103 protein-coding genes, 1 tRNA gene, 2 pseudogenes and 1 riboswitch (2 of these 107 running past the window's edge) are annotated in these 115,343 nt (G+C 61.0%); of the genes and pseudogenes, 47 read left to right on the forward strand and 59 right to left on the reverse strand.

Annotated features, from left to right (window positions below):
• Both PVW27_RS04880 and PVW27_RS04885 read left to right on the forward strand, forming a co-directional pair.
• Positions 1–874 carry the 3' portion of a DUF5928 domain-containing protein gene (locus PVW27_RS04880; RefSeq protein WP_274555627.1) on the forward strand. It extends 704 nt beyond the left edge of the window, so the window shows 874 of its 1,578 coding nt (coding positions 705–1,578); its start codon lies beyond the left edge, outside the window; it ends in the stop codon at positions 872–874.
• An 8-nt stretch (positions 875–882) separates the two neighbouring features.
• Positions 883–1,266, forward strand: coding sequence for an HIT domain-containing protein (locus tag PVW27_RS04885; RefSeq protein ID WP_274555629.1), 384 nt, complete (start codon positions 883–885; stop codon positions 1,264–1,266).
• 81 nt (positions 1,267–1,347) lie between these two features.
• On the opposite strand, the gene PVW27_RS04890 is transcribed toward PVW27_RS04885, so the two are convergent.
• Positions 1,348–2,280, reverse strand: a complete 933-nt coding sequence (locus PVW27_RS04890; protein WP_274555631.1) for an ABC transporter ATP-binding protein — start codon at positions 2,278–2,280, stop codon at positions 1,348–1,350.
• Between the two features lie 75 nt (positions 2,281–2,355).
• Between PVW27_RS04890 and PVW27_RS04895 the strand changes: the two genes are divergently transcribed.
• From PVW27_RS04895 to PVW27_RS04905, 3 genes are all read left to right on the forward strand, one after another.
• Positions 2,356–2,535 carry a zinc-finger domain-containing protein gene (locus tag PVW27_RS04895; protein ID WP_274555633.1) on the forward strand — a complete coding sequence of 60 codons (180 nt, stop codon included), beginning with the start codon at positions 2,356–2,358 and terminating at the stop codon, positions 2,533–2,535.
• Between the two features lie 98 nt (positions 2,536–2,633).
• Positions 2,634–5,450, forward strand: a complete 2,817-nt coding sequence (polA, locus tag PVW27_RS04900) for a DNA polymerase I (RefSeq protein ID WP_274555634.1) — start codon at positions 2,634–2,636, stop codon at positions 5,448–5,450.
• 22 nt (positions 5,451–5,472) lie between these two features.
• Entirely contained in the window at positions 5,473–6,369 is an 897-nt protein-coding gene (locus PVW27_RS04905; protein ID WP_274555636.1) for an acyl-CoA thioesterase, read from the forward strand.
• A gap of 52 nt (positions 6,370–6,421) precedes the next feature.
• Here PVW27_RS04905 and PVW27_RS04910 read toward each other — a convergent pair whose 3' ends face one another.
• Positions 6,422–6,826, reverse strand: a complete 405-nt coding sequence (locus PVW27_RS04910; protein WP_274555638.1) for a VOC family protein — start codon at positions 6,824–6,826, stop codon at positions 6,422–6,424.
• A 90-nt stretch (positions 6,827–6,916) separates the two neighbouring features.
• Between PVW27_RS04910 and PVW27_RS04915 the strand changes: the two genes are divergently transcribed.
• Positions 6,917–7,681, forward strand: a complete 765-nt coding sequence (locus PVW27_RS04915; protein WP_274555640.1) for an FAS1-like dehydratase domain-containing protein — start codon at positions 6,917–6,919, stop codon at positions 7,679–7,681.
• Between the two features lie 3 nt (positions 7,682–7,684).
• On the opposite strand, the gene PVW27_RS04920 is transcribed toward PVW27_RS04915, so the two are convergent.
• Positions 7,685–8,719: an NAD(P)/FAD-dependent oxidoreductase gene (locus PVW27_RS04920; protein ID WP_274555811.1), complete on the reverse strand. Its 1,035-nt coding sequence runs from the start codon at positions 8,717–8,719 to the stop codon at positions 7,685–7,687.
• A gap of 65 nt (positions 8,720–8,784) precedes the next feature.
• Here PVW27_RS04920 and mnmD point away from each other — a divergent pair, with 65 nt between their 5' ends.
• Positions 8,785–9,462, forward strand: a complete 678-nt coding sequence (gene mnmD, locus PVW27_RS04925) for a tRNA (5-methylaminomethyl-2-thiouridine)(34)-methyltransferase MnmD (protein ID WP_274555642.1) — start codon at positions 8,785–8,787, stop codon at positions 9,460–9,462.
• On the forward strand, positions 9,459–10,331 hold the full coding sequence (locus PVW27_RS04930; protein ID WP_274555644.1) for a DMT family transporter: 873 nt from the start codon (positions 9,459–9,461) through the stop codon (positions 10,329–10,331). The genes mnmD and PVW27_RS04930 overlap by 4 nt, the downstream gene beginning before the upstream one ends.
• Here the strand turns inward: PVW27_RS04930 and PVW27_RS04935 are convergent.
• Positions 10,299–12,218: a lytic transglycosylase domain-containing protein gene (locus PVW27_RS04935; RefSeq protein WP_274555645.1), complete on the reverse strand. Its 1,920-nt coding sequence runs from the start codon at positions 12,216–12,218 to the stop codon at positions 10,299–10,301. The two genes, PVW27_RS04930 and PVW27_RS04935, sit on opposite strands and share 33 nt — an antisense overlap.
• A gap of 190 nt (positions 12,219–12,408) precedes the next feature.
• On the opposite strand from PVW27_RS04935, the gene dapA reads away from it, so the two are divergent.
• Both dapA and PVW27_RS04945 read left to right on the forward strand, forming a co-directional pair.
• Positions 12,409–13,284 carry a 4-hydroxy-tetrahydrodipicolinate synthase gene (dapA, locus tag PVW27_RS04940; protein ID WP_274555647.1) on the forward strand — a complete coding sequence of 292 codons (876 nt, stop codon included), beginning with the start codon at positions 12,409–12,411 and terminating at the stop codon, positions 13,282–13,284.
• 106 nt (positions 13,285–13,390) lie between these two features.
• Positions 13,391–13,588, forward strand: a complete 198-nt coding sequence (locus tag PVW27_RS04945; RefSeq protein WP_274555649.1) for a hypothetical protein — start codon at positions 13,391–13,393, stop codon at positions 13,586–13,588.
• Positions 13,589–13,619: 31 nt separating this feature from the next.
• Here PVW27_RS04945 and PVW27_RS04950 read toward each other — a convergent pair whose 3' ends face one another.
• The 4 genes from PVW27_RS04950 to uraH all read right to left on the reverse strand — a co-directional run bounded on the left by PVW27_RS04950 (position 13,620) and on the right by uraH (position 16,653).
• Positions 13,620–14,804, reverse strand: a complete 1,185-nt coding sequence (locus PVW27_RS04950; RefSeq protein WP_274555651.1) for an amino acid aminotransferase — start codon at positions 14,802–14,804, stop codon at positions 13,620–13,622.
• Between the two features lie 6 nt (positions 14,805–14,810).
• Positions 14,811–15,668, reverse strand: coding sequence for a 3-mercaptopyruvate sulfurtransferase (gene sseA / locus PVW27_RS04955; RefSeq protein ID WP_274555653.1), 858 nt, complete (start codon positions 15,666–15,668; stop codon positions 14,811–14,813).
• A 106-nt stretch (positions 15,669–15,774) separates the two neighbouring features.
• Complete coding sequence (gene smpB, locus PVW27_RS04960; RefSeq protein WP_274555655.1) at positions 15,775–16,248, reverse strand: SsrA-binding protein SmpB; 474 nt, start codon at positions 16,246–16,248, stop codon at positions 15,775–15,777.
• A gap of 45 nt (positions 16,249–16,293) precedes the next feature.
• Positions 16,294–16,653 (reverse strand): hydroxyisourate hydrolase, encoded by a 360-nt coding sequence (gene uraH / locus PVW27_RS04965; RefSeq protein ID WP_274555657.1) that lies wholly within the window; start codon positions 16,651–16,653, stop codon positions 16,294–16,296.
• A 166-nt stretch (positions 16,654–16,819) separates the two neighbouring features.
• Between uraH and puuE the strand changes: the two genes are divergently transcribed.
• The 4 genes from puuE to PVW27_RS04985 all read left to right on the forward strand — a co-directional run bounded on the left by puuE (position 16,820) and on the right by PVW27_RS04985 (position 20,999).
• Entirely contained in the window at positions 16,820–18,232 is a 1,413-nt protein-coding gene (gene puuE, locus PVW27_RS04970) for an allantoinase PuuE (protein ID WP_274555659.1), read from the forward strand.
• Entirely contained in the window at positions 18,229–19,041 is an 813-nt protein-coding gene (locus PVW27_RS04975; protein WP_274555661.1) for a bifunctional allantoicase/(S)-ureidoglycine aminohydrolase, read from the forward strand. Before puuE ends, PVW27_RS04975 begins: the two co-directional genes overlap by 4 nt.
• Positions 19,042–19,103: 62 nt before the next feature.
• Positions 19,104–19,592, forward strand: coding sequence for an ureidoglycolate lyase (locus PVW27_RS04980; protein ID WP_274555663.1), 489 nt, complete (start codon positions 19,104–19,106; stop codon positions 19,590–19,592).
• Positions 19,593–19,649: 57 nt separating this feature from the next.
• On the forward strand, positions 19,650–20,999 hold the full coding sequence (locus PVW27_RS04985; RefSeq protein WP_274555665.1) for a uracil-xanthine permease family protein: 1,350 nt from the start codon (positions 19,650–19,652) through the stop codon (positions 20,997–20,999).
• A gap of 48 nt (positions 21,000–21,047) precedes the next feature.
• On the opposite strand, the gene PVW27_RS04990 is transcribed toward PVW27_RS04985, so the two are convergent.
• The 6 genes from PVW27_RS04990 to PVW27_RS05015 all read right to left on the reverse strand — a co-directional run bounded on the left by PVW27_RS04990 (position 21,048) and on the right by PVW27_RS05015 (position 28,072).
• Positions 21,048–22,193: an iron-containing alcohol dehydrogenase gene (locus PVW27_RS04990; RefSeq protein WP_274555668.1), complete on the reverse strand. Its 1,146-nt coding sequence runs from the start codon at positions 22,191–22,193 to the stop codon at positions 21,048–21,050.
• A complete protein-coding gene (locus PVW27_RS04995) occupies positions 22,190–23,563 on the reverse strand; it encodes an aldehyde dehydrogenase family protein (RefSeq protein WP_432762045.1) in 1,374 nt (457 codons plus the stop codon). Before PVW27_RS04995 ends, PVW27_RS04990 begins: the two co-directional genes overlap by 4 nt.
• A gap of 15 nt (positions 23,564–23,578) precedes the next feature.
• Positions 23,579–24,943: a glutamine synthetase family protein gene (locus PVW27_RS05000; protein WP_274555672.1), complete on the reverse strand. Its 1,365-nt coding sequence runs from the start codon at positions 24,941–24,943 to the stop codon at positions 23,579–23,581.
• Between the two features lie 112 nt (positions 24,944–25,055).
• Positions 25,056–26,087, reverse strand: a complete 1,032-nt coding sequence (locus PVW27_RS05005) for a TRAP transporter substrate-binding protein (RefSeq protein WP_274555673.1) — start codon at positions 26,085–26,087, stop codon at positions 25,056–25,058.
• Between the two features lie 66 nt (positions 26,088–26,153).
• The gene (locus PVW27_RS05010) at positions 26,154–27,476 is read right to left on the reverse strand and encodes a TRAP transporter large permease (RefSeq protein ID WP_274555675.1); all 1,323 of its coding nucleotides are present in this window, start codon (positions 27,474–27,476) and stop codon (positions 26,154–26,156) included.
• Positions 27,476–28,072, reverse strand: coding sequence for a TRAP transporter small permease subunit (locus tag PVW27_RS05015; protein WP_274555677.1), 597 nt, complete (start codon positions 28,070–28,072; stop codon positions 27,476–27,478). Before PVW27_RS05015 ends, PVW27_RS05010 begins: the two co-directional genes overlap by 1 nt.
• Positions 28,073–28,250: 178 nt before the next feature.
• Here PVW27_RS05015 and PVW27_RS05020 point away from each other — a divergent pair, with 178 nt between their 5' ends.
• The 6 genes from PVW27_RS05020 (at position 28,251) to PVW27_RS05045 (ending at position 34,700) form a co-directional block, all read left to right on the forward strand.
• Entirely contained in the window at positions 28,251–29,123 is an 873-nt protein-coding gene (locus PVW27_RS05020; RefSeq protein ID WP_274555678.1) for a MurR/RpiR family transcriptional regulator, read from the forward strand.
• Between the two features lie 158 nt (positions 29,124–29,281).
• Positions 29,282–30,352: an extracellular solute-binding protein gene (locus PVW27_RS05025; RefSeq protein WP_274555680.1), complete on the forward strand. Its 1,071-nt coding sequence runs from the start codon at positions 29,282–29,284 to the stop codon at positions 30,350–30,352.
• A 79-nt stretch (positions 30,353–30,431) separates the two neighbouring features.
• Positions 30,432–31,538, forward strand: a complete 1,107-nt coding sequence (locus PVW27_RS05030; protein WP_274555682.1) for an ABC transporter ATP-binding protein — start codon at positions 30,432–30,434, stop codon at positions 31,536–31,538.
• 3 nt (positions 31,539–31,541) lie between these two features.
• On the forward strand, positions 31,542–32,399 hold the full coding sequence (locus tag PVW27_RS05035; protein ID WP_274555684.1) for an ABC transporter permease: 858 nt from the start codon (positions 31,542–31,544) through the stop codon (positions 32,397–32,399).
• 13 nt (positions 32,400–32,412) lie between these two features.
• Positions 32,413–33,264 carry an ABC transporter permease gene (locus PVW27_RS05040; protein ID WP_274555686.1) on the forward strand — a complete coding sequence of 284 codons (852 nt, stop codon included), beginning with the start codon at positions 32,413–32,415 and terminating at the stop codon, positions 33,262–33,264.
• Positions 33,265–33,347: 83 nt separating this feature from the next.
• Entirely contained in the window at positions 33,348–34,700 is a 1,353-nt protein-coding gene (locus tag PVW27_RS05045; RefSeq protein ID WP_274555688.1) for an aminotransferase class III-fold pyridoxal phosphate-dependent enzyme, read from the forward strand.
• A gap of 91 nt (positions 34,701–34,791) precedes the next feature.
• On the opposite strand, the gene PVW27_RS05050 is transcribed toward PVW27_RS05045, so the two are convergent.
• Positions 34,792–36,345 carry an alanine/glycine:cation symporter family protein gene (locus PVW27_RS05050; RefSeq protein WP_274555690.1) on the reverse strand — a complete coding sequence of 518 codons (1,554 nt, stop codon included), beginning with the start codon at positions 36,343–36,345 and terminating at the stop codon, positions 34,792–34,794.
• Between the two features lie 19 nt (positions 36,346–36,364).
• Positions 36,365–36,799 (reverse strand): universal stress protein, encoded by a 435-nt coding sequence (locus PVW27_RS05055; protein WP_274555691.1) that lies wholly within the window; start codon positions 36,797–36,799, stop codon positions 36,365–36,367.
• Positions 36,800–37,131: 332 nt separating this feature from the next.
• On the opposite strand from PVW27_RS05055, the gene PVW27_RS05060 reads away from it, so the two are divergent.
• Positions 37,132–38,895 (forward strand): SulP family inorganic anion transporter, encoded by a 1,764-nt coding sequence (locus PVW27_RS05060; protein WP_274555692.1) that lies wholly within the window; start codon positions 37,132–37,134, stop codon positions 38,893–38,895.
• Between the two features lie 45 nt (positions 38,896–38,940).
• Positions 38,941–39,651, forward strand: a complete 711-nt coding sequence (locus PVW27_RS05065; protein WP_274555693.1) for a 2-dehydro-3-deoxygalactonokinase — start codon at positions 38,941–38,943, stop codon at positions 39,649–39,651.
• Positions 39,652–39,712: 61 nt separating this feature from the next.
• Here the strand turns inward: PVW27_RS05065 and PVW27_RS05070 are convergent, their stop codons facing one another.
• From PVW27_RS05070 to PVW27_RS05085, 4 genes are read right to left on the reverse strand one after another with little or no spacing between them, the layout of a single operon-like run.
• A complete protein-coding gene (locus tag PVW27_RS05070; RefSeq protein WP_274555694.1) occupies positions 39,713–40,639 on the reverse strand; it encodes a metal ABC transporter permease in 927 nt (308 codons plus the stop codon).
• A complete protein-coding gene (locus PVW27_RS05075) occupies positions 40,639–41,841 on the reverse strand; it encodes a metal ABC transporter permease (protein WP_274555695.1) in 1,203 nt (400 codons plus the stop codon). Before PVW27_RS05075 ends, PVW27_RS05070 begins: the two co-directional genes overlap by 1 nt.
• Positions 41,838–42,665, reverse strand: coding sequence for a metal ABC transporter ATP-binding protein (locus PVW27_RS05080; protein ID WP_274555697.1), 828 nt, complete (start codon positions 42,663–42,665; stop codon positions 41,838–41,840). Before PVW27_RS05080 ends, PVW27_RS05075 begins: the two co-directional genes overlap by 4 nt.
• A gap of 2 nt (positions 42,666–42,667) precedes the next feature.
• A complete protein-coding gene (locus PVW27_RS05085) occupies positions 42,668–43,636 on the reverse strand; it encodes a metal ABC transporter solute-binding protein, Zn/Mn family (protein WP_274555699.1) in 969 nt (322 codons plus the stop codon).
• Positions 43,637–43,826: 190 nt separating this feature from the next.
• On the opposite strand from PVW27_RS05085, the gene deoC reads away from it, so the two are divergent.
• Both deoC and PVW27_RS05095 read left to right on the forward strand, forming a co-directional pair.
• A complete protein-coding gene (gene deoC / locus PVW27_RS05090; protein ID WP_274555701.1) occupies positions 43,827–44,825 on the forward strand; it encodes a deoxyribose-phosphate aldolase in 999 nt (332 codons plus the stop codon).
• 42 nt (positions 44,826–44,867) lie between these two features.
• Complete coding sequence (locus PVW27_RS05095; protein WP_274555703.1) at positions 44,868–47,219, forward strand: aldehyde dehydrogenase family protein; 2,352 nt, start codon at positions 44,868–44,870, stop codon at positions 47,217–47,219.
• Between the two features lie 3 nt (positions 47,220–47,222).
• On the opposite strand, the gene rlmH is transcribed toward PVW27_RS05095, so the two are convergent.
• The 3 genes from rlmH to PVW27_RS05110 all read right to left on the reverse strand — a co-directional run bounded on the left by rlmH (position 47,223) and on the right by PVW27_RS05110 (position 49,575).
• A complete protein-coding gene (rlmH, locus tag PVW27_RS05100; RefSeq protein ID WP_274555705.1) occupies positions 47,223–47,693 on the reverse strand; it encodes a 23S rRNA (pseudouridine(1915)-N(3))-methyltransferase RlmH in 471 nt (156 codons plus the stop codon).
• Positions 47,693–48,070, reverse strand: a complete 378-nt coding sequence (gene rsfS / locus PVW27_RS05105; protein WP_274555707.1) for a ribosome silencing factor — start codon at positions 48,068–48,070, stop codon at positions 47,693–47,695. Before rsfS ends, rlmH begins: the two co-directional genes overlap by 1 nt.
• Positions 48,071–48,240: 170 nt before the next feature.
• Positions 48,241–49,575 (reverse strand): mechanosensitive ion channel family protein, encoded by a 1,335-nt coding sequence (locus PVW27_RS05110; RefSeq protein WP_274555709.1) that lies wholly within the window; start codon positions 49,573–49,575, stop codon positions 48,241–48,243.
• 35 nt (positions 49,576–49,610) lie between these two features.
• Between PVW27_RS05110 and PVW27_RS05115 the strand changes: the two genes are divergently transcribed.
• From PVW27_RS05115 to PVW27_RS05135, 5 genes are all read left to right on the forward strand, one after another.
• Positions 49,611–49,769: a hypothetical protein gene (locus tag PVW27_RS05115; protein ID WP_274555711.1), complete on the forward strand. Its 159-nt coding sequence runs from the start codon at positions 49,611–49,613 to the stop codon at positions 49,767–49,769.
• 56 nt (positions 49,770–49,825) lie between these two features.
• Positions 49,826–51,229, forward strand: a complete 1,404-nt coding sequence (leuC, locus tag PVW27_RS05120) for a 3-isopropylmalate dehydratase large subunit (RefSeq protein ID WP_274555713.1) — start codon at positions 49,826–49,828, stop codon at positions 51,227–51,229.
• Positions 51,230–51,305: 76 nt separating this feature from the next.
• Entirely contained in the window at positions 51,306–51,911 is a 606-nt protein-coding gene (gene leuD / locus PVW27_RS05125; RefSeq protein WP_274555715.1) for a 3-isopropylmalate dehydratase small subunit, read from the forward strand.
• Between the two features lie 337 nt (positions 51,912–52,248).
• On the forward strand, positions 52,249–53,082 hold the full coding sequence (locus PVW27_RS05130) for a hypothetical protein (RefSeq protein ID WP_274555717.1): 834 nt from the start codon (positions 52,249–52,251) through the stop codon (positions 53,080–53,082).
• A gap of 119 nt (positions 53,083–53,201) precedes the next feature.
• A complete protein-coding gene (locus PVW27_RS05135; protein WP_274555718.1) occupies positions 53,202–54,188 on the forward strand; it encodes an endonuclease/exonuclease/phosphatase family protein in 987 nt (328 codons plus the stop codon).
• Here the strand turns inward: PVW27_RS05135 and PVW27_RS05140 are convergent.
• Complete coding sequence (locus tag PVW27_RS05140; protein WP_274555720.1) at positions 54,145–55,053, reverse strand: epimerase; 909 nt, start codon at positions 55,051–55,053, stop codon at positions 54,145–54,147. The genes PVW27_RS05135 and PVW27_RS05140 overlap by 44 nt on opposite strands.
• Before the next feature lie 94 nt (positions 55,054–55,147).
• Here PVW27_RS05140 and PVW27_RS05145 point away from each other — a divergent pair, with 94 nt between their 5' ends.
• Positions 55,148–56,050 carry a LysR family transcriptional regulator gene (locus PVW27_RS05145; protein WP_274555722.1) on the forward strand — a complete coding sequence of 301 codons (903 nt, stop codon included), beginning with the start codon at positions 55,148–55,150 and terminating at the stop codon, positions 56,048–56,050.
• An 84-nt stretch (positions 56,051–56,134) separates the two neighbouring features.
• A complete protein-coding gene (gene leuB / locus PVW27_RS05150) occupies positions 56,135–57,241 on the forward strand; it encodes a 3-isopropylmalate dehydrogenase (protein ID WP_274555724.1) in 1,107 nt (368 codons plus the stop codon).
• A gap of 4 nt (positions 57,242–57,245) precedes the next feature.
• Here leuB and PVW27_RS05155 read toward each other — a convergent pair whose 3' ends face one another.
• The gene (locus PVW27_RS05155) at positions 57,246–58,868 is read right to left on the reverse strand and encodes a Na/Pi cotransporter family protein (RefSeq protein WP_274555726.1); all 1,623 of its coding nucleotides are present in this window, start codon (positions 58,866–58,868) and stop codon (positions 57,246–57,248) included.
• A gap of 136 nt (positions 58,869–59,004) precedes the next feature.
• Here PVW27_RS05155 and PVW27_RS05160 point away from each other — a divergent pair.
• Positions 59,005–59,081: transfer RNA gene (locus tag PVW27_RS05160), tRNA-Pro, on the forward strand.
• Positions 59,082–59,122: 41 nt separating this feature from the next.
• Here the strand turns inward: PVW27_RS05160 and PVW27_RS05165 are convergent.
• Positions 59,123–60,154, reverse strand: coding sequence for a polysaccharide biosynthesis/export family protein (locus PVW27_RS05165; protein WP_274555728.1), 1,032 nt, complete (start codon positions 60,152–60,154; stop codon positions 59,123–59,125).
• 288 nt (positions 60,155–60,442) lie between these two features.
• Between PVW27_RS05165 and PVW27_RS05170 the strand changes: the two genes are divergently transcribed.
• The 6 genes from PVW27_RS05170 to PVW27_RS05195 all read left to right on the forward strand — a co-directional run bounded on the left by PVW27_RS05170 (position 60,443) and on the right by PVW27_RS05195 (position 71,349).
• Positions 60,443–61,051 carry a sugar transferase gene (locus PVW27_RS05170; RefSeq protein ID WP_274555730.1) on the forward strand — a complete coding sequence of 203 codons (609 nt, stop codon included), beginning with the start codon at positions 60,443–60,445 and terminating at the stop codon, positions 61,049–61,051.
• 244 nt (positions 61,052–61,295) lie between these two features.
• Positions 61,296–63,143, forward strand: coding sequence for a polysaccharide biosynthesis protein (locus tag PVW27_RS05175; protein WP_432762042.1), 1,848 nt, complete (start codon positions 61,296–61,298; stop codon positions 63,141–63,143).
• A gap of 136 nt (positions 63,144–63,279) precedes the next feature.
• The gene (locus PVW27_RS05180) at positions 63,280–66,957 is read left to right on the forward strand and encodes a M10 family metallopeptidase C-terminal domain-containing protein (protein WP_274555733.1); all 3,678 of its coding nucleotides are present in this window, start codon (positions 63,280–63,282) and stop codon (positions 66,955–66,957) included.
• Between the two features lie 169 nt (positions 66,958–67,126).
• A complete protein-coding gene (locus PVW27_RS05185; protein WP_274555735.1) occupies positions 67,127–68,152 on the forward strand; it encodes a DUF2793 domain-containing protein in 1,026 nt (341 codons plus the stop codon).
• A 122-nt stretch (positions 68,153–68,274) separates the two neighbouring features.
• Positions 68,275–69,603 (forward strand): UDP-glucose dehydrogenase family protein, encoded by a 1,329-nt coding sequence (locus tag PVW27_RS05190; RefSeq protein ID WP_274555737.1) that lies wholly within the window; start codon positions 68,275–68,277, stop codon positions 69,601–69,603.
• Positions 69,604–69,717: 114 nt separating this feature from the next.
• Entirely contained in the window at positions 69,718–71,349 is a 1,632-nt protein-coding gene (locus PVW27_RS05195; RefSeq protein ID WP_274555739.1) for a GMC family oxidoreductase, read from the forward strand.
• Positions 71,350–71,355: 6 nt separating this feature from the next.
• Here the strand turns inward: PVW27_RS05195 and PVW27_RS05200 are convergent, their stop codons facing one another.
• From PVW27_RS05200 to PVW27_RS05250, 11 genes are all read right to left on the reverse strand, one after another.
• Positions 71,356–72,189, reverse strand: a complete 834-nt coding sequence (locus PVW27_RS05200) for an energy transducer TonB family protein (protein ID WP_274555740.1) — start codon at positions 72,187–72,189, stop codon at positions 71,356–71,358.
• Positions 72,186–72,587 carry a biopolymer transporter ExbD gene (locus tag PVW27_RS05205; protein WP_274555742.1) on the reverse strand — a complete coding sequence of 134 codons (402 nt, stop codon included), beginning with the start codon at positions 72,585–72,587 and terminating at the stop codon, positions 72,186–72,188. Before PVW27_RS05205 ends, PVW27_RS05200 begins: the two co-directional genes overlap by 4 nt.
• Entirely contained in the window at positions 72,587–72,967 is a 381-nt protein-coding gene (locus tag PVW27_RS05210) for an ExbD/TolR family protein (RefSeq protein ID WP_338019931.1), read from the reverse strand. The genes PVW27_RS05205 and PVW27_RS05210 overlap by 1 nt, the downstream gene beginning before the upstream one ends.
• A complete protein-coding gene (locus PVW27_RS05215; protein ID WP_274555744.1) occupies positions 72,964–73,605 on the reverse strand; it encodes a MotA/TolQ/ExbB proton channel family protein in 642 nt (213 codons plus the stop codon). The genes PVW27_RS05210 and PVW27_RS05215 overlap by 4 nt, the downstream gene beginning before the upstream one ends.
• On the reverse strand, positions 73,602–74,420 hold the full coding sequence (locus PVW27_RS05220) for a cobalamin-binding protein (protein WP_274555745.1): 819 nt from the start codon (positions 74,418–74,420) through the stop codon (positions 73,602–73,604). The genes PVW27_RS05215 and PVW27_RS05220 overlap by 4 nt, the downstream gene beginning before the upstream one ends.
• Positions 74,407–75,078: an adenosylcobinamide amidohydrolase gene (locus PVW27_RS05225; RefSeq protein WP_274555747.1), complete on the reverse strand. Its 672-nt coding sequence runs from the start codon at positions 75,076–75,078 to the stop codon at positions 74,407–74,409. The genes PVW27_RS05220 and PVW27_RS05225 overlap by 14 nt, the downstream gene beginning before the upstream one ends.
• Positions 75,075–75,830, reverse strand: a complete 756-nt coding sequence (locus tag PVW27_RS05230) for an ABC transporter ATP-binding protein (RefSeq protein ID WP_274555749.1) — start codon at positions 75,828–75,830, stop codon at positions 75,075–75,077. The genes PVW27_RS05225 and PVW27_RS05230 overlap by 4 nt, the downstream gene beginning before the upstream one ends.
• On the reverse strand, positions 75,827–76,807 hold the full coding sequence (locus tag PVW27_RS05235; RefSeq protein ID WP_274555750.1) for a FecCD family ABC transporter permease: 981 nt from the start codon (positions 76,805–76,807) through the stop codon (positions 75,827–75,829). Before PVW27_RS05235 ends, PVW27_RS05230 begins: the two co-directional genes overlap by 4 nt.
• On the reverse strand, positions 76,807–77,619 hold the full coding sequence (locus tag PVW27_RS05240) for an ABC transporter substrate-binding protein (protein WP_274555752.1): 813 nt from the start codon (positions 77,617–77,619) through the stop codon (positions 76,807–76,809). The genes PVW27_RS05235 and PVW27_RS05240 overlap by 1 nt, the downstream gene beginning before the upstream one ends.
• A gap of 38 nt (positions 77,620–77,657) precedes the next feature.
• Positions 77,658–79,427, reverse strand: a complete 1,770-nt coding sequence (locus PVW27_RS05245; protein ID WP_338019933.1) for a TonB-dependent receptor plug domain-containing protein — start codon at positions 79,425–79,427, stop codon at positions 77,658–77,660.
• 283 nt (positions 79,428–79,710) lie between these two features.
• A riboswitch (cobalamin riboswitch) is annotated at positions 79,711–79,920 on the reverse strand.
• Between the two features lie 92 nt (positions 79,921–80,012).
• Positions 80,013–81,206: an aminotransferase-like domain-containing protein gene (locus PVW27_RS05250; protein WP_274555755.1), complete on the reverse strand. Its 1,194-nt coding sequence runs from the start codon at positions 81,204–81,206 to the stop codon at positions 80,013–80,015.
• Positions 81,207–81,339: 133 nt separating this feature from the next.
• Between PVW27_RS05250 and PVW27_RS05255 the strand changes: the two genes are divergently transcribed.
• A complete protein-coding gene (locus PVW27_RS05255) occupies positions 81,340–82,353 on the forward strand; it encodes a serine hydrolase domain-containing protein (protein ID WP_274555757.1) in 1,014 nt (337 codons plus the stop codon).
• Positions 82,354–82,393: 40 nt separating this feature from the next.
• Here the strand turns inward: PVW27_RS05255 and PVW27_RS05260 are convergent, their stop codons facing one another.
• The 17 genes from PVW27_RS05260 to mutM form a co-directional block, all read right to left on the reverse strand.
• Positions 82,394–83,311 carry an FAD:protein FMN transferase gene (locus tag PVW27_RS05260; RefSeq protein ID WP_274555759.1) on the reverse strand — a complete coding sequence of 306 codons (918 nt, stop codon included), beginning with the start codon at positions 83,309–83,311 and terminating at the stop codon, positions 82,394–82,396.
• 1 nt (position 83,312) lies between these two features.
• Positions 83,313–83,885 carry a nitrous oxide reductase accessory protein NosL gene (locus tag PVW27_RS05265; protein ID WP_274555761.1) on the reverse strand — a complete coding sequence of 191 codons (573 nt, stop codon included), beginning with the start codon at positions 83,883–83,885 and terminating at the stop codon, positions 83,313–83,315.
• The gene (locus tag PVW27_RS05270; protein ID WP_274555763.1) at positions 83,882–84,715 is read right to left on the reverse strand and encodes an ABC transporter permease; all 834 of its coding nucleotides are present in this window, start codon (positions 84,713–84,715) and stop codon (positions 83,882–83,884) included. Before PVW27_RS05270 ends, PVW27_RS05265 begins: the two co-directional genes overlap by 4 nt.
• Entirely contained in the window at positions 84,712–85,605 is an 894-nt protein-coding gene (locus PVW27_RS05275) for an ABC transporter ATP-binding protein (protein WP_274555764.1), read from the reverse strand. The genes PVW27_RS05270 and PVW27_RS05275 overlap by 4 nt, the downstream gene beginning before the upstream one ends.
• Positions 85,574–86,914 (reverse strand): nitrous oxide reductase family maturation protein NosD, encoded by a 1,341-nt coding sequence (locus tag PVW27_RS05280; RefSeq protein ID WP_274555766.1) that lies wholly within the window; start codon positions 86,912–86,914, stop codon positions 85,574–85,576. The genes PVW27_RS05275 and PVW27_RS05280 overlap by 32 nt, the downstream gene beginning before the upstream one ends.
• Positions 86,915–86,917: 3 nt before the next feature.
• A complete protein-coding gene (gene nosZ, locus PVW27_RS05285) occupies positions 86,918–88,870 on the reverse strand; it encodes a TAT-dependent nitrous-oxide reductase (protein WP_274555768.1) in 1,953 nt (650 codons plus the stop codon).
• Positions 88,867–91,095, reverse strand: a complete 2,229-nt coding sequence (locus tag PVW27_RS05290) for a 4Fe-4S binding protein (protein ID WP_432762043.1) — start codon at positions 91,093–91,095, stop codon at positions 88,867–88,869. Before PVW27_RS05290 ends, nosZ begins: the two co-directional genes overlap by 4 nt.
• Positions 91,092–91,478 (reverse strand): hypothetical protein, encoded by a 387-nt coding sequence (locus tag PVW27_RS05295; protein WP_274555770.1) that lies wholly within the window; start codon positions 91,476–91,478, stop codon positions 91,092–91,094. The genes PVW27_RS05290 and PVW27_RS05295 overlap by 4 nt, the downstream gene beginning before the upstream one ends.
• Positions 91,479–91,763: 285 nt before the next feature.
• Complete coding sequence (gene gyrB / locus PVW27_RS05300; protein ID WP_274555771.1) at positions 91,764–94,181, reverse strand: DNA topoisomerase (ATP-hydrolyzing) subunit B; 2,418 nt, start codon at positions 94,179–94,181, stop codon at positions 91,764–91,766.
• A 77-nt stretch (positions 94,182–94,258) separates the two neighbouring features.
• The gene (locus PVW27_RS05305) at positions 94,259–94,879 is read right to left on the reverse strand and encodes a LysE family translocator (protein WP_274555773.1); all 621 of its coding nucleotides are present in this window, start codon (positions 94,877–94,879) and stop codon (positions 94,259–94,261) included.
• Between the two features lie 43 nt (positions 94,880–94,922).
• A complete protein-coding gene (recF, locus tag PVW27_RS05310) occupies positions 94,923–96,026 on the reverse strand; it encodes a DNA replication/repair protein RecF (RefSeq protein WP_274555775.1) in 1,104 nt (367 codons plus the stop codon).
• Positions 96,027–96,066: 40 nt separating this feature from the next.
• Entirely contained in the window at positions 96,067–97,185 is a 1,119-nt protein-coding gene (gene dnaN / locus PVW27_RS05315; RefSeq protein ID WP_274555779.1) for a DNA polymerase III subunit beta, read from the reverse strand.
• Positions 97,186–97,374: 189 nt separating this feature from the next.
• Positions 97,375–98,739 carry a chromosomal replication initiator protein DnaA gene (gene dnaA / locus PVW27_RS05320; protein WP_274555781.1) on the reverse strand — a complete coding sequence of 455 codons (1,365 nt, stop codon included), beginning with the start codon at positions 98,737–98,739 and terminating at the stop codon, positions 97,375–97,377.
• Between the two features lie 518 nt (positions 98,740–99,257).
• Positions 99,258–99,521 carry a 30S ribosomal protein S20 gene (rpsT, locus tag PVW27_RS05325; RefSeq protein ID WP_274555782.1) on the reverse strand — a complete coding sequence of 88 codons (264 nt, stop codon included), beginning with the start codon at positions 99,519–99,521 and terminating at the stop codon, positions 99,258–99,260.
• A 159-nt stretch (positions 99,522–99,680) separates the two neighbouring features.
• Positions 99,681–101,264 carry a DNA methyltransferase gene (locus PVW27_RS05330; RefSeq protein ID WP_274555784.1) on the reverse strand — a complete coding sequence of 528 codons (1,584 nt, stop codon included), beginning with the start codon at positions 101,262–101,264 and terminating at the stop codon, positions 99,681–99,683.
• A 123-nt stretch (positions 101,265–101,387) separates the two neighbouring features.
• Positions 101,388–102,164, reverse strand: coding sequence for an enoyl-CoA hydratase (locus PVW27_RS05335; protein ID WP_274555786.1), 777 nt, complete (start codon positions 102,162–102,164; stop codon positions 101,388–101,390).
• 64 nt (positions 102,165–102,228) lie between these two features.
• Positions 102,229–103,080: a bifunctional DNA-formamidopyrimidine glycosylase/DNA-(apurinic or apyrimidinic site) lyase gene (gene mutM, locus PVW27_RS05340; protein WP_274555787.1), complete on the reverse strand. Its 852-nt coding sequence runs from the start codon at positions 103,078–103,080 to the stop codon at positions 102,229–102,231.
• 107 nt (positions 103,081–103,187) lie between these two features.
• On the opposite strand from mutM, the gene ubiE reads away from it, so the two are divergent.
• Both ubiE and ubiB read left to right on the forward strand, forming a co-directional pair.
• Complete coding sequence (gene ubiE / locus PVW27_RS05345) at positions 103,188–103,940, forward strand: bifunctional demethylmenaquinone methyltransferase/2-methoxy-6-polyprenyl-1,4-benzoquinol methylase UbiE (RefSeq protein WP_274555816.1); 753 nt, start codon at positions 103,188–103,190, stop codon at positions 103,938–103,940.
• A gap of 1 nt (position 103,941) precedes the next feature.
• On the forward strand, positions 103,942–105,474 hold the full coding sequence (ubiB, locus tag PVW27_RS05350; protein ID WP_274555788.1) for a 2-polyprenylphenol 6-hydroxylase: 1,533 nt from the start codon (positions 103,942–103,944) through the stop codon (positions 105,472–105,474).
• A gap of 3 nt (positions 105,475–105,477) precedes the next feature.
• On the opposite strand, the gene PVW27_RS05355 is transcribed toward ubiB, so the two are convergent.
• The 3 genes from PVW27_RS05355 to fliK form a co-directional block, all read right to left on the reverse strand.
• Positions 105,478–106,368: a phosphotransferase family protein gene (locus tag PVW27_RS05355; protein WP_338019934.1), complete on the reverse strand. Its 891-nt coding sequence runs from the start codon at positions 106,366–106,368 to the stop codon at positions 105,478–105,480.
• A 146-nt stretch (positions 106,369–106,514) separates the two neighbouring features.
• A complete protein-coding gene (locus tag PVW27_RS05360; protein WP_274555789.1) occupies positions 106,515–107,168 on the reverse strand; it encodes a flagellar hook capping FlgD N-terminal domain-containing protein in 654 nt (217 codons plus the stop codon).
• A gap of 10 nt (positions 107,169–107,178) precedes the next feature.
• Positions 107,179–108,792, reverse strand: a complete 1,614-nt coding sequence (fliK, locus tag PVW27_RS05365; protein ID WP_274555790.1) for a flagellar hook-length control protein FliK — start codon at positions 108,790–108,792, stop codon at positions 107,179–107,181.
• A gap of 108 nt (positions 108,793–108,900) precedes the next feature.
• On the opposite strand from fliK, the gene PVW27_RS05370 reads away from it, so the two are divergent.
• The 3 genes and pseudogenes from PVW27_RS05370 to PVW27_RS21560 all read left to right on the forward strand — a co-directional run.
• Positions 108,901–109,209 carry a rod-binding protein gene (locus PVW27_RS05370; RefSeq protein WP_274555820.1) on the forward strand — a complete coding sequence of 103 codons (309 nt, stop codon included), beginning with the start codon at positions 108,901–108,903 and terminating at the stop codon, positions 109,207–109,209.
• A complete protein-coding gene (locus PVW27_RS05375) occupies positions 109,202–109,585 on the forward strand; it encodes a flagellar export chaperone FlgN (RefSeq protein WP_274555791.1) in 384 nt (127 codons plus the stop codon). Before PVW27_RS05370 ends, PVW27_RS05375 begins: the two co-directional genes overlap by 8 nt.
• A gap of 211 nt (positions 109,586–109,796) precedes the next feature.
• Positions 109,797–109,934: pseudogene (locus PVW27_RS21560) on the forward strand (flagellin N-terminal helical domain-containing protein); the annotation flags it as partial.
• On the opposite strand, the pseudogene PVW27_RS05380 reads toward PVW27_RS21560, so the two are convergent.
• A pseudogene (locus tag PVW27_RS05380) lies at positions 109,898–111,187 on the reverse strand (flagellar hook protein FlgE); the annotation flags it as partial. The pseudogenes PVW27_RS21560 and PVW27_RS05380 overlap by 37 nt on opposite strands.
• Before the next feature lie 114 nt (positions 111,188–111,301).
• Positions 111,302–112,126 (reverse strand): flagellar motor protein MotB, encoded by an 825-nt coding sequence (locus PVW27_RS05385; protein WP_274555793.1) that lies wholly within the window; start codon positions 112,124–112,126, stop codon positions 111,302–111,304.
• 279 nt (positions 112,127–112,405) lie between these two features.
• Here PVW27_RS05385 and PVW27_RS05390 point away from each other — a divergent pair, with 279 nt between their 5' ends.
• The 3 genes from PVW27_RS05390 to tnpA all read left to right on the forward strand — a co-directional run.
• Positions 112,406–113,305 carry a porin gene (locus tag PVW27_RS05390; RefSeq protein WP_274555794.1) on the forward strand — a complete coding sequence of 300 codons (900 nt, stop codon included), beginning with the start codon at positions 112,406–112,408 and terminating at the stop codon, positions 113,303–113,305.
• A 356-nt stretch (positions 113,306–113,661) separates the two neighbouring features.
• Positions 113,662–114,591 carry a tyrosine-type recombinase/integrase gene (locus tag PVW27_RS05395; protein WP_274555795.1) on the forward strand — a complete coding sequence of 310 codons (930 nt, stop codon included), beginning with the start codon at positions 113,662–113,664 and terminating at the stop codon, positions 114,589–114,591.
• A 696-nt stretch (positions 114,592–115,287) separates the two neighbouring features.
• A protein-coding gene (gene tnpA, locus PVW27_RS05400; protein ID WP_238373424.1) for an IS66-like element accessory protein TnpA crosses the window boundary here: on the forward strand, positions 115,288–115,343 show its start. 349 nt of this gene lie beyond the right edge of the window; 56 of the gene's 405 nt are visible here — the first part of the coding sequence; the start codon lies at positions 115,288–115,290; the stop codon falls past the right edge of the window.

Consider the following 115,343-nt stretch of genomic DNA (forward strand, 5'->3'; position numbering starts at 1 on the left):
CTGCCGCACCCTGACCTTCCTGATGTTCTCGGATTACGGGATGCCGGTGACATTTTACAACGACCATTACGATTTGCTGCTCAGCCAGGATTTCCTTTTCGCGCGCAAGATTAGCCCCGGCGCCACGACGCTCAAGGCGCGGTTGGGCGATCTCTATGCCGCCGAAGGGGTGCGCTTCCAGATCTCGAACGAGGGGCGCAGTCTTTACAAGTTCCTTGCCGGGCGGGGCCGGATCGGTCGCCGCTTCGCGTCCCGCTTCTGGGAGACGGAAAGCACGCTGGGCAGAGAGCGTGAATTGCTGATTCTGGTCTGCAAGAAATGGCACGTGGCCAAACGCCTGCTCTACCGTATCCGTCAGGTCACGAACGTGCCGGTGATCGAGTATCTTTTCAACGAGGAGAGCACCTATCTGCCTGATCTGGGCGGCATCCAGTCCAGTCTTGGCAAGCGCACGCGGCATCGCCGCGCGCTGATGCGGATGCTGTTCGACTATTACGAAACGGATCGGTTGATCGTGTGCATGGACCCCGGCAATCTGGACCTCTTGCAGGATTTTTGCGGTGACCGCTCGACCACACGTCTGCTCGAGGTCGAATGCCAGTTCTCGGACGACTACCTGATCGGTCATGCGAAACGCGTGGGTCTGGCGGGAGAGCAGACCCCGCCCGATACGCTGGCGCGGCTGCTGCCCACGATCCGCAACGACATGACCTTCGAAAGCGACCGGATCCGCGATCAGAACTTTGAACATCACCACCGCATCCGTGAGATCGACCCGGTCGAAGAGAACACGCGGAAACTGTCGCAGTTTCTTGCCATTTCCCACGACAAGGCGCATGAAATCGCAGCAACCGACTATCTTTTTGCCGACTGAGGTGCCCGATGGCCTATACTTATGACGACCAGAACGTGTTCGCAAAGATCCTGCGCGGGGAGATTCCAAGCCGCAAGGTTCTGGAGACCGAACACACGCTGGCCTTTCATGACATTTCCGAACAGGCACCCGTCCATGTGCTGGTGATCCCCAAGGGGCCTTACGTCACCTATGATCACTTCGCGCAGGCCGCCTCGGATGCCGAGATCGTGGACTTCACCCGCGCCATCGGCGAGGTTTGCCGGATCATGGAGGTGCAGCCCGGAATGGGTGGCGGCGGTTTCCGCGCTATCTCGAACGCGGGTGCCGCGGGGGTGCAGGAAGTGCCGCATCTGCATGTGCATATCCTTGGCGGACGTGTGCTGGGCCGGATGCTACCGCGCGCAGAATAGGCGCCGCGCCCTGTTTCTTCTTGCCTAAAATATCCCCGCGCGGAGCGCATCCGACAGGTGTCGCAGGCGCGCGGGATGGGATCAGGCAGAGCGGGTCAGGTTCAGGAATACATCCTGCAGGTCGGCCTGTTCTGTCTTGACGTCGCGGATGGACACACCCGCATCATGCACCGCTTCCAAGACCTGCTCGGCCGAGGTTTGGCTGGTGTGATAGCTGATGGCCAGCGATCCGTCGGGACGCCGTGTCACGTCCAACCCCGGGCCGGCAGGCAAGGTCTGGGCCGGGCTGGCGGGGTGGATCACCATGGTCTTGCGGTCCATCTGGCCCAGAAGGTTAGCTGTACTGTCGCGGGCGACGACCTGTCCCTGATTGATGATGGCGATCTGGTCGCACATTTCCTCGGCCTCTTCGAGGTAATGGGTCGTCAGGATGATGGTCATGCCCTGTTCGCGGTTCAGCCTGCGGATATTGGTCCACAGCATCTGGCGCAATTCGATGTCCACGCCTGCTGTGGGTTCGTCCAGCACAAGGATTTGCGGGTGATGCACCAGCGCCTTGCCCAGCAGAAGCCGCCGCCGCATCCCGCCTGACAGGGTGCGGGCATAGGCATCGGCCTTGTCCTCAAGCCCGATCAGGGCCAGAATTTCGTCGCTGCGCCTTTGGGATTTTGGCACGCCGTAAAGACCCGCCTGCACTTCCAGCGCGGCGCGCGGCGTGAAGAACGGGTCAAGGTTCAGCTCTTGCGGCATCACGCCGATCGCGGCGCGCGACTGGCGCGGGTTCACATCCTGATCAAAGCCCCAGATCCGCACCTGTCCTGCGGTCTTGACCACCAGCCCTGCAAGGATGTTGATCAGCGTGGACTTGCCCGCCCCGTTCGGCCCCAGCAGGCCGAAGACCGACCCGGTAGGAATATCAAGGTCAACGCCCCGCAGCGCCTGTTTTTCCGGTTGGCCCTTGGCCCCGCCATAGGTTTTCACCAGCCCCCGGATTTCGATCGCATTGCCGCTCATGGTCTACTTGCCCCTGCTCGTCTCATCGCTCATAACGGACCTAATCCAATTGACCGCGAAAGGGAATGTCCCGAGATGACGATCGAGGCGCCAGAGACAAAGCTTGTCGATACCTACCGCGTGGCCTGTGACGGGGGCGAAGGTGCCCTGGGCCATCCGCGTGTCTGGCTACAGATACCGCACGAACATGGATGGGTGGAATGTCCCTATTGCGATTGCAAATTCGTGCACCGCGATTTCGAGGGCAAGGTCTGATCGCTGGCCAGTGTTCTGCTTGAACGGGCAGATGCCTCCGGCGGGGATATTTTGAGCAAGAAGACGCAGCGGGCCCAAGGCCCGCGAAAGGGGCGCGCATGACATTCGGCAAGGGTTGCCACCTGCATCTGATCGACGGCTCGGCCTTCATCTTTCGCGCCTATCACGCGCTGCCGCCGCTGACGCGGAAGTCCGATGGCTTGCCGATTGGCGCTGTGTCGGGCTTTTGCAACATGTTGCAGCGCTATGTGGAAAACAACAGCGGCGCGGATGCGGCGACCCATGTGGCCGTGATCTTCGACAAGGGCAGCCATACGTTCCGCAACGACATGTATGACCTCTACAAGGCCAACCGCGAGGCCATGCCCGAGGACCTGCGCCCCCAGATCCCTTTGACGCGCGCCGCGACCGAGGCGTTCAACATCGCCTGCAAGGAGTTGGAGGGGTTCGAGGCTGATGACATCATCGCGACCCTGGCCTGTCAGGCCCGTGAGGCCGGGGGCCGCGTGACCATCGTCAGTTCGGACAAGGACCTGATGCAGCTGGTGGGTGACGGGGTCGAGATGCTGGACCCCATGAAGAACCGCCGCATCGACCGCGAGGGTGTGATCGAGAAATTCGGCGTCGGCCCCGAACATGTGGTCGATGTGCAGGCGCTGGCAGGCGACAGCGTGGACAACGTCCCCGGCGCCCCCGGTATCGGCATCAAGACGGCGGCGCTGCTGATCAACGAGTTCGGCTCGCTTGAGGCGCTTCTTGATCGTGCGGAAGAGATCAAGCAACCCAAGCGGCGGGAGGTGTTGCAGCAGCACCGCGCACAGATCGAACTGTCCAAGCGGTTGGTGCAGCTTGACTGCGACATGGTGCTGGATTTCACGTTGGATGATCTGGAAATTCGTGATCCTGATCCGGACAAGCTGTTGGCCTTTCTGGCGGAGATGGAGTTCCGCACCCTGACCAAGCGGATCTCGGATGCGCTGGGCGTCAAGGCACCCGTGATCAAGGACACCGACCCTGCCGGGGCGGCACCTTTGAGCGACAGCCCGGACAACGGCACCGCCCCCGCCGAGGTGCCCTTTCCCAAGACCTATGAACGCGTGGCGGATATGGCCGCCCTTGAGCGCTGGATCACTCTGATCCGTGACCGGGGCCATGTGGCCGTGGATACTGAAACTACCAGCCTTGACGAGATGCGCGCCGAACTGGTTGGGATTTCCCTGTGCGTCGAGGCGGGCAGCGCATGCTATATCCCGCTGGGTCACAAGGCGGGGGCGGCGGATGATCTGTTCGGATCAGACGCGCTTGCCGAGGGGCAATTGCCCATGTCGGATGTTCTGGCCGCGCTGAAGCCTGTGCTTGAGGACGACAGCATCCTCAAGATCGGGCAGAACATGAAGTATGACGCCAAGATCTTTGCCCGCCATGCAATTACGGTGGCGCCCATCGATGATACGATGCTGATGTCCTATGCCCTGAATGCCGGACTGCACGGGCATGGGATGGACACGCTGTCCGAGCGGTATCTGGAGCATGAACCGATTGCCATCAAGACGCTTCTGGGTGGCGGCAAATCCGCGATCACCTTTGACCGCGTGCCGATTGACGAAGCGGTAACCTACGCCGCCGAAGATGCGGACATTACCCTGCGCCTGTGGCAGTTGTTCCGCCCTCAACTGCACCGCGCGCGGGTCACGACCGTTTATGAAACCCTTGAGCGCCCGTTGGTGCCCGTATTGGCGCGGATGGAGATGGCAGGCGTCAAGGTGGACCGCGACACCCTCAGCCGCATGTCCAATGCTTTCGCGCAGAAGATGGCGGGGCTGGAGGCCGAGATTCACGAACTGGCCGGTGAGACGTTCAATGTCGGCTCCCCCAAGCAATTGGGCGAGATCCTGTTCGACAAGATGGGGTTGGAGGGCGGCAAGAAGGGCAAGACCGGCGCTTATGCCACGGGTGCCGATGTGCTGGAGGATCTGGCGACAATGCACGATCTGCCCGGTCGCGTGCTGGACTGGCGGCAGTTGAGCAAGCTGAAATCCACCTATACGGATGCATTGCAGGATCACATCAACCCAGAAACGGGGCGGGTGCATACGTCCTATATGCAGACGGGGGCGAATACGGGGCGACTGTCCTCGACCGATCCCAACCTGCAGAACATCCCCGTGCGCAGCGAGGAAGGCCGCCGCATTCGCGAGGCTTTTGTGGCCCCTGAAGGCCGGGTGCTGGTGAGCCTCGATTACAGCCAGATCGAGCTGCGGATTCTGGCCCATATCGCCGGGATCGACGCGCTGAAACAGGCCTTCCGTGAGGGGCAGGACATTCACGCCATGACCGCCTCCGAGATGTTCGACGTGCCGATGGACCAGATGACGTCCGATATCCGCCGCCGCGCAAAAGCGATCAACTTCGGCGTGATCTATGGGATTTCCGGCTTTGGTCTGGCGCGCAACCTGCGCATTCCGCGGGCCGAGGCGCAGGGTTTCATCGACCGTTATTTCGAGCGTTTTCCCGGTATCCGCACCTATATGGACGAAACCAAGGCCTTTGCGCGCGACCATGGCTATGTCCAGACGCTGTTCGGGCGCAAGATCCACACGCCAGACATCAATGCCAAGGGACCGACCGCAGGCTTTGCCCAGCGCGCAGCGATCAACGCGCCCATTCAGGGCACAGCCGCTGATATCATCCGCCGCGCGATGATCCGCATGCCCGCCGCGATCAAGGGCCAGCCCGCCACGATGCTGTTGCAGGTGCATGACGAATTGATCTTCGAAGTGGATGAAAACGCCGCCGACCGGTTGATCGACACCGCGCGAGAGGTGATGCAAACCGCCTGCGAGCCGGTGTTGAAACTGGATGTGCCGCTGATCGTGGATGGTGGCAAAGGGCACAACTGGGCCGAGGCGCATTGACCACGGCACAAGGGACAGACAGATGACAGACAGCGCAGCACAAGCATCAGACCAGCACCTTGCTGACAGCCTGACCCGCGTTCTGACCGTGGAGCGGATCGAGGAGGATTTCTATCGCGGCATCGCCACACCGCAGGGGCGCGGGCGCAGCTTTGGTGGGCAGGTGATCGGGCAGGCGCTGATGGCGGCGACGATGACGGTTGATCCTTCACGACCCAACCATTCTCTGCATGGCTATTTCATGCGTCCCGGTGACGCGACGCAGCCCGTGCTCTACCGGGTTGAGCGGGACCGTGATGGAGGTAGTTTCGCCACCCGCCGCGTCGTGGCGATCCAGCATGGGAAGCCGATCCTGAATCTTGCCGCCTCGTTTCACGTACCTGAGCCGGGGCTGACGCATCAGGACAGTATGCCCGATGTGCCCGCCCCCGAGGATCTGGAAACCGAAGAAGCGATGGCCGCCCGCATGGGTGATGCCCTGCCCGAGGCCTTTCGCAACTGGCTGAAAACGCCACGCCCGGTCGAGATGCGCTCGGTCACGCCGCGCCCTCCGTTTGACCGGACACCCCGGCCACCGGTGCAGGATATCTGGATCAGGGTCCGGGGCCGCATGTCCGACGATCCCGCTATGCATCGGGCGGCACTGGCCTTTGCCTCGGATATGGGGTTGCTGGGCACCTCGATGATGCCGCATGGCAAGACCTTTACGGATTTGGATATGCAGTTCGCCAGCCTTGATCACGCGTTGTGGGTACATGACGAGTTCCGCGTGGATGACTGGCTGCTTTATACGATGGACAGCCCTTGGGCAGGTGGCGCACGCGGCTTCAATCGGGGCCGCGTTTTCACCCGCGACGGGCGGCTGGTGGCCAATGTCGCGCAAGAGGGGCTTGTCCGGCAGGTGACGCCGCGCGGCTGACGGCCCTCTGATTCATCGTTTCACAATTACTCTATCCAGCACGCGACGCGCCTCAGGCTGGCAGGCGGTTCGATACTTCGATCAGGTTGCCATCGGGGTCACGCAGGTAGATCGACAGGATCGGCCCTTCTGCCCCTGTGCGGCGAACGGGGCCTTCTTCGACAGTGATAGCTTGTGCCGCAAGATGCGCTTGCCAGGCATCCAATGGCGTCTCGCTTAGAAAGCAGAGATCGGCTGATCCCGCCTGCACATGGCCGGCATGGGGACGAAACTCGGCGCCGGCTTGATGCAGGTTGATCTTCTGCGCCCCGAAGCGCAGCGCCATACGGGGTGCGCCGCCCGCGGGGGTAAAGCTTTCGCTCCGCATTCCCAGCACGCGGGTGTAGAAATCGACCGTCGCGCCGATATCGGCGACCGTCAGAACCAGATGGTCCAGTGCTGTGACTCTGGGTGTCATTTCGCGATTGTTCCCCGTGAAAGCCGCGCCTAATCTGCGCCCATGCAACATGATACTACCCGCCCAGACAGTCAAACGATCACCGATCCAATGGACCCCGCGCGCGGGGCTGCCTTGCAGGTGGCGCTTGGGCTGACGCCCACGATCACGGTGGGACGCGCCTTGCCGCCCTTTTTCCATCAGCTTCATTTCTGGGACCCGCAGCCCCCGGCGCGGCTGGGCCGGGACGGGCATCCGGCCACCGGGCTGGGGCTGATCCCCGATCTGGGTCTGCCGCGAAGGATGTGGGCGGGAGGGCGGCTGGAATTCCACGCGCCCCTGATCGCAGGCACCGCTGCGGTGAAGACCACGACAATCGACAGCGTGACCCGCAAGGATGGGCGCACGGGTCCGTTAGGCTTTGTCACCCTGCGGCACGAGATCGCGCAGGTTGGGCAGGCTTGCGTGACCGAATGGCAGGATCTGGTCTATCGTGAGGACCCTTCACCGGATGCCCCCGCACCTGTGGCCCCGCAGGCGCGGACGGATGAGGAGATCTGCCGCACCGTGCATTTCGACAGCACGCTGTTGTTTCGATATTCCGCCCTGACCTTCAACGGGCACCGCATCCATTACGATCTGGATTACGCCCGCGATGTCGAAGGCTATGCAGGCTTGGTGACTCACGGTCCGCTGCTGGCGCAGCATCTGATGCTGCTGGCCGAGGAACGTTTGGGCACCCTGCGCCAGTTCAGCTTTCGTGCGACGGCACCGCTGATGCATTTTGAAGCGGCTGATCTGTGCTGGTGCGATGACGGGACGATGTGGGTGCGCGGGCCGGACGGACGACAGTGCATGCAGGCACAAGCCGCCTGACGGTTACAAGCTCGCCTCTGGTCGGAACCCGGCCGGTATACTGTCCACCCCATCCAGCATCAGATCGGCCATGACTTGTGCCACCTTGGGGGCCATGCCGAACCCGATCTTGAAGCCGCCATTGGCGATGAAGTGATCCTTGTGAACCGGATGCACGCCAAGCACCGGCGCGCGGCTGCGTGACCTTGGGCGGACCCCGGCCCATCGGTCGATGACGGGTGCCTCGCGCAGTGCCGGCGCAGCCTCACGGGCCCGGGCGATGACCGCGTCAAGCTGTGCATCCGTGCTCTTCGGGTCGTCATAGTCCCGCTCGCTGGTCGATCCGATGGCCACAGTCCCGTCTGCATGGGGCACGATATGGATCGTATCGACAAATAACTGTGGCGCATCAAGCCGGTCCAGCGCGAGCAACGCCGCCTGCCCTTTCACGCCGCTGCCGAAACTGCGACCCAGAGCGGCACTGGCCGCGTCAAGCCCGGCCACACCTGTGGCGTGGATCACCCGTCCTTGATGGGCGTGATCCTTGACCACCTCAGCCCCGCGCGCCTGCAGCGCGGCGACCAAGGCGGCACATGCCATGCGGGGATGTAAACGCGCGGTCAACGTGTCGCGGATCACCCAGCCCGACGGGCTTTGCGGTGCCCAGTCACCCAGTTTTTCAGCAGGCAGCACTTCCCATACAGCCTGTCCTTGCCAGAGATCCGCTGCAGACTCGCCACGCGCGCGGGCAAGATCAAGCCCCGCGACATCCGCGACAGGCTGCACGCGTCCCAACCGTGCATACCCGGTGGACAGGCCCGATGCCGTCTCGACCCCGGCCCAGAAATCTGCCGCCATCAACAGGCTATCCAGTTGAAAGGCTTTCTTTTCGTTCCATTGTTCGGGCACATGTGGGGCCAGTGCGCCGACGATGCCGCCGCTGCTGCCCGCGCCCGGCCCATGCGGGTCGATCACGCGCACTTTCGCCCCGCGCAGCACACAGGCCCATGCCACTGACAGGCCAAAGATCCCGGCCCCGAGAACGGTCACATCCGCCATTGCCATTCCCGGTCATCCTTTGCATTGTCGCCCTGTTTTCATTGCCCTTCCTAAGGGATGCCCCCGTGCAAGACCAGTCCGCACAGATCGCTTGGCGCGACGGCGACCTGCCCGTCTCGACCCGGTTTGACGATCCATATTTCTCGTTGCAGGGCGGGCTGGCCGAGACATCGCATGTGTTTCTGGCGGGCAATGACCTGCCCGCCCGTTTTCGCGACGGGTTCCATATTGCCGAGCTTGGCTTTGGCACCGGGCTGAACCTGTTGGCGGCGCTGCATCTGTGGCGCGGCTCAGGTCAACGCGGCCAGTTGCACTTCACCACATTCGAGGCCTATCCCATGACCGCGCTTGAGATGCGACGCGCGCAAGGCGCCTTTCCCGAACTTGCTTTACTGGCCGAGGAATTGTCGCCATTCTGGCACGACAGCCCCCATACGTTCGTTCTGCCCGATCTGAAATTCTCCCTGATACAGGGCGATGCGCGCGAAACCCTTCCGCTCTGGCAGGGACAGGCGGATGCTTGGTTTCTTGACGGTTTTTCTCCCGCCAAGAACCCCGAGATGTGGGGCGAGGACCTTCTGGCCGAGGTTGGCAAGCATACAGCGCCGGACGGCACAGCCGCCACCTATACTGCCGCCGGTTTCGTCCGGCGCGGCTTGCAAGCGGCAGGGTTTGACGTGACCCGACAGCAGGGATACGGCAGCAAGAGACATATGACCGTGGCGCGGAAGGCCAACGAATGACCGAACAGAACACCCGCCTTGGCATCCTGTTGATGATCGCGACCACCTTCGTGTTCGCCATGCAGGACGGAATTTCGCGCCATCTGGCGGGGGAGTATAACGTTTTCATGGTCATCATGATCCGCTACTGGTTCTTTGCCGCGTTCGTCATGTCCATCGCCGCGCGCAAGGCAGGCGGACTGCGGGCAGCGGCCAAGACCTCGCAGCCGATCCTTCAGGCGTTTCGGGCAGTTCTACTGGTGACCGAGATCTGCGTGATGGTGCTGGCCTTCACACTGCTTGGCCTTATTGAAAGCCACGCTGTCTTTACCTGTTATCCCTTGCTGATCGCGGCTCTGTCAGGCCCGGTCCTTGGAGAGAAAGTCGGCTGGCGGCGCTGGGCGGCCATCGGTGTAGGGTTCATCGGTGTGCTGATCATCCTGCAACCGGGTTTCGGTGTCTTTCGGATCGAGGCGATCGTGCCGCTTCTCGCTGCGTTGATGTTCGCGCTCTATGGCCTCCTCACCCGCTATGCTGCGCGCAAGGACAGCACCGCCACCAGCTTTTTCTGGACTGGCACCGTGGGGTCACTGGCCATGACAAGCGTCGGTATCTGGTTTTGGGAACCAATGACCGCCCCTGACTGGGGCTGGATGGGGCTGCTGTGCATCACTGGCGCGCTGGGACACTGGCTCTTGATCAAATGCTATGAGGTGGCCGAAGCCAGCGCGGTTCAACCCTTCGCCTATCTGCAGCTTGTCTTTGTGTCGGTCCTTGGAATCGTGGTCTTTTCCGAGACGATCCGCACCAATGTCGCCATCGGTGCGGCTCTGATCGTGGCGGCGGGCCTGTTCACCCTATGGCGCGAGCGGCAAAACCGTCGCGCCTGACAATTCGCGACTGAAGGGCACAGGATGCGGATCACGGCCCAAGCGCGCGCGATAGATCGGCAAGGACTCGGCCACACGCATCACATAGTTCCGCGTTTCGCGGAACGGGATGTGTTCGATCCAGTCCACCACCTGCTCGGCGCTCATGCCGCGCGGGTCGCCCTGTTCGGTCATCCAACGGATGGGGCGGCTTGGACCGGCGTTATAGGCGGCTGAGACAAGAACGACATTGCCACCGAAATCCGCACCAAGCCGAGCCAGATAGCCGCTGCCCAGACGCGCATTATAGGCCCAGTCCGAGAGCACGCGCGCCGCGTCATGGGCAAGCCCAAGATCGCGCGCCACTTCTGCGGCTGTGCCCGGCATCAGCTGCATCAACCCCTGCGCACCTGCACCGCTGACCACGCCGGGATCGAATTCGCTTTCACGGCGGGCGATCGACTTTGCCAACTCGACCGGCACAGGCAGTCGCATGTCCCGCATCGGATGGAGCGCATAGTAGGGGCGCGGCAGGACGATGCCCTTTTCGGCAGCGGCCTTGCCGATCATCACGGCCAGATGCGACTCGTTCAGGTCCAGCGCCATTTCGCCCAATTGTGCCAGTCCGGTGGCATCCAGCCCCTCGGCCAGATGGGTGAAGAACTGCTCGGCAAGACCCAATTCGCCGGCGCGGAGCAAAAGCTGTCCGGCCTGAAAGACCGAGGAACCTGTAAAGCTGGCATTGCGCCAGTCAGGTGGCACATCTGCCCCGCGCAACACGGGGTCGGGTGCTAATCCCGCACGTTCAGCAGCCAACAGACCGTAAAAGCTGGTCTGATGCTGTGCCCCTTCGGCATAGGCTTGCGCGGCACCTTCGGGATCGCCCGCCGCGTCTTGCGCGCGTCCGATCCAGTAGCCCGCGCGACCCAAAGAGATCGGCGTGGTTACGGCCATCCGCAACCTCTGGAAGTGATCCAGTGCCAGATCGGTATCCTTCATATAGGTCAGCGCGATATAGCCCGCCAGCCACTCCAGATCGGCGTAGTCTGACCCCTCGGTCAGTTGATGTGACGCCGCCAGACGATAGGCCACATCCGACTTTCCCTCGCGCATCTGGGCGCGCGCCAGATAGCTGCGCCAGCCAGCCCAGCGTTGTGGATCACCCAAAAGCGCGGCCGATGCGGACCGTTCCAGCAGAAGTTCGATCGCGCCTTCGGTCAGGCCTTTCTGGATGCGCCAGTTGAAACGGTCATGGGCCAGACCTGGATCGGATTTCAACGCGGCCGGAACGGCGTCGATCAGCGTGTTCACCCCATCCCGCTGAGCCTTGAGCGCCAAGCGGGCGTTGGCCAGCGCGCGCCGGTCCGCATCGACCAGCGGCAACATCCGCTCGGCGTCACTGGTCAACCCGCGCCAAAGCGTCATGTCCAATCGCGCCGCGTGATGAGACGCCAGAAGAGTCCCATAGCCCGCCAGAAAGGCCTGATGCACCGGCTCATCAAGGCTCAAGGTCCGCCAAGCCTCGACAATGGACGCATCGGCCAGACCCGATTGCCCCGTAGCCCGCAAGGCGGCAGCATGGCGCAAGACGCCTGCACCGGTCTGTGGGGCCTGACCAGCGAAGAACTGCAAGACCTGCGCGTCGGTTGCCGTCACGAACGCCTCTTCCGAGCGGCGTCGCAGCAAGGCAAGGCCGGGCCAGTCGGCATGACGTTCCAGAAAACGCAATACTTCGTCCGGTGTGCCACGACCGGCGCGCAGACGGTGCCATTCGACCAACGTCACCGCCTCAGGACCGGCCCGACCTGCCAGTGCTGCGGCATTGTCCCAGTTGCCCGCCCGGACCGCCGCCATGGCCGACGCCAGCGGCTGCGGACCCGGTGTCTGGGCCGGCGCGGCAGTGGTCATGAACAAGCCGGCAAGCGTGGCCGTAAGGATCGCTTTTCGCAACATCTCTTGCATTTTCCAGAGGGACAAAGGATAGACAGCACCAGACTATATCCCCGAGTCCGCAGCTTCAATTCACGTTGGCGACAGGATTGGTCGAAGTCCATTCACCGGCGGCAACATGCCGTCATGCAATGCAAAGGAGCGTGTCATGTTCAAGGGGTCCATTCCCGCCCTCATCACGCCGTTCAAGAACGGCGCGCTGGATATCGAGACGCTCAAGAAACTTGTGGAATGGCATATCTCCGAAGGCTCGCACGGGTTGGTACCCGTTGGAACGACCGGCGAAAGCCCGACGCTGACCCACCGCGAGCATGAGATCGTGATCGAGGAGGTGGTCAAGGCTGCCGCCGGGCGTATCCCTGTGATCGCGGGCGCAGGGTCGAACAACACCGCCGAGGGTATCCGCCTGATCCAGCATGCCGAGGCCGTGGGCGCCGATGCAGCACTTGTGGTGACGCCCTATTACAACAAGCCGACGCAGGCCGGGTTGATCGCGCATTTCAAGACGATCCATGATTGCTGCAATCTGCCGATCATCATCTACAACATCCCCGGCCGGTCGGTCGTGGATATGCTGCCCGCCACGATGGGCGAACTGGCCAAACTCCCGCGGATTGTAGGCGTCAAGGATGCGACCGGCGATCTGAGCCGTGTGCCCAAGCAGCGCATGACTTGCGGGGCAGAGTTCGTCCAGTTGTCAGGTGAGGATGCCACGGCCTTGGGCTTTAATGCCCATGGAGGAGTTGGTTGTATTTCCGTGACCGCGAATGTCGCGCCGCGTCTGTGCGCCGAGTTCCAGACGGCCACGCTGAAGGGCGATTATACGACGGCGCTAACGCTGCTGGACCGTCTGATGCCCCTGCATGAGGCGATATTTGCGGAACCCGGTGTTGCGGGCGCGAAATATGGCTTGTCGCGTCTGGGACTGTGCAGCGACGAGGTGCGTCTGCCCTTGGTCGGTCTGACCGACGGGGTCAAAGCGCGCATGGATGACGCGATGCGCTTTGCCGGTCTGATCAACTGATCCCATTCGATAACAGATGAAACCCCGGCCATGGGTCCGGGGTTTTTTCATGCTCGGACGGTGAATTTATGATATACATGGCCCATCATTACGATGGGATATGGCTATGGCAAAGAAATCGAAGAAGTCTGAGGACAAGGCTGAAAAGCTGCCCGAGGTGCCGCAGCGTGCGGTCAAAGTGCCGGTGGCGCTGCGGTTCAATGCTGATCTGCTGGCGCAGATCGACAAGGTCGCGCTCAGGCGGGGCATGTCGCGCAATGCGATCATATCCTACTGGTGTTCCCGCGCGGTCGAGGCAGAATGAAAAGGGCGGGATAATCCCGCCCTGCCATTGGTCAGATCCCGCAATCCACGATGGCTTTGGCCAGGATCGGCACGGTTGTCTTGTTCAGCCCCGCGATGTTCAGGCGGCTGTCGCCCACCATGTAGATCGCGTGTTCTTCGCGCAGGCGGGCGACCATTTCAGGCGTCGTGCCAAGGCGTGAGAACATGCCGCGATGCTGCGCGATAAAGCCGAAACGATCCGACCCGGACTGGCGCTGCAACTCTGCCGCCAGTTGCTTGCGCAGGTCGAGCATGGAGAGCCGGACCTCCTCAAGCTCGCTCGCCCAATCGGCGCGCAGCGTGGCGTCCTGCAGGATTTCGGTCACCACGCGGGCGCCGTGATCGGGCGGGAAGGAGAAGTTCTGCCGGTTCAGGAAGTTGAGCGAGCCCTGCGTCAACCCGCGCAGCCCCTTGTCCTGCGCTACCGCCATCAGCAAACCCGTCCGCTCGCGGTAGATCCCGAAATTCTTGGAGCAGCTTGCCGCGATCAGGCATTCCGGCACTGAGGACGCAACCAGCCGGACGGCCTGTGCATCAGCGTCCAGCCCATCACCAAAACCCTGATAGGCGATGTCGATCATCGGCACGCCGCCCGTTTTCAGCAGCAGATCGACCACGGCTTTCCATTCGGTCAGGTTCAGGTTGGCACCCGTCGGGTTGTGGCAGCATCCATGCAACAGCACCACGTCACCCGCGCGCACATCGGCCAGATCGGCCATCATGCCGCCGAAATCGACGCCACGGGACTCGGCGTCGAAATAACGGTATTCGACAACCTCAATCCCCAGATAATTCAAGATGGTTACATGGTTCGGCCATGTCGGGTTGGAGACGAACACCCGCGCCTGCGGGTTCGCCATGCGGATCAGTTCGAACGCCTGCCGCACGGCACCTGTGCCGCCCGGCGTGGCCGCAGCGGCGATACTGTCGCGCGGCACGGCCCCGCCCAGCACCAGATCGATCATCACATCGGAAAACGCCGGATCACCCGCCAGCCCGACATAGGATTTCGTCGTCTGCTCTTCCACCAGCTTTCGCTCGGCGGCCTTGACCGCACGCATCACCGGAGTGACCCCCTCCGCGTTCTTGTAAACACCGACACCAAGGTCGATCTTGGTCGGGCGAGGATCGTCCTTGTACAGCTGCATCAGCGCAAGGATCTTGTCGGCGGGATGTTCTTTCAGATTGGAAAACATGCGTTTTCAGGCCTTTCCGGTTGCGACGGGCAATGTGGGGAATGCACCCCATTCGCACCATGACCCGTCATAAAGCGAATGGTCGGTCTTGCCGATCCGTTCCAGCGCAAGGCTGAGGATGGCGGCGGTCACTCCGGACCCGCAGGTGGTGATCACCGGCTTGGACAGGTCCACGCCTGCTGTGGCAAAAGCCGCACGCAGACCGTCAACGTCCAGCATCGTGCCATCAGGATTCAGCAGGTTCTTGAACGGCAGGCTTTTGGATCCGGGGATATGCCCCTTGCGGAGGCCGGGTCGCGGCTCGTCCACCTCACCGGCGAAACGCTCGGCGGCGCGGGCGTCCACGATCTCGTGGTCCCCCAGCTTCGAGGCCGCCGACACCTGAGTCACATCCTTGACCATCTGGTTCTGGCGGCGGACGGTCATGTGGCGGTCGCGCACCATCGGGGCCATATCCTCGACCTCGCGGCCCTCAGACAGCCATTTCGGGAAACCACCGTCCAGCACGGCGATATCCATCTGCCCCATCAGGCGGAATAGCCACCAGACGCGCGCGGCTGAAAACAGGCCTTCGGCGTCATAAACCACAACCTGATGCCCATCGCCCACGCCCATGGCGCGCATGCGGGACATGAATTTCTCGACCGGCGGGGCCATATGCGGCAGGTCCGACCGGTGATCACTGATATCGTCAATGTCGAAATAACGCGCGCCGGGGATATGAGCGGCGGCATAGGCGGCCTTTGCGTCACGCGGATCGCCTGGCATGAAATAGGTCGCATCCAGAATCCGCAGATCCGGGTCCTTCATATGTGCGGCCAGCCAATCGGTGGACACCAGCGTTCTGGGATCATCAAGTGCCATGGGAAACCCCCTGTTGATGCGTCTTGCCCTGCCTACATCGGGGGTCAGAGGCTGGCAAGTCAAAGGGCGGGCCATCTACGGCCAAAACCCCTGTTTTCAGGCGATATCAGCCCTCTTTCAGAAGGCGTTGCTTCTGGCGGGCCCAGTCGCGCTTGGCCTCGGTCTCGCGCTTGTCGTGGTTCTTCTTGCCCTTGGCGACGCCGATCTTCAGCTTCACCAGACCACGGTCATTGAAATACATCACCAGCGGCACCAGCGTCATACCCTTGCGTTGCGTGGCATTCCAAAGATGCGCCAGTTGCTTGCGCGAGACCAGCAGTTTGCGGCGCCGACGCTCTTCATGCTTCCATACGCGGGCCTGCTGGAATGGTGCGATATAGCCGTTGATCAGATATAGTTCACCATCCTCGACCGAGGCATAGCTTTCCGCGATATTCGCCCCGTTCTCGCGCAGCGACTTCACCTCGGAGCCCAGAAGAATGATACCACATTCGATATCTTCTTCGATCGCGTAATCAAAGCGCGCGCGGCGATTCTCGGCGATCACCTTGTAATTGGGGTCTGATTTCGTCTGGGCCATGCGCGCTGAATATCCCGCGCGCGGGCAACTGTCCATCCGGGGGGCTCAGCTTCCCCGATAAGTGGAATAGCCGAAGGGCGAGAGCAGCAGAGGCACATGGTAATGCGCAGCCGCATCCGAGATCCCAAAGCGGATCGGGACGATATCAAGAAAGCGCGGCGCTTCCGGCGGTGTGCCGGTTGCGTCAAGATAGGCGCCCGCGTGAAACTCCAACTCATAAACGCCTTCCGCGAACTGACCTTGCGGCAGAATTGGCGCGTCGGTGCGTCCATCGTCATTCGTGACCTTGCGCGCCAGATGCACGCGCGCGCCCTCCTCGATCCGGTAAAGGTCGATGGCCAAGCCAGCCGCAGGGCAGCCCCTTGCGGTATCCAGCACATGAGTGGTCAGGTATCCTTGGGCCATGAAGCGCTCCTTTTCTGCGGTCTTGCTGGGCAGTCTAGCCCAAGCCATAGCGCAGGACAGGGGCAAATGCCGCGCGCCGATTATCGCATAAGTCTTTATCGGATTTCTTGATAATCCAACTGACCATCCTGTCATAGAGTTCTGTTCAGCCAAGCGAGGAAGACCCATGAACCGCTACCCACGCAACATGATCGGATACGGCGCGCACCCGCCGCTGGCCCAATGGCCCGGCGGCGCGAAGGTCGCCGTTCAATTCGTGGTGAATTACGAAGAGGGGGGCGAGAATGCCATCCTTCACGGTGATGCGGCGTCCGAGGCTTTTCTCTCCGACATTGCGGGGGCAGCACCCTGGCCCGGCATGCGGCACTGGAACATGGAATCGATCTATGAATATGGCGCGCGGGCCGGGTTCTGGCGCCTTCATCGCCTGTTCACCGGGGCAGGGATTCCGGTCACCGTCTACGGTGTTGCTTCGGCCCTTGCGCGCAGCCCCGAACAGGTCGAGGCGATGAAGTCTGCCGGCTGGGAAATCGCGAGCCACGGGCTGAAATGGGTCGAACACCGCGATATGCCCGAAGATCAGGAGCGCGCCGCGATTGCCGAGGCGATCCGCCTGCATACCGAGGTAGTCGGCGAACGCCCGCGCGGGTGGTATACCGGTCGCTGTTCGGCCAATACCGTGCGGCTTGTGGCTGAGGAAGGCGGCTTCGACTGGATCAGTGACACTTATGATGACGACCTGCCCTATTGGCTGGAGGTCGGGGATCGTGACCAGTTGATCATCCCCTATACGCTGGAAGCCAATGATATGCGTTTTGCCACCGCCCCCGGCTACATCACAGGCGGGCAGTTCTTCGACTACCTCAAGGATGCCTTTGATACCCTTTATGCCGAGGGTGTTGAGGGCCGGCCTGCGATGATGTCCGTGGGACTGCACTGCCGCCTGATCGGACGCCCGGGCAAGCTGGCAGGGTTGAAACGCTTTATCGACTATATCGCAGAGTTTGACGGGGTCTGGTGTCCGCGCCGCATCGACATCGCCCGGCATTGGGCGGCAATCCATCCGCATCAGCGCCGTCTTCGTCCGAGCCAGATGGAAAAGGCAGATTTCGTTGCCAAGTTTGGTGGTATTTTCGAACATTCGCCATGGATCGCCGAACGTGCCTGGGAACTGGAACTTGGGCCTGCCCATGACACTCCTGCGGGTCTGCACAACGCGCTTGCGCGGATGTTCCGCTCGGCCACCGAGGCAGAGCGGCTTGGCGTTTTGACGGCACACCCCGATCTGGCGGGCAAACTGGCCGCAGCGAAGCGACTGACAGCAGAGTCCACCGCCGAACAGGCCAGCGCCGGGCTGGACGCCTTGACCGATGCCGAACGCGCGCGCTTCACGGAACTGAACACCGCCTATGTCGCGCGGCACGGGTTTCCCTTCATCATCGCGGTGCGCGACAACACCAAGGCCAGCATCCTGGCCGCCTTTGAGACGCGGCTGAATAATGACCGCGCCACCGAATTCACCACCGCCTGCGCACAGGTCGAACGGATCGCGCGCCTGAGACTCGAGGATATGCTGTGACCTATGCCTTTCCCCCCGGTGGCCTGCCCGGACAGGATGTGATGCCCGACGGCAAGGCCGTTTTCACCACCGCCTATGCCTTCATCCCAGCCAATACGATGCGCGACATCACCGCGAGCCTTTTGCCCGGCTGGTCTGACACCCGCGCCTGGATCATCGCGCGCCCGTTGTCTGGGTTTGCCGAAACCTTCGCGCAGTATGCGGTTGAGGTGGCTCCGGGCGGTGGCAGTGACACACCCGAACCTGATCGCGGCGCGCAAGGCACGATCCTTGTTGCCAGCGGCCAGATGCGCCTGACCATCGACGGGGCAAACCATGACATGTCGGCCGGTGGCTACGCCTATATCCCGGCAGGCAGCAAATGGTCCTTGGCAAATCCCGGCGATGTGCCGCTTCAGTTCCACTGGATCCGCAAACGTTATGTCGCAGCAACGGGGATCGACCATCCGACGGCCTTCGTGACCTCGGATCAGCAAACCCCGGTCAACTGGATGCCCAACACGGACAAATGGGGCACCACCCGCTTTGTCGAACCCAACGACCTGCGCCACGACATGCATATGAATATCGTGACCTTCAAACCCGGCGGGCTGATCCCCTTCGCTGAAACCCATGTCATGGAACACGGGCTGTATGTGCTGCAAGGTACCGCGCGCTACCTGCTGAACACCGACTGGGTCGAGGTCGGCCCCGGCGATTTCATGTGGCTGCGCGCCTTTTGCCCGCAGGCCTGCGTCGCCACGGGGACCGAGGATTTCCGCTACCTTCTCTACAAGGATGTGAACCGCCACGTGTCCCTGACGCTCTGACCGCCGCTTCACTGTTCTTCAAATACTCAAATTCCGCCCGCGCACCGTCACAGGAGGTTCCGATGCAGACCACGATCACGGCCCGCCCTTTGACGGCACAGGATTTCGCACCCTATGGCGATGTGCTTGAGGCGGAGGGGCAAGCGGACAAGATGATCAATCAGGGCTTTTGCGGCCGTTGGCACGACCGCGCGCAGCTTGATTTTGGCCTCGAGGGGCGCGCGGGCATCAGTGTTTTCAAGGCGGAACCGCGCAGCCTGCCCTACACGCTTGATCTGCTGGAGCGGCATCCCGACGGATCGCAAGCCTTCATTCCGATGAGCATGACCGATTGGCTGGTGATCGTGGCCGAAGATGACGCAGGCCAGCCCGGCCGGATCACGGCTTTCATCGCGGCTCCCGGTCAGGGGGTCAACCTGCATCGCGGCACGTGGCATGGTGTGCTGACACCGCTGCACGCCCCTGGCCTTTTTGCCGTTATCGACCGGATCGGCGCCACGCCGAACCTACAGGAATTCCCGCTTGAGGTGCCCCGCATCATCACGCGCTGAACCGCAAGGCCCCGCCAAGAGGGCTCACCCCATCATATCAACAAGGAGACTTCAGGGATGGCTGACACCTCGCTGGGTACGCCCGACCAATTGCGCGACCCAAATTATACTCCGGCCCTTGCCAAGGCCGTGCCACTGGGCATCCAGCATGTGCTGGCCATGTTCGTATCAAACGTGACGCCTGCCATCATCGTGGCGGGTGCGGCAGGATTTGGCTTTGGCTCGAACTCGCCCGATTTCCCGAACATGATCTACATGATCCAGATGTCCATGCTGTTCGCAGGCATCGCCACGCTGTTCCAGACCATCGGTTTCGGCCCCGTCGGCGCGCGTTTGCCCATCGTGCAGGGCACGTCCTTCGCCTTCTTGCCCGTGATGATCCCGGCCGTTGCAGGGCAGGGCACCGCGGGGCTGGCCGGGCTGATGACAGGTGTTGCCATCGGCGGGCTGTTCCATGTCTTTCTGGGCACCTTCATAGGCAAGCTTCGTTTTGCCCTGCCGCCGCTGGTGACAGGATTGATCGTGCTGATGATCGGTCTGGCGCTGGTCAAGGTAGGCATTCAATATGCGGCGGGCGGTGTGCCCTTGATGGGCAAGCCTGAATTCGGATCATTGGCGATGTGGACGCCTGCGCTGGTGGTCATCGTGGTCACCCTTGCGCTCAAGTTCTTCACGCGCGGGATGATGTCGGTCGCCGCCGTGCTGATCGGCCTGATCGCGGGCTATGTGGTTGCCTATCTCATGGGGCAGGTAAGTTTCGGCAACGTGGCCCGCGCGGGTATGTTCGAATTGCCGACGCCCTTCAGATGGGGCATCGAGTTCAACACCGCCATTATTATCGGCATGTGTTTCATGGCGGTGATCTCTGCCATTGAAACCGTGGGCGATGTATCGGGTATCTGCAAGGGCGGCGCGGGGCGCGAAGCGACGGACCGCGAGATCACGGGTGCCACCTATGCCGACGGCGTGGGCACAGCCGTGGCCGGCATCTTTGGCGGGTTGCCCAACACATCCTTCAGCCAGAACGTGGGTCTGATCAGCATGACCGGCGTGATGAGTCGCCATGTCGTGACCATCGGCGCGATCTTCCTGATCGTCTGCGGTCTGGTGCCCAAGTTCGGGGCCATTGTATCGACCGTGCCGATCAACGTGCTGGGCGGCGGTGTGATCGTCATGTTTGGCATGGTCTGTGCGGCAGGTGTGAACATGCTGTCGGATGTCAGCTGGAACCGCCGGAACATGGTGATCTTTGCTGTGTCGCTGTCGGTGGGTCTGGGCCTGCAGCTGGAGCCAACCGCGCTGCAACATCTGCCGAAAACACTTCAGATCCTGCTGACATCGGGGCTGCTGCCTGCTGCAGGTTTGTCGATCATCCTCAATCTGGTTCTGCCGGAAGAGATCGACTGAGGACCAAACCCGGGGCAGCCAGTCGGCGGCCCCGGGTTTTTCCGATTTTCAGAGGCACGCTTCCAGCAAGGCCCGCGTGTTCTCGGCTGTCATTTCGACCGGATTGCCACCGGTGCTGGGGTCTTGCAGGGCCGAGGCTGTCAATGCCGCCAAGTCTGGGTTCGTGACGCCAAGGGCGGTCAGGTTGGCGGGGATCCCAAGCTTTGCATTCAGGGCACCCACACAGGCATAGAAGCCGTCGAACCCGCCTGAAATGCCCAAGTAAGCTGCGGCCTGCTCAATCCGATCCTCAATCGCAGCGCGGTTGAAGCGCAGAACGGGCTGCATCACCACCGCATTCGTGGTGCCGTGATGCGTGTTATGCACCGCCCCGATAGGATGGCTGATCGCGTGGATCGCGCCCAAGCCCTTTTGGAACGCAACGGCCCCCATCGCTGCTGCCGCCATCATCTGGCCGCGGGCCTCTATATCGGTGCCATCAGCATAGGCGCGCGGGAGATATTCCTTGACCAACCGCATCCCTTCCAGCGCAATTCCTTGGCTCATAGGGTGGAAATGCGGCGAGCAATAGGCCTCAAGGCAATGGGCGAAAGCATCCATGCCCGTGCCCGCCGTGATCGCCTTTGGCATGCCCACGGTCAGTTCCGGATCGCAGATCACGACAGAGGGAAGGATCTTTGGGTGGAAGATGATCTTTTTCTCATGCGTGACCGAATTGGTCAGGACGGATGCGCGGCCCACCTCGGACCCTGTTCCCGCCGTGGTCGGCACCGCCACGATGGGCGCGATGGCAGAGGCATCGGCGCGGGTCCACCAGTCGCCGATGTCCTCGTAATCCCAGACGGGCCGGGTCTGGCCCGCCATGAAGGCCACCGCCTTGCCCAGATCAAGGCCCGAGCCGCCGCCGAAGGCGACCACCCCGTCATGTCCGCCTGCCTTGTAGGCGGCGACACCGGCGTTCAGGTTGATCTCGGTCGGGTTGGGATCGACATCGGCGAATATGGCACGGCCCAGACCAGCGGCCTGCATCAGGTCCAGCGTGGCGGCGGTGATGGGCAGGCTGGACAGCCCCTTGTCGGTCACCAGCAGGGGTTTGCGGATACCCGCTGCCGCGCAAGCCTCGGCCAGTTCAGAGATACGGCCCGCCCCGAAACGGATGGCGGTGGGATAGGACCAGTTGGCGCGCAGAGTCATTGCTGTTTCCTCAGGTGGTAGGATTTTGGGCGGGTCAGGTTATGATAGCCGATCACCGACAGCCCGCCGCCGCGTCCGGTGTCCTTACATCCGGTCCAGCACAGACCAGGGTCCAGATAATCGGCGCGGTTCAGAAAGATCGTGCCGGTTTCGATCTGTGCGCCAAGGCGTTCGGCGCGATCCACATCAGCGGTCCAGAGGGAAGCTGTCAGGCCATAATCGCTGTCATTCATCAGGCGCAGCGCCTCGGCATCGTCCTTCACCGGCATGATCCCGACGACGGGACCAAAGCTTTCCTCTCGCATCACACGCATGGAATGATCAACGTTGATCAGGATTTGCGGCATCAGGTAAGCGCCGCCATCCTGCGGGAAAAGCGTGGGGTCGATCAGGGCTTTCGCGCCTGCGGCGACAGCCTCGGCGGTTTGCGCCCGCACCAGATCGGCGAACCGCACCTGCGCCATCGGGCCAAGCGTGGTTTCGGGATCAAGCGGATTGCCCAGCTTGTAGCCGGATACCAGCGCAACTGATTTTTCCACGAAAGCGTCAAACAGGCTCTCATGCACATAGATGCGTTCTATCCCGCAGCAGCACTGCCCCGAGTTGAACATAGCCGCATCCATCAGCGTATCGACGGCGGCGTCCAGATCGGCGTCTTCCATGACATAGCCGGGGTCCTTGCCGCCCAGTTCCAGCCCCAGCCCGGTAAAGGTGCCCGCCGCGGCGCGTTCAATGGCGCGGCCACCGGCGACCGATCCGGTGAAGTTCACGAAATCAAAGGCACGCGCCGCAATCAGTGCGGATGTCGTATCGTGATCCAGCACGACGTTCTGGAATACTTCCTCCGGGATGCCAGCGGCATGAAACGCCTCGGCCATACGCTCACCGACCTTGAGGGTTTGGCTTGCGTGTTTGAGCACCACCGTATTGCCCGCGATCAGGGCGGGGGCGACGGTGTTGATGGCGGTCATGTAAGGGTAGTTCCACGGCGCGATGACCAGAACAACGCCATGCGCCTCGCGCGTGATGTGGCGTTTGAAGGCGGCGCTGTCTTCCAGAACGATGGGGGCGAGGGCGGTTTGCGCGATTTCGGCCATATACTGCGCGCGTTCGTTGAAGCCGCGGAATTCGCCGCCATAGCGGATGGGGCGACCCATCTGATGCGCCAGTTCCGGCACGATCACATCGTTCATGGCACCAACATGCTCGACGGCCTTGAGGACCAGCGCGATGCGTTCGGCCAAGGGGCGCGCGTCCCATCCCTTCTGCGCGGCGCGCGCGCGCGCCGCGGCGGCTTGTGCGGCATCCAGCGACAAAGCGGGACGCTCGAGATAAACTGATCCATCAATCGGCGAGATACATCTGATCATCTTGGTCATTTCCAGTCAGGCCCGCTCGAAGCCACGGGCAATTTCATAGTCGGTCACCACCCGGTCGAACTCTTCGATCTCCCACAGGGCGGCGCGGGTGTAATGGTCGATCACGTCATCGCCCATCGCGGCCCGCAGCATTTTGGAATGGCGCAGCGTATCCACCGCATCGCGCAGGGTCTTGGGGATCTCGCCGCCTTGTGCCGCTTGATAGATGTCACCCGTGGTGGGGCGCTGCAACTCCAGCCCTTCTTCTATCCCGGCCAGACCGGCGGCCAGCATCGCGGCCATGGCAACATAGGGGTTCATATCAGAGCCGGGAATGCGGCACTCCACGCGGATCGCCTTGCTGCCTTCACCACACAGGCGGAACCCGGCCGTGCGATTGTCCACGGACCAGACCGTCTTGGTCGGCGCGAAGGTGGCTTTGGAGAAGCGTTTGTAGCTGTTGATATAGGGGGCCATGAACACGGTCATATCGGGGGCGTAGCGGATCAGCCCGGCCATGTATTTCCGCATGAGATCGGACATGCCGTGTTCGGCATCCGGATCAAAAAACGCATTCGCGCCGTCCTTCCATAAGGACTGGTGGACATGAGACGAACTGCCGACACGGTCCTGATGCCATTTCGGCAAGAAGCTGGCGGCATGCCCGTGTTGGTCGGCGATTTCCTTGGCTGCGTGCTTGGCAATCGTATGGTGATCGGCGGTGTCCAGCGCGGGCGCATAGCGGATGTTCAGCTCTTCCTGCCCGGCCTCAGCCTCGCCCTTGGAATTCTCGACCGGGATCCCTGCGGCATAGAGGTGATTGCGCAGAGGACGCATCACGTGCTCCTCTCGCGTGGTCTGGAGGATGTTGTAATCCTCATTATAGTTGCTGATCGGCTCCAGATCACGGAATCCAGAAGCGGCGATCTGCTTGAAGGAGCGCGCGAACAGGAAGAACTCCAACTCGGTCGCCATGATCGGTGTCAGGCCCAGCGCCTCGACACGTTGGATCTGCTTCTTCAGCATCGCGCGGGGGGAGTGGGCGATTTCATGATGGCCGTGATGATCCATCACATCGCACATCACCATGACCGTCCCCTCGAGCCAAGGCATCGGACGGATCGTGCCAAGGTCCGGCTTCATCATGTAATCGCCATAGCCCTTTTGCCAGCTGGTCGCGGCATAGCCATCGGGCGTGGCCATGGCTATATCGGTCGCCAGCAGGTAATTGCAGCAATGAGTTTCTTCCCACGCGCTGTCGATGAAATGCTGCGCCACGAAACGCTTGCCCTGCAGGCGTCCTTGCATATCCACGATGCAGGCCAGAACCGTATCCACAGTCCCCGCAGCAACAGCGGATTTCAGGGCCTCGAATGTCATCAATCCGGCCATGTCGTGGCCTCCCTTATGTCTTTGTGTCGTCTGCCGTTCCCGCAGACGGCCCCGCACAAGTGCCGGGGCCGCCTGTGATCCTTGAGCAGGCCACGCCTGCCCGCAAGAGATATCAGGTGTAGCGATAGGGCCGTCCGGCCTTCTGCATGTCGGCATTATACTTCTTGAAGATCTCGACCACCTTGGCTTTGACCTCGGATTCCGATGCGATTTCGTCCCAGAAGACCAGCGCAGCATCTTCGACGGTTTTCCATTCCTCGTCAGGGATGCTGGTCAGTTGGAGTTTGGTGCCGTTGACGCGCAGGTTCGCCTCGCCGCCCCAATACCACCACTGGCGATAGTAGTGCGACTGGTCGCAGCAGACGCGGAACAAGGTCTGCATGTCCTCGGGCAATTCGTTCCAGCGATCCATATTGGCAAAGAACGATCCGGCCCATGCGCCCGAGATGTTGTTGGTCAGGAAGTAGTTGGTCACATCGGCCCAGCCGACCGTATAATCCTCGGTGATGCCCGACCAAGCGATCCCGTCCAGCTCGCCGGTCTGGACCGCGACCTCGATATCTTCCCAAGGCAGGGTGACGGGGACGACGCCGAATTGCGCAAGGAAACGTCCAGCTGTCGGGAAGGTGAACACGCGCTTGCCTTGCAGATCGGCGAGACTGTTGATCGGGTCCTTGGTGGCGAAATGGCAGGGATCCCAAGCGCCAGCGCTGATGTGCTTCACACCGACGGCGGAATATTCAGCGTCCCAGATCTCGTTCAGGCCATACTGGTTAAACAGCACCGGCACGTCGAGAGAGTAGCGAGAGGCGAAAGGGAAATAGCCGCCAAACACCGTGACTTCGGTCGGCGAGGCCATGGAGTCGTCATCCGACTGCACTGCGTCCAGCGTGCCGCGTTGAAGCGCCTGAAACAGTTCTCCGGTCGGAACGATCTGATCGGCATAGAACAGCTCGATCTGCATCTTGTCGCCGGCGATCTTGTTGAACATGTCCACGGCAGGCTTGATCACATGCTCGCCCAGCGCGGCACCGGCATAGGTTTGCATACGCCAGCGAATGGTGCTTTGCGCAATAGCGGGCGTGGACAGTGCGGCGGGGCCTGCCAATGCGGCTGTGGTCAGGAATTTGCGTCTTGTTGTCATTTCATTCTCTCCTGTTGCTTTTGGTTCAAAGGGCGGTTCTTGCCTTTTTGTTGCTCCTTGCGGAGGTCATTTTCCGTAAACCAATTCGGGCAGCCAGAGCGCGATCTGCGGGAAGATCATGATCAGGGCCAGCGCACACAACATCACCAATACGAACGGCAGGATCGACGCGTAGATATCGCGCAACGTGATCTCGGGTGGGGCCATGGCCCGCATCAAGAACAGATTATAGCCGAAAGGCGGCGTCATATAAGCAATCTGCGTGGTGATCGTGTAAAGGATCCCATACCAGATCAGGTCAAAGCCCAATGCGCCCACCAGCGGGACATAAAGGGGCGCCACGATCACCAGCATTGCGGTATCGTCCAGAAAGGTCCCCATCAGCAGAAACGACAGCTGCATCAAGATCAGGATGACCCAAGGGTTCAGGCCAAGCCGGTCGGTGAACAGCGTGTCGATGGCCCGCACCGCACCCAGCCCGTCAAAGATCGCGCCAAATCCCAGAGCCGCCAGAATGATCCACATGAACATGCAGGAGATCATCAAGGTCTGGCGGACCGAGGTTTCAAAAACCGCTCGTGTCATGCGGCCCTTGAGGACAGCCGCGAAGAAGGCAGTCATGGCCCCGATGGCCGAGCTTTCGACAAGGCTTGTCCAGCCGTTCACAAAAGGCACCATCATCGCAGCAAAGATCACCAGCGGCAGCAGGCCCGCGCTGAGAAGGCGCAGCTTTTCTGCGCGTGAGACATTCCGCTCCTCAATGGGCAGGACCGGGCCCAAGGTCGGATTCAATCGACAGCGGATATAGATGTACAGAATGAACATCCCCGCCATCATCAGCCCCGGCACCACGCCTGCCAGCCACAACTGGCCCACCGGCTGCCGCGCGATCATTGCGTAAAGCACCAGAACGACCGAAGGCGGCACAAGGATACCAAGGCTGGACCCCGCTTGAATGACACCCGTGACCATTCGCTTGTCATAGCCACGCCGCAGCAGTTCGGGCAGCGCGATGGTGGCTCCTATTGCCATGCCTGCAACGCTCAGGCCGTTCATCGCCGAGACCAGCACCATCAACCCGATCGTGCCGATCGCCAGACCACCCGACACCGGCCCCATCCAGACATGAAACATCCTGTAGAGATCATCGGCCAGTTTGCTTTCCGACAGGATGTAGCCCATGAAAATGAACATCGGCAGCGTCAGCAGCGGATACCATTTCATCAGTTTCATCGCTGCCGAAAAGGGGATTTCCGCCCCGCCCGTGCCCCAGAGCATCATGGCAGACACCGCCGCCACACCACCGATGGCAGCAAAGACGCGCTGGCCAGTGAACAGCATCAGCATCATCAGCGAGAACATGAAGATGGCGATCATGTCGTAGGACATCACACCACCTCGCCACGCAGACGCAGCAAGTCCTTGAAGAACTCCGAGATAGCCTGAAGCAGCATCAGGAAGATGCCCAGCGTCATCAGCACCTTGATCGGCCACATGTAAGGGCGCCATGCCGTCGGGCTGCGCTCGAACCGGCCCAGCACCTCGGAGGCGCCATTTGGCCCGCCGGTCAGAAAGGCCCTGATCAATTCGCCATAGAAGGTCAGCGGCTCACGCCCGAAGTAACCCAGCGAATAGGCCGTCGAACTCAATGCACCCCAAAGCAATACACCCAGGAAGAACAGCAGGAACAAAACGGTAAAGGCGTCAAACCACGCTTTTCGGGTGTCGCTCCATGTATGATAGAATAGGTCCATCCGCACATTTGCGCCCATCTGCAACGCATAAGGCCCGCCCAGCATGTAATAGGCCACCATGGCGAATTGCGCCATTTCCAGCGTCATCAGGGAGGGTGTGAAGAAGGTCTTGGACACCGACGACCAAAGCAGGATCGCCACCATGACGAATATGCCATACATCACCAACCGCCCCAACCGGTAGTTGATTGCATCAACGATCCGGATGTAGCCACGCATCACCGGGGGCATGACGCCTGCCTGACGGCGCGGTTCGTGACATCTGGTTGATCCGGCAAAAACAGCATGGCAGGCCCCCTATGGATCAAGCGTGATCCAAGCCCCCCCGACCTGTCAACGATGTTTCTGAAAGATTTTCTTCACCCCGAATCGTTCTGTGCATATATTGAACAAAAAGGATCGCCAAGCCTTGACCGATGAAAGCCAGACCATCGCCGAACGGCTGCAAACGGCCTTCGACACGCTGACGCGGGCCGAGCGGCAACTGGCCGATACCTTGCTGCAGAACTATCCTGTGACCGGTCTTGCCTCGATCACGCATCTGGCCAAGGCGGCGGATGTGTCGACCCCGACAGTCGTGCGGATGGTGCAGAAACTTGGGTTTTCCGGTTTTCCCGAATTCCAGTCCGCCCTGCGAGGCGAACTTGAGGCGCGCATTTCCGACCCGATCACGAAACGAGACACATGGGTGCATTCCGCACCCGAGGGCCATATCCTCAATCGTTTTACGGATGCGGTGATCGGAAATATCCACCAGAGCCTGACCCAGATCGACCTTGATACCTTCGAGCGGGCCTGCGTCCTGCTGGCCGATCCGGACCGCAGGGTTTTTGTCGCAGGCGGGCGGATTACGCATGCTCTTGCCGAATATCTGTTCCTGCACATGCAGGTCTTGCGCGCGGGCGTGACCCATGTCCATGCGATGTCAAGCACATGGGCCCATGACCTCCTTGACCTGAGGGCAGGCGATGTCGTCGTGATTTTCGATGTCCGCCGATATGAGAACAGCACGCTGAAACTGGCGGAACTGGCCCGTGACAGGGGCGCGCGGATCATCCTGCTCACGGATCAGTGGCGCTCTCCCGTGCATGAGTTTGCCGACTGCACCTTCTGCGGCCGGATCGTCGTGCCCAGCGCGTGGGACAGTCTGGTGACCCTGTTGCTGATGGCCGAGGCGCTGGTCGCCGAGGTGCAGGAACGCACCTGGAACAGCACCCGCGCCCGGATGCAGGATCTTGAGGGGATGTTCGACCGCACCCGCCTGTTCCGCAAGTTCACATGAGGGCGATGCGCGAAAATGTTGACTTTGGACCCAAGCGAATGTCTTGATTTTATCAAATGATCAAAAAGGAACAGACAGCGGGCTTGGTTTCGCAAAACTGTTTCACTGGTGTGATTGGTCGCCGTCGGTACATCCGTTCTCCAACACAGGGATACATCATGAAAACCTCTGCCTTTACGTTGAAACTTACCGCGTCGGCGCTGGCCCTTGGCTTGGCCGCACCTGCCAGTGCCGATACGCTGCGCCTGCTGACATGGGGCGGCTACGCCCCCGAGAATGTCATCGAGATGTTCGAGGCCGAAACTGGCCACACTGTCGAAGTGACCACATCGAACAATGAGGAAATGATTGCGAAGTTGCGCGCAACCGGTGGCGGCGGGTTCGATCTGGCCCAACCCAGCCAGGACCGCATCGCCGGCCCGCAGGAGGAGTTTGGCATCTACAAGCCGATGGATCTGTCCAAGATCGACGCCGCTCTGTTCATCCCCTCGATGCTGGAAGCGACCAAGGCCAATACCACAGTCGGAGGCGATGTTTACGGCGTCCCGCATGTCTGGGGCACTGATGGTCTGGTGCTGAACACGGCGCAGGCTGCCGATGTCAAGGATTACACAGATCTTTGCAGTGATGCCGTCGCGGGCAAGGTGTCCTACCGGATGCGCCGTCCCACGCTGATCGGCTTTGCATTCTCGATGGGGATGGACCCCTTCGCCGCCTATGCCGACGAGGCCGCCTATACCGAGATCCTGTCCAAGGTCGAAGAGGCGCTGATCGCCTGCAAGCCCAACGTCAAGACCTACTGGTCCGGCGGCGATGAGCTGATGGGTCTGGTCCGCTCGGGCGAGGTTGTGGCCGCGATGGCATGGGATACCGGCGGCTGGAAGCTGAACGAGGACAACCCCGATGTGACCTTCGTAGCGCCCACCTCTGGTGCGCTGGGCTGGATCGACACTTTCGTGATCCCTGCCAAGGGTCAGGCGGATGACGCCGCTTATGCCTGGATCAACTTCGTGATGAAGCCGGAAATCGCGGCGATGATCACCGAATCCGCTGGCAACTTCACCGCCTCGAAAGGCGCGGATGAATTCGTCTCGGATGCGCTGAAAGCCAAGTATCAGGCCAGCTTCCCGCAGGAAGCCGTCGACAATATCAAGTGGTATCCGCCGGTTCCCGCAGGTCTTGAGGCGCTGGAAGGTGCCGTGCTCGACCGCGTGCAGGCCGCGCGCTGATCCACTGACAAATCGGGCGGCACCTGCGCTGTGCAGGTGCCGCCTTTGCTTTTGAACCGAGAAGCCTGGAAAGCCTTGCATGACCACGCCGATGCCCGATCTGGAATGTGATGCGCTGACAAAACGCTTCGGGTCTGCAACGGCGGTGGATAACGTGTCCTTCACCGTGCCTGCGGGCTCGTTCTTTTCGATCCTTGGACCCTCAGGTTGTGGCAAGACCACGATCATGCGGATGATCGCAGGTTTTCTTGAACCCAGCAGCGGCGATATCCGGATCAAGGGACGCTCCGTTCTGGACGTGCCGCCTAACAAGCGCCCGGTGAACATGGTGTTTCAGCATCTGGCCCTGTTCCCGATGATGAACATCGCCGACAACATCGGTTATGGCCTGCGCCGCAAGGGCATGGCCAAGGCCGAGATTGCCCGCAAGGTGGACGAAGCACTTGATCGGATCGGCTTGCCCGGTATCGGTGCGCGGCAGGTGGATGAGTTGTCGGGAGGGCAAAAACAGCGCGTCGCCATTGCCCGCTGCATGGTGCTGGAACCTGACGTGCTGCTGCTGGACGAACCTTTGGGCGCACTGGACCTGAAGCTGCGTGAACATATGAAGGTCGAGTTGAAGGCGCTGCAGGCGGCCTTTGATACCACCTTTGTCTACATCACCCATGACCAGTCCGAGGCCCTTGTCATGTCTGACAGGATCGCCGTAATGAACGCGGGCCGGTTCGAGCAGATGGGCACAGCGCGTGACCTCTACTACCGCCCCCAGACCGCCTTCGTGGCAGGCTTCGTGGGCGATGCCAACCGCTGGCAGGGCCGCGTGACCCGGGCCGAGGGAGAGGCCCTTGAGGTGAAGACAGACGGCGGCCTGATCCTGCGGGCCATCAGCCCCGGCCGTAAGTTGCCTGTCGGAGACCGGGCCGAGGTCTTTGTCCGCCCCGAGGCGATCCGGCTGGCCGAGGATTCCGCGCAGTTGTCCCATTTCGACACCCAGATCAGTGGCCATGTCGCGACGATCCTGTTCAACGGGGCAGCCAGCCGCGTGATCGTGATGGATGCCACAGGGGCCGAGATCGAAGTGGCCCTGCCACAATCAGGCGAATTCGCCCATCTGACACGCGGCGCGGGTGTGCATATCGGCTGGTCCGGGGATCAGGGCAACGCCTTTGCTGTGGCGAGGCCATAGGCGATGCGCGCGGGACAGAAACTCGGGCTGATCCTGTTGCTCACGCCGCTCTTGCTCTGGCTGTCGCTGCTGATCATCATCCCGCATATCGACCTGTTTCTGCTGTCGCTACGTGAACGTGTCGGCGTGCGGCAGTATGAAACCGGCCTTGCAAACTACACGACGATCCTGACCGAGCCGCTTTACATGGTGACCTTCGCGCGCACCGCGATGATGTCGATCCTTGCGACTGTTCTGACTTTGCTGATCGCCTTTCCGGTGTCCTACTACATCGCCAAGATGGCACGGGGGCGCGCGCGCTCCGTGCTGTTCCTGATGTGTCTGGTGCCGTTCTGGGTGTCAGAATTGGTCCGCACCTTTGGCTGGATGATCCTGCTGCGGGAAAGCGGCGTCATCTCGGGCTTGTTGCAATGGGCGGGGCTGGCGGCGGGGCCGGTCGAAATGCTGTATAACGACGCCGCGATGATGGTGGGGCTGGTCTATACCTCGATGCTGTTCATGGTCGTGCCACTTGTCACGACGCTGGACAGTCTGGACGATGCCGTGATCGAGGCGGGCTATGATCTGGGCGGGTCCGGCCCCAGCATCCTGCGCGAAATCGTCATTCCCCATGCCATGCCGGGGATCGTCTCGGGCAGTATCGTGGTCTTCATGCTGTCCTTGGGCAATTACCTGACCCCTACCATGCTGGGCGGCAAGGACAGCTTGTGGTTCACGCAGATGATCTATTCGCAGTTCATCGTCCGCTTCAACTGGGAGCTGGGTGCCGCTTTCGGTTTCATGCTGCTGATCCTGTCATCGCTGATCGTCTGGGCCGTGCTGCGCCTGACCGGACAGACCCTGGAAAAGACAATGGGTTAAGGAAGGTGGCAGAATGATCCCGACAATCCCGCAGAACCCGCTGATCCGCATCGCCTATGGGGCCTATGTTGCGCTGTTCTTCATCTATCTGGCGCTGCCCTTGACGGTGGTGGCGGTCTTCGCTTTCAACGACAGCCAGTTCCCGTCCCTGCCATGGGAAGGTTTCACCCTTGGCTGGTTCTTCGGGTCCGAGCGTCCGATGATCGGTGTCTTTCAAGAAGGCCCGATCCTGCGCGCCATCGGCACGTCCGTCATCATCGGTCTGGCGGTATCGGCTTTGTCGGTTGCGGTGGGCACGACCAATGCGTTTCTCTTCAACCGGTATCAGTTCCGGGGGCGAGGGTTGCTTTACGTGCTGATGCTGCTGCCGCTGGTGATCCCGGGCATCGTTCTGGGCATCTCGATCCTTGTCTTTTCCAGCACGCTGGCAAATGCGGCATGGGACGCGGCCGAATTCGACATTCAGGCGCTGAGACCCGGTCTGGTGCTGGTGATCCTTGGGCAGTTTTCATTCGTCACGACCATCGCCACATTGGTTATCGCCGCGCGCCTGCAAAAGTTTGACCGCACGCTGGAGGAGGCTGCGTTGAATCTTGGCGCGAACCACCTGACTGCCGTGCGCACGATCACATTGCCCTATCTGGCCCCGGCGATGATCGGTGCTTTCGTCGTGTCCTTCTTGATGAGTTTCGAGAATTTCAACACCACCCTGATGCTTGTCGGTTCGGATTCACCCCTGACCATCGCCATGTTCGACCGGCTGAAACTGGGCTCAACACCACTGCTCAATGCCGTGTCCTTGCTGTTGATGCTGGGGTCCAGCCTGCTGGCACTGGTGATGATCGCCTTTCAGCGCAAGTCCTGAGATCACGCGCCACTGGACAGTATCTGCGCGCAGTGACAGAATTTGATCAAATTCGACACACCCGCGACTCGGAGGCTCCCCCCATGAAAGACGACAACTTCCTGAAAGAGAACAACGCCCGCCACATGTGGCATCCGATGGGCCATCCGGGGGATCTTCAGGCCAATGCCCCCACGATCATCAAAGGGGCAGAGGGCGTGCACATCATCGACCTTGACGGTCACAAGGTCGTGGATGCCGTGGGGGGCTTGTGGTGCGTGAACCTCGGCTATTCCAACAATGTGGTGAAGGACGCCATCGCCAAGCAGCTCTACGACCTGCCCTATTATTCCGCCTTTGCCGGCACGTCGAACCCCGCTGCCATCGAGGCGTCCTATATGGTGCGCGAATTCTTTGAAGCCGACGGGATGGTGCGCGCCTTCTTCACCTCGGGCGGGTCGGACTCCGTGGAAACCTGCCTGCGGCTGTCACGCCAGTATCACCGCCTGCGGGGCGAACCGACGCGGACCAAGTTCCTCAGCCTCAAGAAAGGCTATCACGGCACGCATTTCGGCGGCGCCTCGGTCAATGGCAACAACCGCTTTCGCCTGAATTACGAACCGATGTTGCCGGGATGTTTCCACTTGCCCAGCCCCTATACCTACCGCAACCCGTTCAACGAGACGGATGGCGCGAAGCTGGCCCAGAATATCGCGGCCGCAATGGAAGACGAGATCGCCTTTCAGGGCGCCAACACCATCGCCGCTTTCATCATGGAACCGATTCAAGGGGCAGGCGGCGTGATCGTGCCGCATGAAAGCTTCATGAAACTGATGCGTGAGATTTGCGACCGTCACGGCATCCTGATGATCTCGGACGAGGTCATCACCGGGTTTGGCCGCACGGGCGACTGGTCCGGTTCGCGCCATTGGGGCGTGCAGCCCGACATGATGAGTTGTGCCAAGGGCATCACTTCGGGTTATTTCCCGGTTGGGGCCACGCTGGTGAACCAGAAGATCGCAGATGTCTTCGAGAAGGACACGACCGGCGAAGGCGCGATCTTCCACGGCTATACCTATTCAGCGCATCCCGTGGGCGCGGCAGCCGTGACCGCCTGCCTGTCGGAAACGATCCGCCTGAACACCGCTGCCAATGCAGGGCCGCGCGGAACACAGCTTTATGAAGGCGTGCTGAAACTGGCCCAGAAACACGACATCATCGGCGATGTGCGCGGCGGGCACGGTTTGATGACCGGGATCGAGCTGGTCAGCGACAGGGCGAAGAAGACGCCGATGGATATGCCCACCATGAAGCGTATCCACAAGACCGCCTACGAGGCAGGGGCGATGGTGCGGTTGGGCGCGCACAACATTCTGATGTCGCCGCCCCTGACCATCACGGAAGCCGAGGTGAATACAATCCTCACGGCACTGGACGCTGGTTTCGCCGCCGCCTAAGCGGTCCGACCCAACGCGAGAACCACGAAAAGGCCAGAGCAATGCTCTGGCCTTTTCCACTCGTGACCGAACCTGCGTTATATACGGACGCTCATTTGAAACGTTTAATCTCGCCGGACCGAAGACGGCTCAAATAACTTTCGAGCTCTCGTTTCACGATCGGCATCAGGAAATAGAGGCCCGCTATGTTGACGACGGCCATGGCGAAGATCGCCGCATCCGAGAAGTCGATCACTGGCCCAAGACTGGCCGCCGCACCGATCACGATGAAGATGCAGAAGATGGTCTTGAAGGTCAGTTCCTGAGCCTGCCCCTCACCAAACATGAAGGTCCACGCCTTCAGACCATAGTAGGACCAGCTAAGCATCGTCGAAAAGGCGAACAGCACCACCGCAACCACAAGGATATACGGGAACCATGAGAAAGTGGATTCGAACGCAGCCGAGGTCAGGCCCACGCCCGAAGCGCCTGTTGCCGTCGTCACCTGCCCGGCCTCGTTGATCACATAAAGGCCGGTTTCGGGATCGGTCACCAACTGCCCTGTGATGATGATCACAAGCGCCGTCATGGTGCAGATCACCACTGTGTCGATGAACGGCTCCAGCAGGGACACGAAACCTTCGGTAATCGGCTCCTTGGTGCGGACCGCCGAGTGGGCGATGGCCGCGGACCCGACACCCGCTTCGTTGGAAAAGGCCGCACGCCGGAAGCCCTGGATCAGTGCACCAACCATGCCGCCCACGATTCCGTTGCCTGTGAAAGCCCCGTTGAAGATCTGGCCGAACGCTGCACCCACCATGTCCACATTCATCAGAATGATGACAAGCGCCGTGCCGACATAAAGAACGCCCATGAAGGGGACGACTTTCTCTGTCACGCGGGCGATGGACTTGATCCCGCCCACGATCACCGCAAAGACGATCCCCGCGAAGACGATCCCCGTGATCCACCCGGGATACTCGCCGAACACACCGGTCAACTGCTGGTGCGCCTGATTGGCCTGAAACATGTTCCCGCCGCCCAATGCGCCCAGCACGCAGAAGATCGAGAACAGAACCGCCAGAAACTTGCCGCCCGGCAAGCCGCGCTCGGCGAAGCCCTTGGTCAGGTAATACATCGGACCACCGGACACGCGCCCATCCGGGTATTCGTTGCGATACTTCACGCCCAAGGTGCATTCCGTGAACTTGGACGCCATTCCCAGAAGACCCGCAAGGATCATCCAGAATGTCGCGCCCGCGCCGCCGATGCTGACCGCCACCGCCACACCCGCGATATTGCCCAGACCGACGGTCCCCGACAGGGCCGTAGCCAGCGCCTGAAAGTGGCTGACCTCGCCCGCGTCATCGGGATCAGAATATTTGCCACTGACCAGCGCCAGAGAATGTCCGATCACACGAAACTGGATAAACCCGAAATAGACTGTAAAAACGCTCGCCGCGACCACCAGCCAAAGAACGATCCATGCGATCGAGGTGCCGGGGATGGAAGCGAAGATGAAACTGACAAACCAACCCGTCGAATCTGCGAAAATCTGATTGACGGTCTCGTCGATGGATTGCGCCCGAGCCGGCACACCCGAGAAGATCAGGGCCGCAAGCGCAGCCATCGCGGCAAACGCCGCGGGAATTGCATTCCGTGTCATCTTTCTCTCCTGTTGCTGCTCATGGAACGATGGTGCAGGGCACCGGGGCTGCCTGCGCCAGATGACCTGCCACCGATCCGAAGATCCGGCTGCCAAGTCGGGTGTGACCGTTGCGTCCGATCACGATCTGCACTGCGCCCATTTCCTCGGCGATCTTGCAGATCGTCTCGGCGATATGGCCATAGCGGATCTTGCTTTCCGCCTCGACGCCAGCGGCGCGGACCTTTTCAAGCACAGGTGCGACCAGCGCTTTCTCGGCTCGCTCCAGTTCCTCGGTGCGACGCTTGTGGCGTTCTTCCAGTTCGCTTGGACTCAGGAACGAATAGGGCGACCATTCCAGCACATGGACCAGAACAACCGTGCCGCCCTGAAGCTTGACCCGGCCCACGGCAAAGTCGAGCGCCCGTCGAGAGGCCTCGCTCCCATCATAGCCGACGATGAATTTTGCAGACATCTGTCCCTCCTGCATGTTGGCTTGTATCGAAAGATACCGCGACAGTTTAGCGCAGGAGGGGTTTGAAACATATATGACGTGTTCCTGTAATCGCCGCTGCTTCAGGTCAATCGGCCTTTGTTTTGCTGAATCGAAGGCTGAATGGCTGCCATACTGCGAGACCTGCATATTTTGTCCCAAACCTGGATGGCATCAGATGACCCTTGCTACCTCTCTGGGGCCCGCAGTGTGACCGTGGTTGAACATCACATTCTAACTGACATATATGTTTGACTTGCTGGCACCTTCCGGTCCGGCACGACTTCAGGAAGATTGCCCTCATGTCCAGTTCCATGCCCCGGCCTTCTCGGACGTCGCGTTTTGGGCGTGGCAGACTTGAACGGCACCTGCCAATCCTGCAATGGACGAAAACCTATGACCGTGACACGCTGACATCCGACACGGTAGCGGCTGTGATCGTCACGATCATGCTGATCCCCCAGTCCCTCGCCTATGCTCTGCTCGCGGGGTTGCCGCCCGAAATGGGCCTTTACGCTTCGATCCTGCCACTGGTGGCCTATGCGATCTTCGGCACCAGTCGCGCGCTGGCCGTTGGGCCGGTCGCGGTCATCTCGCTGATGACAGCCGCCGCTGTGGGCAACATGGCGCTGGAAGGAACAGCCGAATACGCCATGGCGGCGATCACGCTGGCCTTCATGTCAGGCCTGATCCTGACCGTGATGGGTGTATTCCGGTTGGGGTTTCTTGCCAATTTCCTGTCCCATCCGGTGATCGCCGGGTTCATCACGGCATCCGGCCTACTGATTGCCGCCAGCCAGATCGGCACGATTTTGGGCATCAGCGGCGGTGGGCATTCACTTGTTCAACTGTTGGGCAACCTTTGGGTCAACCTGTCAGATATCAATCCGATAACCGTGACGATCGGAGTGATGACGACGGCTTTTCTTTTCTGGGTCCGCAAGGGCCTCAAGCCGCTTCTCATCAGCGCAGGGTTTCGCCCGCGCTTGGCCGATCTGCTGGCCAAGGCCGGACCCGTGGCCGCTGTGGCCGTCACCACACTGACGGTCTGGGCCTTCGATCTGGCGGGCAAGGGTGTGGCTATCGTCGGCACAATCCCCAGCGGATTGCCCCCGCTGACACTGCCCAGCTTTTCAGGCGAGGTCTGGGGACAGCTTTTCATCTCGGCGCTGCTGATCTCGGTCATCGGCTTTGTCGAGTCCGTCTCGGTCGCCCAGACATTGGCCGCGAAGAAGCGCCAACGGATCGACCCGGATCAGGAACTGGTGGGTCTTGGCACGGCGAATATCGCGGCGGCGCTGACCGGTGGCTATCCCGTGACGGGCGGTTTTGCCCGTTCGGTGGTGAATTTCGACGCCGGTGCCGAAACTCCGGCCGCTGGGGCCTTTACCGCCATCGGCATCCTGCTCGCCGCGATGTTCCTGACCCCGCTGCTGCATTTCCTGCCCAAGGCGACATTGGCGGCAACCATCATCGTCGCGGTCCTCAGCCTCGTGGATCTGTCGATCCTGAAACGCAGCTGGACCTATTCGCGGATCGACTTTGCCGCCGTCGCCACAACCATCGCCATCACGTTGGGGCTTGGCGTCGAAATGGGTGTATCCGCAGGCGTGATCCTGTCGTTGGCGCTGTTTCTCTACAAGACATCGCGCCCCCATGTCGCCGAGGTCGGTCTTGTCCCCGGCACCCAGCATTTCCGCAATATTTTGCGCCACAAGGTTCAAACCGATCCCGGGGTCGTGACACTGCGGATCGACGAAAGCCTCTATTTCGCCAATGCCCGGTTCCTTGAGGATTACATCACCAATCGTGTGACCTGTGACCAGCCCATCCGGCATGTAGTGCTGATGTGTTCCGCCGTGAACGAGATCGACATGTCCGCGCTGGAAAGCCTTGAGGCGATCAATGCCCGTTTGCGCGACATGGGAATTACCCTTCACCTGTCCGAGGTGAAAGGCCCTGTGATGGACCGGTTGAAACGCAGTCATTTCCTTGATGATCTGTCAGGGCGCGTGTTCCTGTCGCAATATGATGCAATGGTCGCTGTGACTGCAGGCTCATCTGCCCCGACCTCCTGACCGTGTCGATTGACGGGACCATGCCTGCCGCTTATCTGCACCACTATGACACAGGACATCTGGATCGGGATCGAAGACAACGGTGGCATTGCCTCCGGCTGGCGATTTGATGGAGCAAGCGTCGTCGCGGCTGCATCCGGCCAGAACCTCGCCGCCGTTCTGGCCCAGTTGGGCGATGCGCCTGTGCTGACTGTTGACCGGGGATGCACAGCCCAACCCGTGCCAGCGCCCGTTCTGCCTGACGCCTTGCCGATGCCCGCGATGACACAAGACCGGCCGCGCGGCCATCTGGACCCTGTCGCCCGATTGCGGATTGCCGGTGCCTTGGCAACACGTCGGAACTGGGACGGTGTCATCTGCCTTCCCATGACCGAAGTCACCCACTGGTGTCAGATCAGCGCCGAAGAGGTGGTCAGTTTTCAGTCTGCCCTGACGCCGGAACTGGCCCGCGCGTTGGGGGCTGCCGATCACGCCGATCTGGCGGCCCTGACCGACACCATGTCACGACCCGAGCGTCTGGCGCTGCACCTGCGCAGTGCAGAACTCGCGGAGTCGGCTGATGCTGTGGCCGGGCATCTTTTGGGGGCGGAACTGGCGGCGATGCGGCCCTATTGGCTGGGCCAGCAGGTGATCGTGATCGCGCAGAACAGCCTCTATTCCGAAGCATTGTCATCGCAGGGCGTTCCGGTCGAGACCCTGAACCCAAGCGACGCCGCGCGGGACGGGCTGATGGCGCTGCGGCAGAAAACACGCTGAGACATACGTGCCTTGCGGTGGAGGGCGCCTCAGGCAGGGATACTTCAGGCAAGTGGAAAGCTCAGCGCACGGTGGCGCCCCCGGCGCGGCGGCGACAGGGGCCGATCATCATCGTGACGCCAAGAATCAGACCTGAAACCGTCGCGATCATGCCCGCCGCGCTGACTGAATTGGCGAAACCCAGCCATAGGGGACCATAGCCGGCAAGCACATATCCCAGAACCGCTGAAAGTATGGCAAATCCGACGCTCCACGCCGCCTGGGCCAGTAACCTGTCGGTCATCATCCGCGCGGCGGCGGGAGGGCAGATGAACATGGCGATCACGATGATCGAGCCGACGGCGTCGAAAGCCGCCACGGCCGCCAAGGCCGCCAGCATCACCAGTGCCAGCCCGATTGCACGGACCGGCAGGCCGAGCGTGGCGGCGAAACCCTCGTCGAAGGTCGCAATCGCCAGCGGCCGCCACATCACAGCAATGGACAGAGCCACGATGAGGAGAGCCACCGCCATGCGCGGCAATTCTGGCGGCAGACCAGACAAGGCCACCGGATCCAGCAGCGAGGCCCAACCCGTGGCATCCAGCCAGATCAGGCTTTCCAGGTTGCCATAGAGTGCGTGTTCCACATCCAGATGCACGCCGCTGGTATCCGATTGTTCCAGAAGCAGGACACCCGCAGCGAAGAGCGTGGTGAAGATCACCCCCATGGCCGCGCCCGCCTCGATCCGCGCGGTGCGGCGCACGGCTTCGATCAGCACGACCGAGACAAGGGCGGCTCCGGCGGCCCCCAGCATCATGGGCAGCGCCGCGACGCGTCCCGTCAGCAGGAATGCCGCCACGATCCCCGGCAGGACCACATGGCTGATGGCATCCCCGATCAGTGCCTGACGCCGCAACAACAAGAAGTTCCCCGGCAAGGCGCAGGTGACGGCGGCCAGCACACCAATCAGCAACGGCGTCAGGGAAAGGGCGACAAACTCGGCACCCATCAGATCACCGCCTGCGGGCGCGGCAAGTGGCGATCGAGTTCGGCGATCTGGTCCGGAGTCAGGACAGTTTCGATCGGAGTCAGCCCGTCATAGCGACTGGCAGTCAGACCCTGCGCCGGATCACCGCGCAAGGCGGCCCAGCGCGCTTCGTCCAGCAGCGCCTTGGCGGCGGCGATGCGCCCGGCCTCGGTTGGAACGCCATCGGCGCGGGCCATTCCTTCACGGGCGAGAAGTGTCAAGGTAAAGGGTTCGTGGATCGGCTGACCCGCAGCCAGCGCAAGCAACCCCTGACGGCGATGCACCCTGCGGCGAAAGCGCATCTGCCGCAGCAGCAATGCCACCCCACCGCGCGCAGGTGCCAGCGCGATTGACAGAACGAAGAGAACGAAGCTGGCCAGCACGATGATCGGTCCTGTAGGCAAGGCCGGCGCCGTGGCCGAGACTGCAGCGCCGACAAAGGCGGCAAGCCCTCCAGCGAGTCCCGCAAGCCCCACCATCCGCAGCGCGTTATCCGTCCAGAGCCGCGCCGTGACCGCCGGGATGATCAGCAGCGCCACGATCAGCACCAGACCCACGGTCGTGATGCCCAAGACGGTCACGGCCATGACCAGACCCATCATCGCCAGATCGATCCGCGCGACATTCGTGCCTGTCACCGCCGCGAAGTCCGGGTCAAACCCCACCGCCAGCATCGGGCGACGCAGCAGCATCACCAGCAACAGCACAAGCGCCCCACCCGCCGCGATCACCAACGCATCAGCGCGCAGCATCCCGGCGGTTGATCCAAGCAGGACAGATTCAAGCCCCGCCTGACGGCCTGCCTGCATTGATTGGATCACGGTCAGGATCACGATCCCTGCACCAAAGAACACCGACAAGACAGCACCGATCGCCGCGTCTTCCGTCAGGCGCGTCCGGCGGATCATCCAGCCTATCACCAGCAAACCCAGACCCGACGACACGGCAGCGCCCAGCATCAGCCCCGGCAGAAAACGCCCCTCGCCGCCCAGTGCGACCATCACGATGAAGGCAAGCCCGATCCCAGGCAGCGTGGCGTGGGACACCGCATCCGAGACTAGGGCGCGTTTACGCAGGAACAGAAAACTGCCTGTTACCCCTGCGGCGATCCCCAGCATCGTGGCACCAATTGCCACCAGCGTGGCATTGTATCCCAGTTGCAAGGTCAGCGCCTGCCAGATCATGGCGTGGCATCCCCGGCCTGCATCCCTGCGACCTGCGCCTCGCCCAGTCGCCCCCCATAGGCGCGCTGGAGGTTGGCGGCGGTAAATACCTCGGCAACCGGACCGGCGGCGATGGCACGCATATTGATCAGGAACATATGTTCGAAATAGGCGCGGATCGTTGACAGGTCATGGTGCACGGCCACGATGGTGCGCCCCTCGACCCTGAGGTCTTTCAGAACCGCGATGATGGCTTTCTCGGTCGCGGCGTCGACGCCGGCGAACGGTTCGTCCAGCAGATAAAGGTCCGCTGATTGCGCCAAGGCGCGGGCCAGAAAGACGCGCTGTTGCTGCCCGCCGGACAGTTGCCCGATCTGACGGGTAGCGAAATCTTCCATCCCGACACGGGCCAGACACGCGCGGGCGCGGTCCAGATGCGCGGGCCGGACCCGACGCAGCAGGCCCAACTCGCGGTGAAGCCCCATCAGCACCACGTCAATCACGCGGGCCGGGAAATCCCAGTCAACGCTGGCGCCTTGCGGCACATATGCCACGCGGTCCCTGGCGCGCGACAGCGGCAGGCCGAACAGGCGCACCTCGCCCGACAAGGGTTTGACCAATCCGAGAACCGCTTTGAGCAAGGTCGACTTGCCCGCACCATTCGGGCCGACAATCGCGGTCATCGTGCCTTGCGCTACCGACATGTCGACGGAGAACACCACGGGCTTTTCGCCATAGGCCACGGTCAGCCCTCCCACCTGAAGGGCGGGGGGCGGTGCCGGCGTGGCGGCGACCGTACCTTCCGTTTGCAACAGGCTCCGTGGGGTCGACAGGGGATGCGCCATTTTCAGAGACCCGCGCTCAGTTTGCCGTCCATGCCGCGAGGCGGCACATCACCGCCCAACGCACCGGCGATGGTCGAGATGTTGTGATCCAGCATGCCAAGATAGGTGCCCTCATAGGTGCCGTCCGGCCCCATCGCGTCCGAGTAAACTTCGCCCCCGACGCGCACCGCATGGCCCTTGGCGGCCGCCCCTTCAATAAGCGCACGGATATTTCGGTCAGACACCGAGCTTTCCACGAACACGGCACCAATCTGGCGCTCAACCAGCATGTCGACCAGTTCACCGATCCGGTTCAGCCCTGCCTCGGACTCGGTCGAGATGCCTTGAATACCCATCACCTCAAAGCCTTGCGCGCGGCCGAAATAGCCGAAAGCGTCATGGGCGGTCAGCAAGACCCGCGCCTCCTTGGGCACCGAGGACAGGCTCCGCGCCTTATAGGCAGACAGTCGGGTCAAATCGGCCAGATGCGCCTCGGCATTGGCGGCGAAGGTGTCGGCCTCGTCAGGTCTTGCGGTGCTCAAGGTGTCGCGCACGGCCAGCACGACATGGCGCCACAAATCGGGGTCCATCCAGACATGTGGGTCAAAGCGACCCTCGTAATCGGGATGTGCGATCCGGTCGGCCACGGGAACAGCCTCGCCCACCGCAACGACAGTGCGGGTCCGGCCAAGATCCAGAAGGACATCTTCAAGCTGTGCCTCAAGATACAGCCCGTGCCAAAGCACCAGATCGGCACGGGACATGGCAACAATGTCGCTGCGGGTCTGGCGATAGGAATGCGGGTCGATCCCCGGCCCCATCAGCGCGGTGACGGTGACAAGATCTCCTCCCACCTGCCGGGCCGCATCTGCGACCATCCCGGTCGTGGCAACGATGGACAACGGAGGTTGGGAGGTCTGGGCCATGGCAAGGCGCGGCACGGCGATGCTGGCGGCAAAGGCGGTCAGGACATGGCGTCGTGTCAGGGTCATCGGGTCACCTTTTGAACGTAAGACATGATAACAGCGGGACGTTGGGCGGATATTGAGAATGGTTCGCAACTTTGTCAATGTAATTGCGAATTATTCGCAAAACAAAACGTCGTGATGGCAATGTTGCGGCATGCTTGCCTCTGATCCGGGCACATGCGACCTTTGGCGCGACGCCGAAACCGAGTGTGACATGCAGCAAACCCCTACAGTGCCAACAACGCATCTTCCCCAGACCCTGCCTGCGCACGAGACACGCAATCCCGGCATGGAGCTGGATATGGATTGGGTGCGCGCCGTGCAGGCCAACAGTTCCGCCATAGAACGGCGCGCGGCCAGTCTTGGGACGCGGCGGTCGGTCAAGAAGGATTATCAGGCCGCATGGCTTCTGAAGGCAATCACCTGCATTGATCTGACCACCTTGGCCGGTGACGACACCGAGGGACGTGTCGCCCGGCTCTGTGCCAAGGCACGCCAGCCCGTGCGCCCTGACCTGCTGGCGGCACTGGGGATGCCTGACATCACCGTCGGGGCAGTCTGCGTCTATCACGACATGGTGCCTGCCGCTGTTCGCGCATTGGAGGGCAGCGGAATCCCGGTCGCCGCCGTCTCAACAGGCTTTCCGGCCGGGTTGTCGCCCTTTCACCTGCGCCTTGCCGAGATCGGCGAGAGCGTGAAGGCAGGGGCAAGGGAAATCGACATCGTGATCTCTCGTCGACATGTCCTGACCGGGAACTGGCAGGCGCTCTATGACGAGATGCGCCAGATGCGCGCGGCCTGCGGCGATGCCCATGTGAAAGCGATCCTTGCCACAGGCGAACTGGGCAGCCTGCGCAACGTCGCCCGCGCAAGCCTTGTCTGCATGATGGGCGGGGCGGATTTCATCAAAACCTCGACCGGCAAGGAAAGCATCAACGCCACTTTGCCCGTCAGCCTTGTGATGATCCGGGCCATCCGCGACTATCACGAACGCACGGGGATCAAGATCGGCTACAAACCGGCGGGTGGCATTTCCAAGGCCAAGGATGCGCTCGTGTATCTCAGCCTGATCAAAGAGGAACTGGGCCACCGCTGGATGCAGCCCGACCTGTTCCGCTTTGGCGCATCGAGCCTGCTTGGCGATATCGAACGGCAGTTGGAGCATCACGTGACAGGCAGTTATTCGGCGGCCTGGCGGCACCCGCTCGCCTGATGTCAGGTGGACGGATTTGAGTATTTGGGGAACGATGAAGGCATGAGCGTCATGGATATCTTCGAGACGATGGATTATGGCACCGCTCCGGAATCAGCCTCTGAAGCACTGGCCTGGCTGGTGGATCAGGGTGACCGTTTCGGCCATTTCATCGGGGGGGTCTTCACCAGCCCCGGTGACGGGTTTGAGGCGCGCAATCCCGCCACTGGAGAGGTGCTGGCGACATTGAGCCAAGCCACACAGACCGATGTGGATGCAGCCGTTACCGCCGCACGACGGGCGCAGGGCAAATGGGAAGGTCTGGGCGGTCATGGCCGCGCGCGATACCTATATGCCTTGGCGCGGCAGGTGCAGAAACACGCGCGTCTTTTCTCTGTGCTCGAGGTGTTGGACAACGGCAAGCCGATCCGTGAGGCGCGGGACATCGACATTCCACTTGTGCATCGCCATTTCTATTTCCACGCCGGCCTTGCGCAACTGATGGAGAGCGAACAGCCCGACCGTCAGGCGTTCGGCGTCTGCGGGCAGATCATACCGTGGAACTTTCCCCTGCTGATGCTGGCTTGGAAGGTGGCCCCCGCGCTGGCGGCCGGCAATACGGTGGTGCTGAAACCGGCGGAACAGACTTCGCTGACCGCACTTTTGTTTGCTGACATCTGCCGCCAAGTCGGGTTGCCCAAGGGCGTGGTCAATATCGTGACCGGCGATGGCGCGGTGGGCGAGATGATCGTGACCCATCCCGGCATCGACAAGATCGCCTTCACCGGATCGACCGAGGTGGGGCGTCGCATCCGGCAGGCCACAGCGGGCAGCGGCAAGGCCCTGACCTTGGAGCTGGGGGGCAAATCCCCCTATATCGTGTTTGATGACGCCGATCTGGATTCAGCCGTCGAGGGACTGGTCGATGCGATCTGGTTCAATCAGGGGCAGGTCTGCTGCGCGGGCTCGCGCCTGCTGGTGCAAGAGGGGGTGGCGGATCGTTTCCACGCCAAGCTGCGCGCCCGGATGGACAAGCTGCGGATAGGCAATCCCCTGGACAAAAGCATCGACATCGGTGCGATGGTCAGCCCGGAACAGTTGAATCGCGTCCGTGCGATGGTGGATGCCTGCAACGACGGCCAGGTGCATCGCAGCGCCGCGACCTTGCCGGATGGAGGGTGCTTCTATCCGCCCACGCTGATCACCGGCCTGTCCACCGCATCACCGCTTATGCAAGACGAGATTTTCGGCCCTGTTCTGGTCTCGACCACGTTCCGCACACCGTCAGAAGCGGTGGATCTGGCCAACAATACCCGCTACGGGCTGGCGGCCAGCGTGTGGTCTGAGAATGTGAACCTTGCGCTGGGCGTGGCCCCGAAACTGGCAGCGGGTGTGATCTGGGTCAACGGGACAAACATGTTCGACGCCGCCGCCCCATTTGGCGGAATCCGCGAAAGCGGGTTCGGGCGTGAAGGCGGTTGGGAAGGGCTGGCGGCCTATACAAAGCCGCGTGCAAAGACCAAGCCGCTGGGACAGATCACAGGGTTTACGGGCCGCAATGATGATGCGCCCGAGGCGGGAATCGACAGGACGCCCAAACTCTATATCGGGGGCAAGCAGGCGCGCCCGGATGGTGGCTATAGCCGAAATGTTCACGCAAGGTCGGGACGCATTCTGGGGCAGGTCCCGATCGCCAGCCGCAAGGACATCCGCAACGCCGTCGAAGCGGCGCGTGGGGCGGCGGGTTGGTCGGCGACGACGGGGCATCTGCGGGCACAGATTCTCTATTACATCGCGGAGAACCTGTCCGCCCGTGCTGAAGGCTTTGCCTCGCTTCTGGATGCGGTGCAGGGCACCAAGTCCGGCAAGGCCGAGGTCGATGCCGCCATCCGTCGCCTGTTCACCTATGCTGCCTGGGCTGACAAATATGATGGCAGCGTCAAGGGCGTGCCGCTGCGCGGCGTCGCGATGGCCATGCCAGCCCCTGTCGGCGTGATCGGCGCCATCTGCCCGGATGATGCCCCCTTGCTGGGGCTGATCTCTCTGATGGCGCCTGCCATTGCCATGGGCAACCGCGCAGTGTTGGTCGCTTCCGAAGCCTATCCTCTGGCAGCAACGGATTTTTACCAGATCCTCGACACTTCGGATGTGCCGGGCGGGGTAGTGAACATCCTGAGCGGCAGCCACGCCGATCTGGCACCGACGCTGGCCGCGCATATGGATGTGGATGCTGTCTGGTGTTTCTCATCGACTCCGCTGTCGCGTCTGATCGAGGAGGCAAGCGCTGGCAACCTCAAACGCACTTGGGTGAATCACGCCAAGGCGCGCGACTGGATGGGAGCCGCAGGCGAGGGCCGCGCGTTCCTGCAACAAGCGACCGAGATCAAGACGATCTGGGTGCCCTACGGCGAATGAATGTCAGACCCTGTGATAGGGTGATCCGGCAAGGATCGAGGCCGCGCGATAAAGCTGCTCGGCCAGCATCACGCGCACCAACATATGAGGCCAGACCATCTTGCCGAAGGACAGGCTGAAATCGGCGCGCGCGCGCAAGGCTGGGTCGATCCCATCCGCGCCGCCAATGACCAGGGCCAGGTCACCGCGCCCGGCATCCCGCCAACCCGCCAGTTTCTCGGCAAAATCTGGTGAGGACATGACTGTCCCACGCTCGTCCAGCGTGCAGATCAGAGCGCCGTTCGGGATCACCCGATCCAGCAAGGCAGCCTCTGCCGCCATACCGCCGCCCTTGCGATCCTCGACCTCATGCACCTGCACCGGACCAAGGCCAAGCACCCGGCCACTTCGCTCCAGCCGCGTCAGGTAGTCGTCGATCAATGCGCGTTCCGGGCCGGTCCGCAACCGGCCCACCGCGCAGATATGAACCCGCATCAGACCGTCGTGGCGGCCGCGGGTTTCGCGGAGCCGCTGGGCATCCACATTTTCTCAAGCTGATAGAATTCGCGCACTTCGGGGCGGAACACGTGGACGATCACATCGCCTGTGTCGATCAGCACCCAGTCGCCGGTTTCCTTCCCTTCGATCCGGCTCAGCCGTCCGTAGGTCTGCTTGAGGTCATCCACCAGCTTTTCGGCAATTGCCGAGACCTGCCGCGAGGACCGGCCCGAGCAGATCACCATGTAATCGCCAATAGCCGTCTTGCCGCGCAGGTCGATCTGCACGATCTCTTCGGCCTTGTCGTCTTCAAGCTGGTTCAGGATATGCGCCAGAAGCTCTTCGCTTGTGACTTGTGTCGGGGCTGCGGTCATCGTTGCACCGACCGGAGCGGCAGACGCCGCTGCAAAGTTGAGTGACAGGACATTGTCCTCCTTGTGGCACGCCGACAGGGCCCCGGCGCTGGGCACACTTCAAAGATAGCATCGCATCATGCAAATCTCAATGAGCGGCGCACGCCCTGTGCACCCATGGGCGGCCCGAGTCAATCGCTCGTGCGCAGGGCAGGCTGACCCTCGCCCATCCCCAGAAGCCGCACTTCTCGTTGTGGAAAGGGAATCGCGATACCGTTAGCCTTGAAGGCATCCCACAATGCCAGATAGACATTGCCGCGAATATTGGTCAGCCCCTGGGTGGGATCCTTTATCCATAAACGCAGGATGTAGTCCACGGAACTGTCGCCAAAGCCGGTGATGTGGCAAACCGGCTGCTTGAAATCCAGCACCCGCTCGACACTTTGCGCCGCCTCCACCGCGATGCGGCGCACCATGTGGGGGTCGTCGTCATAGGCAGTCCCGAAATGGATATCCAACCGCACGAATTCGTTGGAGTGTGACCAGTTGACCACCTGTCCGGTGATCAGATCCTCGTTTGGAATCAGATACTCGCGCCCGTCCCGCGTGACTACCGAGACATAGCGCGCGCCCAGCGCGTTGATCCAGCCGAAGGTATCCCCAAGGCTTATGACGTCACCGGGCTTGATCGACTTGTCCAGCAGGATGATCACCCCGGACACAAGATTCGACACCACCTTCTGTAATCCGAAGCCCAGTCCAAGGCCGATGGCGCCTGACAGCACAGCCAGACCGGTCAGATCGAAACCCACCGTTCGCAAACCGATGAAAAAGGCCGCGCCGTAAAGTCCGACTTGCAGGGTTTTGACCGCCAGAACCTGCATCGAGGGGCTTATATCCTCGTTCGCGCTGATGCGCTGCGTCGATTGCTGCGTGATGAAGCGCGCCAGCGTGAACAGAACCGCCAGTATCATCACCGCCTGTAGAATCAGCCATACCGACAGCCGAGTGTCGGCTATCTCGATAGCCAACCCGTCCAGCAGGGCGCGCGTGTCATCCGTCAGTCCCAGGATCGAGAGTGATACCCATGCCCAGCCGACATAGCGCACCAAAGCACGAAGCACCGCGTTGCCGATGATCCGGGTGAGAATCGCGATGACCAGCCAGGCAAGCGCCAGTTGCGCCACAACTGCCAGAAGATAGGAGCGGCTTGACCATGTCACTTCCCGCATGATCCATATCAAGGGCCAGATCATCGCGACGAAAATGATCAACCGCAAACGATTGCGTAGCGTCACAGCAAGGCGCATCCGCCACTTGGGCCACCCTTCGCGATGCCGCAACCATTCGCTGAAACGGGGCGCAAGACCGCGGGCCAGCAGATGCGCGACCAACAGCAGCCCAAGAGCGATCCCGATCTGATAGGCGTTCCACGGCCGCAGAAGGCTTGTCATGAAAAGCTCGATCTGCGTCAGCAGGCCGAGAGCAACCTCCATGGTGCCATCGTTGGGGATATCCTGGTTCATACCTCTCCCGTCTTTGGACAAGGGTTGCACGATGGATGCCACGCGACAAGCCCCTGACCCGGTCGCGGGCCTTGATAGACTCGCTCAGGCATAGTATCCCGCCTGCCATGACACGGATTTTCGACATGGATGACCGCGCGCGTCTGCGCGAACGCTTTTTCGGGGCATCCCTGACGGTGCTGGCCCGCCTATAAGGGTCGCCCGCCGCTTTTTCGACCACAGCCAGAACACCAGCCAAGGGAGAGGACCGATGTCCCCCAAAACGCTCTATGACAAGATCTGGGATGCCCATGTCGCCCACGAAGCCGACGACGGCACCTGCCTTCTGTATATCGACCGCCACCTTGTCCACGAGGTGACCAGCCCGCAGGCCTTTGAAGGGCTGCGCATGGCGGGCCGCACCGTCCATGCCCCCGACAAGACCATCGCCGTGCCCGATCACAACGTCCCCACGACGCTGGACCGTGCCAAGGGGATCGAGAACGAGGAAAGCCGGATCCAGGTCGAAGCGCTGGACAAGAACGCCAAGGATTTCGGGATTCACTACTATCCCGTGTCCGACATCCGTCAGGGCATCGTGCATATCGTCGGCCCGGAGCAAGGCTGGACCCTGCCGGGCATGACCGTGGTTTGCGGTGATAGCCACACAGCGACCCACGGTGCCTTTGGCGCTTTGGCGCATGGCATCGGCACCTCCGAGGTCGAGCATGTGCTGGCGACCCAGACCCTGATCCAGAAGAAATCCAAGAACATGAAGGTCGAGATCACCGGGAAACTGCGCCCCGGCGTGACCGCCAAGGACATTACCTTGTCTGTGATCGGGAAGACCGGCACCGCTGGCGGCACAGGCTATGTGATCGAATACTGCGGCGAGGCGATCCGCGACCTGTCCATGGAAGGGCGCATGACCGTCTGCAACATGGCGATCGAGGGCGGCGCACGGGCCGGCCTGATCGCCCCCGATGAAAAGACCTATGAATATGTCATGGGGCGGCCCCACGCGCCCAAAGGTGCCCAGTGGGAAGCGGCACTGGCTTGGTGGAAGACACTGTATTCTGATCCAGACGCGCATTGGGACAAGGTTGTGACCATCAAGGGCGAGGATATCGCCCCTGTCGTCACATGGGGCACCAGCCCCGAGGATGTGCTGCCCATCACCGCAAGCGTTCCCGCGCCTGAGGATTTCACTGGCGGCAAGGTCGAAGCAGCGAAACGTTCTTTGGAGTACATGGGACTGCAACCCGGAACGCCGCTGAACCAGATCAAGATCGACACGGTGTTCATCGGCTCTTGCACCAATGGCCGGATCGAGGATCTGCGCGCCGCAGCCGCGATCCTCAAGGGCAAGAAGATCAAGGACGGTCTGCGCGCCATGGTCGTGCCCGGATCGGGTCTGGTGCGCGCACAAGCGGAAGAAGAGGGTCTGGCACAGATCTTCATCGACGCGGGCTTTGAATGGCGTCTGGCCGGATGCTCGATGTGCCTGGCAATGAACCCCGATCAGCTGTCGCCAGGCGAACGCTGCGCGGCGACCAGCAATCGCAATTTCGAAGGCCGTCAGGGTCGCGGTGGCCGCACCCATCTGATGAGCCCCGCCATGGCCGCCGCCGCCGCCGTGACCGGGCATCTGACCGATGTGCGCGAATTGATGTGAACAGGGCAGCCGTGAATCAGCCGGTGCGGACCTGTTCGCAATGGCTGACGATGGTCGAACAGACAGGATAGAGACAATGGACAAATTCACCAAACTCAGCGGCATTGCCGCACCGCTGCCCCTGATCAACGTCGATACGGACATGATCATCCCCAAGCAGTTCCTCAAGACGATCAAGCGCTCGGGCCTTGGCGTGAACCTGTTTGACGAGATGCGCTATGACGGCGAAGGCAATGAGATCCCCGATTTCGTGCTGAACAAGCCGCAATATCGCAACGCGGAAATTCTGGTCGCGGGCGACAATTTCGGCTGTGGCTCCTCGCGCGAGCATGCCCCGTGGGCGTTGCTCGATTTCGGTATCCGCTGCGTGATCGCACCCAGCTATGCTGATATTTTCTATAACAACTGCTTCAAGAACGGCATCCTGCCGATCGTGTTGCCGCAAGAGCAGGTCGATATTCTGATGAAGGACGCCGAAAAAGGTGCCAACGCCAGAATCGAGATCGACCTTGAGGCGCAGACGATCACATCGTCGGATGGTGAAGTCTTCTCCTTCGATGTCGATTCGTTCAAGAAACATTGCCTCATGAACGGGCTGGACGATATCGGGCTGACGCTTGAGAAAGCGGCGTCGATCAAGTCCTTTGAAAGCAAGCTTGCATCGGAGCGTCCTTGGGTCTGATCGCGTCATGGCGTGACGTCACATGGTGAGTATCCGGCAAGGCCGCTTCTCTCGGGGGGGCGGCCTTTTGCTTTGGTGGTCGACGGCCGCCATGGCACAACATGTTGTAAATGTCTGAAAAAGAGCCAAAATTCTCCCCAGCATTGGTACATTTCAGCATCAGTTGGTCCATCAAATTGCCTCAAAATTGCGGTCAACTTTATGAGTGGCTTGAGGCCCTTCGGGAAAGAAGGCAAAAATTGGGCAATATTGAGGCATGCCGTCTTTATTGGCGGTTTCAAGTTGGAAACAGGACGCGGCACCGCATCACGTCCGGCCAGTTTGAAGGGGACGAACAGTGATCGGACAAATGACAGGCGCCGCCTTGCGCGCGCTCATGGTGGCTCTGCTGATTGCCATGCCTTCCATGCTGATTTCCGGCGTGGGGATCGACGGCACGCAGTTCGTGATGCTGCTGGCGCTGCTGGCCGCAGGCCTTGTCATGATGGAATACAACTCGGCCTATCCCAGCCTCATCGCCTTTCGCCACGCGCCGCCCTATAACCGGCTACGCTTCGCGATGATCTTTCTTGCTGTTCTGATCCTGACGCTGGTCTATCGCGGCTACAGCGACCCCGGCACGACAACCCAGATCATGACCTCGATCGGCGTGATCCTTGGGAACATGACCGATTTTCCCTTCTCGCCCGTTCGCCTCGCCGTGCTGATGCTGCCGATCGAAGCACCGGACACATTGGTCGTGGCGGTCCGCATGGCAGCGGGCGTGTGCTACACGCTGTCCGTTGTCATGATCCTGATCTTCGCCGCGATGGTCAGGCTCTATGGTTGGCCAGCCCGTCACGGGGCTTTCAATGTCTGGATCAACCTGCCGATGTTCGACGCCACATCGGGCGGGGATGTGGTGAACCGCCTCAAGGCACATGCGCGAATTAACCTGATCTTAGGATTTCTCCTGCCATTTCTGATCCCAGGTGCCGTCTATGCCGCCGCCGGGTCAATCGACATCGGGGCGCTTGCGGTTCCGCAAACCCTGATCTGGACGATGTGCCTATGGGCTTTCCTTCCTGCCAGCCTGATGATGCGCGGCATCGCGATGGCCCGTATCGCCGCCATGATCGAGGACAAGCGACGTCGCACCTATGCCGCAGCCGAGGGCTTGCAACCAATCTGATCACGGCGACTGTCTGCGGTCTGCTCGGCCTTCTGACAAGCCCGACTCCGGGCAAGACCCAGAGCCTCGATATTGCTCTGTATCACACCAGTCTTGCGCGGCAGGGACCCGGTCTGCTGTTGCGTGACATCGCGGGTGGCACGGACCCGCAGGTTCTGGCCGTGGCGCAGGTCATCGCCCATGCCGCGCCGGATATCCTGCTGCTGCTTGACGTGGACTATGATCACGGTCTGGTCACGCTTGCCGCGCTCCGAAATGCCATCGCCGTTGCCGGGGTCTCCTATCCCCACATATTTGCGCTGCCGCCGAATACAGGTGTTGTCACTGGGTTGGACGCTGACGGCGACGGTCGTCTGGGCGGACCGCAGGACGCGCAGGGTTTTGGTCAGTTTGCCGGTCAGGGCGGCATGGCCATCCTGTCGCGCTACCCTGTGCGCAGGGATCAAGTGCAGGATCACAGCGCCCGCCTGTGGCGCGACATGCCTCAGGCCATGCTGACGCTTCCCGACGGCACACCGGTGCTGGCGCGTGCTGAGTTGGCGGTGCAACGCCTGTCCACGACAGGACATTGGGCCGTGCCGTTCGAGATCCAGGGGCAGGTTCTTTGGCTGCTGGCTTTTCATGCCACCCCACCCGTTTTTGACGGGCCCGAGGATCGCAACGGTCGCCGCAACCACGATGAGGCGAGGTTCTGGAGCCTGTATCTGGACGGTGCCTTTGGCCCTGCCCCAAAGGATCGCTTTGTCATCATTGGCGACAGCAACATGGACACTGTCGACAGCGAGGGACGGCCGGATGCGATGCGCGCATTGCTGCAAGATACCCGCCTGTCCGACCCGCAACCCAAGGGCGGCGGCATACAAGAGGCGGACCCGGCGCATCGCGGGGACGCTGCACTGGACACCGTGCGCTGGCCGCCACCCGGACCGGGGAACCTTCGCGTTGACTATATCCTGCCTTCGGCTGATCTGACCGTCCACGACTCCCACGTCTTCTGGCCTGATCCAGCCGATCCCATGGCGCCCATCGTCCAGACCGCCAGCCGTCATCATCTGGTCAGCGTCACGGTTGAGTGGCCGCCGGCCGCGTTGGCGCAGCCTGAGTGAGCGACCGCTGTGCCACAGATAAACCCGCCAGCATAACCGTCTGCTGCGACGTAGGCTGGAAGCCCGGCAGAAGACGTTCGAACTTTGCTCCGGACAGTTGATGCGGCGTTTCCCAGAGATAGCGCATCTCTCCCAGTTCCCGCGCCAGTTCCCAGAAGGGGGCCGCAAGACGCATCAGCCCCCATGGAAACCGTGAGATGGTCAAAGAACGGCCAAGATGCGTCTCAAGACAATGCTTCAATTCAGTCATGTCGAAGCTGTGCCCGTGAAAGGGAATATCCTCGAACATGGCCAGACTGTCGCGCTTCCCGGCCAGGGCTGCTGCTGCCCGCGCCCAATCAGGCACATAGCACCACGCCTGCATCACATCCGGTCCGCCGCCAAGGGTGATCCGTCCCTTTGCGATGTTCCGCAGCACGAAAAGCTGCATGATGTCGCCATTTCCGTCGGGGTCGATGAAATTGCCCGCCCGCAGCACGATCGTCTGCACACCGCTGTCACGATAGCGTGCCTCCATCTGCATGCGGATCAATCCCTTGCGGCTGACAGGGCGCTGCGGCGTATCCTCGGACCAGATGCCGCCTGCGTCACCAAAATTGTAGACATTGCCGGGAAGGATAACGGACGCCCCACTGGCCTTGGCGGCTGCGATAACCTGTTCCGTGATCTCTGGGATCAGCTTGGTCCAATTGTGGTAGTTGGGCGGGTTCAGCCCGTTGACGATGACATCCGATCCCATAGCTGCCGCCGTCATGTCAGTGCCTCGCTCGTAGCGGCGCACCCTCCATCCCGCATCGGCAAATGCCTTGGCGCTGTGATGACCAATCTTGCCATTGCCGCCCAGGATCAGAACAGTTCCCGGCATTTTCACCTCCATTATCTGTTGTGTGAGGCGACCATCATCCGAACGTGACCGAATGGGAATTGCATGGTTTTGTAGATCAGCTATTCATATTTGAATGGAAAGCAGGATTGATACTCTGGACTGGTCCCTGATCCGCACCTTTCTGGCCGTCGCGGATACAGGAAGCCTGTCTGCCGCTGCGCGCAGGCTGGGCATCAGCCAGCCGACAATCGGGCGTCAGGTTCGTCAGATCGAAGACGCTCTTGATCTGACTCTGTTCACGCGCCAGCCCCGCGGCTTGCACCTGACGGACAGCGGCGCGGCCCTTCTGCCCCATGCCCGCCGGATGGCCGAAGCGATGAACGCCCTGGCGCTGACCGCCGCCGGCCGGACCGAAGATCTGCGCGGCACTGTCCGCCTGACCGCCAGTGCCGTGGTCGCACATCACATCCTGCCGCCGATCATCGCGCAGATCAGGCAGGCCGAGCCCTTGATCCAGATCGAACTGGTCGCCAGCGACAGCAGTGACAACCTGCTGTTCCGCGAGGCCGATATCGCGGTGCGGATGTATCGCAGCACGCAGTTGGATATCGTGACACGCCATCTGGGCAACTTGCGTCTGGGAGTCTTCGCAGCGCGCACCTATCTGGACCGGAGAGGATGGCCACAGCAGCCCACGGATCTGCTGGGCCATGACCTGATCGGCTATGATCGCAACGAGCTGATCCTGCACCACATGCGCGCGATGGGATGGCCCGCCACGCGCGAGATGTTCGCGATCCGCTGCGACAGCCAGACCGCCTATCTGGCGCTGATCCGCGCAGGCTGCGGAATCGGATTTGCTCAGGCCGGTTTGATGCAGGACAGGGCCGATCTGGTCGAGCTTGATCTTGGCCTTGACCTGCCGCATCTGCCGGTGTGGTTGGCGGCACCGCAGGCCATGCGCGGCTCGCCACGAATCGCCCGCGTCTGGGACCTGCTTGCAGAGGGTTTGACCCCTGTTCTTTCACGCCCTTGAGCCCGTGCTGCGTGTGCTTTCTTGACCCTGCGTCCTGCAATCGCTAGGCCAGTGCCGAACTCATGTCACAAGGGACAGACCGCAATGACCAACCCCTCGCTTCTCATCCTCGCCGGTGACGGCATCGGCCCCGAAGTCATGGCCGAAGTGCGCAAGATCATCGACTGGTACGGCACCAAGCGCGGCGTCGCTTTCGACGTGTCCGAGGATCTGGTGGGCGGCTGCGCCTATGACAAACACGGCACGCCGCTGCATGATGACACGATGGCCAAGGCACAGGAAGTGGACGCGGTCCTGCTGGGTGCCGTCGGCGGGCCGAAATACGACAATCTCGATTTCAGCATCAAACCCGAACGCGGCCTGCTGCGCCTGCGCAAGGAAATGGACCTCTATGCCAACCTGCGTCCGGCGCAGTGCTTTGACGCGCTGGCTGATTTCTCGTCGCTGAAAAAGGATGTGGTTGCCGGTCTGGACATCATGATCGTGCGCGAACTGACCAGCGGTGTCTATTTCGGCGAACCGCGCGGTATCTTCAAGGAAGGCAACGAGCGGGTCGGCATCAACACCCAGCGCTATACCGAGTCCGAGATCGAACGTGTCGCCCGCTCTGCTTTCGAGCTGGCGCGCAAGCGTAGCAACAAGCTGTGCTCGATGGAAAAAGCCAATGTGATGGAATCCGGCGTTCTGTGGCGCGAAGTGGTGCAGCGCATCGGCGACACCGAATATCCCGATGTCGAACTGAGCCATATGTATGCGGACGCCGGTGCCATGCAGCTGACCCGCTGGCCCAAGCAGTTCGACGTGATCGTGACCGACAACCTGTTCGGCGACCTGCTGTCTGATCTGGCGGCGATGCTGACCGGATCGCTGGGCATGCTGCCCTCGGCCAGCCTCGGCGCACCTATGGCGAATGGCCGTCCCAAGGCGCTTTATGAGCCGGTCCATGGTTCCGCCCCCGATATCGCGGGTCAGGGCAAAGCAAACCCGATCGCCTGTATCCTCAGTTTCGCCATGGCGTTGCGCTACAGCTTTGACATGGGGGCCGAGGCTGATCGCATCGAAGCTGCCGTGGCCAAGGTTCTAGCCGATGGCCTGCGCACCGCCGATCTGATGGGTCCCGAAGGCGGCTCGCCCATCACGACCGGTCAGATGGGCGATGCCATCGTCGCGGCGTTGGACGCCTCGCTCTGATATGTCAGTCGCGTGGCCCCGGTGCGACCGGGGCCGCCGCCTTTATACCCGGCACCGTGGCACTGTAGTGGGCGATCCGCGCTGCATGCTCGGCTACCCGCCGCAACCAACGCATTGCATCCGTCCTGTCAAACATCTCGGCCACGGAAATCAGCCCGACATGTTCATGCAACAAGGTCGCGCGCCTGTGGCGTCGCGTGCGTGCCTCGATCCGGTCTGACAGCCGCGCCAACCTTGTCGCCTCCAGCCCATCCCTTGCCGGATCAGCGGCCCGGCGCAAGGTCGCGCCAAGCGCCCGCGAGAGGCGCGACAGACCAGGATCATCCAACAGGACCGCAACCATCGACCGCCGTTCCAGCCGTTTGAGAAGCCGCGCCAGATGATCCGTCTGATGCAGCAAGGCGGCGTATCGGTCACGCTCGGCGGGTTTGCCTTCTGGCAGATTTATCCGCGTGATGTAATGTTCGATCTCGATCAGCGCTGGACGTGCCACCTCCTCGATCGTGGCCAGTCCGCGCATGTCGGGCACGGGCGCCAAGGCCCGACCCAGCGCCGAGAACACATGACGCGCAACCCGGCCGAATGCCGCTTGCGCCGCGTCCATCGCTGCGCCTTCGTCCTTCAGCAAGGCTGGATCAAGATCGGCCACCAACCCGCCAGCCAGCGCCCTGTCAGGTCTTTCAGGTACCATCTTTTCGACCCACAGGGCGAAACGTGCCGTAAAAGGCAGGAATATCAGGGCTCCCACAATGTTGAATCCTGTATGGAACAGCACCAGGGCCGTGGTCTCTCCAACCCGGTCCGCGACCTGCGTCAGGACAGTTCCCATGACAACAAGCAAAGGATAGGCCAGAGTTGCCGTCCCCAGGTTGAACAGAACATTCGCCAGCGCCGTCTGCCGCATGGTCACAGAACCGCCGAAACTCGCCAGTACAGCCGTGATCGTAGTGCCAAGGTTCATGCCGATCACCATGGCGGCGGCTTGCTCGAAACTGATCCCTCCCGCACCCAACAGGACCAGCGCGACAGCCATGGCCGCACTGGAGGACTGCATGACAACCGTCACGACCAGCCCCAGAAGGATCAATTGAAAGTCGCCCCAGATCCCGCCCTGTGGCAATGTCTGCGGTGTCAGCCATGCGCCGAAACCGGCCGCTCCTGTCTGCATCATGTCCAGTCCGATGAACAGAAGACACAACCCGGCCGTCACACGCCCGGTGCGTGCCCATCCACCCCGGGCCAGCAGCGTTAGCAAACTCGCTCCGAACAGCGCGGGCAAGGCAAGACTGCCCAGCTGCAACTTGAAACCCAGCAAGGTCACGATCCATCCGGTGACGGTCGTGCCGATATTGGCACCGTAGATCACGCCCAAAGCCTGCGGAAAGGTCAGCAGTCCGGCACCGACGAAACCGATTGTCATGACGGTCGTCGCACTCGACGATTGGACCACCGCCGTTGCCGCCGTGCCAGTCAGAACGCCCGCCAGCGGCGTCGTGGTGAACCGCGCCAGCAACTGGCGCAAGCGCGCGCCCGCAGCCTCGCGCAGCGCTTCCGTCATGATCTTCATCCCGAACAGGAACATGCCGATCCCGCCAAGGATCACCGCAAGACCGCCCGTCATTTCCATGGTGTCATGATCCCCACTCTGGCGCCCAGAATGGAACCGGAACACCGCGTCCACAAGCCCTGACCTGCCTGTGGTGGCCGTTGCAACTCGACCCTTGCAAATCCACCGCGACGGGTTTAATCGCCTCTCACACGGTCGGGCTGTAGCGCAGCCTGGTAGCGCACCTGCTTCGGGAGCAGGGGGTCGGAGGTTCGAATCCTCTCAGCCCGACCAGTGATCCCCAAATCGATAGTGTGTCAAACGCGTCCAGCGGGTCAGAACGTATTGACGCGCCCGGCAAGCCCCAGCAGCGATCCCAGCAGGCCAACAACCGTCTGCACCCCGGTAACCGGCGACTCGGTTGCCAGAACGGTATCCTTCGGGTTGATCTGGAACCCGCGCGCCGCAAACAGCCCGTCTGCGGATGCCAGGTCAAACGTAAAGACCACCTGTTGCATCAACGGACCGCGCCCATCCGATCGCACTTGCCGCGTGTCATAGTCTCGCAACACGATCACGCCCTTGGGATTGGCGCGGCTGTCCGTCAGCCCGCCGATGACGGACAGCGCCTCAAGTGCGGTGATCTCTTCCTTCTCGAAATAGACAAGTCGTTCGGTTCCTGTCGCGCCAAGCGCCGTGAAGTAGCGATTGTCCTCAGCCACAACGATCTTGTCGCCACCCCGCAGCAGGATATTGCGTGACGCGTCCGCGAAAAGCCGCTCTGCCCGCATTTCATAGGTGACGCCGTCCCGTATCAGTCGCACCAGCGGATGCCGCAGGCCAGACGCGATGCCGCCGCTTGCTGCCAGCACCGACAGGATCGTATGATTGCGATCCGGCAAGGGATAGCTGCCCGGACGGGCAACACCCGCCACCAGTTCGGCCGAGTTTTGGCGTCCCGGCACCAGTTCCACCTGCACCTGTGCCGAAGGAACGATCGGTTTCAGGGCTGTTTGTAGCTGTCGACGTGCTTGATCGGGCGTTTGACCACCAATCTGGATTTCGTCGAGATAGGGCACAAAGATCGTCCCGCCCGCAGATACCGTCAGCCCCGCCAGCACCACTTTCTTGTCCATGGCCGATGTCAGAAGCGAATTTTCCTGACTGTCCCAGATCACCAGATCCACGCGATCGCCCGGTTGCACCAATGGGCTGTCCGGACCGCGCGTCCCTTCGGGCCAACGATAGACACCAGACCAGCCTGTCACCGGCCATGTCCGAATCTGCGGAAGGTTGTCCCGCGTGACGGGCATGACCTGAAATGTGGGTGTGCTGCTGTCCTTCTCGTGCAAGATTTCACCGGTCACAGCAGCCCCACGCGGAAGGGTGCAGGCCGCAAGCACAAGGCAAAGTGTGACCGTCTGAATCGTTTTCACTAGATACCGCACCAACACCAGCCCCTTGATCACACACAGGATCCTGACGAACTTCCTACAGCCAGTCGAAGCTGTTAAACAGGAAAAAGTAACGAGTGTGACCGGGTGAACCGAAGTGAGTCTGACAGAACCAATCCGCCGGAACCGGAGGAAAGGGGTAGTTGCGCGGACGGACATTCCGGCCCTGTGCCTTGCTCTTTCTGGCATGAGGCTGCGGACATGACGCCCGCAAAGCGCGCTTTGGACCTTGTCTTCGCATTGGGACTGACCGTGATCCTGATGCCGGTGGGCGTCTTGATTTCCCTGCTGGTCCTCCTGTGTGACGGTCGCCCTGTATTTCACGTGGCCGAACGCATGAAGACACCGGATCAGGGCTTCTTTCTTTGGAAGTTTCGCACCATGCGCCCCAGCCCGGCTGATATCGGTGTGTCGGGTGGCGACAAATCAGTCCGGATCACGCCTTTGGGCCGCATCCTGCGCCGCTCGCGTCTGGACGAGATGCCACAACTTCTCAACGTGTTGCGCGGCGATATCAGTCTGGTCGGTCCCCGCCCACCGCTGCGGCGCTATGTGGAACGGTTTCCCGATCTTTACGCGCAGGTTCTGGAACAGCGGCCGGGGCTGACCGGCCTCGCCACGCTGGTGTATCATCGCACTGAAGAACGCCTGCTGGCTGCCTGCTCGACCGCCGAACAAACCGAGTCCGTCTACATCCGCCGTTGCATCCCGCGCAAAGCACGCCTTGACCTGATTTATGCCGCAAGACGCAGCATCGGCCTCGATCTTCGTTTGATTCTCGGAACGGTCTTCAGGTTTCTTTTACCTTAGGCTGCAAATATCGTATGGTTGGATGTAGGTTGTATCTTTCGTCAATTTGCAGTGACCAATGTAGGAACGGCACGCATCGCGGGATCAATGCGGTGCTGGCCATGTGTTGTTAACGAGTTTGGACCGGTTGGGTCCGCCCTGCGATCCGGCTTGTGACAGCCGGTTCCCTCGCAGGACGGTATCGTCCACCGGCCCCGGTGTGAGGCCAATTTTGCGGCACAGTTTGTTCGATTTTTGCGTGTCCATGTCCCGCCGTCAGAAACGGTGGACCCTCTTTTGGATAGACTGCCTTTGCGCGGTTCTCGCGTTCTCACTTGCGGTGATCATCGTGACCGGCCAGTTCCCTGACACGGGCAGGCTGCGCGACATGACTCTGCTGACTGCTGCGATCCTGCCGGTCACGGCCAGCATGACAGTGTATATGGGACTGCACAGGGTCAAGCTGAACGCCTATCAGTTGCCAAGCCTGATCAACTCGTCCTTGGTCGCAGTTGCCATTGGCACCGCAGGCCTGACCACGTCGGTCATAGCGGGTGCATCACTTCCAGCAGGCATATTCCCGGTCCTGTCCATGATGTTCATGATCCTGACCGTCGGGTCCAGAATGATCCTGCGCAGCGTGTTGATCTGGATCTACCGCAGCAAACAGAATCGCAAACGGGTGCTGATCTACGGCGCAGGCCAGACGGGGCAACAGCTTGCCGCCGCCTTGGCCACCGACACCGAAATCCAGCCCGTCGCCTTTGTGGATGACAATCCCACGCTCCAGGGCCTGACGATCGGCGGCTTGGTGGTGCATGCGCAATACAGTGTTCCTGATCTGGTTGTGCGCCACCGGATTGACCATGTCGTTCTGGCCATGCCATCTGTCAGCCGGGCCATGCAGCAGCGGATCGCGGCACGCCTGCGCGCCATGGGCTGCGACGTACACGCGCTCCCGTCCTTTGCCGACCTGGTGAGCAAGGACGAACTGGTTCGGCAAATCGCGCCTCTCGAACTCTCCGATCTTCTGGGTCGCAATCGGCTGGAGGACGAGCTTCCCGGGATCACCGACGCCTATGCCGGCCGCAATATCCTTGTCACAGGTGCCGGGGGGTCCATCGGGTCCGAGATCTGCCGTCAGCTGATCTCATGCAAACCGGCCAGCCTGATCCTTCTGGATCACAGCGAACATTCGCTCTACGCCATTACCCGCGACCTGCAGGACACAAGCACAACCATCCCGGTCATCCCCGTACTGGGTTCAGTCGGCGAAGCTGCGCTGATCCGGGATGTCATCGCGACCTATGGCATTGACGTCGTGCTGCATGCCGCAGCCTACAAACATGTGCCACTGGTCGAAAGGAACATGATCGAAGGAATCCGCAACAACGTGCTGGGCACCAAAATCCTTGCTGATGAGGCAAAGCTGGCGCAGGTCGAGCGGTTCATTCTCATCTCGACTGACAAGGCCGTCCGGCCTGTCGGGATCATGGGATGCTCGAAACGTCTGGCCGAGATGATCGTGCAGGATCTGGCCACGCGATCGACCAGCACCGCCTTTTCCATCGTGCGTTTCGGCAATGTTCTTGGCTCCTCGGGATCGGTCATCCCCCTGTTTCAGGATCAGATCGCGCGCGGTGGTCCGGTCACGCTGACCCATGACGATGTGACCCGCTACTTCATGACCTTGTCCGAGGCTGTGCGCCTTGTTCTTCTCGCAGGCACGTTCACCCGCGGTGGCGATGTCTTCGTTCTGGATATGGGTGCGCCTGTCCCCATCCGCAAAGTGGCGCGTCAGATGATCGAGGCTGCAGGTTATACTGTGCGGGACGCGGAAAACCCGCGCGGCGATATCGAAATCGTCGTGACGGGTCTGCGTCCCGGTGAAAAACTCCATGAGGAGCTGTTGATCGGTTCAGACATGCTGACCACCCCTCATCCCAAGATCCTGCGGGCGCAGGAAGGCCATCTGTCAGAGCTTGAGATGGCTTCGGTGCTGCAATCCCTGCGACGGGCGATAGACGCGCGCGACCTTGAAGCGATGTCCAACCTGCTTGAACGATGGGTCGAGAATGCGCGCACTCTGGACATGGCATCCGCCAAGACCTGAGCAACATCCATCAACAGACCCTTAAAATCCAAACCAAGGGCCCATATTCGGCCATATTCCCACAAGCCTGTCTTAACCTGCTGTCTCCCATTCTGTCTCCGGTGAGTGAAACGGCCGGGGGGCCGGGGGAATCGGGATGGGCAACTACAGGATTGCGTTCAGCACTGTGCTGAACGCTGGCGGTCAAGGGTTGACCGAAACGATCACGGACCTTGAGATTCTGGCCGGTCATGGGCACCCGTTGCTTGTCTCGGTGACGCGGCCGGGACAGACCGGTAACCTTACGGTGTTCAATGCGGGTAGTGGGGCAGTGGTCAGCAACACCGCGATCGCGCCCGAGATGGCCCAACTGACACCGCCCGATCTGGCCTTATTGCAGATCGGCGGTCAAACTTTTCTCGGCCTGCTGGGCCTGCGCGACACCGGTTTGCAGGCGATGCCTTTACTGTCGCCAGGCGGTCTGGGCGCAATCCAGCGCCTTACCGCGCCGGGACAGGATCTGGGTCTGATGACCGGGCTGGTCACGGCCGAATCTGGTGACACGCTGCACCATTTCGCCAGCATCCGCGGCACCGGCCTTCTGCGATTGGACAGCATGGCAGAAGCGGGTGTGCAGGGACAGTCCATAGCGTTGACAGGCGTCGGATCACAACACATGGTCAGCGATCTTGTCTCGCTTTCGGTGGGGGGCAGCGGCTTCATCGTGATGGCCTTCGCCTCTGCCGATACGCTATCGGCGTATAGGGTAAACGCGGGCGGCACGCTGCAACGCATGTCCGACCATGGCGCGGCGCAGGGTCTGGGCATCGACGCGCCTGTGGCGCTCTCCGCCGTGTCCCTTGGTTTGTCCCATTACATCATCGTCGCATCGACACTCAGTTCCTCGCTCAGCGTGCTGGAGCTGGACGCCAACGGCATCATGAGGCCGGTCGATCACATCATCGACGATCTGAACACGCGCTTTCACCGCGTCACGGCGCTTGAAACGGTGGCCGTTGCCGACCGCAACTTCCTCGTCGCTGGCGGGGGGGACGACGGCGTATCCCTGTTCCTCGTGCTGCCCGGGGGCCGCTTGCTGCATCTGGACAGCATGGCCGACACGATGGCGGCGACTCTTGCCGATGTTGCCACTCTTGCCGCGACCCAGATCGGGAGCGATCTGCATGTCTTTGCGACCAGCGCGCGTGAAGCGGGGATCAGCCGCCTGACCGTTGCGCTTGGCCAACCCGGACAGACCGTAATCGGCACATCTTCACCAGAGCAACTCAGCGGTACGGCACAGGACGATATTCTGAGCGGCGAAGCCGGCGACGACACATTGGTGGGTGGCGCAGGACAGGACATCCTGCTCGACGGGGCGGGCCTCGACCAGATGACCGGTGGACCGGGGCAGGACATCTTCGTTCTGGCGGCGGATGGGCAGCTGGATGTGATAACCGATTTCGAACCCGGAACGGACCGCCTTGACCTGAGCGCCTGGACGGGGCTGACCTCGCCCACGCAGTTGGTCGTCGAAATCCGCAGCGGGGGTGCCGAGGTCAGGTATCACGGCGAAGTTCTGAACATCCGCAGCGCCACGGGCGCCAGCCTCAGCCGGGCGGAAGTGCTCTGGGCGCCCGTCCTGAACCTGACCCGCGCTCCGGTTGCCTCACTGCCCGCGACGCCTGGCGATGACCCCGACGCACCCCCGCCGCAGCCGGGTCTGCGGCTGACAGGTGGCGATGGCAATGACACGCTGAACGGTGGGAGCGGACAGGACACATTGGACGGGGGAGGCGGCAATGACCGTCTGAACGGTGGTCCGGGCAATGACCTGTTGCTCGGAGGCTCTGGAAACGATCAGCTTTTCGGTGGCGACGGGCAGGACATCCTTCAGGGCGGCAATGGCAACGACCGTCTGGATGGCGGCGCAGGTGACGACGACCTTCAAGGCGGCATCGGGCGCGATACCCTGATCGGAGGCACGGGACAGGACAGTCTGTCGGGCGATGACGGTGACGATTCCCTGCTTGGTGGAGAGGGCGACGACGTCCTGAACGGCGGGTCAGGCGCGGATATCCTTGATGGTGGCGAAGGCAATGACCTGATTTCCGGTGGGACTGGCAATGACCGCCTTTTGGGGGGCCTTGGCGACGATACGCTGCGCGGCGAGGTCGGCGACGACACCTTGATCGGATGGGCCGGGGCTGATGTCATGGACGGGGGCGAGGGCTCGGATGTCTATATGGTCGATGCTCTGGATCACCTTGAGGATAGCGGACACATCGGCTTGGACCGGGCGCAGATCTATGAGGCGACCGGTGTCGCGCTGAACCTCTCCGGCTGGCGCGGAATCGAACGGGTCAACGGGTTTACCGGCAATGATACTCTGGATGCGCGCGGCGCAACCGATCCGATCTACCTGTTTGGCGAGAACGGCGATGATCTTCTCTACGGCGGCGCAGGTGACGACACACTCTCGGGCGGACCCGGCCTTGATACGATCTTTGGTGGTGCAGGCGATGATCTGATCCTCGTGTCCGATCCGGCGGATCACATCGCCGATGCCGGGCCGGGTTTCGACCGTGTCGTGATCGAAGGCGACGCGAGACAGCCTTATCGTGTCGCAGGCTGGGTCAGTGTCGAGCAGGTTGGTGGAGGCTGGGCCAATGATGCGATTGACGCAACCGGGTTGCAAACCGGCATCCACCTGCTTGGGCAAGCGGGGAGCGACACACTTACCGGCGGCAGTGGCAACGATCTGCTGGACGGCGGCACGGGAAATGACCGGCTGATCGGCGCAGCCGGCAACGACACTCTATTGGGCGGAGAGGGGAACGATACACTGATCGGATGGGTCGGCGCTGACCTTCTGGATGGCGGCGAGGGCTCGGATCTGTTCATGGTCGATGCGTTTGACCGGGTCACAGACACTGGCACGTCAGGTTTTGACCGTGCGCAAATATTTCAGGCAGGCGGCGTTGCCCTGAACCTTTCTGATTGGATCGGCATCGAACGGGTCAATGGCTTTACCGGAAACGACACGCTGGATGGCAGCGGCGTGTCTTTCCCGCTGTCGTTGTTGGGGGAACAGGGCGACGACCTCCTGCGCGGCGGGTCGGGACGCGACACGTTGATGGGCGGGCCCGGCAATGATCGGCTGGAAGGCGGGGCAGGGAATGACTTTCTGTCGGGTGTTGATGGCGATGACACGATCCTTGGCGGTGATGGAAATGACACGCTCATCGGCTGGACCGGCGCAGACTTGCTGGATGGCGGCGACGGGTCCGATCTCTATATGGTGGATGCATCGGACATGCTGATGGACAGCGGCACATCAGGCTATGACAGAGCTCAGGTCTATCAGGAAGCGGATGTTTTCCTGAATCTCGCTGCATGGCAAGGGATCGAGCGCGTCAATGGATTCACCGGGAATGACACATTGGATGCCAGCACCCACACTGAGGCGATCTTTCTTTTTGGCGAGCGTGGCAACGACCTTCTGCGAGGCGGAACTGGCAATGACACCCTGGTTGGCGGAACGGGCAACGATACGCTGATAGGGGGCTCGGGGAATGATTATATGGTTGGTGACGCCGGAGCTGATCATTTCGTGTTCCACCCGGGCTTCGGTCGCGATGTCATCCAGCGCTTCGAGGACGGGATCGACAGGATCGACTTCTCCTCTCATGACGGGATCCAGGGTTTTGACGGTCTCCAGATCAGTCAATTTCTGACGGATACGATCGTCCGCACCGCAGTGGACAGCCCGGATATCCTGATCCTTGCAGGCTTCGACGCAGCGCGCCTGACAGCGGATGATTTCATCTTCTGAAACAAGTGTCTTGGCCAGCAAATGGTAAACGGTTCGTCAACGGCAAAACCGATCGGATTACCCGTCCTTAACCCGCGATTTTGCAATGATGCGGCCCGCCACACCCGCATCTTGCAAGCATCTCGGCCCCAGCCGCGCTCTGCACCACCGGACAAGAAGGACATGACCGATGCCCGATACCTCTCCCATTCTGGCCCTTCCCTATATCCTGCCATCGCAGGCCCAAAAGCATGTCACCCACAACGAGGCGCTCCGACACCTTGATGCCATCGTTCAGCTTGTCGTGATATCGGCCCAGTTTATGACACCGCCGGTCAACCCGGATTCCGGCGACCGCTATGTCGTGGCAACAGGGGCGACAGGCGATTGGGAGGGGCAGGACGGTGCCATCGCAGTGGCTGATGTTTCAGGGTGGCTGTTCTACGCGGCACAGTCGGGTTGGCGGGCCGATGATCTGTCAACCGGAGGGCAAATCCGCTTTGACGGGTCGGTCTGGACGCCGGTCACCCCTCAGTTGGACGGGATCGCGAAACTAGGCATCGGCACCTCGGCGGATACGACGAACCCGCTTGCTGTGGCGGGGCAGGCGACTCTGCTGACCCATGATGGTGCGGATCACCGGCTGAAGATCAACAAGGCGCTTCCCGCCGACACCGCCAGCCTTGTGTTTCAGACGGGCTGGTCGGGCCGTGCCGAACTAGGCATCACGGGCAACGACGATTTCAGCGTCAAAGTCTCGACCGACGGCAGCAATTTCAAGCAAGCGCTCGTGCTGGACAGCAACACGGGGGCTGTTCAGGCTCCGGGCAACCCCGCGTTTCTGGCCTATAGCATCGGGCAATGGACAACGATCAGCACAACGCAGACGGACCTTGTCTTCGATACCGAAATCATGAACCGGGGCGGGCACTACGATTCGCTGCTGTCACGGTTCACAGCGCCGGTCGACGGTCTCTACGGCTTTCTGCTTAACGGCTTTCTGGGAAGCGCCACCAATGGGCGGATCAGTTTTGCGATCAATGGCCAGACTCAAAGCATGCAGATGCAGGTCCTCGTGGGCGCCGCACCCTTGTCCTTCACAACGGTCTTCGCGCTGACGGCTGGCCAGTATGTGACATGTCGCACCGGGAACGTGAATCCTAACCTGACCTATTTCAAATCTCATACGGCATTCTCAGGCTGGCTCATCTCGTAAAGTGCCGAAAGCACACAGATCGCGAATCGCCTGGCGCACACCCCTTCTGAAGCGTTGACGCCTTGCCTTGTTGCACGCACAAGTTCGACCCATCATCCATGTATGCGGTAGAGGAGTGGGTCATGAAGATTGCGATGATTGGGACGGGCTATGTTGGCCTTGTGTCTGGCGTCTGCTTTTCGGACTTCGGGCATGATGTTGTCTGCGTCGACAAGGACCCCAAGAAGATCGACAGACTGAACGCTGGCGAAATTCCGATCTTCGAACCAGGGCTTGAAGCGCTGATGGCCAAGAACGTGGCTGCGGGGCGGCTGACCTTCACGCTTGATCTGGCGGCTGCCGTCAAAGGGGCGGATGCGGTCTTTATCGCGGTGGGCACACCCACGCGTCGCGGCGATGGACATGCCGATCTGGTCTATGTCTATGCCGCTGCCGAGGAAGTGGCCCGCGCCGCGACGGATTACGTCGTGATCGTGACGAAATCCACAGTGCCCGTCGGGACCAACCGTCAGATGAAGAAGGTGATCCGGAAAGCCAACCCGGATCTGGAATTCGACGTTGCCTCGAACCCCGAGTTCATGCGCGAAGGGGCGGCGATCGAGGATTTCATGAAGCCCGACCGCGTCGTCGTCGGCGTGCAAACCGACCGCGCCGCCGAGGTGATGGCCGATATCTACCGCCCGCTCTATCTGCGCGACTTCCCGATTGTGACGACCGATCTGGAAAGCGCCGAGATGATCAAATACGCGGCCAACGCCTTTCTGGCGACCAAGATCACCTTCATCAATGAAATCGCGGCCCTCTGCGAACGCGCCGGTGGTGACATCAAGGAAGTGGCCAAGGGCATCGGTCTGGACGGACGGATCGGCAACAAGTTCCTGCACGCAGGCCCCGGCTTCGGCGGCTCGTGCTTTCCCAAGGATACCAAGGCGTTGGCGCGGATCGGGCAAGAACATGCCGTCCCCATGCAAATCACCGAGACGGTGATCAAGGTCAATGACGAGATCAAACGGCGTATGATCGACAAACTGCTCGACCTGTGTGACGGCAAGTTCAATGGCAAGACTGTGGCGGTTCTTGGCGTCACGTTCAAACCGAACACCGATGACATGCGCGATGCACCCAGCCTGACGATCATTCCCGCGATGGTGGGTGGCGGCGCGAAAGTGCGCGTGGTCGATCCCCAAGGCCGCCACGAGGGCGAGGCACTGCTGCCCGGCGTGCAATGGCATGAGGACGCCTACAAAGCTGCGCAGAACGCCGACCTGCTGGTGATCCTCACCGAATGGAACGAGTTCCGCGCACTTGATCTGAAACGACTGGCCCGCAAGATGGCGACCCCGCATATGGCCGACCTGCGCAATGTCTATTCCCCGCGCGATGCAAAACGGGCCGGCTTTACGGCCTATGCGTCCATCGGCCGGGGCGGTTTCTTTGACGAGGACGACTGACAGGTTGTCACCGCGGCAACGCTTTTGCTTTCCTGACGTCATCCGGCGAATGACCGCTGGACGTGAAGAGGCTTTCTCTGGTTGATTTGAACTCTGCCAGAGGGGAATGCAGACATGGGTTTTGATTACGTGATCGTGGGGGGCGGTTCTGCCGGGTCCACCTTGGCGACTCGTCTGACCGAAGATCCGAACATTACCGTCTGCCTGCTCGAGGCGGGGGGCAACGGCAAGAACCTTCTGTTCCGCGCACCTGTCGGAGCGGTAGCCCTTCTTCCGGGCTGGATCAAATCCGGCAACTGGGCCTATCAGACCGTGCCACAAGTCGGTTTGAATGGACGAAAAGGCTATCAGCCGCGCGGCAAGGGTCTGGGCGGGTCTTCTGCGATCAATGCGATGCTCTATGTGCGCGGTCACCGCAAGGATTACGACGGTTGGGCTGATCTGGGCTGCGCCGGATGGTCATGGGACGATGTCCTGCCTTATTTCCGAAGGGCCGAGAACAACGAACGCGGTGCAAATCCGGAACATGGTGCCAGCGGCCCCTTGCAGGTCTCGGACCAGAAAAGCCCCCGCCCCATCACGCATGCCTTTGTCGATGCCGCCGCGCAGATGCAGCACCGTTTCCGCGACGATTTCAACACTGGCGAGACCGAGGGCTTTGGCCTGTTTCAGGTGACGCAATTCCATGACAAGGCCCGCAACGGTGAACGCTGCTCGGCGGCGGCCGCCTATCTCCACCCGGTGATGGGCCGCCCCAACCTGACTGTTCTGACCGGCGCACATGCCACCCGTATCCTGTTTCAGGGAAAACGGGCGACCGGCGTCACATACCGCAAAGGGCGTGAGGACAAGAAGGTCGAGGCGCGGCGCGAGGTGATCCTGTGCGGCGGCGCCTTCAATTCACCGCAGCTTTTGCAACTGTCCGGCGTCGGTCGCGCCGAAGACATCAAGAAACATGGCATCGGCATGGTGCATGAACTGCCTGGTGTCGGACAGAACCTGCAGGATCATCTGGATTTCATCCTTGCCTACAAATCCCGCGACACAGACAATTTCGGACTCGGCCTGACCGGCGGCATCAATCTGATCCGCCACATGCTGCAATGGCGCAAGGACGGCACCGGCATGATCGCCAGCCCTTTTGCCGAAGGTGCGGGTTTCCTCAGGACAGATCCCGCGCTGGAGCGCCCTGATATCCAGCTGCATTTCGTGATTTCGATCGTGGACGATCACGCGCGCAAGCTGCATCTTGGCTATGGTTATTCCTGCCATATCTGCGCCCTGCATCCTCATTCGCGCGGGTCGGTCTTTCTTCAGTCACCCGATCCATTGGCCGCGCCCGGCATTGATCCACGATATCTGTCGGACGAGCGTGATCTGCAAACCCTGATCAAGGGGGCCAAGATCGCGCGCGCGATCATGCAGGCCCCCGCGATGGACAAGTATCGCCACAGGGAATTGTTCCTGTCCGAGACGCTGACGGATGCCGACTGGGAAAAGCACATCCGGGCACGGGCCGATACGATCTATCACCCTGTGGGCACCTGCAAGATGGGTATCGATCCAATGGCCGTGGTCGATCCGGAGTTGCGGGTCCATGGGGTCGAGGGGCTGCGCGTGGTGGACGCCTCGGTCATGCCGACGCTGATCGGAGGCAACACGAATGCCCCGACGATCATGATCGCGGAAAAGGCTGCCGACATGATCAGGGGTGTCCGTGCTTCGGCGCGGTTTGCGGCAGGCTGAGCCGCCTCAATCGAACCGGATCGGCAGGCGGAAGGTGTAGGAGTCCGCGTCAAGTGCCGCGGGTGCCGCTGGCAAACGACCTGCGGATCTGATTGCCTTCACCGCCTGTTGATCCAGCGCCGCCTGACCGGACGACGTGGCAATGCCAACAGATTGCAGCGCCCCGTCGCGCCCCACCGACAAAACCACGATCACCGAACCACGACCGGCACCGCGTGGCTTTGCCCGGTCAATACGGTTGCGTATCTTTCCACCCCATTCCGCCAACAGGCTTTGCCGGGCAGCCTTGCTCAGACTGGCAGTTTCCGCAGGTCCGCTGGTCCCGCGGGCAGAGGCCGCACCGCTTCCTGCCGCGGTCGCGGCGGCACGAGCCGGTGGCTGGTGCGCGGGCTTGGCAGACGGTTTGGGCTTGGCAGGAGCCGCAGCAGGCCGTGCCTGGGGCCTGATCGGCGGAACCTCGGCAACCGGATCAGGTGGGCGAGGTGCCGTGCGAGTGACATCCAGCGTCGGCAGCCCGTCTTGCGACGGCAATACAGGTGCCATCGCGCGCGGTGGCCGAAAGGCGGGCGATTTGGTCGCTTCGGGCAACCGGGGAGCCGGATCAAAAGTAGCCTCCTCAGCCGGCTGTGGGAACGCGGCAGGAAGAACCGCCGCCACTTCGGGCGGGCGATCCCATTCCGCAACCATCTCGGATAATGAACCCGAGGCCGCTGCAACCGTCACAAGCGCATCGCCACCCGCTCCCGAACTTGCACTGCCTTGCGGCAAGCTTTGGAATGCCGCGACATGCAGCGCCAGAGCCAATCCGGCAAACCCCGTGAATTCGAACGCACCCCTCATGGCTGGCGCACCGTCAATTCGACCTTGTCCACGCCCACCGCAGCCAATCGCGACATCAAGACGGCGAAGGCTGCCCCGTCAAAGCCTGCATCCGCCCTTACCGTCAGCGGGCCAGAGTCGGCCCGCGCGGCGATGGCGGTCAGCGCGTCATCGCCGCGCACTGCACCGAACACCAGTTCACCTTCGGCCGATATATGCAGTGTTTCGGGTGGTGCAGCGACCTCTGCTTCGGCCAGTTCCGCATCCGGCAAGGTCATGTCGAATGGATCAGGCGGCGCAATGGTTGCGCTCAGCAGGAAGAAGATCAGCAGCAGAAAGACGATATTGATCATCGGCACAAAGGTATCCCCCGCGCCGCGCCGTCGACGATCCATGCTGATCCGGAACCCGCTATCCATCAATCCACCACTGCAATCGCTGTGAACCCGGCCGCGCGCAGGGCAGACATCACCGTCACCATGCGCTGCAAGGCGGCCCCATCCCGCGCCCGCAGAACGACCATGTCCGTGCGGCTCTCTGTCAGGCCGTCCAGCGCGGCAATCACCATCTCAAGACTTTGCTCCTTGCCATTCAGCCTTTGTCCTTCGGGCAGCACGTCGATCAGACGGGGGGGGCCGGAATATGTGTCCCCAGACCCACCAAGGCTGAGCGGCACCAGCGCGTCAGACCCGAACCGCGAAGCCAGCATGAAGAACACCAATAAAAGGAACACTACGTCGATCATCGGCGTCAGGCTGGGCTTCCGCCGCGAACGCGGGCTGTCGATGATGAACATCATGCCCCCCCTCCAGCCGGATCGCGGGTAAAGATCTGCGTCACCGCATCCTCCAGATCGGCCTGCACACCGTCCGTCAGGCTTTCGATCCACACCAGCGCCACACCAGCCGGGATCGCAACCGCCATCCCTGCCGCCGTTGTCAGCAGCGCCTCCCAGATTCCGCCAGCGAGGATCGTCGGATCTGCCTGAGCGCCCGTGCTCTGCAAGGCCTGAAAGGCTGTGATCATGCCCAGCACGGTTCCCAGCAGCCCCAGAAGCGGCGCAATGGTCGAGATCAGCTCCAGCGCCCGCAAACCGCTGCGCGCCGCGTTCAACTCCCGCCGTGCCACGCGCAAGACCTCATCCCGTGCAGCGTCACGCGTCAGGGACGGATCCCGCAGCGCCGCCATCGCCTGCGCTACGACACGGGACCTTATGCCGCGCGGTGCGACCAGCATGGCCTGCGCGTCACCGGCCTGCCCCGCGACCCACAGAGCAACGGCCCGCTCGGCCTGTATCCGTCGCCAAAGTCCCGACAGGCTCAACCGCCACAGCTTCCACAGGATCAGCGCAAGGGTCAGCACGGAAAGCCCGGCGATGATCCACATGACCACGCCGCCGCGCCCGATCATTCCAGTCAGAAGGGCCAGATCGTTCATCCCGCTCTCCTCTTCACATCAGAGATGATCGCGCAGATCGCATCCAGTCCATCGCCCAAAGCCGCCGGACCGGGCTGCAGAATGAGTGGCGACTTGATTTCGTAGATATGCCTGTTGCGCACCGCGGGAATGTCGTCCCATCCCGGCCGCGCCGCAATCTTTTCCGCGCGCAACTTCTTGCCACACCACGATCCGATAATGATGTCGGGGGCCGCGGCGATCACCTGTTCCGATGACACGATCCTGTCCTTCGCAGACGGTTCATGGCTCAACGTCTCGAACACATCCACACCGCCGGCCACCGCGATCAGTTCCGAGGCCCAGCGGATGCCCGAAATCATCGGCTCGTCCCATTCTTCGAAATAGATACGTGGACGTATGGTTGGGGCATGACTCCGCAAGGCACCAATCCGCGACGCATGCAGGCTGATCAAAGCTTCGGCTGTTTCAGAGGCGCCCGTCAGCGCGCCAAGGGTGCGGATCATGGACAGGATGCCCGAGACATCGCGCTGATTGAAAGCATGCACGGCGACACCTGCCCGGATCAACTGCGCCACGATATCAGCCTGCAGGTCCGAAAAGGTCAGCACCAGATCGGGTTCCAGCGCAAGGATCTTGGGAATATCCGCCGATGTGAAAGCTCCAACCCGTGGCTTCTCACGCCGCACCTGGGGCGGGCGGATCGCGTAGCCCGTCACCCCAACGATGCGATGCTGTTGCCCCAGAAGATAAAGCGTCTCGACTGTCTCTTCTGTCAGGCAAACGATCCGCTGAGGGGTCAGGTCCGGGATGATCTGCAAATCAGCCAAAGTCATAGGGTTTTCCTCCAGTCTCGAGGATCCACTGATCCGCGCCTTGCCGGACAGCGGCATAGACGGCGGCGGCCACCGCCTTGCCCTGCGCGGTGTGCAAGCCGCAAAAGGCATCAGTCCCGTCCAGCGCGGCCACGGTGTTGCAATCCGTTCCGGTTCCCGTGGCTGGCCCCGCTTTCGCCATGGCGCCGGATTCCAGTATGGCTGCCGTGCGCGCAGCGCTGGCGATGCTTTGGGCTTCGATCAAGCCGATATCACTCAGACCATATTCCAAAATCACCGCGATATTTATAGTGCCCCAATTTTTATGCTTGATCGGGTTCTGTCCGTCATGTGGCCCCGCGCGTTCGGCGTTTGACAGACCAACTGTCGCCACGGCCTGCGCCTGCACCCCATCCACCTCTGCCTGCGCCACCGTGAAGGTCGCGATCTTGCGTGATGTCAGCATGACCACCGCCTGCTCCATGCCGCGATCACGACACTCTTCTCCAAGCCATGCGAAAACGTCGAAATCTTCGCGCAGATCAGCATTCCGCACCTCGCGCCACAGGATGTGTCGCGCCGTGACGATCCCGCCGCGATGCGGCGCCCAACTGATCACGCGCATCTCGCGACCCAGATCCAGCGTCAGCCAGGGATGATCAAGAACAGGACGGATCATAACACCCCCATCGGCTGCAGCACCGGTCCAAGTGGGCTGTCCTGCCGCCAGATCGAAATCCCGAAAACCTGCGCCATCAGGTCTGCTGTCAGCACGTCATCCGGTGCTCCATCTGCCACCAGCCGCCCCTGATGCATCAGGATCAGCCGGGTGCAATGCCGCGCCGCCAGACCCAGATCATGCAAGGACACCACCACCGCCCGTCCCTCCTGCGCGAGGCCCGAGAAGACCTGCATCGTCGCAATCTGTTGCGCCGGATCAAGCCCTGCGATTGGCTCGTCCGCCAGCAGAAGCGGAGTCTGTTGCGCCAAGGCACGCGCGATCAGAACGCGACCCTGCTCGCCGCCCGACAGTTGCGTGGCGATCCGTTGGCGGAACCCATCCAGCCCCAGACGGTGCAAGGCGTCGTCAATCGCAGCACGGTCCACGGCCCCGGGCGTGCTGCCGCGCGGGAGATGCGGAACGCGGCCCAAGGCCACCAGCGTCTCGACGGCCATCGGCCAAGCGATCTGTCGGGCCTGGGGCAGAAACGCTGCGGCACGCGCCCGCTCTGCCGCGCTCAGACTTGCCAGGCTGGATGCGCCACTGAACGGCTCCAGTCCCAAGGCCGCGCGCAGCAAGGTGGTTTTTCCGGCCCCGTTCGGGCCGATCAGGCCGACGCATTCACCTGCGTGCACAGATAGGCTTACGTGATCCACAACCGGACACTCGCCACGGCGGACAGTCAGATTGTCCAAGGACAGCAGGGTCATCGCAACTCTCCCCGTGTCTTGTAGATCAGGTGCAGAAAAAACGGCGCACCTATGATCGCCATCAGAACACCCAGCTTCAGGTCCCGATCCGGCAGGATCATCCGAACCGCCAGATCAGCCGCCAACACCATCGCCGCCCCTCCCAGGGCCGAGGCCCAGAGCAACGCGGACGGCCTCGCCCCGACGAATGGACGCAGGATATGCGGAACCACAAGCCCCACAAATCCGATAGCCCCTGCCACAGCCGTCGCCGCCCCGACGCACGCAGCGACGCCAAGCACCAGAACCATACGGACGCGTCCTGTTGCGACACCCATTGTGGCAGCGGCATCCTCTCCCAGTGTCAGCACATCCAGGGGTCGACCCAGTGACAAGAGCAGGACCCAGCCAATGATCATGAAGGGCAGAGCGATCCAGACATGATCAAAGGATCTGTCGGACAGTGAACCCATCATCCAGAAAACCACCTCGCTTGCCGCAAAGGGATTGGGCGACAGGTTCAGCACCAGCGTGGTCATGGCACCGGCCAGCGCGGAAATGGCGATCCCCGCAAGGATCAGCGTCAGCGAAGACCCCCGTGGACCAGCCAACAGCAGGATCAGCATCACGGCCGCCAAGGCCCCACCCAGCGCCGCCATGGGCAAAGCCAGCCACCAGGCCGCCGCCAGACCGGTCTGCAACACGATCACAGCACCCAGTGCCGCAGAACCCGACACCCCGATCAAACCGGGTTCGGCCAATGGATTGCGCAGATACCCCTGCATCGCCGCACCGGACAAGCCCAGCGAGGCACCGACCATGACACCCAGAATGGCGCGCGGCAGACGGATCTCACGCATCACCAGTGTCGCCGCCTCGCCCTGTCCCAGAAACAAGGCTCTCACCGTGTCGACCAGCGTCAACCCAGCAGGCCCGGTCAGAACCGACAGGGCGAACAGGATAACCAAAGTGGTCAAGAGCCAGATGCGGAGCAGCATTACATACGCTCCCGTATGTCAACGAGTCGCGCTACAGCCCGCAGCACGAATGGCGTGCCACAAACCCATTCCGCATCGGTCAACGTCGCACCGGATTGTTTCTGCTGCAACACACGCAGGGCAGGATGATCCAAGACTTCTTCGGCCCGCGACGCACCGGGATACGGCTGCCCAGAAATCACCAGGTCGGGCATCAGCAGCACCAACCGCTCCAGCGGGACAGACCCCGCAACCGTGATCCCGGCCTCGGTCGTCGCATTGGCGAAGCCCGCCGCAAGCAAAATCTGATGCGCCAGTGACTTGTCACCCGATGTGTAGTTGTTCGCATAATGCAGCAAGGCCGAAGGGCGTTCCTCGCCGTTTGGTCCCAGCGCCGCAAGATCAGCGTCGAACTGCGCAACGAGGCGCTGCGCGGCATCGACTTGCCCCAAAACTTCGCCCATCTTCAGCATATTGGCGCGAATTCCGTCAAAGTCGGTCTCAAGCGGAAATTGCACCACGTCGACCCCCAACCGCCGCAGCAATCCGACCGTGTAGGGATCACTGTAAACCCCTGCCAGAACCAGATCCGGCCGCATCGCAAAGATCTCTTCCGCCTGCCCGTGGTTCTTTTCATAGCCCGCGGCCTCCTCGACCATCGGCGAGGCCAGCGGGTCAAAGGCGATATGCGACACCGAGAGAAGTTGCCCCTCGTCAGCCAGCAACATCGCCAGTTGATCGGTGCACAGGTTCATCGACACGACACGGGTCGGCGCTTCGGCATCTGCCGAACCAGCAACAAGCAGCGCCGCAGCAGAGGCGAGCGCCGCCATCAGATGGCGGCGCAAATTGCGTGAAAGGTTACCCCGGACTACCACTGGCCCTGAATGCCGACATAGAGCGTGCGGCCCTGCGAGGCATAGCCCCAGCTTTCGGAATACTCCTCGTCGAACAGGTTCACGACACGCCCTGTCAAAGCCAGATTGTCGGTCAGATCATAAGTGGCAGACAGGTTGACCGTCGTGAAATCGGGAAGCTTCTCGTTCGAAAACGAACCGAAAAATTGCGTATCAAAGCTCCCTGCCACATGACGCAGATCCGCTGTGATGCTGCCTTTACCGCCAAATGTCCGCAACGTGGCACCCAAGCCCAGTTCGTGTTCAGGGCGGCGGGTGGCGGGTGTTCCCGTCGGAGTTTTTGCATCCAGATAGGTATAGGCAAGACGAAGGCTCAGGTCCTCGGTTGCTTGCAGCACGCCACTGACCTCGACACCTTCACGCGGGCTTTTGCCGGAAAGGTTCACATAGCAGGAGCTCGCGCCGCTCGCGGACGGGATGCAACTTCCATTCGCACCGGCATCGCCCGAAACAACCGTGATCGCGTTTGTCAGTTCCTCGTTGAAATAGGACACGTCGATGATGCCGCGTCCGCCCAGAACCTCGGCTTCAATGCCGATATCATAGCCACGGTTTTCTTCCGGTGTCAGGGTCGTGTTACTGATATAGCCGAAAGATCCGCCAAAATTCTCGAAGAAGTTCGGGTTGACGACACCGGTCCCAGCCGACGCATGAAGCCGCAGGCCCGTGTCAGGAATACGCCACGACAGTCCAAGGTTCCACGTCGTGAAATCATCGAAAGTGTCGTTCATATCGTGGCGCATGCCGGCCTGAATATCGATGCCGCCCTCGAAAAATCCACGATATTCCAAGGCAACGGACTGGCTGCCCCGGTCGAATTCCGGAACAAATGTCGTCGAAGTCTTTTCTTGAACATCTTCCAGCAGGACACTCAGCAATTGACGTGCGTCTGCGACGGTACCGCCATCAAGCGCGAAGCTGCCCCGATACTTCAGGCTGCGCGTTTCACCGTCCAGCGCATAGGCTCCCTGGATCGGGTCCTCGCTGAACTGATCGAAACGGCTGAGACTGTAGGATAAACGGTGCGTCAGACGACCATCCAGCATCTGGTAGTCAGCATAGACCTGCGCCGTAGTCTCTTCGCGCTCACTCAGCGCATTTCGCTCATCCACCACATATTCATCGGGGGTCGAGGCGCTGAAACTATTGACGTCATAGTCGTAATCTTCATCAGAGCGACGGATCGTGAAACCCAGTGTCAGATCATCCGTTGCCTTCCAATAAGCGGACAGCCCCAAAGTCCTGCGACGGGTGCCGTCCTTTTCGCCACCGTCACCTGATGCGTCAAAACCTGCGTCGTCGCGATCACTGAAAGAGAATGCAAGCCCGCCACGATCGGTCCGTGTCGAGACATTGCCCGACAGCGCGTATCCGTTGCCGACTTCGACCGAGCCGCCGTACTGCGTTCCAACAGAGCCGGTTCGCGTAATGATATTGATCACGCCGCTTGAGGCGTTTGACCCATAGAACACCGACTGCGGACCTCGGAGCACCTCAATCCGTTCAACATTCGCCGTCTCGAGACCGGAAATGATGTATTCTTCGCCGCCGCCGCCAAGTTCGACTCCATCCAGCAGGATCAGAACGTTGTTGCTTTCACTGCCGCGAAGGCGGACCTGCGTGTAATTCGCACCGACACTGGCGACCGAGACGCCGGGCAGCGCGCGAAGTGCATCCTGAATGGTCCGCAGGCCACGATCTTCGATATCATCCGACGTCAGCACGCTGACCGACCGGCCATAGGCATTGCTGGCAAAAGGCGTCAGGCCACCTGAAACGACGATCTCATCCAGATCGAAAACGCCGCTCTCTTGCGCGTGGACGGGGGCGGTGCCTGCCAGCAGGATTGCCATCAGGGAAAGGGGGTATCTCATTTTTGTCTCCAAGAACGCCCGGGTCGGGCGTGTCCAAGTCCAGAATGTGTCGTTGGAAGGAGAGACTCCTCCGCAGACGGTGCGAATGCCACCACTACGGAAAAACCGTTATCCACGACGCGCCCCGCGTCCGGATAGGGTGATCACTCTGGCAGGTCTCCTGACTTGCGGGTCACAGCTTGGCTGAGTCTTCCCAGGGTTATCTTCCCCAGTGACATGGTTCAGCTTCGCTCGCCGCTCACAGTTGCGGGGGCAGTCCCGGATTTGCGGCCTTGCGGTCGCGCACCGGATTCCCATTTTAACCGAACGGTTACCCGCCCGGACCAGAACAAGGATTTGGGTAAACAGAAAAGCCGGGAGTCGCAACAGAATTCTCTGCCGAAAAAAGCCCCTTCAATTAGAGCGTCTCAATCGGCTTTCAAGGGCAGCACGCCATCAAGACCGGCGTGACTGACGCAGGACCTTGCCAAGAGCGGCGATCCCCTCGCGGATGCGATCTTCCGATTGGGCGGAGTAGTTGATCCGCGCATGATTGGCCTGTTCCGTCACAGGAAAGAAGGTCGCCCCCGGCACATAGGCGACCCGCGCCTGCGGCAGTGCCACGTCTTTCATGAAGGCTGTCGCGTCGAAACCATCGGGAAATGTCGCCCAGGTAAACAGACCGCCCTCAGGATCTGTCATGGTCACATCCTGCGGGAAGTGCTGGCGGATGGCGTCCAGCATCACCTCTTTTTTGTGGCGATATGCCTTTTGCAACATCGCGATATGGGCCGTCAGATCGAAGCGATCGAGGAAGAGGCTGGCGGCGGCCATATTCAGCGTCGACGTCTGTGTATCCGCAGCGACCTTCAGCAGGGCCATCTTCTCAAGCAAGAGGGGTGACGCAACTGCCCAGCCGATCCTCAGACCCGGCACCAGGACCTTTGAAAAGCTGCCCAGATGGATCACACGACCCTGCGTATCCAGCGATTTGAGCGTGGGTAGGGTTTCGCCCGCGAAACGTATGTGGCGATAGGGCGTGTCTTCCAGAACGATCACATCATGCGCGTTGGCCAGTTCAACCAGACGGTGGCGGCGGTCCAGTGATAGCGTAACACCGGTGGGGTTCTGAAAGTCCGGCACCGTATAGATCATGCGCGCGCGGGAATTGCTGCGCAGCGCCTCCTCCAGCGCGTCCATCCGCATCCCGTCGCTATCCATCGGCACGGCCGCATACCGGGGCTGGCTGGGGTTGAAGGCGATCAACGCTCCCAGAAAAGTGGGATCCTCGGTGATGATGACATCGTCCGGATCGACCAGCATCTTTGCTGCAAAATCAAGACCTTGCTGGGACCCTTGCAGGATCAGCACATCCTCGGGACGGCAGGCGGTGCCATCGGCCACCATCAACTGCGCGATCTGCTCACGCAGGCGCGGCAGCCCGTCCGAGGGGGCGTATTGCATCGCCGCGCCACCCGGCGCGCGGATCACATCGCGGAACACCTGTTCAAGCTGCGCCGCGGGAAACAGGCTGGCATCGGGATAGCCGCCGCCGAATGAAATGATCGAGGGATCCGCCCCCAGCGCCAGAAGTTCCTTGATGGCGGAAGGTTCGACCTTCTCCATCCGTTGCGCAAAATGGGGTGACATCTGTTTCTCCGCCGCACCTGAGGTCTCAGGGGACACCTAAACGGCCGGGGATGCAAGCCGACACGGCTCACGCTTTTCTGAATGGCAACTGTTCTGAATGGCAACTGTCGTTCAATGCACTAGATTTGAGACCATGCAGAGAGACACATATCGCCTGACACGCCGCCGGATGATCGCCAGTGGCGCGGCCCTTTTGGCAACCCCCGCCTTGGCGCAGGCAGATCCGTGGAAAGCCGTGGCAGACCGGGCGCGAGGGTTGGACCAATGCCACGCGCTGATGATCCGCATGGGGGGAACCGATGTTCTGACCGAGGTGTTCCGGGGGCCAGGTCTTGACCGTGCCGTTCCTGTCAAATCCGTGTCCAAGACAATCGTCGCCGCCCTGACCGGTGCGGCACTTGATCGGGGCGAGATTCCGTCGATCACAGCAACACTGGCCGATGTTGCGCCGCGCCTTGTTCCCGCAGGCGCGGACCCGCGTGTCGGCCTTCTGACCATCGAAAACCTTGTGACCATGCAGGCAGGGCTGGAGCGGACATCGGGCGGCAACTACGGCGCATGGATCGGCAGTCGGGATTGGGTGGCCGACGCGTTGTCGCGGCCCTTTGTGGCTGAGCCGGGTGCCCGGATGCTTTACTCGACCGGCAGTTTCCATGTTCTGGGGGCGGTGTTGTCCGATGTCGCCGGGGAAAGTCTGCTGGATCTGGCGCGCACCCGCCTTGGCAATCCGCTGGGAATAGAAATTCCGGCATGGACCCGTGATCCGCAGGGGCGGTATCTGGGTGGGAACGAGATGGCATTGACCCTGTCGGCCATGGTGCGGTTTGGCGAGTTGTATCTTGCGGGCGGCGTTTGGGACGGGGACCAGATCCTGAGCCGCGACTGGGTCACCGCCTCTCTGGAACCGCGGACAAGCTCGCCGTTCTCGGGGCTGGCCTATGGCTATGGGTGGTTTCTGGGTCGCGCCTCAGGACGCGACTATGCCTTGGCCCGCGGCTATGGTGGGCAGGTGATCTGCATCGTGCCAGACCTGTCGCTGTCGTTGGCGCTGACATCCGATCCGACACGACCAGCCCGCAGCGAAGGATACTTCGGGGATATCATGGCGCTGATCGAGGAACTTGTCATCCCAACGGCGCATGGGTGATTGTTTGGTCATCCCAACATCACCCGCAATCCGCAGGGAATCATGTGCGTGCGGCAAGGTGCATCAGCTTGGCCCCGGGCAGCCGTTTCAGTGTTTCGTGAATCCGGTCGCGTGACATCAGGCACATCGCCGTGCTAAGCGCATCGGCCATGGCCGCGCTGTCGGCGCTGACGCTGACCAATTGCCAGACAGGCGCCGCTGGGCGTCCCGTCCGGGGATCCAGAATATGACCGACTTTGCCCTCGGCATCGAATGTCGTTCCCAAAGGCGCGGATGAGGCCAGCGCGCGGTCACGCAGACCGACAAGAGGTTTCGCCGGCAGATCAAGTGTCACCGGCCATGCGCCACCGTGCGGATGACCGCCCAGTGCACGCAATTCACCTGTATCGATCAGAATGTCCGTCAGGCCTTCCGCCTCAAGCAAGGCGGTGACGCGATCGGCGATATAGCCTTGCGCAATCCCGTTCAGCGTCAAGGCCATTCCAGGTCGCAACCTGATGGAGCCCGTCTCAATTGCCACCCGGTCCCACCCGCAGCGCGCATGTGCCATAGCGATGGCGGAAACATCGGGCGCGCGCCCTGCCGCATGCGAACGGGCATAGAGTGACCAAAGCGGCTGTACTGTTGGATCGAAGAAACCATCTGTCGCGTGATGCAGGGCACCGGCCAGCGACAGACATTCGAGAAGCTCGAAGGGTGGCGCATCCAGATATCCCGCCGCGTTCAGGCGACTGAGGGCAGATTGGCTGCGATAGAGGCTGAAGACATCCTCCAGGCGGTCGATCTCGGCCCGCGCGGCGGCGGTGATGCGCGCTGCCTCGGGGTGAGTCAGCGTGATCGTCGCGCGCGCGCCCAGTGCGCTGCCCTTCCAACGGTACAAGGAAGCGGCCTGGCCGCTGCCGGCCATGGCAAGACTGGCGGCGGAAATCACGAGGAAACGTCGGCGTGTCAGGGTCATGTCAGTTCTGCCTTTCGCGGCTCAGGCGTTCAAGACGCGCTGTGAAGTCGTCTTCGTCTGTGTGGTCGTCGGTCCCGTCTGCGATGGGCACGGCCGACAGCACATCCGCATCCCGCACCTCGGCCAGGGTGACCACATGGCCACCCCGCAGGGCGGCAAAAGCCTCGGCGTTGCGGCGCGACAGAAACGGCACCAGTTCCGGCGCGTCCATGCCGCCGGTCGCGTCCGATCCGATCACGAAATACGCGGTGCTCGCGTCGATCCAGTTATCGGGACCCGGTTGCGCCCAACTGGGGGCGACAGCCATGTCATTCACATAGATCGCCCTGATGGCATGGCTTTGTTCAGGCATGCGCTGATAGGCGATGGCATCGCGGACCTGACTGAAGAACAGGGGATCTGGCAATCCGTCCAGATGCACCTGTGCCTTGGGGCCGGGATGTTCCAGCAGGTCCATCTGGCAGTAATGTCCGACCGCCTGCGCCGTCAGTGCCACTGGAGGCGGCGGGGTTGCGGCCTCCTCCTTGCAGGCGGCAAGCGACAGGGTGGCCAGCAGGATCAGCAACGGTTTCATGGCGTCACCCTCCGCAACGCGGCGACGGCCAGCGCAAAGGCCACGACGGGCCAGAGCAGAACCGAAATCAGAGCGTGATAGGCGGGGATCGTCTGCGCCGCGCCGCCAAGTCCCGAGGCTGCCGCGGTTGCCTCGGAGGCGGCCAGGTTGAACAGGCGGAAGGCATCGGCTGGATTGGCAAGAAGAAGCCACGGCAGGGCACGCGTGGTGAAGACCCCGCCCCCATCGGCCACGACCGCCGCCAGAAGGCCGAGATCGTAAAGGACAACGACAGCCAGCCAGACTCCGATGGCCAGACCCGCCGCGGCACCGGGCCGGCGCGCCATGGCCGACAGGGCATATCCAATGCACAGGAACACCGCCCCCAGCAGCACCGAGGACCAGAACAGCCGCCAGAGCGCAGGAAGACCTTCCACGGCCTCGGGGTCGGCGACCAGTGCGGCCACCGCCGCCAGCCCATAGCCCGCGCCCACGGCGATGGCCAGCACCGCCAGATGGGCCGCGAATTTGCCCAGCAGGATAGCCCCGCGCGACACCGGATAGGTCAGGGTCAACGACAGCGTGCCACGCTCCATTTCGCCTGCAACGGCGTCAAAGGACATCAAGAGCGCCATGAGCGGCACCAGATAGACTCCCAGTGAGGTCAGGCTGGCGACCGTCACGGACAATGCGTCTACTCCCACATCGCCGGTGGGTGCGCTGCCTGCCGCTGACAGAACCAGCGCGAACAGCGCCATCATCGCCACGGTGATCGTGACCCAGCGGTTGCGCAAGGCGATACGGAATTCGGTGGCCCCAAGGGCGGCCACAGGTCTGACAAGGGCGGTCATGCCTCGTCCCTCCGGCTGAAATGGCTGTAAAGATCCTCAAGGCTGGGCGGGATGATCTCGACATCCTCGATCAGCCCGTGAAGGGCGGCGATATCGCCAAGGCGGTTGAGTTTCTCGTCATGGGCGCAGGTCAGATCGACCATCACACCGTTGCGCCGTCCGCCTGCCAGTTGCGCGGCGACCTGATCCGCCGCACCGGGCCGGGCCGAAACCTGCAGGCGGATCGGCAGGGCTGCACGTTGGCGCAGGGCGGCCAAGGTATCATTGGCCATGAGGCGGCCTTGGGACAGGATGACGATCCGGTCAGTGCGCGCCTCAACCTCGGTCAGCGCGTGCGAGGACAGCAGGATAGCCGCCCCGTCGGCGGCCAACGTGTCAAGGATGGTATAGAATTCGCGCCGGGAGACCGGATCCAGCCCGCTGGTCGGTTCGTCCAACACCAGAAGGCGTGGATTGCCGATCAGGGACTGTGCCAGACCCACGCGCTGCCGCATCCCCTTGGAATAGGTTCCGATCCGGCGGCGGGCGGCTTGCCCCAGACCCACACGGTCCAGCAGGGCCATCGCCTTTGCAGGATCGTCCCCGCGCAGGCGAAGATAGAGGCGGATCTGTTCCAACCCGGTCAATGCGGGGTGAAAGGCCACGTTTTCGGGCAGATAGGCGGTTCCATCACGGGCAGTCTGGCTGCCGGGTCCGGCGCCCAGAACCTCGATCTGCCCCGCAGTTGCAGGGATCAGACCAAGGATGATCTTCATCAGCGTGGACTTTCCTGCACCGTTATGGCCCAGCAGGGCCACACGTTCACCGGGAGCGACGGTAAAGCCCACGGCGTCGAGGGCGGTCACGCCATCATAGATCTTAGTGACTTGTGAGAGGGTCAAACTGTTCATCGGTCATCTTTCTGTGGCGCGCGGCGGCCATGGCTTCGGCCTCCATCGCAGCGATATGAGGGGGCACGATCACGGTGACGGGGCGCATCAGGGGGGCGCTGTCCAGCACTCCACCCGGAAGCGAGGCCGGAAAATGCTTCTGCCCCCAACGGATCATCTGCACGGCGGGCGCGCCCATCAGGAGGCTGGCGGCGGGTTGCGACCACAGAATGTGGTCCATCAGGTCGTTGGGCCGGAAACGCGCATCCGCGACTCCGTTGCCGTCCAGATCAAAGGCAGGGTGGTCGGACCAGTAATTGCCGCGCCCCTCGAGGCTCCATTCCACATGTTTGGTGCCCACGTACTTGACCTGCGTGCGGTTGGCGACGAAGGCATTGCCGGTGATGGCGTTACGCTCGGAGCCAGCGGTGAAATGGATACCGATGCCGCAGCCCTCGAAGCGATTGTCATAGATCAGGTTGCGATGTGCGTTGTAGATGAAGGTGCATTTCTCGGCCCCGCCACGCACCAGATTGCCGCGAATATCGGCGTTGTTGGCATAGTTCAGCATCAAGCCGTGGGTCCGGTCCCCAAGGCTGAGGTTGTCATGCACGGTGATCCGGTTCGAGAACATCAACGCAAAGCCCAGCGTGTTCCCGATCGAGACATTACCTGAGACCTCGGAATTGTTGGCATACATGTAATGCACGGCAAAGCGCAGGTCGCGCATCAGGTTGCGTCGGAAGATCCCGTCATTCGAGGCGTTGACGAAGATGCCGTCGCGGCCAAGGCGGATGTCGTTATCCTCGATCACGGTGCCGGGGGCGTTCCAGACATAGACGCCATTGCCCCGGCTGTTCATGTGGTGATCTTCTCGGCCCAGGATGCGGTTGCCGCGCACGGTGGCATCACGGGGACCATGCACATCGACACCGTAAAGGTTGCCGAGGATCTGGTTGCCTGCGACCAGAACGCGCGAGGCTGTGCGTGTGATCTGCACGCCGCTGTCGATGGCGTCATGATCGCTGCCCGAACCCGTCAGGATCAGGTCACGCACCGTGATGTCATGACCGGTGATGGTGACAACACTGCCTGTTCCGCCCGCGTCGATGGTCGCCTGTCCCTGACCGTCCAATGTGACGGGCCGGTCGAGTATCACCGGGCCATCGTGGCGGCCCGGTGCAAGGATCAGCACATCGCCGGGATCAGCTCCGGCGATGGCAAGGGCCAGCGCCCCGGCCTCTGCAGGCACCAACCGTTCAGCCGCAGACAGCGGTGCGCAAAGGCCACCAAGCAGCAGAAGGGTCAGCAAAAGGACGGGACGCATCATGGATCAGGCGCCTTTCGGTTCGACGAACATGCGGCCGCGCATTTCCATGTGCAGCGCGTGGCAGAACCACTGGCAGTAATACCAATAGACGCCCGGTTTCGCCGCCACGAAGGTGGCCGAGGCTGTCGCCTGCGGAGCGACCTCGAAGGCAAGCCCGTGGTCACCCATGCAGAACCCATGTGTCAGGTCGTCGATGTCATCGAGGTTGGTCACGATGATCGTGACCTCGTCACCTTCCTTGACGGTGAAGGTTTCGATGCTGAAGGACGGGGCCTGACTGGACATGTAGACCCGCACCTTGTTGCCGTCGCGGATGATCGTATCGGCCCAGTCGTCGATGTTGACGCCGTCCGCCTCGGCCTGTGCGCGGGTAGCGGCCCACATGGGATCGTTCCGCTCCCAGTTGTCGCGCGGGTTCACCAGCGAACGGTGCACGATGATGCTGTCATGCGGTTCGGCGAAGGTCGGGCCGTCATGCAACAGCGTCAGATCGGTGCCATCCATGCTGAACAACTGCTCGTTCTCGGGTTTCAGCGGGCCCACGTTCAGGAAGCGGTCCTTGGAGAATTTGTTCATCGAAATGAACCACTTGCCATCCGCGTCCAGCGTCTCACCCATCGAGGTCGAGTTGTGGCCGGGTTGGTAATGCACATCCACCTTGGACCGGATCGGATCCACGTTCTCACCCGCATAGGCGCGGACGGCGTCTTCGATGTTCCAGACCACGACCTGGCTGTCCAGAAACAGCGTGGTCAGGGCGTTGCCCTTGCCATCAAAGGCCGTGTGGAGCGGGCCAAGGCCCAGTTCCGGCTCGGCCACCACGGCAGAGCGGGGATCGGCGTCGTCGTTGAACACAGCATCCAGCTTGCGCACGTCGATCACGGTGACCGTGGGCGACAGTTTACCCGCGATGCACAGGTGGATCTTGTCAGGTGCCATGTTGCAACCATGCGGGTTGTTGGGCACCGGGATATAGCGGGTGTAGTTCTTGTTCTGACCCTTGCGCCCATCGACGACCTTGACGCCGTTCAACTCGATGAAGTCGCCGGCAGCGATCCCTTTCTCGATCTCGGCCAGATTGAAGACGACAACATGGTCACGTTCGGCTTCCGTCATCTCGGCAAGGGTCATCCCCATTTCCGAGTTGTAGGAGGTCGAGAAGGCGTATTTGCCGTCGTAATCTGCATCGGTGTTGTCAAGGTTGCCCGACACCATCACCTGCCATGCGACCTCCATCTTGTCGGCGTCGATAGCGGTGTAGAAGTTCACGTATTGCGAGGGATCATCCAGCACCTTGCCGTCATTGACCATCGGGCCTTCATCCTCGCCATTGGCGAAGACATAGTTGGTGCGCGGCCATTTCTGCGGGCGCAGACCATGGATCGCCTTGGCATTGGGGATCTCGAGAATCTTGTCGGGCTTCATCACGTCCAGCCGGACCCGCGCCACGCGGGTATTGGCCTTGTCGTTCATGAAGAGATAGCGCCCGTCATACTTGCCCTCGGTAAAGGACATGTGCACGTGGTGAAGGTCGCCGTTGTCGTGCACTTTCTTGCCATTGGCGGCGAGGTAGTTCTTGGTCCGCTCGCTCATCCCGTCGGTCATGATCTTGAGCGACTCGTTGGTCTGGCCCCAGCCTGTGGCCGAACAGCGGTTGAATACCGGGATCCGCATCAGTTCGCGCATCGAGGGGATACCGAGGATGCGAACCTCGCCTGTCTGGCCCGAGGACCAGAAACCGTAATATTCGTCCAGTTCACCGGGTGCCAGATGCGCGCCGTTGGTGGCGGCAGATGCGGTCGTCGGCGTCACGGCCGATGCCGTGGCTATACCTGCGGCGCCGCCCAGAAGTGCCATGCGCGATCCGCCCAGCGCACCCAGCGCCGCGGCCCCGCCTGCCGTCGCGCCCAAAAGGCCCCGGCGGCTGATGCCTTGCCTGTTGCTATCGGTTGTCATGCTGTAGTCCCTTTCTTCATGTTGGGGTGGTTCTCGATCATCCGGTCCAGCGCTGCCGCGCTGTCCGACGCGCTGTGTCTGCGCTTCAGCTTCTTGATGACGACCGGACATTTGGTCTCCGACTGGTAGAGGACCTGACAGTGCATGCAGTTCAGGCACTCGTTCGGGTTGATCTCGCCAGTGGGATGGATGGCCTGCACCATGCATTCGTTGGCACAGGTCTGGCAGGGGTTGCCGCATTCGCGGTAGCGCTTGAGCCAGTCGAACATGCGCAACCGTGCGGGGATCGCCAGTGCCGCGCCCAGGGGGCAGAGATAACGGCAGTAGAAGCGTTCCACGAACAGCCCGGCGGCCAGAAGGGCCAGCGCATAGGCGACAAAAGGCCATGCACGCATGAATTTCAGCACGATGGCGGTCTTGAAGGGTTCAACCTCGGCCAGATGCTCGGCCGTTTCGATAGAGGCCAGCGACACGCCGAAAAGACCGAGGAAGATCATGTATTTGACAGGCCACAACCGCTCGTGCAGTCCCCAGGGCAGGGTCCATTGCGGTACGCCCAGGCGGCGCGCGATGCGGTTCGTCAGTTCCTGCAACGCACCAAAGGGGCAAAGCCAGCCACAATAGGCCCCGCGTCCCCAGAAGATCAGCGCGGCGGCCACGGCGAACCACAGGATGAAGGTCAGCGGGTCCAGCAGAAAAGCCTGCCAGCTGAACTGCGTGGTCAGCGCGCCAAACAATGCCATCAGGTTCACGACCGAAAGCTGCGCATTCGCATACCAGCCCAGAAACACCAGCGTCACCGTCAGGAACCCCATACGGAACCATGTGACCGCGCGGGCGGATCTGGTCAGGTAACCCTGAAAGAAGAAGGCCAGGGTCAGGACAGACAGCATCGCGCCCAAGCCTGCGATCTCGACCGTCTTGTCGCGCCAGATCCGGGTCCAAAGGGCGGTTTGTGCCGCGGATTCGGCTGAATCGTTTCCGATGACAGGGGCTTCGGCTACGGGGGCCACGACGGGCCGCAGATAGGCCTCGGGCAATTGATAGCCCAGATCGAAGGTCGTGAAGACACGTTCGATCGCGGCCACGTCGCGCTGAACCAGCAGTTGCAGCCGCCAAGGTTCCGCCGGATCGAACCCGGCCTCGGCGGGGATCTTGAAGATGTCCATCTCGGACAGGACCGGGACACCATCGACCATGATCTCGCCAATACGGCGGTGGCCCCGATCGCGGAAGCGCACGGAATCGTCGCCCTGCACCAGAATGATGCGGTCAAAGACACCGCCGCGCACATAGCCCGACCCTTTGAAGGAATAGATGCCACGCGCGGCGACAAGGATCGCGTGCTCGCCGTCTTCCAGCCAGTCTTGCAGATTGGCATATTCCGCTGCGCCCAGAAGCTGCTGGCCGATGGCGGGCACGCTGACCAGCGCGGTATACATGTCGATATAGGTTGTATCATCCGGCGCGGTCAGCGGGCGTGCAGCGGCGCGCGGATCATCCATCGCGGCGAAGGCGGCGTTGACCTGCCCTACGTCCAGCGACATCCGGCGCAAAGTGCCGTCACCGGTCAAGGTGAACCAGTCATCTGCGGCCTGTGCATCGGGGTTCAACTGGAACCTTGGGCCTGAGGGAGCAGAGAGAGGCGCAAGCCCGCCCAAACCCAATGCACGCGCGACGCGGATCCCCGAGCGAACGATGGAGTCGTCGATCACCATGATCGTGACCGTTGCGCCCGAGATGATGTCCAGCTCATGCGCGGACCCGCCCTCTGCGGCCTCTGCCACCAGATCCAGGCCCACGAAGTCAGCGACCAGTTTGGCGACCTTGGCCTCGGGGATGCCGATCAGGACGATGGGTTCGGAATGTTTGACCAGCTTCACCCCGGACAGCTTGGCTTCAAGGTCGACGGCGACCATCACATGGATAGGCTTGCCGGAATATCCGGTGGTGCCCACAAAATCCGAGGTGATGAAAGCCCAACCCACCGTCTGTTCGCCGCGCAGCACAGGAGCCACGGGCAGATTGCTGCGGATAGGCCCATAGCCATCGGCACCCTCAACCAGAGTTGCGGCGGGCACCTCGGACAGAAACGTGGGAAGATGAGGGGATTGCGCGTTAAGCGCCGTCACCATGGCCAGAAGGGCGGCGCAGGCGACGAGTGCGCGATGGAGGCGCGTGAGCACAAGGAAGCGAAAGGCAGCAGTCATGAGAGGGGCTTTCATGCGATAGGTTCCGCGACCGGGGGCGCACGGCTGCGTGGCCGCGCCACGGCAATCGGGTGATGAAGGATGACACCGGACAGAGTGTCAGCGGCGCGCATATCGACAGGGGCGCTGGGCGAGGGGGTAGCCGCCAGAATCGCGGCCGACCCAGCTTGCACGCAATCTTCACAGAGCAGCCCGACGCAGTGAGGCAACTCGATCGGCGTTCCATCCCGCGCGACCAGCACGGTCTGCGGACCATTACCGTCGGCGCAGATCACCATCGGACTGAGACTGGCTGCATGAGCCGCAATGCCCGCAGCCCGACCCGTCGCAACCCCGCCCAGCGCAGTCGCCAGAGCAAGGATGAGGCAGATCAGGACATGGAAGACGTTTGGTTTCATGGGGCAGACCATGACGAATCTGACCCGGCGCAGCCTTGATTTGGATCAAATAGAATATCTCTTTTAAGGGAAGAATGGGCATGCTTGGACACTTGCGCGATGTTGCACCTGTCTGGGGTGCTGAAGGCGATTCACTTCAACAGTCGGGATCGTTACCGCCGTCGCCAATCGGCAGCCTGATATGGTGCTAAAGATGAAAAGACAGGCAAAGTCGAACTTTGCCTGTCTTGGGGATGTGCAACACGACAGATTCTGGAAAGAGGTGATCCGCCTTCCAGGGTCCGTTCAGAAATCGAGGTTTTCGACGTTCAACGCGTTCTGCTGGATGAACTCGCGGCGCGGTTCGACGACGTCGCCCATAAGCTTGGTGAACAGGTCATCCGCCTCGGCCATGTCATCGACCTTGACCTGCAAGAGCGTACGCGCCTCGGGGTCGAGCGTGGTTTCCCACAGCTGTTCGGGGTTCATCTCGCCCAGACCCTTGTAGCGTTGCAGCGACAGGCCCTTTTCGCCTTCCTTGAGGATTGCATCCAGAAGGTCCAGCGGGCCGTGGATCGCCTGCGAGCGATCCTTGCGGATCAGCTTGGCCGGAAGGGTATAGACTTCGCGGAGAGCGGGGCTCATCTGGTTGAGCTTGCGCGCCTCGCCAGAGCGCAGAACCTGACCGTCCAGCGTGCGCACCTCCTCGACACCGCGCAGGACGCGGGACAGGCGGATACCGTGATCCTGCGTGATACGTCCGGTCCAGCCGCGTTCGTATTCCACGGCGATCAGGTCCAGCCGCTTCGCGACCGCATCGGCCACGCCTTGCAGGTCTGCATCAGCCCGGCCTTGGGCGAACGCCTCGGCAATCGCGGATTGTTCAAGGATATGGCGCGGGTAGTGAGTTGGAAACGCCTCGAGGATGCGGCGAACCTGACGCGCCTCTTCGACGATGCGAACCAGATCCTGCCCGGTGACATCCTCGCCGGAACCAAGGCGCAACACCGCACCTTCGGTGCCTTGTTCGATCAGGTAATTTTCCATCGCGGTCTGGTCCTTGAGGTAAACCTCGGACTTGCCGCGCCCGACCTTATAGAGCGGCGGCTGCGCGATGTAGAGATAACCGCCTTCGATCAGTTGCGGCATCTGGCGGTAGAAGAAGGTGAGCAGGAGCGTGCGGATATGCGCACCGTCCACGTCGGCGTCGGTCATGATGACGATCTTGTGGTAGCGCAGTTTCGAGATGTCGAATTCATCCCGCCCGATCCCGGTGCCCAGCGCCATGACAAGGTTGCCGATCTCCTGACTGCCCAGCATCCGGTCAAAGCGGGCACGTTCGACGTTCAGGATTTTGCCCTTGAGAGGCAGAATCGCCTGTGTGCGCCGGTCCCGGCCTGTCTGGGCGGAACCACCGGCGCTGTCACCCTCGACGAGGAAGACTTCGGTCTTTGATGGATCTTTCTCCGAGCAATCCTTGAGCTTGCCTGCAAGGAAGTTCACGTCCATCGCGGTCTTGCGGCGCGTCAATTCGCGCGCCTTGCGCGCGGCTTCGCGTGCCAGCGCCGCTTCGACGATCTTGCCGACGATCACCTTGGCCTGTGAGGGGTTTTCCTCGAACCATTCGGCCAGCTTTTCGTTCACAAGGTTCTCGACCGCGGGACGCACCTCGGAGCTGACCAGCTTGTCCTTGGTCTGGCTAGAGAATTTCGGATCGGGGACTTTCACGGACAAAACGCAGGTCAGCCCTTCGCGCGCGTCGTCGCCGGTAAAGGCGACCTTCTCGCGCTTGGCGATGCCGCTGGACTGGGCGTAGTTGTTGATCGTCCGCGTCAGCGCGCCACGAAAACCCGCCATATGGGTGCCGCCATCGCGCTGCGGGATGTTGTTGGTGAAGGGCAGTACGTTCTCGTGGTAGCTGTCGTTCCACCACATCGCAACTTCGACGCCGATCCCGTCCTTTTCGCCGGTCATGTAGATCGGCTGGGCCATGATCGAGGACTTCGAGCGGTCGAGATACTTCACGAATTCCCGCACACCGCCTTCGTAGAAAAGCTCGGTCTTGAGCGGCTCTGCCGGGCGCAGGTCTTCAAGGATGATCCGCGCGCCAGAGTTCAGGAAGGCCAGTTCCCGCAGACGCTTTTCCAGTGTCTCGAAGGAGTATTCGAGGTTCGAGAAGGTCTCGGTCGAGGCAAGGAAGCGCACTTCGGTGCCCTTCTGCCCGTTGGCATCGCCCACCACGCGCAGGCTTTCGACGGTGAAACCACCCTCGAACCGCGCGTAATGCTCTTTCCCTTCGCGCCAGATCCGCAGTTCCAGCCAATCGGACAGAGCGTTCACCACGGATACGCCCACGCCGTGCAGACCGCCCGAGACCTTGTAGGAGTTCTGGTCGAATTTTCCGCCTGCGTGCAGCTGGGTCATGATGACCTCGGCGGCGGAGACGCCTTCACCCTCGTGGATTCCGACCGGGATTCCGCGCCCGTTGTCGCGCACCGAGACGCTGTTGTCAGCGTGAATGATCACATGCACATGGTCAGCGTGACCGGCCAGCGCCTCGTCAATACCGTTGTCAACGACCTCATAGACCATGTGGTGCAGACCTGACCCGTCGTCAGTGTCACCGATATACATGCCGGGCCGCTTGCGGACGGCCTCCAACCCCTTGAGAACCTTGATAGAATCCGCGCCATATTCTTCGGGGATCTTTTCGTTGTCGGACATTCCGCCAATCCTTCTTTATTTCGGGATTTTATACGAAACCTTGGGGGGAATGTCACGCGATTGCCCCATATTTTGCGCTACATCAGCGGGATTATGAGCCCCACCAGACAAAGCAGGATACCGGCCACGATATTCACCCGTCTGAGTGCGGACGGTGAGGTCAGAAGACGGCGCGCGCGGTCCACCGAAAGAGCCATGAGAAGGTTGCCCAAGAGCGGGATCGTGCAGGAGATCGCGAGGATGGCCATCACGTCCAGCCATGTGATCTTGGTCAGATCAAAGAAGCCCGGAAGCACCCCCATGTAGAACAGCACCGCCTTGGGGTTGCCCACGATCACGGCGACACCCGCCATGAACCCGGCCAAGCGACCCGGCCGCGTCAGGCGGCTGTCGGTACCTATGGTGGCCCCTGCATGGCGGATCAGCATCACACCCATGAACAGGAACATTCCCGCCGCGACATACCGCATCACCGTCATGAAGCCATCGAACACCGACACGATCCATGCAACGCCAAGGATCGCCAGAAGCGGCCAGAGGATGTCGCCCAGCACCACCCCGACTGCCAGCGGCCAGGCTGAGGCGAAGCCGCCCGACAAGGCGCGCGCCGTCAAGGCGACCCAGACCGGACCCGGTGTCAGGAACAGGATCAGGATGGCCCCTGCGTAGAGCAGCAGATCAGTGGGTGACGCGGTCATGGCTTTGACTCTCACAACAGACAGGAAATGTCGTCCATCGACCTTATTGCGCTGAAATGAGCGATGTTCCAGCGTCTTCCGTCACCTCGAACATCTGCGCACGGTCAGAGATGCTGTCGAACAGTTCCGGGCCTGTTCCTGTCATCCAAGCTTGCGCACCCAAGGCGCAGATCTCGTCGTAAAGAGCAGCGCGCCGTCCTGCATCAAGATGGGCTGCAACCTCGTCCAGAAGCAGCAATGGCGGCGCACCGAAATCCTGTGCCAAGGCGCGGCCATTGGCCAGGATCAGCGACACCAGAAGCGCCTTCTGCTCTCCGGTGGAACAATCCGAGGCGGGGACGCCTTTGGCAGCATATACCGCGTAAAGGTCGCTGCGATGCGGTCCGACAAGGCTGCGGCCTGCCGCCAGATCGCGGAAGCGGCTTTCGCGCAAGGCATCGAGAAGATCACCCTCGGACTCCGGCATCTCGCCTTCGGTCTGTTGCAGGTCAAGCTCGGCGGTTGGAAAGGCGGTCTCTGCCTGATGCTGTGCGGCACGCAACTGGTTCAGGGCCGCCAGACGATTTGCATGGATCGCGGCGCCGGCACGGGCCATTTGCGTCTCGATCGCCCCATACCAATGCGTATCGCGCACCTGATCCTTCAGAAGACGGTTCCGCTCGCGCATGGCTTTTTCATAGGTCAGGCTGGCATCGGCATGATCGGGGATGAAACTCATCGTCATGCGGTCCAGAAAACGCCGCCGCCCGTCAGCCCCTTCGATCCAAAGCCGGTCCATCGCGGGGATCAACCACAGAACACGCGCAATCCTGCCCAAAGCCAGTTGCGTGGCAGGCTTGCTGTCGATGTTCACTTGGCGCGAGGCGCCCTCTTCGGACCAGATCTCGACCTCATGGAGTTGGTAAAGGCTGCGCAACGTGGCCGACACTTTCCAGCCCAGCGATTCCGGGCGTCGCGCCATCTCGGCAGCACTGGCCCGGCGCAATCCGCGACCGGGCGAGAACAGAGAGACCGCTTCAAGCAGATTGGTCTTGCCTGCCCCGTTCGGCCCATGCAAGGCCACAGGTCTTCCGTCCAACTCCATCCGTCCCGAACGATGGGAGCGGAAGTGAGACACATTCAGTTCGGTCAGGAACAGGCCAGACACGCCCCGGCCTTTCTTTGGTGAGTGTTGTGCCGGGCCGTGGTCACACGCGCATTGGCATGACGACATAGACCGCGGACATGTCATTGCCTTCGCGCATCAGCGTGGGATCGCCAGCGGAATTGAACAGGAACACCGCATTCTCGCGATCTACCTGACTGGCGATTTCCAGCAGATATTTCGCGTTGAAGCCGATCTCCAGGCGTTCATCGCCATAGGCGACGGCCAACTCTTCCTCGGCGGCACCGCTGTCGGGCGCGTTGACCGACAGGATCAGGCGATCCTCATCCAGCGACAGTTTGACGGCGCGCGAGCGTTCCGACGACACTGTGGCCACACGATCCACAGCGGCGGCGAAATCGCGGGCGTCCACCTCAAGGCGGCGGGTGTTGCCCTGCGGAATGACGCGCGTGTAATCCGGGAAGGTCCCGTCGATCACCTTGGAGGTCAGGGTGATGTCCGGCGTCGCAAAACGCACCTTGGTTTCCGACACCGAGACAGCGATCTTCATGTCGTCGTCATCCAGCAGCTTACGCAATTCGCCCACGGTCTTGCGTGGCACGATCACGCCGGGCATGCCCTCGGCACCCATCGGCAGCTCTGCGTCGATCCGCGCCAGACGATGGCCGTCCGTCGCCACGCAACGCAGCACCTTGCCACCGTCGCCATCGGCGACGTGCATATAGACGCCGTTCAGGTAATAGCGTGTCTCTTCGGTCGAGATGGCGAATTTCGACTTGTCGAACAGCCGCCGCAAGACACCGGCAGGCGCGCTGAAATTGCTGGCGTAATCCGAAGTCGCCATGACCGGGAAGTCTTCTCTCGGCAGGGTCGCCAGATTGAAATGCGACCGGCCCGCCTGCACGGTCAGGCGTCCTGCGGCGCTGTCGTCTGACAGGGTCACCAGCGATCCGTCCGGCAGTTTGCGGATGATTTCATGCAGCATCACGGCGGAAACAGTGGTCGATCCGGCCCGTTCGACCTGCGCGGGAGCCTTGTCCAGCACTTCGATATCAAGGTCAGTGGCGCGGAAGGTCACCGTGTTTCCCTCGGCCTCGATCAGCACATTGGCGAGGATCGGAATGGTATTGCGCCGCTCTACAACGGACTGCGCCTGGGACACGGCTTTCAGAAGCGTTCCGCGTTCGATGCTGAGTTTCATGTCGTCGCTCCTAATCCGATGCCGGTCATGCGCCATGATCAACCCGGCGCGGTCCGGGATGAGCAAGGTATCCCAAATACCTGCCTACTCAAGGCTTTTCTTGCGTTTTCCGCTGGATTTGCGGGGGCGTCAAGGCCGTCCGTCACTCAAAAGGCGCGAGGACGGCCTGCGAAGGCCGCAGGATGCGCCTCAAGCCTCCAGCGTGCGGCGCAGCATCTCGATATCTTCGGCGATCTGGCCGTCCTGCACGCGCAATTCCTCGATACGGCGCACGCCGTGCATCACCGTGGTATGGTCGCGACCACCGAAACGCCTCCCGATCTCGGGGAGGGAGCGGCTGGTCAGTTGCTTGCACAGATACATCGCCACCTGACGGGGACGGGCATAGCTGCGCACGCGTTTGGGGCCGATCATGTCGGACAGGCGGATGTTGTAATGCTCGGACACGCGGCGCTGGATTTCCTCGATGGTGATCTTGCGCTCGGAGGCACGCAGCACGTCGGCCAGACAGTCCTGCGTCAGCTCCATCGTGATTTCGCGGCCGACAAGGCTGGCGAAGGCGTAAAGCCGTGTCAACGCCCCTTCAAGGACGCGGACATTTGTGCTGATGCGATGGGCCAGGAATTCCAGCACGGAATTCGAGATCTCCAGCCCCGGATACTGGCTGCGATAGTAGTCGACCTTGGACTGAAGGATGCCCAGGCGCAGTTCGTAATCGGTCGGGTGCAGGTCCACGACCAGACCGCATTGCAGGCGCGACTTGATCCGGTCTTCAAGGTCCTTGATCTCGCCCGGGGCGCGATCGGCGGAAATGATGATCTGCTTGTTGCCGTCCACCAGCGCGTTGAACGTGTGGAAAAACTCTTCCTGCGTGCTGTCCTTGCCGGCGATGAACTGCACGTCATCGACCATCAGCACGTCGACGGCGCGGAAAATCTGTTTGAAATCCATCATCTTGCGGTCGCGCAGCGCCTGCACGAAGCGATACATAAACTGTTCCGCCGACAGATAGACCACGTTCAGGTCGGGGCGCTTGGTCTGCAACTCCCATGCGATGGCATGCATCAGGTGGGTCTTGCCGAGGCCCACCCCGCCATAGAGGAAGAGCGGGTTGAAGGTGACAGGCCCCCCCTCGGCCACGCGGCGCGCGGCGGCATGGGCCAGTTCGTTGGGCTTGCCGACGACGAAGCTGTCAAAGGTGAAGCGGCGGTCCAGGGGCGCACCCGGCAACTGATCGGTAGACAAGGCCACGGCCGGCGTCACCTCTTCGCTGGCCGAGGGCGCGGCGACATGTGTCGGGCGCTGGGCGGAATTGGCCGGCACCCGGAAATTCACGCGGCGCACGACCTGACCGGCTTCGGACAGCTGATGCAGGATCAGATCGCCGAAATTCTGCGCGACATAGTTGCCCAGAAAATTTGTCGGAACATGGAACGTGGCGACACCTTCCGAAATCTCGTGGAATTCAAGCGGCTCGATCCAGTTGGCATAATTGTTCTTGCCCACTGTGCTGAGAAGTTTCCGCTGCAGCTGTCCCCATTGTTCTTGTGTCATTCGTCCCCAAGTCCCGCCTGTTCAAGTCCTGCGAGATCACACTCTCCCGGGTCTATGGCACACAGAGAGCCTGAGCATTGCCGCAGCGGCAATGACACAAGGTCCATGATTCATGACCGATCAGCACAGAATGCCGCGCCCGCAGACCGTGCCCCGTCCCAAGGGTCACGATCAGGATGCGGATGCACACAATGCACAATCGGAAGGACATGGTTCACCGCTTCTGCGGTGATCCGGCAAACAGGTGACGCGACATGCCCAATCATGCCGCAGCCTCTGCTCATCGCTGCCGTTTGACCTTGTAAACAAGGCCGTTCGGCACCCCTGTCCCCCCAGGGCGAAGTGACTCGCAAGCTGAAATTACCAATTGCGGCGAAGCCTAAGCAACCGAACTATGACCTTGACTCACGCTTTTCGAAAAAGAATCTCTCGGACCCGTGAAGATGCCCGTGAAATGCAAAAAGCGCCGCCCGGGAGAACCCGCAGGCGACGCTTTTCGAGTCAATCAGTTAGCTGGATCAGCCCAGGGCTTTGACCCGTGCGGCCAGGCGCGAGATCTTCCGGGCGACTGTGTTTTTGTGCAACACACCTTTGGTAACGCCGCGCATCATCTCGGGCTGAGCGGCCTGAAGGGCGGCGGCCGCGACGGCCTTGTCACCCGAGGCGATCGCCTCTTCGACTTTGCGGATGAAGGTACGGATGCGCGAACGACGCGCTTTGTTCACAGCGAAACGGGCTTCGTTCTGACGGGCGCGTTTCTTGGACTGGGGCGAATTGGCCATGGTGTTTTCCCACTTTCCGGGTCAGTTGAATATGTATCGCGCAACGAGCCCGGACCGGGTTTCATCAACCGGCTGATTCTGACCAGAGCGGGTCTCACGCGCATGTAGGGCGGTCCTTAAGCGATTTCGCCCGGTTTGGAAACCGCAAAAATCGCCGGATCACAGGTCAAGGCTGGCTTGCCGACCGCCATCCTCTTCACGCGCGGCCTTGCGGAACATGTCGGCGCGGATGGCGGGCAAGCGGACGGCGCGGTCGCGCAGTTTCAGCGCCTCTTCGATGGTCACGACCTGAAGGCGGGGAACGGGGTTGAAGCCGTCCAGTTCGAACTGCCCGGCGGCGGCGGCTTCGGCCTGCATCGGCTTGGTGGGCGGCACCAGCGTCAGCAAGATACCCACATCCGCCTTGAGCCGCGCCACAACCGAATCCAGATCGCGGATCATGCTGACGCCCACGTTCCGCCCGCCCTTGACCGAGACGATGGCGCGGTTCGACTTGCCGAAATACCTGTTGCCGTCAAAGCCGCCATCGGCACCCTTCTTGCCCTGATTGCCGGGAGTCGCGTCGATCAGGGATAGCGCCCATTTTTCGAACTCGTGCTTGTCCGCCTCGGCAAGAGCCTGCGCGCCGCCCAGATCGGTGGGCACGCCATGGGTGGTGAAGGCCACATCGGCAAAGGCATCGCGCAGGCGTTTTTCGATCAGGCCGATGGCCAGATGGGTGACGTCGATCCCGATCCATTCCCGCCCCAGTTTCTGCGCCGCATGCACCGTGGTGCCGCAACCGCAGAAGGGATCAAGCACCACATCGCCCGGATTGGAGGAGGCGTTGAGGATGCGCTCCAGCAGGGCGACAGGTTTCTGGGTGGGGTAGCCGAGGCGTTCTTGAGATTGAGAATTCAGAGGAGGAATATCGTCCCAAAGTGCCTGCACAGGCATCCCTTTTGCCTCATCAAGATAACGCTTTAGTCTGATGCCGCCGTTCTTGGTGAAATGGAGCCGGTTTTCTGCATCCAGTTTCTCCATCGTCTTTACTGGATATCGCCACAATGAGCGGATGCCCTTGTATTCATAGTCATAGCCTCCGCCACTCAAACCTTTTGCAGTCGCATTGTCGTCGGTCCATCGCCTTCCGTCAGGATCAGTATTTCTGAAGCGTTCTACATATTTCTGATCGTATTCGCTAAACACCTGATTCCAGATCCAATTTCTTCCTTTTGAGAAGAACAGAATGATATCTGTGTTCCGGCCAAACTTTCCGCCATCGCTGTGCGCGCTCGTTCGTTTCCAAGTTATTTCATTCTTGAAGTTATCGGCCCCAAACACCGCATCCAGCAGGATCTTGAGGTAGTGGCTCGCCGTGGGATCGCAGTGCAGGTAGAGCGATCCGGTGGGTTTCAGCACGCGGTGCAGTTCCAGCATCCGCACGGCCATCATGGCCAGATAGGCCATCATCGCATTCTCGCCCAGAAAGGCGCGCATGGCGCGCAGCATCTCGGCGGCGGCGCCGTTGGGCGAGCGCAGCACCTCGGCAAAGGCGGTCTCGGCCTCCTCGCCCCATTGCCATGTGTCGTCGAATGCCTCGATCTGGGCGGTGCTGTCATTGCCCTGCGGGCCCTTGAACAGCACGTTATAGGACGCGTTGGAATTGAAAGGCGGGTCGAGATAAATCAGATCGACCGATGAATCCTTGATGGATTCGCGCAATACCTTGAGGTTGTCACCGTAATAAAGGTGATTGCCCATACCCTGTCACCATGAACCAAACCAAACAGGTCCAAGGTAGTGGGGCAGATGCGGCAAGGCAATACCGCAGGTTGCACCGCGCGCGGCAAGGCCGGGCGCTGCGTCCCGGCCCTGCGGCGTTGCTTAACGGTCCCGGAACTGCGGGGTGCGTTTTTCCATGAAGGCGGCCATGCCTTCCTTCTGATCCTCGGTCGCGAACAGCGAATGGAAGGTGCGACGCTCGTAGAGCAACCCCTCACGCAGAGTGGTTTCGAACGAGCGGTTCACGGCTTCCTTGACCACCATGACGGTGATCATGCTTTTCTCGGCGATCTTCTGGGCGGCGGCCATCGCCTCTTCCATCAGCTTTTTCACGGGCACGACGCGGGACACGAGGCCCGAGCGTTCCGCTTCTTCGGCATCCATGAAGCGGCCGGTCAGGTTCATGTCCATCGCCTTGGCCTTGCCGATGGCGCGGGTCAGGCGCTGCGTGCCGCCCAGACCGGCAACCACACCAAGGTTGATCTCGGGCTGGCCGAATTTGGCGGTGTCGGACGCGATGATGAAATCGCACATCATCGCCAGCTCGCACCCGCCGCCCAGCGCATAGCCGGACACAGCCGCGATGATCGGCTTGCGCACGCGCAGGATCTGTTCGGATTCGGGTGTGAACAGGTCACCTGCGAAAACATCCACAAAGGTTTTCTCGGCCATCATCTTGATGTCGGCCCCGGCGGCGAAGGCTTTCTCGGAACCGGTGATGACGATGCAGCGCACCTTTTCGTTGTTCTGGCACCCGGTCAACGCATCCGCCAATTCACCCAGCAGTTGATCGTTCAGCGCGTTCAGGGCATTGGGGCGGTTCAGCGTGATAAGGGCGACGTGGTCTTCTACTTCGACGATGATCGTCTCATAGGCCATGAATTCTGCTTTCGCTTGTTGTCGACAGACCCGATTGAGTATCAGCTTGGGCGCGGCGATCAAGTCATCTTTGGCACAGCGGACAATAGAAGGACGACCGCCCGGCCTGCACGATACGGGCAATCGTCCCGGTGCAGCCGGCTGCGCGGCAAGGCTCGCCTTCGCGGCCATAGGCATCGAAGCTGTGCTGGAAATAGCCCAGTTCGCCATCCGCCTGCCGGAAATCGCGCAGGGACGATCCGCCAGCCTCGATCGCCTCGGCCAGCACCTGACGGATGATCGGCACCATGCCCGCCACGCGCGCTGCGGCAATCTGCCCAGCCTTGCGGCGTGGAGAGATCCGGGCGCGGAACAGTGCCTCGCAGACATAGATATTGCCCAGCCCCGCCACGATCCGCTGATCCAGCAGGGCGGATTTCACAGGCGTATTGCGACCTTTCAGGGCCGCCACCAGATAGGGTTCGTTGAAGTCGTTGCCCAAGGGTTCCGGGCCGATCACCGCCAGAAGTTTGTGGTTTTCGGCGGTGGCCGTGTCGAGCAGATCCATCGCCCCGAACCGGCGCGGATCGTTGAAGGTGATGCGCGCGCCATTGGCCATGTCCAGCACGACATGGTCATGTTTCTCAGCGGCGGGATGATCATGCACGAACCGGCCCAGCGGGTCACCCGACACCAGCATCCGCCCCGACATGCCAAGGTGGATCAGAAGCGTCTCGCCGCTGTCCAGATCAGCCAGGATGTATTTCGACCGCCGCCTGAGCGCCATGACGCGCCGCCCTGTCAGGCGTTCGGCCATCAGCGGGGGAAAGGGCCAGCGCAGATCAGGACGGTTGACCTGCGCCTGTGCGATCACCTGCCCCTCCATCACCGGGGCAAGGCCACGGCGGACGGTTTCAACCTCGGGCAATTCGGGCATGGGGCGACCTTGAAGACATGATGCGACAGACGGAGCGACAAGGGGCGCATTGCAGCGCCCTGTCCGCGCCCTATAAGAAGGAGTGGAACAAGGAACGGCAAGGCCAGATGGACGAGCAAGACAACAGAACCACGCATTTCGGATTTCAGGATGTGCCGGAATCGGAAAAGGCCGGGCGCGTGCGCGGAGTCTTCGGCTCGGTCGCGTCGAAATACGATGTGATGAATGACGTGATGTCGATGGGCATCCACCGCATCTGGAAGGATGCGATGATGGATTGGCTGGCCCCGCGCGCAGGCACCCGGTTGCTGGACGTGGCTGGCGGCACGGGCGATATCAGTTTCCGCTACCTCAAGCGTGCAGGCTATGCCCATGCCACGGTGCTGGACCTGACCGAACCGATGCTGGTCGAGGGCCGCAAGCGGGCCGAAGCGGAGCAGATGGCAGGGATGCTGGACTGGGTCGTGGGCGATGCCATGGCGCTGCCGTTCGAGGACAACAGCTTCGACGTCTATACGATCTCGTTCGGGATCCGGAATGTGACCCGCCCGCAGGAGGCCCTGAACGAGGCGTATCGCGTGCTGAAACCCGGCGGCCGTCTGATGGTGCTGGAATTCAGCCAGATCCCCAATCCGGCGATGCAATGGGCCTATGACCGCTATTCCTTCAACGTGATCCCGACAATGGGCAAGATCATCGCGAACGACCGGGATAGTTATCAGTATCTGGTTGAATCCATTCGCAAGTTTCCGGATCAGGAAACCTTCTTGGGTATGGTGCGTGATGCCGGTTTCGAACAGGCCAAGTATCGCAACCTGAGCCTTGGCATCGCGGCACTTCATTCCGGCTGGAAGATCTGAGATGCGCGGACCGCACAACATCTGGCGCCTGATCCGCACGGGCGCCACACTGGAACGCACCGGCGCGATGGGTGTGATTCTGGACGCGATGAAAGCACCGCGCCTTGTCCGCATTGTGATGCGGGGATTGGTCTGGCCCTTCCGCTGGCTGGGAATCAAGGGGGATGTGACCATGCCCCCCGCGCCCCGCGCTCTGACTGCGTTGGGCCCGGCCTATATCAAGTTCGGGCAGATCCTTTCGACCCGCCCCGATGTGGTGGGGGACGAACTGGCGGTGCAGTTGCGCGTCCTGCAGGACAAACTGCCACCCTTTTCCATCGAACAGGCCAAGGCCAGCGTCGAGGCCGAACTGGAACTATCCGTGGACGAGGTCTTTTCCGCGTTCGGCCCGCCTGTCGCCGCGGCCTCGATCGCACAGGTGCACCGCGCGCGGCTGCGCGACACGGGCGAGGATGTGGCCGTCAAAGTGCTGCGTCCGGGGATCGAGCGCGCCTTCCGCAAGGATATCGACGCGTTTTACTTCGCCGCCGGCATGATCGAATTCCTGTCGCCTGCTTCGCGCCGTTTGCGGCCGACCGATGTGATCGCCCATTTCGAAGGCGTGGTTCTGGGCGAGCTGGACCTGCGGCTCGAATCGTCATCGGCGTCAGAATTCGCAGCGAATACGGCACAAGATCAGGGCTTTGGTCTGCCAAGCATTCAATGGATGTTCTCGGGCCGTCGCGTCATGACGATGAGTTGGGTCGAGGGCGTGCCACTGGGCGACAACGACGCCATAGACGCTGCCGGCCACAACCGACGGCTCTTGGGAGAGAGAGTCCTGCAACTTTTTCTGAACCATGCGCTCCGCGACGGTTTTTTTCATGCCGACATGCATCAGGGCAATCTGAAGGTCGCCGCGAATGGTGACATCATCGCCTATGACTTCGGGATCATGGGACATATCGACGAGTACACCCGTCGCGTCTATGCCGAGATCCTGTTCGGCTTTATCCGCAAGGATTACAAACGCGTCGCCGAGGTGCATTTCGAAGCAGGCTACGTGCCTGCCAACCGCGATGTCGATGAATTCGCACGTGCCCTGCGCGCTGTGGGCGAGCCGATCTTCGGGATGGATGCCACGCAGATCTCGATGGGTCGGCTTCTGAGCTATCTTTTTGATGTAACAGAGCGTTTCGGGATGGAGACGCGTACCGAGCTGATCCTGCTGCAACGCACGATGGTCGTGGTCGAAGGGGTGGCGCGTAGCCTTTATCCGCAGATCAACATCTGGGAAGTCGCCAAGCCCATCGTCGAGGATTACATCAAGCAAAGCATCGGCCCACGCGCCGTCCTGCGGGATCTTGGCAAAACGGCGCAGGTCTTGGCCCGATTCGGCCCGCGTCTGCCCGGTCTGGTCGAGGCTGCTCTGATCCGACAGGCCAGCGCCGGTGACCCTCCGCCGCGTCCCAGCCTGTTATGGCCGGTGCTGTGGCTGGTTCTGGGCGGTGTAGCGGGGGCGGGCGGGTCTATTGCGGCAATGTTTCTGCTCTGACACCTAAACCGCAAGACGTTGCAATGCTTCAATTTCCTGGTCCATCGCAAGGCTATAGGAGGGATCTGGCGTCGGCCGCGTGATCTTCCACAGGCAATAGGCAGCCATGCGCCAATGCAGAATCGGCTGCAACGCCGTCAAGCGCGCCGTCGCGGCACCGTCGCCATAGGCCGTCAGGAAGGATGCTCTCTCCTGTGCCGTCAACGGTTTGCCGCGGCAGATCTGCTGCATTGCCGGAGACAGAAACAGTGCAAGATCAAGGATCGGATCGCCAAGCGCAGGACATTGCCAGTCGATCAGCACCGGCAAACCGGCATGGGCCCCGTCCGGGCAGATCAGATTGTCTGGCACCGGATCCCCGTGAAGCACACAGAGTTGCCCCGAGGGCAGAACCTCGCTGCGCGGCTCCAACGCGCGGAGGGCTGCGGCTTGCTCTGACGGCGTCTGGTCCAGAATAGCCCGCGTTTGCGCCACAAGTGCCGCGGCCCCATCCGGCGCAGGGGCAAGCGCGCGGAGACTTGTGGGACAGGGTCGGGCATGAAGGGACTTCAGGACATGCGCGACCGCATCAACATCCGAGCGCCACGGCGATCCTGCCTGATGTTCATAGATCAGCACCGGACCCGAGGACAGAATACCGCTGAAAACCGGTTTCGGAGCAAGACCGCTGCCCTTGAGCACATCGAGGACCATTGCTTCGGCTTGCGGGTCGTTTCGGAAAAGAGGCGTCTCGGCACAAGGAGTGTAGAGCTTGACCACTCGACTGACATCCTTGTCCGTGACATTCCAGACTTGATTGGTGCGTCCACCCGGTAAAACTGTCCAACACGACGTAGCGGATACCAAACCGGCGGCCATCAGATCACGCACAAGAACAGGCGGCGGATCTACCATTTCAGTTTTGTCTGCTTTGCGTTCATTCACGGCGTGTGGATCACTCGGTTGCGGTGTTGGGGTGAATCGACGCCACCCTGCGTAAGGATCGGCTTGCCTGACCTAACCCGAGATCCGCTGAATTCACAGTGCCGATGCGACGCGCCCTAGTTGCGCAGCGCCGTCACCCTGGCGGCATCAACCGTCGCTCCGCCCTCCATCACAAGAATGGTGCGACCAGCATCACTGCGGGCCTCAACGATACGATCGTAGACATCCGGAACACTGGTGCCCTGCAAGTCATTCTGGAAGTAGCTTTCCACTTCAAAACTGTAGAGTCCGGGTGGCAGGCTTTGGCCCGAAGCATCCTGACCGCTCCACCGATAACTTTCCGGCCTGTTCGGTATGGCGAGTGTCTGAACCACATTGCCGCCTTCGTTGCGCACCACTAGGCGCGCTGAGTCCGCGGTGGCGAGGGGGCTAGTCTGCAGCGTGACCGGAAAACCCTCAAACCGGGCGGGGATCGGTGCGCGTGCTTCCATTCCAACCCAGGCGGCCAGTTGTGCCATGCCCATCTGCCCCATCTGACCAGACAGCCCGGACAAAAGATCATTCGTCAGAACCTGCTGCTCGACCGATGAGAAAGTGGCCAGTTGAACTGCGAAATCGTTCGATTCGATCGGATTGAGTGGATCCTGATTCTTGAGTTGTGCTGTCAGCATTTTCAGGAAGGTTTCAAAATCCGAGTTGATGACAGTTTTCGGCGCAGGCGGTTCCACACGCGTCTGAAAAGGGGGCCCAAGTGTGTCTATCGTTGTCATGTCAGTCTCCCTAAACCCTGATATCAAGGCCCGATTCGTGAAGTTTTGGCTTGTATCGGGGCAAAACAGCTACCGTCGGCTCGGGCAGATCGGACAGGGACTCACTTGGCTGGCTGTCTGTTCGCTCGTCCTTTCCGCCTTCTCTCTGTCCAAAAGAAAAGTTGATCGTGCCATAGCCTAGTTGTCGCAGTTCCTGCGCCAACTGATCACTGTGGCGACGCATGAGATCCAAGGTCTCGGACCGCTCAGCCAGAACAGTCATCGTGATCACCCCATCGCTCATCGTCATGCTGATCCGCACTCGCCCCAGTTCCTCGGGATTAAGATGCAGATCAACCGGTCGCTCGATCGCTCGGACGCTTGCATCAAGCAACTGTTGAAGAACCGGGCGCGGGTTCTCAGGGCGCGTGTGAAGCACTTCGGGCAACAATGACGTGGACGATGGCGCAGCTATCAACAGACCGAGGTTGTCTTGTGAGGGAGTATCCATCTCGGCGGATCGCGTGCTTTCCAACGGAAACAGATTTGCCTGAGTGATTGCGCGAGTTGGTGTCACGAAAAGTGCGCCGGCCATCTGCACGACGGGTGGAACGCCCCCTCCGTTCCCGTCAACCCGAGGACTGGCCGGTAGTTCCTTCTGTGAAGCCAAGGTCAGTGCAGAAAGAGATACGACGCCAGTTTGGACAGGAGGCGACAGTTCTGCATTACTTGGCTTCACAGGATTTTGGAGCACTTCCCGGAACATCAGCCCATTTGGAGTTGCGGTGCCGCTCATTATCGACTTGCGCGGTAGACCAACCTCGGGTTCAGACGCGTGATTGGAGTTTGATGACGGATCGGCCAAAGTCTCAGTAGCGTGGTACGGCAGAACCTTTTGTTCACGCAGTGCCGACAGAAAAACATCCCCTTGGGCGATCCTTTCCGGCGGTGCCGCCATGCCGTCACTTGGCGCTATGAGATGTAGAGGCCGGTCGGGTGACTTTATGGCAGTGGTAGCCGGGTCAGAATGCATGGCATTGACAGGAGCCTGAACCGCATCCGGCGTGCGCGTGGGACCTTGAAGAACCGGATCACGCGGCCTTTCACCGTCAGGCAAGGGCAGAACTGGACCCCAAGACGGGGCGTGTCGAAGTCGGCTAGCAACCGAAATCCCGGTGGCCTCCACCGATGACACCCCAGCGTCCGGATCACCTGGGTGATCCGAAGACACAACACGAAGGTGAAGGTCACCCAATGGCGTTAGAACCAACGGGCCCATGCCTTCACCCGTTTGCTGGGGCGGCACGACTTGATCCCTTTGCTGATCATCGTGGATGTCCCCAGACATAGAATCCTGCCTTTCGTGATCCATTGGTTCCAAGAGCGGCTCTTGCGGAGTTTCAGCCGAATTAGTGACTGTTTCGTCGCTATCTTGAAGGTCAACCATATCGTCCGACATAGAGCCGGAGGCAGGCGCCTCTTCCGTCAGGTCCATCGTGAATATCAGGGAGAAATCCACAGGAGCACGATCGGATGCGCCCGGGAACGCGTTCGACAAAGCTGCCCGGACATCCGGCTGCGTCACGGCATGAGGCAGATGGGTGATTGGCAGTAGTCCCATGGCATGTGTTGCGGTCAGTGACATGAAGCACCCCGGATTTCGATCAGTCCCCAAGATTGCATGTGTCTGGTTACCGGTTCTTTACCGCTGAAGGCGCAAGATCAAAAAAATCCCTTCAATTGGAGAAACCTCATGTCCCTTGCCCTTACATTCGTCGCACCGACCCAGACCCATGACCGATCTGGTCCACTCGCTTTGAAGCAAGGCGTTGCCCCCGATCCCCTGCGCAAGGCTGCTCAGCAGCTGGAGGCAAGTTTTCTAGCTGAAATGTTGAAATCAGCCGGACTTGGACGCACAGGCACCGCGTTTGGGGGCGGCATCGGCGAAGAGCAGTTTGCGTCCTTTCTGCTCCAATCGCAGGCCGAGACCATGGTCAAAGCCGGCGGAATCGGACTGTCAGAATCGCTGTATCACGCATTGAAGGAGCGTCAGAATGTCTGAGATCGACACAACTCCCGGCAAGCTGGATCAGGCCGCGGTGATCCTTGCCAATCTTGACGAGCTTCTGGACAAAGAGCGCAGGGCTCTACTTGATGGCGATCTCGACGCGATCTCGCGCGGTCTGCGCGAGAAGGAACGCCTGATTGATGCGCTGCATGCCCTTCAGAGCGAGCAGGCCGATGATTTCAGTGCAGTTCGCGAAAAAGCCATGCGAAATCAGGTGCTTCTTGATGGCGCAATGGATGGTATCCGTGCCGCTGTAGATCGTATGGCAGCGTTGCGCCGGATCCGCGACACATTGGACACCTATGATCAAAGCGGCCGGAGAACCGTCATCACCAGCCTTCGTTCCGGCCAGGTTGAGAAGCGTGCATAGGCAGGTTTTGTGACAAATCCTGCGTAAATCAGCGTCTGGATTTAGCACATCCTTAGCATTTCAAGCAGCATGTTGGGTCTGCATCCAAAAGGGTGGCGCAAGTCATGGAACCCCATGACCTGCAAACGTCAGAAGGCAGGCAGTCGTTCTTGTGGGGGCGGCACAATCGAACGCGCAAAAGGCGCTCAACATGCAATAAGGAACCTGAAATATGTCAAGCATTCTGACCAATAACGGCGCGATGGTCGCGCTGCAAACCCTGAAATCCATCAATGCCAATCTGGGCAAGACGCAGGATATGATCTCGACCGGCAAGTCGGTAGGGACCGCCAAGGACAATGCCACCGTCTGAATGACCTTGGCATTGGACGAGTAGGCGCGCTGTGTCTGGATCATGTCGGTCAGTTCGCCCGCTACATCGGTGGCTGATTCCTCACGTGCGAAGGCAACGATGTCACCTGTCGGTCCGTCACCCGCATCCCATAGGAAGTAGGTTCCGCTTTCCGGCGAGGGGACATAAGTCTGTTCATCCAGGGCGACCATTCCATTGGGATTGGGCATATCCACCAACGGAATCTGGAAGATGCGTCGCGTGATGCCAGTATCGAAGAAGGCGTGAACAAAACCGTTCGCGTCCACTTCGACCGAGGTCATGTTTCCAACAGGAGAGCCGTCCTTTGAAATGGACACCGGAGCAAAGCTGTTTGACAGTTGCGTGAGTCCGTCAGTGGCGCCGATACGGCCGATATTGATCTCCATCGGGCCGCCAGCGACATTGACGATCAATGACCCGGTCTGGGCATCATAAGCCCCGCCAGCCAGCGTTGTGACTGCGTTCAGAGTGCCCCCTGCGATGCGCCCATCATCGAAATCGAGCGTATATTGCCCGACCACGGCGTTGGCAGAGGCTGTGTCACGGATAGTCATTGTCCATTGGTTGGAGGAACCGCTGGCCGGAACTGTGGGCTGATAGTCGATCATCAGGCTTTCGGATGTTCCAAGATTGCCGAAATACTCGACCGACAGTTCTCGTGATTGTCCTGTTCCTGTCGAAGCGGTCTCGGTCGCGGGCAGGTTCACGCCAAGGCTCAGGCGGGTTGTCGGGTCTCCTGTGAACTGGTTGACGTTGATTTGCACAGGGCGCAGTCCGGCACTGGTATCGCGGGGTACCGGGGGAATGCTTCCATCTGGCAAGGCGGGCCAACCCAGCAGAACCAGATTGGACTCTGTTCGCAGGAACCCTTCGTCATCTGTCCGAAATGAGCCGGTTGTTGTGAGAAGCATCAGCTGACCATTGCCGACCGCGATCTCGGACGCCGAGGCAACCGGCAGAAAACCGCGGCCACGCACAGAAAGATCTGTGGGATTACTTGTCGAGACAAGCGAACCACGTTGGTCGATCAACCGCTGGGATGTCACCCGCACACCACCGGCGGAATAGCTGCCACCGTTCGACGAGATCACCATCGAATGAAAATCGGCTTCCATGCGTTTGTAACCAAAGGTGGCGGAGTTCGCGATATTGTCCGAAATCGCGGCAAGCCGACTTGCATTGACAGACAGGCCGGCGACGCCAGCATTCAGGGAAGAGGAAATTGTCATGGATACGCCTTTCTGCTGTACCGACCACATTGCCGACATCCATACAGTCAGGGGCTTAACGGCAGGCTAACGCGTAAAATCCTTTCCATTCTCGCTCCGTCCGCTTTTCAGAACTCATTCCATCTCCGTCAGAAGAATGACCTCCAATCTGTTGTTGCGGGTAGAGAGCGGGTTCTCGACGGCCAGTTCCCGATCGGCATGGCCCGTCACACGGGACATCCGGGTGCTCTCCATGCCATCCGCCTGCAGCATCAGGCGCATCCTGTCGGCGCGGCTGGTCGAAAGTTCCCACACAGGGTTCTCAAGAAAGACAACCGGGCGCGACATCACATGCCCCTCGATCGCGACAGGGTTGATGACAAGAGCAAACGCTTCGCGGATCATCCGCGACAGGACCACAAGCAACTGGGTCGGGCGGTCAGACCCCTCCTCGAACAGGACAGCATCGGGGAGGTCGAAAAGTTCGACGACCAATCCTTCGTCCGTGACCCGTGTAACCACATGCTTGAGAGCAGTAGCCTCGATGGCGCTTTGACCACCCAGCCCAAGCAAAGCCTCCTCGACCTTCTGAAGTTCGGTTTTCGCATCGGCCTCTGCGGATACTGCCCCTTTGGCTCGGTCACTTTCAGTGGGACGCAGGCTTGTTGCACCTGTGCCGACGGTTGGCTTCACATCCTCGGAAAAGATGCTGTCGCCGCCGAATGCGCTGTCCGCCCCGCCCGAGACCCTGCTGATCGCAATCGTCGGCTGGAAGTAGTCGGCAAGCCCCTTGCGCTGTTGCTCTGTTGTCGCGTTCAGCAGCCACATCAGCATGAAGAAGGCCATCATCGCCGTCACGAAGTCGGCATAAGCGACCTTCCACGCCCCCCCGTGGTGACCGCCCGCTATGATCTTCTTCCGCTTGATGATGACTGGCGCCGCATTGGATTGCGTGCCCATCTCCACCACCTTCTTACTCACCCGGGATCAGGCATAACCGCCAAGCAGTTGCTCAGGGGTTAACAGCTTCAATTGGAGGTATTTCCGGCTGCATGGGGCGCGGCAGGTCGTGCCCGCATCCCAGATGGCGCAACGCGACAAAGAGGGCAAACCTGTCACGTGCCACCGAGGCGCAAGAGCACCGCATCACGGTGACAGCGGCGTGCATTCAAGCCGCAAGGGTCGGAAAAATTTCATCCGGGCAAGAGCGTAAGTCACACAGCCGATCGAGTGGCCGTGATGCAACAGTTTGGACGATCCAATCCATTTTACTACGGTTGTGGGAGAGACAGTATTATCGCAACTACTGCGCTGGTCGCCACCGCTGGTGTTGCTGCTGCTGATATCACCATGGGTGGCTTCGGCTATGTTGGTGTGACTGATAACGCTGCTGGGACCAATGCTACTAGCGCTGTTCGTCTGACGTTCACTGGCAGCGTCGAAACTGACGGCGGCGTCGCATTCACCGCTTTCGGCCGCCTGACTCAGGCAAACAACGACGCCTCGGGCAGCGACGCTGGCGTCAACTACAAGACCGTGGCCGTATCCTATGCCGGTCTTCGTCTCGTTGTCGGCAACACGCACACCGCAATGAACACCTTCGCACGTGGTGGCCACTTCTGGGGCTATGACAACGGCGGTGTTTGGGCGCGGACTGCTCAGGGTTCGGGTATGGGCGCAGTTGCTGACACGTCTGCTGGTGCTCGCGTCTTGGCAACCTACGCTTTCGGTGACTTCACGGTCGGCGTTGGTTCGACGGTTGATGGTGAAGCTGTATCGGCCACCAACCCGGCAAGCATGGACTTTGGTGCACGCTACTCGGCAAACGGTTTGAGCGTGGGCGCTGCATTCGATGACGAGAGCAACTGGCAAGCAGAAGTTGGCTACACAATCGGTGAAATCGGTGTGCGTGCTGCCCTGAACAGCGATGACGAGTACATCGTTTCGGGTAGCTATGCTATCAATAGCGCGATCACCGTCGCAGCGGCATATACCAGCTACGATGTGGCTGGCGGAACCGAAGATGATATTGGTTTGAACCTGACATACAATCTCGGCGGAGGCGCAACTCTGTCTGCGACTGCTGGTCAGGCGGGTTCGGGCGAAGTTATCGGTCTGGGCGTTCAGTTCAGCTTCTGATCCTTACTGGATCTGTATACGGAAGGGCAGGCCTCTGGGCCTGTCCTTTTGTTGCGTTTATGCAACTTTGTTTCGTGTAAACTGTACTGAGCGAAGATTTTCGCAATCACCCAACTCAAATAATCATACATGTTTTTTTTACACCGAGACGCCGGGTGTCTATTCACGGACATAGCCCAGTGACCGGAATAAAATGGTCTATTTAAAATAGAGAAGTATGGTGATGAGTATGACTACCCTAAATATGCTATCCCTTTCAAGAATCATGGTTATTTTGTTCTCTCTATAGTATAGTTCTATTGAGCTGTACGAGTGAGGGGGTTTTACCCAGGGATTTCTGGATCGGAGTGACAGGAATGTTTTGGAGAAAAAAGAACGACAGTATAACTGTTGCGATCACGATGAATGAATTTTTTTACGATCAGTATTTGCCGAATGCCATCGTGACGAAAAAGAGAGGGCGGGACGATCGCCTGACTTATGCCAAACATATTGCTGGAGACTTTGGAAACATCCCGATATCCGAGATTTCATCACGTAAAGTGAACGATTGGCGAAATAAACAGGTCGAGAAAAGGCTCAAGAATTCGACGATCAACAAGCATATTGATTTTCTGATGAATATCATAAAGTTAGCCTATGTCTGGGGCTTTTTGGAGGAGCAGCTTCACGTCAAGATCGACGTCAGAAAATTGCCTGTCGGCAATTACACGCAAAAATTCCTTTCGCAAACAGAAATTCGTCGTCTTTTAAGTGGCTGTATGGTCAGCCCGCATCCCTATCTTTACTTCGTCGTGAAACTTCTTCTTCTGACCGGCGCGCGGGTCGGTGAGTTGAGGAACGCGCGATGGTCAGATATCGACGAGCAGAAGTCGATCTGGCACGTTCCGGTCTCCAAGAATGGTCGCTCCAGAGAGATCTTTCTCAGTTCCGAAGCTCTTTCCACTTTTCACAAGGTCAGACGGAAATCAGAGTTCCTTGGCCCGATCGACCCCCGGGATGGCTATGTCTTCACTAACCCCAGAACCAGGACCAAGTATGACAGCTTCTATGCTGCCTGGTATAAAGTCGTGCGATCAGAAGGCCTTAGCGATGTCCGTATTCACGATTTGAGGCATACCTATGCAAGCCTTCTCATCAATAACGAAGTCAGCATCTATGAAGTGCAGAGACTTCTGGGGCATTCAAATATCACGATGACCCAGAGATATGCTCACCTCTTGCGGGATAAATTGCACGAGAGAACCGAAGTCGTCTCGAAGAGCATCAGCAATTCGTGGATCTGATGGGAGACCATCAACCCAGGTCCTGACGACCGGGGAAGGCATGGGCAGACGATAGCCTGACCCGTGTCGTGGGGCTTTAAATGGATTGTGGTGCGCTGAAGTGACTCGACTTCGACTAGTAAGTATCTGGTATAAAACCATAAAAAATACCAAATTTCTTCAAGAGCCCCCAATAATGCCCCCGCATCGGATTCTTTTTTGGGTTCCAGTCCCGATTAAACGATAACTATCGAAGGGTTCGCGTAGCGCGCTTTCATCGTAAAAGTCAGATCAAAACGTAAAAATCGACCCAGACCGGCCATTCGAACTCCGATCCCCCGGCTTCGCAGCACTAGCAAAAGCTGCAGTTTGTAGGTGAAACGGCAAAGCAGCAGTTGGCGGTGTCACGATGCAGCGCAAAGAACTCAGTTGGCATTGGCGCCTATTCGTCGGGCCAATGGACCTAAAGGCATTCTTGCACGTTGCTGAATGGGCGATGTGGCATTTAGTATCGGCAAGCAATCTGTGCAACACCCCAGCCGATTGAGGGCCAATCTGTGTCTGACCCGTATCTCCGCCAGATTCTCACAAGGCTTCGCGTCGATACAGGTCCCTATTCGCCTGCTCGCAGTGTTCAGGCGACTTTGCGACCAACGCTGTAAGCCTCCGGGGGCGGCCGTCTGAACTTGTGTTCGCTCCGATGGTAAGTCCGCCCTTATGTCCGACTTTATCAACCGCCCTCAAATCGAAGTTCTGTCTGCTGCCGATGGTGA

It is taken from the genome of Seohaeicola sp. 4SK31, from assembly GCF_028802875.1.
Classification (GTDB): Bacteria; Pseudomonadota; Alphaproteobacteria; order Rhodobacterales; family Rhodobacteraceae; genus Seohaeicola.

Excerpts from the sequence above, each read along its gene's own strand:
- PVW27_RS04885 (WP_274555629.1), top strand. The coding sequence starts at position 883 with ATGGCCTATACTTATGACGACCAGAACGTGTTCGCAAAGATCCTGCGC.
- PVW27_RS04890 (WP_274555631.1), bottom strand. The coding sequence starts at position 2,280 with ATGAGCGGCAATGCGATCGAAATCCGGGGGCTGGTGAAAACCTATGGC.
- PVW27_RS04895 (WP_274555633.1), top strand. The coding sequence starts at position 2,356 with ATGACGATCGAGGCGCCAGAGACAAAGCTTGTCGATACCTACCGCGTG.
- polA (WP_274555634.1), top strand. The coding sequence starts at position 2,634 with ATGACATTCGGCAAGGGTTGCCACCTGCATCTGATCGACGGCTCGGCC.
- PVW27_RS04905 (WP_274555636.1), top strand. The coding sequence starts at position 5,473 with ATGACAGACAGCGCAGCACAAGCATCAGACCAGCACCTTGCTGACAGC.
- PVW27_RS04910 (WP_274555638.1), bottom strand. The coding sequence starts at position 6,826 with ATGACACCCAGAGTCACAGCACTGGACCATCTGGTTCTGACGGTCGCC.
- PVW27_RS04915 (WP_274555640.1), top strand. The coding sequence starts at position 6,917 with ATGGACCCCGCGCGCGGGGCTGCCTTGCAGGTGGCGCTTGGGCTGACG.
- PVW27_RS04920 (WP_274555811.1), bottom strand. The coding sequence starts at position 8,719 with ATGGCGGATGTGACCGTTCTCGGGGCCGGGATCTTTGGCCTGTCAGTG.
- PVW27_RS04930 (WP_274555644.1), top strand. The coding sequence starts at position 9,459 with ATGACCGAACAGAACACCCGCCTTGGCATCCTGTTGATGATCGCGACC.
- PVW27_RS04935 (WP_274555645.1), bottom strand. The coding sequence starts at position 12,218 with ATGACCACTGCCGCGCCGGCCCAGACACCGGGTCCGCAGCCGCTGGCG.
- dapA (WP_274555647.1), top strand. The coding sequence starts at position 12,409 with ATGTTCAAGGGGTCCATTCCCGCCCTCATCACGCCGTTCAAGAACGGC.
- PVW27_RS04945 (WP_274555649.1), top strand. The coding sequence starts at position 13,391 with ATGGCAAAGAAATCGAAGAAGTCTGAGGACAAGGCTGAAAAGCTGCCC.
- PVW27_RS04950 (WP_274555651.1), bottom strand. The coding sequence starts at position 14,804 with ATGTTTTCCAATCTGAAAGAACATCCCGCCGACAAGATCCTTGCGCTG.
- sseA (WP_274555653.1), bottom strand. The coding sequence starts at position 15,668 with ATGGCACTTGATGATCCCAGAACGCTGGTGTCCACCGATTGGCTGGCC.
- smpB (WP_274555655.1), bottom strand. The coding sequence starts at position 16,248 with ATGGCCCAGACGAAATCAGACCCCAATTACAAGGTGATCGCCGAGAAT.
- uraH (WP_274555657.1), bottom strand. The coding sequence starts at position 16,653 with ATGGCCCAAGGATACCTGACCACTCATGTGCTGGATACCGCAAGGGGC.
- puuE (WP_274555659.1), top strand. The coding sequence starts at position 16,820 with ATGAACCGCTACCCACGCAACATGATCGGATACGGCGCGCACCCGCCG.
- PVW27_RS04980 (WP_274555663.1), top strand. The coding sequence starts at position 19,104 with ATGCAGACCACGATCACGGCCCGCCCTTTGACGGCACAGGATTTCGCA.
- PVW27_RS04985 (WP_274555665.1), top strand. The coding sequence starts at position 19,650 with ATGGCTGACACCTCGCTGGGTACGCCCGACCAATTGCGCGACCCAAAT.
- PVW27_RS04990 (WP_274555668.1), bottom strand. The coding sequence starts at position 22,193 with ATGACTCTGCGCGCCAACTGGTCCTATCCCACCGCCATCCGTTTCGGG.
- PVW27_RS04995 (WP_432762045.1), bottom strand. The coding sequence starts at position 23,563 with ATGATCAGATGTATCTCGCCGATTGATGGATCAGTTTATCTCGAGCGT.
- PVW27_RS05000 (WP_274555672.1), bottom strand. The coding sequence starts at position 24,943 with ATGGCCGGATTGATGACATTCGAGGCCCTGAAATCCGCTGTTGCTGCG.
- PVW27_RS05005 (WP_274555673.1), bottom strand. The coding sequence starts at position 26,087 with ATGACAACAAGACGCAAATTCCTGACCACAGCCGCATTGGCAGGCCCC.
- PVW27_RS05010 (WP_274555675.1), bottom strand. The coding sequence starts at position 27,476 with ATGTCCTACGACATGATCGCCATCTTCATGTTCTCGCTGATGATGCTG.
- PVW27_RS05015 (WP_274555677.1), bottom strand. The coding sequence starts at position 28,072 with ATGCCCCCGGTGATGCGTGGCTACATCCGGATCGTTGATGCAATCAAC.
- PVW27_RS05025 (WP_274555680.1), top strand. The coding sequence starts at position 29,282 with ATGAAAACCTCTGCCTTTACGTTGAAACTTACCGCGTCGGCGCTGGCC.
- PVW27_RS05030 (WP_274555682.1), top strand. The coding sequence starts at position 30,432 with ATGACCACGCCGATGCCCGATCTGGAATGTGATGCGCTGACAAAACGC.
- PVW27_RS05035 (WP_274555684.1), top strand. The coding sequence starts at position 31,542 with ATGCGCGCGGGACAGAAACTCGGGCTGATCCTGTTGCTCACGCCGCTC.
- PVW27_RS05040 (WP_274555686.1), top strand. The coding sequence starts at position 32,413 with ATGATCCCGACAATCCCGCAGAACCCGCTGATCCGCATCGCCTATGGG.
- PVW27_RS05045 (WP_274555688.1), top strand. The coding sequence starts at position 33,348 with ATGAAAGACGACAACTTCCTGAAAGAGAACAACGCCCGCCACATGTGG.
- PVW27_RS05050 (WP_274555690.1), bottom strand. The coding sequence starts at position 36,345 with ATGACACGGAATGCAATTCCCGCGGCGTTTGCCGCGATGGCTGCGCTT.
- PVW27_RS05055 (WP_274555691.1), bottom strand. The coding sequence starts at position 36,799 with ATGTCTGCAAAATTCATCGTCGGCTATGATGGGAGCGAGGCCTCTCGA.
- PVW27_RS05060 (WP_274555692.1), top strand. The coding sequence starts at position 37,132 with ATGCCCCGGCCTTCTCGGACGTCGCGTTTTGGGCGTGGCAGACTTGAA.
- PVW27_RS05065 (WP_274555693.1), top strand. The coding sequence starts at position 38,941 with ATGACACAGGACATCTGGATCGGGATCGAAGACAACGGTGGCATTGCC.
- PVW27_RS05070 (WP_274555694.1), bottom strand. The coding sequence starts at position 40,639 with ATGGGTGCCGAGTTTGTCGCCCTTTCCCTGACGCCGTTGCTGATTGGT.
- PVW27_RS05075 (WP_274555695.1), bottom strand. The coding sequence starts at position 41,841 with ATGATCTGGCAGGCGCTGACCTTGCAACTGGGATACAATGCCACGCTG.
- PVW27_RS05080 (WP_274555697.1), bottom strand. The coding sequence starts at position 42,665 with ATGGCGCATCCCCTGTCGACCCCACGGAGCCTGTTGCAAACGGAAGGT.
- PVW27_RS05085 (WP_274555699.1), bottom strand. The coding sequence starts at position 43,636 with ATGACCCTGACACGACGCCATGTCCTGACCGCCTTTGCCGCCAGCATC.
- deoC (WP_274555701.1), top strand. The coding sequence starts at position 43,827 with ATGCAGCAAACCCCTACAGTGCCAACAACGCATCTTCCCCAGACCCTG.
- PVW27_RS05095 (WP_274555703.1), top strand. The coding sequence starts at position 44,868 with ATGAGCGTCATGGATATCTTCGAGACGATGGATTATGGCACCGCTCCG.
- rlmH (WP_274555705.1), bottom strand. The coding sequence starts at position 47,693 with ATGCGGGTTCATATCTGCGCGGTGGGCCGGTTGCGGACCGGCCCGGAA.
- rsfS (WP_274555707.1), bottom strand. The coding sequence starts at position 48,070 with ATGACCGCAGCCCCGACACAAGTCACAAGCGAAGAGCTTCTGGCGCAT.
- PVW27_RS05110 (WP_274555709.1), bottom strand. The coding sequence starts at position 49,575 with ATGAACCAGGATATCCCCAACGATGGCACCATGGAGGTTGCTCTCGGC.
- PVW27_RS05115 (WP_274555711.1), top strand. The coding sequence starts at position 49,611 with ATGCCACGCGACAAGCCCCTGACCCGGTCGCGGGCCTTGATAGACTCG.
- leuC (WP_274555713.1), top strand. The coding sequence starts at position 49,826 with ATGTCCCCCAAAACGCTCTATGACAAGATCTGGGATGCCCATGTCGCC.
- leuD (WP_274555715.1), top strand. The coding sequence starts at position 51,306 with ATGGACAAATTCACCAAACTCAGCGGCATTGCCGCACCGCTGCCCCTG.
- PVW27_RS05140 (WP_274555720.1), bottom strand. The coding sequence starts at position 55,053 with ATGCCGGGAACTGTTCTGATCCTGGGCGGCAATGGCAAGATTGGTCAT.
- PVW27_RS05145 (WP_274555722.1), top strand. The coding sequence starts at position 55,148 with ATGGAAAGCAGGATTGATACTCTGGACTGGTCCCTGATCCGCACCTTT.
- leuB (WP_274555724.1), top strand. The coding sequence starts at position 56,135 with ATGACCAACCCCTCGCTTCTCATCCTCGCCGGTGACGGCATCGGCCCC.
- PVW27_RS05155 (WP_274555726.1), bottom strand. The coding sequence starts at position 58,868 with ATGGAAATGACGGGCGGTCTTGCGGTGATCCTTGGCGGGATCGGCATG.
- PVW27_RS05170 (WP_274555730.1), top strand. The coding sequence starts at position 60,443 with ATGACGCCCGCAAAGCGCGCTTTGGACCTTGTCTTCGCATTGGGACTG.
- PVW27_RS05175 (WP_432762042.1), top strand. The coding sequence starts at position 61,296 with ATGTCCCGCCGTCAGAAACGGTGGACCCTCTTTTGGATAGACTGCCTT.
- PVW27_RS05180 (WP_274555733.1), top strand. The coding sequence starts at position 63,280 with ATGGGCAACTACAGGATTGCGTTCAGCACTGTGCTGAACGCTGGCGGT.
- PVW27_RS05185 (WP_274555735.1), top strand. The coding sequence starts at position 67,127 with ATGCCCGATACCTCTCCCATTCTGGCCCTTCCCTATATCCTGCCATCG.
- PVW27_RS05190 (WP_274555737.1), top strand. The coding sequence starts at position 68,275 with ATGAAGATTGCGATGATTGGGACGGGCTATGTTGGCCTTGTGTCTGGC.
- PVW27_RS05195 (WP_274555739.1), top strand. The coding sequence starts at position 69,718 with ATGGGTTTTGATTACGTGATCGTGGGGGGCGGTTCTGCCGGGTCCACC.
- PVW27_RS05200 (WP_274555740.1), bottom strand. The coding sequence starts at position 72,189 with ATGAGGGGTGCGTTCGAATTCACGGGGTTTGCCGGATTGGCTCTGGCG.
- PVW27_RS05205 (WP_274555742.1), bottom strand. The coding sequence starts at position 72,587 with ATGGATAGCGGGTTCCGGATCAGCATGGATCGTCGACGGCGCGGCGCG.
- PVW27_RS05210 (WP_338019931.1), bottom strand. The coding sequence starts at position 72,967 with ATGATGTTCATCATCGACAGCCCGCGTTCGCGGCGGAAGCCCAGCCTG.
- PVW27_RS05215 (WP_274555744.1), bottom strand. The coding sequence starts at position 73,605 with ATGAACGATCTGGCCCTTCTGACTGGAATGATCGGGCGCGGCGGCGTG.
- PVW27_RS05220 (WP_274555745.1), bottom strand. The coding sequence starts at position 74,420 with ATGACTTTGGCTGATTTGCAGATCATCCCGGACCTGACCCCTCAGCGG.
- PVW27_RS05225 (WP_274555747.1), bottom strand. The coding sequence starts at position 75,078 with ATGATCCGTCCTGTTCTTGATCATCCCTGGCTGACGCTGGATCTGGGT.
- PVW27_RS05230 (WP_274555749.1), bottom strand. The coding sequence starts at position 75,830 with ATGACCCTGCTGTCCTTGGACAATCTGACTGTCCGCCGTGGCGAGTGT.
- PVW27_RS05235 (WP_274555750.1), bottom strand. The coding sequence starts at position 76,807 with ATGCTGCTCCGCATCTGGCTCTTGACCACTTTGGTTATCCTGTTCGCC.
- PVW27_RS05240 (WP_274555752.1), bottom strand. The coding sequence starts at position 77,619 with ATGGCGGCGCTCGCCTCTGCTGCGGCGCTGCTTGTTGCTGGTTCGGCA.
- PVW27_RS05250 (WP_274555755.1), bottom strand. The coding sequence starts at position 81,206 with ATGTCACCCCATTTTGCGCAACGGATGGAGAAGGTCGAACCTTCCGCC.
- PVW27_RS05255 (WP_274555757.1), top strand. The coding sequence starts at position 81,340 with ATGCAGAGAGACACATATCGCCTGACACGCCGCCGGATGATCGCCAGT.
- PVW27_RS05260 (WP_274555759.1), bottom strand. The coding sequence starts at position 83,311 with ATGACCCTGACACGCCGACGTTTCCTCGTGATTTCCGCCGCCAGTCTT.
- PVW27_RS05265 (WP_274555761.1), bottom strand. The coding sequence starts at position 83,885 with ATGAAACCGTTGCTGATCCTGCTGGCCACCCTGTCGCTTGCCGCCTGC.
- PVW27_RS05270 (WP_274555763.1), bottom strand. The coding sequence starts at position 84,715 with ATGACCGCCCTTGTCAGACCTGTGGCCGCCCTTGGGGCCACCGAATTC.
- PVW27_RS05275 (WP_274555764.1), bottom strand. The coding sequence starts at position 85,605 with ATGAACAGTTTGACCCTCTCACAAGTCACTAAGATCTATGATGGCGTG.
- PVW27_RS05280 (WP_274555766.1), bottom strand. The coding sequence starts at position 86,914 with ATGATGCGTCCCGTCCTTTTGCTGACCCTTCTGCTGCTTGGTGGCCTT.
- nosZ (WP_274555768.1), bottom strand. The coding sequence starts at position 88,870 with ATGACAACCGATAGCAACAGGCAAGGCATCAGCCGCCGGGGCCTTTTG.
- PVW27_RS05290 (WP_432762043.1), bottom strand. The coding sequence starts at position 91,095 with ATGAAAGCCCCTCTCATGACTGCTGCCTTTCGCTTCCTTGTGCTCACG.
- PVW27_RS05295 (WP_274555770.1), bottom strand. The coding sequence starts at position 91,478 with ATGAAACCAAACGTCTTCCATGTCCTGATCTGCCTCATCCTTGCTCTG.
- gyrB (WP_274555771.1), bottom strand. The coding sequence starts at position 94,181 with ATGTCCGACAACGAAAAGATCCCCGAAGAATATGGCGCGGATTCTATC.
- PVW27_RS05305 (WP_274555773.1), bottom strand. The coding sequence starts at position 94,879 with ATGACCGCGTCACCCACTGATCTGCTGCTCTACGCAGGGGCCATCCTG.
- dnaN (WP_274555779.1), bottom strand. The coding sequence starts at position 97,185 with ATGAAACTCAGCATCGAACGCGGAACGCTTCTGAAAGCCGTGTCCCAG.
- dnaA (WP_274555781.1), bottom strand. The coding sequence starts at position 98,739 with ATGACACAAGAACAATGGGGACAGCTGCAGCGGAAACTTCTCAGCACA.
- rpsT (WP_274555782.1), bottom strand. The coding sequence starts at position 99,521 with ATGGCCAATTCGCCCCAGTCCAAGAAACGCGCCCGTCAGAACGAAGCC.
- PVW27_RS05330 (WP_274555784.1), bottom strand. The coding sequence starts at position 101,264 with ATGGGCAATCACCTTTATTACGGTGACAACCTCAAGGTATTGCGCGAA.
- PVW27_RS05335 (WP_274555786.1), bottom strand. The coding sequence starts at position 102,164 with ATGGCCTATGAGACGATCATCGTCGAAGTAGAAGACCACGTCGCCCTT.
- mutM (WP_274555787.1), bottom strand. The coding sequence starts at position 103,080 with ATGCCCGAATTGCCCGAGGTTGAAACCGTCCGCCGTGGCCTTGCCCCG.
- ubiE (WP_274555816.1), top strand. The coding sequence starts at position 103,188 with ATGGACGAGCAAGACAACAGAACCACGCATTTCGGATTTCAGGATGTG.
- ubiB (WP_274555788.1), top strand. The coding sequence starts at position 103,942 with ATGCGCGGACCGCACAACATCTGGCGCCTGATCCGCACGGGCGCCACA.
- PVW27_RS05355 (WP_338019934.1), bottom strand. The coding sequence starts at position 106,368 with ATGGTAGATCCGCCGCCTGTTCTTGTGCGTGATCTGATGGCCGCCGGT.
- PVW27_RS05360 (WP_274555789.1), bottom strand. The coding sequence starts at position 107,168 with ATGACAACGATAGACACACTTGGGCCCCCTTTTCAGACGCGTGTGGAA.
- fliK (WP_274555790.1), bottom strand. The coding sequence starts at position 108,792 with ATGTCACTGACCGCAACACATGCCATGGGACTACTGCCAATCACCCAT.
- PVW27_RS05370 (WP_274555820.1), top strand. The coding sequence starts at position 108,901 with ATGTCCCTTGCCCTTACATTCGTCGCACCGACCCAGACCCATGACCGA.
- PVW27_RS05375 (WP_274555791.1), top strand. The coding sequence starts at position 109,202 with ATGTCTGAGATCGACACAACTCCCGGCAAGCTGGATCAGGCCGCGGTG.
- PVW27_RS05385 (WP_274555793.1), bottom strand. The coding sequence starts at position 112,126 with ATGGGCACGCAATCCAATGCGGCGCCAGTCATCATCAAGCGGAAGAAG.
- PVW27_RS05390 (WP_274555794.1), top strand. The coding sequence starts at position 112,406 with ATGCAACAGTTTGGACGATCCAATCCATTTTACTACGGTTGTGGGAGA.
- PVW27_RS05395 (WP_274555795.1), top strand. The coding sequence starts at position 113,662 with ATGTTTTGGAGAAAAAAGAACGACAGTATAACTGTTGCGATCACGATG.